118 protein-coding genes, 2 pseudogenes and 1 riboswitch (2 of these 121 running past the window's edge) are annotated in these 115343 nt (G+C 51.6%); of the genes and pseudogenes, 50 read left to right on the forward strand and 70 right to left on the reverse strand.

Going from position 1 to position 115343, the window contains the following annotated elements; genetic code table 11:
• Positions 1–42, forward strand: partial view of a GNAT family N-acetyltransferase gene (locus tag R50912_RS31830; RefSeq protein ID WP_042240797.1) — the 3' end only. It extends 786 nt beyond the left edge of the window; 42 of the gene's 828 nt are visible here — the last part of the coding sequence; its start codon lies beyond the left edge, outside the window; the stop codon is at positions 40–42.
• A gap of 195 nt (positions 43–237) precedes the next feature.
• Here R50912_RS31830 and R50912_RS31835 read toward each other — a convergent pair whose 3' ends face one another.
• From R50912_RS31835 to R50912_RS31880, 9 genes are all read right to left on the reverse strand, one after another.
• Positions 238–1473: an alpha/beta hydrolase gene (locus tag R50912_RS31835; RefSeq protein WP_052416796.1), complete on the reverse strand. Its 1236-nt coding sequence runs from the start codon at positions 1471–1473 to the stop codon at positions 238–240.
• Between the two features lie 140 nt (positions 1474–1613).
• A complete protein-coding gene (locus R50912_RS31840; protein ID WP_042240800.1) occupies positions 1614–2048 on the reverse strand; it encodes a DUF3021 family protein in 435 nt (144 codons plus the stop codon).
• A 16-nt stretch (positions 2049–2064) separates the two neighbouring features.
• Positions 2065–2379 carry a LytTR family DNA-binding domain-containing protein gene (locus R50912_RS31845; RefSeq protein ID WP_231637749.1) on the reverse strand — a complete coding sequence of 105 codons (315 nt, stop codon included), beginning with the start codon at positions 2377–2379 and terminating at the stop codon, positions 2065–2067.
• Positions 2380–2677: 298 nt separating this feature from the next.
• Positions 2678–3496, reverse strand: coding sequence for an ABC transporter ATP-binding protein (locus R50912_RS31855; RefSeq protein ID WP_042240811.1), 819 nt, complete (start codon positions 3494–3496; stop codon positions 2678–2680).
• The gene (locus R50912_RS31860) at positions 3496–4527 is read right to left on the reverse strand and encodes a FecCD family ABC transporter permease (RefSeq protein WP_042240814.1); all 1032 of its coding nucleotides are present in this window, start codon (positions 4525–4527) and stop codon (positions 3496–3498) included. The genes R50912_RS31855 and R50912_RS31860 overlap by 1 nt, the downstream gene beginning before the upstream one ends.
• Positions 4524–5564, reverse strand: a complete 1041-nt coding sequence (locus R50912_RS31865; RefSeq protein ID WP_042240817.1) for a FecCD family ABC transporter permease — start codon at positions 5562–5564, stop codon at positions 4524–4526. The genes R50912_RS31860 and R50912_RS31865 overlap by 4 nt, the downstream gene beginning before the upstream one ends.
• Positions 5557–6651, reverse strand: a complete 1095-nt coding sequence (locus tag R50912_RS31870; protein WP_042240819.1) for an iron-siderophore ABC transporter substrate-binding protein — start codon at positions 6649–6651, stop codon at positions 5557–5559. Before R50912_RS31870 ends, R50912_RS31865 begins: the two co-directional genes overlap by 8 nt.
• 260 nt (positions 6652–6911) lie before the next feature.
• Positions 6912–8525 (reverse strand): copper amine oxidase N-terminal domain-containing protein, encoded by a 1614-nt coding sequence (locus R50912_RS31875; RefSeq protein ID WP_042240822.1) that lies wholly within the window; start codon positions 8523–8525, stop codon positions 6912–6914.
• A gap of 141 nt (positions 8526–8666) precedes the next feature.
• On the reverse strand, positions 8667–9521 hold the full coding sequence (locus R50912_RS31880; protein ID WP_042240824.1) for an SDR family oxidoreductase: 855 nt from the start codon (positions 9519–9521) through the stop codon (positions 8667–8669).
• Between the two features lie 229 nt (positions 9522–9750).
• On the opposite strand from R50912_RS31880, the gene nudC reads away from it, so the two are divergent.
• Positions 9751–10623 (forward strand): NAD(+) diphosphatase, encoded by an 873-nt coding sequence (nudC, locus tag R50912_RS31885; protein ID WP_052416797.1) that lies wholly within the window; start codon positions 9751–9753, stop codon positions 10621–10623.
• 12 nt (positions 10624–10635) lie between these two features.
• Here the strand turns inward: nudC and R50912_RS31890 are convergent, their stop codons facing one another.
• Positions 10636–11220 carry an NAD(P)H-dependent oxidoreductase gene (locus tag R50912_RS31890; protein WP_042140449.1) on the reverse strand — a complete coding sequence of 195 codons (585 nt, stop codon included), beginning with the start codon at positions 11218–11220 and terminating at the stop codon, positions 10636–10638.
• Between the two features lie 120 nt (positions 11221–11340).
• Here R50912_RS31890 and R50912_RS31895 point away from each other — a divergent pair, with 120 nt between their 5' ends.
• Positions 11341–11769 carry a MarR family winged helix-turn-helix transcriptional regulator gene (locus R50912_RS31895; protein ID WP_042240825.1) on the forward strand — a complete coding sequence of 143 codons (429 nt, stop codon included), beginning with the start codon at positions 11341–11343 and terminating at the stop codon, positions 11767–11769.
• Positions 11770–11802: 33 nt separating this feature from the next.
• Here R50912_RS31895 and R50912_RS31900 read toward each other — a convergent pair whose 3' ends face one another.
• From R50912_RS31900 to R50912_RS33765, 4 genes are all read right to left on the reverse strand, one after another.
• Positions 11803–13221, reverse strand: a complete 1419-nt coding sequence (locus R50912_RS31900) for a DHA2 family efflux MFS transporter permease subunit (RefSeq protein ID WP_042240827.1) — start codon at positions 13219–13221, stop codon at positions 11803–11805.
• A gap of 52 nt (positions 13222–13273) precedes the next feature.
• A complete protein-coding gene (locus R50912_RS31905; protein ID WP_052416798.1) occupies positions 13274–14023 on the reverse strand; it encodes an ABC transporter permease in 750 nt (249 codons plus the stop codon).
• The gene (locus R50912_RS31910) at positions 14020–14946 is read right to left on the reverse strand and encodes an ABC transporter ATP-binding protein (protein ID WP_042240831.1); all 927 of its coding nucleotides are present in this window, start codon (positions 14944–14946) and stop codon (positions 14020–14022) included. Before R50912_RS31910 ends, R50912_RS31905 begins: the two co-directional genes overlap by 4 nt.
• Positions 14947–15016: 70 nt before the next feature.
• Entirely contained in the window at positions 15017–15697 is a 681-nt protein-coding gene (locus tag R50912_RS33765; RefSeq protein WP_197073009.1) for a TetR/AcrR family transcriptional regulator, read from the reverse strand.
• Between the two features lie 180 nt (positions 15698–15877).
• Between R50912_RS33765 and R50912_RS31920 the strand changes: the two genes are divergently transcribed.
• Entirely contained in the window at positions 15878–16912 is a 1035-nt protein-coding gene (locus tag R50912_RS31920; protein WP_042240834.1) for a C40 family peptidase, read from the forward strand.
• An 86-nt stretch (positions 16913–16998) separates the two neighbouring features.
• On the opposite strand, the gene R50912_RS31925 is transcribed toward R50912_RS31920, so the two are convergent.
• Complete coding sequence (locus R50912_RS31925) at positions 16999–17340, reverse strand: zinc ribbon domain-containing protein YjdM (RefSeq protein ID WP_039295098.1); 342 nt, start codon at positions 17338–17340, stop codon at positions 16999–17001.
• 229 nt (positions 17341–17569) lie between these two features.
• Between R50912_RS31925 and R50912_RS31930 the strand changes: the two genes are divergently transcribed.
• From R50912_RS31930 to R50912_RS31940, 3 genes are all read left to right on the forward strand, one after another.
• Positions 17570–17962 (forward strand): GNAT family N-acetyltransferase, encoded by a 393-nt coding sequence (locus R50912_RS31930; RefSeq protein ID WP_156123428.1) that lies wholly within the window; start codon positions 17570–17572, stop codon positions 17960–17962.
• An 80-nt stretch (positions 17963–18042) separates the two neighbouring features.
• Positions 18043–19002 carry a catalase family peroxidase gene (locus R50912_RS31935; RefSeq protein ID WP_042240840.1) on the forward strand — a complete coding sequence of 320 codons (960 nt, stop codon included), beginning with the start codon at positions 18043–18045 and terminating at the stop codon, positions 19000–19002.
• A gap of 144 nt (positions 19003–19146) precedes the next feature.
• Positions 19147–20034: a diacylglycerol/lipid kinase family protein gene (locus R50912_RS31940; protein WP_042240843.1), complete on the forward strand. Its 888-nt coding sequence runs from the start codon at positions 19147–19149 to the stop codon at positions 20032–20034.
• Positions 20035–20046: 12 nt separating this feature from the next.
• Here the strand turns inward: R50912_RS31940 and R50912_RS31945 are convergent, their stop codons facing one another.
• From R50912_RS31945 to R50912_RS31955, 3 genes are all read right to left on the reverse strand, one after another.
• The gene (locus R50912_RS31945; RefSeq protein ID WP_042240846.1) at positions 20047–20931 is read right to left on the reverse strand and encodes a phosphotransferase family protein; all 885 of its coding nucleotides are present in this window, start codon (positions 20929–20931) and stop codon (positions 20047–20049) included.
• Between the two features lie 243 nt (positions 20932–21174).
• Positions 21175–21651, reverse strand: coding sequence for a DinB family protein (locus R50912_RS31950; protein WP_042240850.1), 477 nt, complete (start codon positions 21649–21651; stop codon positions 21175–21177).
• Positions 21652–21761: 110 nt separating this feature from the next.
• Complete coding sequence (locus R50912_RS31955; RefSeq protein ID WP_039295040.1) at positions 21762–22307, reverse strand: hypothetical protein; 546 nt, start codon at positions 22305–22307, stop codon at positions 21762–21764.
• Between the two features lie 391 nt (positions 22308–22698).
• Between R50912_RS31955 and R50912_RS31960 the strand changes: the two genes are divergently transcribed.
• Positions 22699–23613, forward strand: coding sequence for a phosphatidate cytidylyltransferase (locus tag R50912_RS31960; protein WP_042240854.1), 915 nt, complete (start codon positions 22699–22701; stop codon positions 23611–23613).
• Between the two features lie 101 nt (positions 23614–23714).
• Here R50912_RS31960 and R50912_RS31965 read toward each other — a convergent pair whose 3' ends face one another.
• The 3 genes from R50912_RS31965 to R50912_RS31975 are packed head-to-tail and all read right to left on the reverse strand — an operon-like array spanning position 23715 to position 27369.
• A complete protein-coding gene (locus R50912_RS31965; protein ID WP_042240857.1) occupies positions 23715–25922 on the reverse strand; it encodes a carbohydrate-binding domain-containing protein in 2208 nt (735 codons plus the stop codon).
• 27 nt (positions 25923–25949) lie between these two features.
• A complete protein-coding gene (locus R50912_RS31970; RefSeq protein WP_039295048.1) occupies positions 25950–26633 on the reverse strand; it encodes a DUF4956 domain-containing protein in 684 nt (227 codons plus the stop codon).
• Entirely contained in the window at positions 26626–27369 is a 744-nt protein-coding gene (locus R50912_RS31975; RefSeq protein WP_042240860.1) for a polyphosphate polymerase domain-containing protein, read from the reverse strand. The genes R50912_RS31970 and R50912_RS31975 overlap by 8 nt, the downstream gene beginning before the upstream one ends.
• Before the next feature lie 332 nt (positions 27370–27701).
• Here R50912_RS31975 and R50912_RS31980 point away from each other — a divergent pair, with 332 nt between their 5' ends.
• From R50912_RS31980 to R50912_RS31990, 3 genes are all read left to right on the forward strand, one after another.
• Positions 27702–28379: a response regulator transcription factor gene (locus R50912_RS31980; RefSeq protein WP_042240863.1), complete on the forward strand. Its 678-nt coding sequence runs from the start codon at positions 27702–27704 to the stop codon at positions 28377–28379.
• Positions 28379–29647 (forward strand): sensor histidine kinase, encoded by a 1269-nt coding sequence (locus R50912_RS31985; RefSeq protein WP_042240866.1) that lies wholly within the window; start codon positions 28379–28381, stop codon positions 29645–29647. Before R50912_RS31980 ends, R50912_RS31985 begins: the two co-directional genes overlap by 1 nt.
• A 140-nt stretch (positions 29648–29787) precedes the next feature.
• Entirely contained in the window at positions 29788–30435 is a 648-nt protein-coding gene (locus tag R50912_RS31990; protein WP_042240869.1) for a Vat family streptogramin A O-acetyltransferase, read from the forward strand.
• Positions 30436–30524: 89 nt separating this feature from the next.
• Here the strand turns inward: R50912_RS31990 and R50912_RS31995 are convergent, their stop codons facing one another.
• Together R50912_RS31995 and R50912_RS32000 are read right to left on the reverse strand one after the other, a co-directional pair.
• Positions 30525–31283 (reverse strand): nucleotidyltransferase family protein, encoded by a 759-nt coding sequence (locus R50912_RS31995; RefSeq protein ID WP_042240873.1) that lies wholly within the window; start codon positions 31281–31283, stop codon positions 30525–30527.
• Positions 31280–31975 carry a TetR/AcrR family transcriptional regulator gene (locus tag R50912_RS32000; protein WP_197073010.1) on the reverse strand — a complete coding sequence of 232 codons (696 nt, stop codon included), beginning with the start codon at positions 31973–31975 and terminating at the stop codon, positions 31280–31282. Before R50912_RS32000 ends, R50912_RS31995 begins: the two co-directional genes overlap by 4 nt.
• Before the next feature lie 295 nt (positions 31976–32270).
• Between R50912_RS32000 and R50912_RS32005 the strand changes: the two genes are divergently transcribed.
• From R50912_RS32005 to R50912_RS32040, 9 genes are all read left to right on the forward strand, one after another.
• Positions 32271–33071: an SDR family NAD(P)-dependent oxidoreductase gene (locus R50912_RS32005; protein ID WP_042240877.1), complete on the forward strand. Its 801-nt coding sequence runs from the start codon at positions 32271–32273 to the stop codon at positions 33069–33071.
• Positions 33071–34204: an SMP-30/gluconolactonase/LRE family protein gene (locus tag R50912_RS32010; protein WP_052416800.1), complete on the forward strand. Its 1134-nt coding sequence runs from the start codon at positions 33071–33073 to the stop codon at positions 34202–34204. Before R50912_RS32005 ends, R50912_RS32010 begins: the two co-directional genes overlap by 1 nt.
• Before the next feature lie 413 nt (positions 34205–34617).
• Positions 34618–35223, forward strand: coding sequence for a hypothetical protein (locus R50912_RS35450; protein WP_156123429.1), 606 nt, complete (start codon positions 34618–34620; stop codon positions 35221–35223).
• Between the two features lie 342 nt (positions 35224–35565).
• A complete protein-coding gene (locus R50912_RS32020) occupies positions 35566–36861 on the forward strand; it encodes an IS110 family RNA-guided transposase (RefSeq protein ID WP_042234001.1) in 1296 nt (431 codons plus the stop codon).
• A 403-nt stretch (positions 36862–37264) separates the two neighbouring features.
• Positions 37265–37879, forward strand: a complete 615-nt coding sequence (locus tag R50912_RS32025) for an RNA polymerase sigma factor (protein WP_042240882.1) — start codon at positions 37265–37267, stop codon at positions 37877–37879.
• Complete coding sequence (locus tag R50912_RS36315) at positions 37872–38036, forward strand: YvrJ family protein (protein ID WP_197073011.1); 165 nt, start codon at positions 37872–37874, stop codon at positions 38034–38036. The genes R50912_RS32025 and R50912_RS36315 overlap by 8 nt, the downstream gene beginning before the upstream one ends.
• A 5-nt stretch (positions 38037–38041) precedes the next feature.
• Positions 38042–38290, forward strand: coding sequence for a helix-turn-helix domain-containing protein (locus R50912_RS32030; protein WP_042240885.1), 249 nt, complete (start codon positions 38042–38044; stop codon positions 38288–38290).
• Positions 38280–38486 carry a hypothetical protein gene (locus R50912_RS32035; RefSeq protein ID WP_197073012.1) on the forward strand — a complete coding sequence of 69 codons (207 nt, stop codon included), beginning with the start codon at positions 38280–38282 and terminating at the stop codon, positions 38484–38486. The genes R50912_RS32030 and R50912_RS32035 overlap by 11 nt, the downstream gene beginning before the upstream one ends.
• A gap of 217 nt (positions 38487–38703) precedes the next feature.
• The gene (locus R50912_RS32040) at positions 38704–39516 is read left to right on the forward strand and encodes a hypothetical protein (protein WP_042240891.1); all 813 of its coding nucleotides are present in this window, start codon (positions 38704–38706) and stop codon (positions 39514–39516) included.
• A gap of 331 nt (positions 39517–39847) precedes the next feature.
• Here the strand turns inward: R50912_RS32040 and R50912_RS32045 are convergent, their stop codons facing one another.
• A complete protein-coding gene (locus tag R50912_RS32045) occupies positions 39848–40219 on the reverse strand; it encodes a RidA family protein (protein WP_042240894.1) in 372 nt (123 codons plus the stop codon).
• A gap of 142 nt (positions 40220–40361) precedes the next feature.
• Here R50912_RS32045 and R50912_RS32050 point away from each other — a divergent pair, with 142 nt between their 5' ends.
• Positions 40362–40565 (forward strand): hypothetical protein, encoded by a 204-nt coding sequence (locus R50912_RS32050; RefSeq protein ID WP_042240897.1) that lies wholly within the window; start codon positions 40362–40364, stop codon positions 40563–40565.
• A gap of 2 nt (positions 40566–40567) precedes the next feature.
• Here R50912_RS32050 and R50912_RS36320 read toward each other — a convergent pair whose 3' ends face one another.
• Together R50912_RS36320 and R50912_RS35455 are read right to left on the reverse strand one after the other, a co-directional pair.
• Entirely contained in the window at positions 40568–40693 is a 126-nt protein-coding gene (locus R50912_RS36320) for a hypothetical protein (protein WP_269322084.1), read from the reverse strand.
• A 363-nt stretch (positions 40694–41056) separates the two neighbouring features.
• Positions 41057–41197, reverse strand: a complete 141-nt coding sequence (locus tag R50912_RS35455; protein ID WP_156123431.1) for a hypothetical protein — start codon at positions 41195–41197, stop codon at positions 41057–41059.
• Between the two features lie 509 nt (positions 41198–41706).
• Between R50912_RS35455 and R50912_RS33770 the strand changes: the two genes are divergently transcribed.
• Positions 41707–43548 (forward strand): collagen-like domain-containing protein, encoded by a 1842-nt coding sequence (locus R50912_RS33770; protein ID WP_197073013.1) that lies wholly within the window; start codon positions 41707–41709, stop codon positions 43546–43548.
• An 87-nt stretch (positions 43549–43635) separates the two neighbouring features.
• On the opposite strand, the gene R50912_RS32060 is transcribed toward R50912_RS33770, so the two are convergent.
• The 7 genes from R50912_RS32060 to R50912_RS32090 all read right to left on the reverse strand — a co-directional run bounded on the left by R50912_RS32060 (position 43636) and on the right by R50912_RS32090 (position 50357).
• Entirely contained in the window at positions 43636–45366 is a 1731-nt protein-coding gene (locus R50912_RS32060; protein WP_042240899.1) for an Imm51 family immunity protein, read from the reverse strand.
• A 251-nt stretch (positions 45367–45617) separates the two neighbouring features.
• Positions 45618–46127 (reverse strand): SRPBCC domain-containing protein, encoded by a 510-nt coding sequence (locus tag R50912_RS32065; RefSeq protein WP_042240902.1) that lies wholly within the window; start codon positions 46125–46127, stop codon positions 45618–45620.
• Between the two features lie 19 nt (positions 46128–46146).
• Entirely contained in the window at positions 46147–46470 is a 324-nt protein-coding gene (locus R50912_RS32070; RefSeq protein WP_042140481.1) for an ArsR/SmtB family transcription factor, read from the reverse strand.
• Positions 46471–46619: 149 nt separating this feature from the next.
• Positions 46620–48002 (reverse strand): sensor histidine kinase, encoded by a 1383-nt coding sequence (locus tag R50912_RS33775; protein ID WP_052416802.1) that lies wholly within the window; start codon positions 48000–48002, stop codon positions 46620–46622.
• A 9-nt stretch (positions 48003–48011) separates the two neighbouring features.
• Positions 48012–48689, reverse strand: coding sequence for a response regulator transcription factor (locus tag R50912_RS32080; protein WP_081956746.1), 678 nt, complete (start codon positions 48687–48689; stop codon positions 48012–48014).
• A gap of 24 nt (positions 48690–48713) precedes the next feature.
• The gene (locus tag R50912_RS32085; RefSeq protein ID WP_042240906.1) at positions 48714–49760 is read right to left on the reverse strand and encodes a DUF4097 family beta strand repeat-containing protein; all 1047 of its coding nucleotides are present in this window, start codon (positions 49758–49760) and stop codon (positions 48714–48716) included.
• A gap of 138 nt (positions 49761–49898) precedes the next feature.
• Positions 49899–50357: an Lrp/AsnC family transcriptional regulator gene (locus R50912_RS32090; RefSeq protein WP_042240909.1), complete on the reverse strand. Its 459-nt coding sequence runs from the start codon at positions 50355–50357 to the stop codon at positions 49899–49901.
• A gap of 177 nt (positions 50358–50534) precedes the next feature.
• Here R50912_RS32090 and R50912_RS32095 point away from each other — a divergent pair, with 177 nt between their 5' ends.
• The gene (locus R50912_RS32095; RefSeq protein ID WP_042240912.1) at positions 50535–51707 is read left to right on the forward strand and encodes a serine hydrolase domain-containing protein; all 1173 of its coding nucleotides are present in this window, start codon (positions 50535–50537) and stop codon (positions 51705–51707) included.
• Positions 51704–52957, forward strand: coding sequence for an MFS transporter (locus R50912_RS32100; RefSeq protein ID WP_042240916.1), 1254 nt, complete (start codon positions 51704–51706; stop codon positions 52955–52957). Before R50912_RS32095 ends, R50912_RS32100 begins: the two co-directional genes overlap by 4 nt.
• A 189-nt stretch (positions 52958–53146) precedes the next feature.
• Here the strand turns inward: R50912_RS32100 and R50912_RS32105 are convergent, their stop codons facing one another.
• Both R50912_RS32105 and R50912_RS32110 read right to left on the reverse strand, forming a co-directional pair.
• A complete protein-coding gene (locus R50912_RS32105) occupies positions 53147–53992 on the reverse strand; it encodes an anti-sigma factor (RefSeq protein ID WP_042240919.1) in 846 nt (281 codons plus the stop codon).
• A complete protein-coding gene (locus tag R50912_RS32110) occupies positions 53985–54566 on the reverse strand; it encodes an RNA polymerase sigma factor (protein WP_042240923.1) in 582 nt (193 codons plus the stop codon). The genes R50912_RS32105 and R50912_RS32110 overlap by 8 nt, the downstream gene beginning before the upstream one ends.
• Positions 54567–54758: 192 nt before the next feature.
• Here R50912_RS32110 and infC point away from each other — a divergent pair, with 192 nt between their 5' ends.
• Positions 54759–55271 carry a translation initiation factor IF-3 gene (gene infC / locus R50912_RS32115; RefSeq protein ID WP_042243807.1) on the forward strand — a complete coding sequence of 171 codons (513 nt, stop codon included), beginning with the start codon at positions 54759–54761 and terminating at the stop codon, positions 55269–55271.
• A 413-nt stretch (positions 55272–55684) separates the two neighbouring features.
• Here infC and R50912_RS32120 read toward each other — a convergent pair whose 3' ends face one another.
• The 5 genes from R50912_RS32120 to R50912_RS32140 all read right to left on the reverse strand — a co-directional run bounded on the left by R50912_RS32120 (position 55685) and on the right by R50912_RS32140 (position 61006).
• Positions 55685–56266 (reverse strand): GNAT family N-acetyltransferase, encoded by a 582-nt coding sequence (locus tag R50912_RS32120; RefSeq protein ID WP_042240926.1) that lies wholly within the window; start codon positions 56264–56266, stop codon positions 55685–55687.
• Between the two features lie 78 nt (positions 56267–56344).
• A complete protein-coding gene (locus R50912_RS32125; RefSeq protein ID WP_042240929.1) occupies positions 56345–58051 on the reverse strand; it encodes an ABC transporter ATP-binding protein in 1707 nt (568 codons plus the stop codon).
• A gap of 334 nt (positions 58052–58385) precedes the next feature.
• A complete protein-coding gene (locus R50912_RS32130; protein WP_042240933.1) occupies positions 58386–59198 on the reverse strand; it encodes a sugar phosphate isomerase/epimerase family protein in 813 nt (270 codons plus the stop codon).
• 20 nt (positions 59199–59218) lie between these two features.
• The gene (locus R50912_RS32135; protein ID WP_052416803.1) at positions 59219–59677 is read right to left on the reverse strand and encodes a tetratricopeptide repeat protein; all 459 of its coding nucleotides are present in this window, start codon (positions 59675–59677) and stop codon (positions 59219–59221) included.
• Positions 59678–59767: 90 nt separating this feature from the next.
• On the reverse strand, positions 59768–61006 hold the full coding sequence (locus R50912_RS32140) for an ATP-binding protein (RefSeq protein WP_042240936.1): 1239 nt from the start codon (positions 61004–61006) through the stop codon (positions 59768–59770).
• A 217-nt stretch (positions 61007–61223) separates the two neighbouring features.
• Here R50912_RS32140 and R50912_RS32145 point away from each other — a divergent pair, with 217 nt between their 5' ends.
• The 3 genes from R50912_RS32145 (at position 61224) to R50912_RS32155 (ending at position 64186) form a co-directional block, all read left to right on the forward strand.
• On the forward strand, positions 61224–62021 hold the full coding sequence (locus R50912_RS32145) for an AIM24 family protein (RefSeq protein ID WP_042240940.1): 798 nt from the start codon (positions 61224–61226) through the stop codon (positions 62019–62021).
• 62 nt (positions 62022–62083) lie between these two features.
• Complete coding sequence (locus R50912_RS33930) at positions 62084–63583, forward strand: GNAT family N-acetyltransferase (RefSeq protein WP_063840088.1); 1500 nt, start codon at positions 62084–62086, stop codon at positions 63581–63583.
• 24 nt (positions 63584–63607) lie between these two features.
• Complete coding sequence (locus R50912_RS32155) at positions 63608–64186, forward strand: class I SAM-dependent methyltransferase (protein WP_042240943.1); 579 nt, start codon at positions 63608–63610, stop codon at positions 64184–64186.
• A gap of 74 nt (positions 64187–64260) precedes the next feature.
• Here the strand turns inward: R50912_RS32155 and R50912_RS32160 are convergent, their stop codons facing one another.
• Both R50912_RS32160 and hprK read right to left on the reverse strand, forming a co-directional pair.
• On the reverse strand, positions 64261–64545 hold the full coding sequence (locus R50912_RS32160; RefSeq protein ID WP_042240945.1) for an alpha/beta-type small acid-soluble spore protein: 285 nt from the start codon (positions 64543–64545) through the stop codon (positions 64261–64263).
• A gap of 64 nt (positions 64546–64609) precedes the next feature.
• The gene (gene hprK / locus R50912_RS32165; protein WP_042240949.1) at positions 64610–65527 is read right to left on the reverse strand and encodes an HPr(Ser) kinase/phosphatase; all 918 of its coding nucleotides are present in this window, start codon (positions 65525–65527) and stop codon (positions 64610–64612) included.
• 178 nt (positions 65528–65705) lie between these two features.
• On the opposite strand from hprK, the gene R50912_RS32170 reads away from it, so the two are divergent.
• The 3 genes from R50912_RS32170 to R50912_RS33935 all read left to right on the forward strand — a co-directional run bounded on the left by R50912_RS32170 (position 65706) and on the right by R50912_RS33935 (position 69965).
• On the forward strand, positions 65706–67340 hold the full coding sequence (locus R50912_RS32170) for a histidine kinase N-terminal 7TM domain-containing diguanylate cyclase (protein ID WP_042243812.1): 1635 nt from the start codon (positions 65706–65708) through the stop codon (positions 67338–67340).
• 170 nt (positions 67341–67510) lie between these two features.
• Complete coding sequence (locus R50912_RS32175) at positions 67511–68437, forward strand: phosphotransferase enzyme family protein (protein WP_042240951.1); 927 nt, start codon at positions 67511–67513, stop codon at positions 68435–68437.
• Positions 68438–68558: 121 nt separating this feature from the next.
• Positions 68559–69965 carry an S-layer homology domain-containing protein gene (locus tag R50912_RS33935; protein WP_063840089.1) on the forward strand — a complete coding sequence of 469 codons (1407 nt, stop codon included), beginning with the start codon at positions 68559–68561 and terminating at the stop codon, positions 69963–69965.
• 119 nt (positions 69966–70084) lie between these two features.
• Here R50912_RS33935 and R50912_RS32185 read toward each other — a convergent pair whose 3' ends face one another.
• A complete protein-coding gene (locus tag R50912_RS32185) occupies positions 70085–70588 on the reverse strand; it encodes a GNAT family N-acetyltransferase (RefSeq protein ID WP_042240954.1) in 504 nt (167 codons plus the stop codon).
• A 146-nt stretch (positions 70589–70734) separates the two neighbouring features.
• Between R50912_RS32185 and R50912_RS32190 the strand changes: the two genes are divergently transcribed.
• Positions 70735–71103, forward strand: a complete 369-nt coding sequence (locus R50912_RS32190; RefSeq protein WP_042240955.1) for a DUF1304 domain-containing protein — start codon at positions 70735–70737, stop codon at positions 71101–71103.
• A gap of 23 nt (positions 71104–71126) precedes the next feature.
• Here R50912_RS32190 and R50912_RS32195 read toward each other — a convergent pair whose 3' ends face one another.
• Positions 71127–71948 carry a methyl-accepting chemotaxis protein gene (locus tag R50912_RS32195; protein WP_042240959.1) on the reverse strand — a complete coding sequence of 274 codons (822 nt, stop codon included), beginning with the start codon at positions 71946–71948 and terminating at the stop codon, positions 71127–71129.
• 170 nt (positions 71949–72118) lie between these two features.
• Here R50912_RS32195 and R50912_RS32200 point away from each other — a divergent pair, with 170 nt between their 5' ends.
• The gene (locus R50912_RS32200) at positions 72119–72826 is read left to right on the forward strand and encodes a DUF4386 domain-containing protein (RefSeq protein WP_042240963.1); all 708 of its coding nucleotides are present in this window, start codon (positions 72119–72121) and stop codon (positions 72824–72826) included.
• On the opposite strand, the gene R50912_RS32205 is transcribed toward R50912_RS32200, so the two are convergent.
• On the reverse strand, positions 72783–73379 hold the full coding sequence (locus R50912_RS32205) for a Crp/Fnr family transcriptional regulator (RefSeq protein WP_042240966.1): 597 nt from the start codon (positions 73377–73379) through the stop codon (positions 72783–72785). The genes R50912_RS32200 and R50912_RS32205 overlap by 44 nt on opposite strands.
• A 64-nt stretch (positions 73380–73443) precedes the next feature.
• The gene (locus R50912_RS32210; RefSeq protein WP_042240969.1) at positions 73444–74820 is read right to left on the reverse strand and encodes an amino acid permease; all 1377 of its coding nucleotides are present in this window, start codon (positions 74818–74820) and stop codon (positions 73444–73446) included.
• Positions 74821–74970: 150 nt separating this feature from the next.
• Positions 74971–75050: riboswitch (glycine riboswitch) on the reverse strand.
• Between the two features lie 246 nt (positions 75051–75296).
• On the opposite strand from R50912_RS32210, the gene R50912_RS32215 reads away from it, so the two are divergent.
• The 6 genes from R50912_RS32215 (at position 75297) to R50912_RS35460 (ending at position 83253) form a co-directional block, all read left to right on the forward strand.
• The gene (locus R50912_RS32215; RefSeq protein ID WP_042240972.1) at positions 75297–76277 is read left to right on the forward strand and encodes an ABC transporter permease; all 981 of its coding nucleotides are present in this window, start codon (positions 75297–75299) and stop codon (positions 76275–76277) included.
• A gap of 14 nt (positions 76278–76291) precedes the next feature.
• Positions 76292–77206, forward strand: a complete 915-nt coding sequence (locus R50912_RS32220) for a carbohydrate ABC transporter permease (RefSeq protein WP_042240975.1) — start codon at positions 76292–76294, stop codon at positions 77204–77206.
• A 70-nt stretch (positions 77207–77276) separates the two neighbouring features.
• Complete coding sequence (locus R50912_RS32225; protein WP_042240978.1) at positions 77277–78872, forward strand: ABC transporter substrate-binding protein; 1596 nt, start codon at positions 77277–77279, stop codon at positions 78870–78872.
• Positions 78873–78954: 82 nt separating this feature from the next.
• A complete protein-coding gene (locus tag R50912_RS32230; protein WP_042240980.1) occupies positions 78955–80691 on the forward strand; it encodes a sensor histidine kinase in 1737 nt (578 codons plus the stop codon).
• A gap of 7 nt (positions 80692–80698) precedes the next feature.
• Positions 80699–82324: a response regulator gene (locus R50912_RS32235; RefSeq protein WP_042240982.1), complete on the forward strand. Its 1626-nt coding sequence runs from the start codon at positions 80699–80701 to the stop codon at positions 82322–82324.
• Positions 82325–82629: 305 nt separating this feature from the next.
• Positions 82630–83253 (forward strand): hypothetical protein, encoded by a 624-nt coding sequence (locus R50912_RS35460; RefSeq protein ID WP_197073014.1) that lies wholly within the window; start codon positions 82630–82632, stop codon positions 83251–83253.
• Between the two features lie 113 nt (positions 83254–83366).
• Here R50912_RS35460 and araA read toward each other — a convergent pair whose 3' ends face one another.
• Genes araA through R50912_RS32255 form a run of 3 tightly spaced genes read right to left on the reverse strand, consistent with a single transcriptional unit; the run spans position 83367 to position 87143 of the window.
• Positions 83367–84791: an L-arabinose isomerase gene (gene araA, locus R50912_RS32245; RefSeq protein ID WP_042240987.1), complete on the reverse strand. Its 1425-nt coding sequence runs from the start codon at positions 84789–84791 to the stop codon at positions 83367–83369.
• A gap of 39 nt (positions 84792–84830) precedes the next feature.
• Positions 84831–85526: an L-ribulose-5-phosphate 4-epimerase gene (locus R50912_RS32250; protein ID WP_042240989.1), complete on the reverse strand. Its 696-nt coding sequence runs from the start codon at positions 85524–85526 to the stop codon at positions 84831–84833.
• Positions 85527–85529: 3 nt separating this feature from the next.
• Positions 85530–87143, reverse strand: coding sequence for a xylulokinase (locus R50912_RS32255; protein WP_042240991.1), 1614 nt, complete (start codon positions 87141–87143; stop codon positions 85530–85532).
• 281 nt (positions 87144–87424) lie between these two features.
• On the opposite strand from R50912_RS32255, the gene R50912_RS32260 reads away from it, so the two are divergent.
• The 6 genes from R50912_RS32260 (at position 87425) to R50912_RS32285 (ending at position 92903) form a co-directional block, all read left to right on the forward strand.
• Positions 87425–88510, forward strand: coding sequence for a GntR family transcriptional regulator (locus R50912_RS32260; protein ID WP_042240993.1), 1086 nt, complete (start codon positions 87425–87427; stop codon positions 88508–88510).
• 136 nt (positions 88511–88646) lie between these two features.
• Positions 88647–89363, forward strand: coding sequence for a lantibiotic protection ABC transporter ATP-binding protein (locus tag R50912_RS32265; protein ID WP_042240996.1), 717 nt, complete (start codon positions 88647–88649; stop codon positions 89361–89363).
• A complete protein-coding gene (locus R50912_RS32270; protein ID WP_042240998.1) occupies positions 89356–90084 on the forward strand; it encodes a lantibiotic immunity ABC transporter MutE/EpiE family permease subunit in 729 nt (242 codons plus the stop codon). Before R50912_RS32265 ends, R50912_RS32270 begins: the two co-directional genes overlap by 8 nt.
• A 1-nt stretch (position 90085) precedes the next feature.
• Positions 90086–90844 (forward strand): lantibiotic immunity ABC transporter MutG family permease subunit, encoded by a 759-nt coding sequence (locus tag R50912_RS32275; protein WP_042241000.1) that lies wholly within the window; start codon positions 90086–90088, stop codon positions 90842–90844.
• 29 nt (positions 90845–90873) lie between these two features.
• A complete protein-coding gene (locus R50912_RS32280; protein ID WP_042241003.1) occupies positions 90874–91536 on the forward strand; it encodes a response regulator transcription factor in 663 nt (220 codons plus the stop codon).
• On the forward strand, positions 91524–92903 hold the full coding sequence (locus R50912_RS32285; protein WP_042241006.1) for a HAMP domain-containing sensor histidine kinase: 1380 nt from the start codon (positions 91524–91526) through the stop codon (positions 92901–92903). The genes R50912_RS32280 and R50912_RS32285 overlap by 13 nt, the downstream gene beginning before the upstream one ends.
• Before the next feature lie 23 nt (positions 92904–92926).
• On the opposite strand, the gene R50912_RS32290 is transcribed toward R50912_RS32285, so the two are convergent.
• The 4 genes from R50912_RS32290 to pnuC are packed head-to-tail and all read right to left on the reverse strand — an operon-like array spanning position 92927 to position 95957.
• Positions 92927–93319, reverse strand: coding sequence for a VOC family protein (locus tag R50912_RS32290; protein ID WP_042241009.1), 393 nt, complete (start codon positions 93317–93319; stop codon positions 92927–92929).
• Positions 93316–94242 (reverse strand): NUDIX hydrolase, encoded by a 927-nt coding sequence (locus tag R50912_RS32295; protein ID WP_042241012.1) that lies wholly within the window; start codon positions 94240–94242, stop codon positions 93316–93318. Before R50912_RS32295 ends, R50912_RS32290 begins: the two co-directional genes overlap by 4 nt.
• A 27-nt stretch (positions 94243–94269) precedes the next feature.
• A complete protein-coding gene (locus R50912_RS32300; protein ID WP_042241015.1) occupies positions 94270–95283 on the reverse strand; it encodes an AAA family ATPase in 1014 nt (337 codons plus the stop codon).
• Positions 95280–95957: a nicotinamide riboside transporter PnuC gene (gene pnuC, locus R50912_RS32305; RefSeq protein WP_042241017.1), complete on the reverse strand. Its 678-nt coding sequence runs from the start codon at positions 95955–95957 to the stop codon at positions 95280–95282. Before pnuC ends, R50912_RS32300 begins: the two co-directional genes overlap by 4 nt.
• Before the next feature lie 506 nt (positions 95958–96463).
• Here pnuC and R50912_RS32310 point away from each other — a divergent pair.
• Positions 96464–96834: pseudogene (locus tag R50912_RS32310) on the forward strand (VOC family protein).
• Positions 96835–96889: 55 nt separating this feature from the next.
• Here R50912_RS32310 and R50912_RS32315 read toward each other — a convergent pair.
• Both R50912_RS32315 and R50912_RS33780 read right to left on the reverse strand, forming a co-directional pair.
• A complete protein-coding gene (locus R50912_RS32315; protein WP_042241020.1) occupies positions 96890–97396 on the reverse strand; it encodes a hypothetical protein in 507 nt (168 codons plus the stop codon).
• A gap of 41 nt (positions 97397–97437) precedes the next feature.
• Complete coding sequence (locus tag R50912_RS33780) at positions 97438–100986, reverse strand: DUF3289 family protein (protein ID WP_052416805.1); 3549 nt, start codon at positions 100984–100986, stop codon at positions 97438–97440.
• A 226-nt stretch (positions 100987–101212) separates the two neighbouring features.
• Between R50912_RS33780 and R50912_RS32325 the strand changes: the two genes are divergently transcribed.
• Together R50912_RS32325 and R50912_RS32330 are read left to right on the forward strand one after the other, a co-directional pair.
• A complete protein-coding gene (locus R50912_RS32325) occupies positions 101213–101860 on the forward strand; it encodes a glycosyltransferase (protein ID WP_197073015.1) in 648 nt (215 codons plus the stop codon).
• A gap of 314 nt (positions 101861–102174) precedes the next feature.
• The gene (locus tag R50912_RS32330; protein WP_042241025.1) at positions 102175–102414 is read left to right on the forward strand and encodes a hypothetical protein; all 240 of its coding nucleotides are present in this window, start codon (positions 102175–102177) and stop codon (positions 102412–102414) included.
• Between the two features lie 25 nt (positions 102415–102439).
• Here R50912_RS32330 and R50912_RS32335 read toward each other — a convergent pair whose 3' ends face one another.
• Both R50912_RS32335 and R50912_RS32340 read right to left on the reverse strand, forming a co-directional pair.
• On the reverse strand, positions 102440–103447 hold the full coding sequence (locus R50912_RS32335; RefSeq protein WP_042241028.1) for a phosphotransferase: 1008 nt from the start codon (positions 103445–103447) through the stop codon (positions 102440–102442).
• 41 nt (positions 103448–103488) lie between these two features.
• On the reverse strand, positions 103489–104070 hold the full coding sequence (locus R50912_RS32340) for a TetR/AcrR family transcriptional regulator (protein WP_042241031.1): 582 nt from the start codon (positions 104068–104070) through the stop codon (positions 103489–103491).
• 232 nt (positions 104071–104302) lie between these two features.
• Here R50912_RS32340 and R50912_RS32345 point away from each other — a divergent pair.
• Positions 104303–105447: pseudogene (locus R50912_RS32345) on the forward strand (MFS transporter).
• A 63-nt stretch (positions 105448–105510) separates the two neighbouring features.
• Here the strand turns inward: R50912_RS32345 and R50912_RS32350 are convergent.
• The 4 genes from R50912_RS32350 to R50912_RS35470 form a co-directional block, all read right to left on the reverse strand.
• Positions 105511–106455, reverse strand: a complete 945-nt coding sequence (locus R50912_RS32350) for a hypothetical protein (RefSeq protein WP_042241034.1) — start codon at positions 106453–106455, stop codon at positions 105511–105513.
• The gene (locus R50912_RS32355) at positions 106452–107009 is read right to left on the reverse strand and encodes an RNA polymerase sigma factor (protein WP_042241036.1); all 558 of its coding nucleotides are present in this window, start codon (positions 107007–107009) and stop codon (positions 106452–106454) included. The genes R50912_RS32350 and R50912_RS32355 overlap by 4 nt, the downstream gene beginning before the upstream one ends.
• A gap of 156 nt (positions 107010–107165) precedes the next feature.
• Positions 107166–107306 carry a hypothetical protein gene (locus tag R50912_RS35465; protein ID WP_156123433.1) on the reverse strand — a complete coding sequence of 47 codons (141 nt, stop codon included), beginning with the start codon at positions 107304–107306 and terminating at the stop codon, positions 107166–107168.
• A gap of 154 nt (positions 107307–107460) precedes the next feature.
• Positions 107461–107637, reverse strand: a complete 177-nt coding sequence (locus R50912_RS35470) for a hypothetical protein (protein ID WP_156123434.1) — start codon at positions 107635–107637, stop codon at positions 107461–107463.
• 307 nt (positions 107638–107944) lie between these two features.
• On the opposite strand from R50912_RS35470, the gene R50912_RS32360 reads away from it, so the two are divergent.
• Positions 107945–108490, forward strand: a complete 546-nt coding sequence (locus R50912_RS32360; protein WP_042241039.1) for a MerR family transcriptional regulator — start codon at positions 107945–107947, stop codon at positions 108488–108490.
• 76 nt (positions 108491–108566) lie between these two features.
• On the opposite strand, the gene R50912_RS32365 is transcribed toward R50912_RS32360, so the two are convergent.
• The 9 genes from R50912_RS32365 to R50912_RS32405 all read right to left on the reverse strand — a co-directional run.
• Entirely contained in the window at positions 108567–108947 is a 381-nt protein-coding gene (locus R50912_RS32365) for a hypothetical protein (protein WP_042140525.1), read from the reverse strand.
• 205 nt (positions 108948–109152) lie between these two features.
• A complete protein-coding gene (locus R50912_RS32370) occupies positions 109153–109863 on the reverse strand; it encodes an ABC transporter permease (protein WP_042241042.1) in 711 nt (236 codons plus the stop codon).
• Positions 109860–110705, reverse strand: coding sequence for an ABC transporter ATP-binding protein (locus R50912_RS32375; protein ID WP_042243821.1), 846 nt, complete (start codon positions 110703–110705; stop codon positions 109860–109862). The genes R50912_RS32370 and R50912_RS32375 overlap by 4 nt, the downstream gene beginning before the upstream one ends.
• A 104-nt stretch (positions 110706–110809) precedes the next feature.
• Positions 110810–111745, reverse strand: coding sequence for a LytTR family DNA-binding domain-containing protein (locus tag R50912_RS32380; protein WP_042241044.1), 936 nt, complete (start codon positions 111743–111745; stop codon positions 110810–110812).
• Positions 111746–111845: 100 nt separating this feature from the next.
• Positions 111846–112235 carry a hypothetical protein gene (locus tag R50912_RS32385; RefSeq protein WP_042140528.1) on the reverse strand — a complete coding sequence of 130 codons (390 nt, stop codon included), beginning with the start codon at positions 112233–112235 and terminating at the stop codon, positions 111846–111848.
• A gap of 257 nt (positions 112236–112492) precedes the next feature.
• The gene (locus R50912_RS32390; protein ID WP_042241046.1) at positions 112493–113389 is read right to left on the reverse strand and encodes a DegV family protein; all 897 of its coding nucleotides are present in this window, start codon (positions 113387–113389) and stop codon (positions 112493–112495) included.
• Positions 113390–113761: 372 nt separating this feature from the next.
• Positions 113762–114184 (reverse strand): VOC family protein, encoded by a 423-nt coding sequence (locus tag R50912_RS32395; RefSeq protein WP_042241049.1) that lies wholly within the window; start codon positions 114182–114184, stop codon positions 113762–113764.
• A 76-nt stretch (positions 114185–114260) separates the two neighbouring features.
• A complete protein-coding gene (locus R50912_RS32400) occupies positions 114261–115238 on the reverse strand; it encodes a sigma-70 family RNA polymerase sigma factor (RefSeq protein WP_042241051.1) in 978 nt (325 codons plus the stop codon).
• Positions 115239–115290: 52 nt separating this feature from the next.
• Positions 115291–115343: the end of a sensor histidine kinase gene (locus R50912_RS32405; RefSeq protein ID WP_042243824.1), read on the reverse strand. 1060 nt of this gene lie beyond the right edge of the window; the window shows 53 of its 1113 coding nt (coding positions 1061–1113); its start codon lies off the right edge, out of view; its stop codon occupies positions 115291–115293.

The raw sequence follows: 115343 nt of genomic DNA on the forward strand, positions 1-115343 counted from the left end.
AATGTGGAGAAGCAAACGATGTTTCCGGGGATAACCCTGTAGCGCTTAGTTCCTGCCAGTGTACCCGTAAACATAATTTCGGAGGCTAAAGGATATGGACATTTATTATATACTCAAGGAACCATGGGTAATTGTTGAAGGGCAAACTGCACTATGCGTTTGAGGATTTCATCAAATATGCTGAAGAAAACTTTCTGTTTGCTGAGGATTTTGAGTAAGCTGTTCTAAATGCACTTATCAGTACACCGCCTGCGGTTCAAACTGTCCAGTCCCTTTTAACGTATAGTCAAAAAACTGCAGAATCAGCGCATTCATCGTCTCAATGCAGTAATACTTATCGATATCGGCTCGCCCGCCCTGCAGCATATTCGCAAGGATCGGCGAGAACAGCGGAAGATCGGTTAGGCTTAAGTGCTTGGCGCCTTGAAAATGAACGGTATACGCATCCTTAAAGTTTGGATTATCGGTCTTGTTCGCCGCGTAAGCCGAGTTTTTCCCGAGCTGTCTCCACACATCGTCTGTATAAATGTTCAGCAGCGGTACGCGGTAGGGTTCATTTTTTGCCGCCAACTCATTAATCTCAGGGTCATACACAAGCTCATTGAAGAACGGGGCATCCAGATTCACCACAGCATCCACATCGCTACGCTCCCGGACGAGCGCCACGCTTGCCGCACCACCCATGGAGTGGCCGAATACGCCAATGTGCTCAGTGTCGATAAGCTGATATACGGGGTCCTGGTCACTTACAGCCTTCTCCAGGATCGTATCTATCACCAAATTCATATCCCCGGTCCGCAGCTTCATCCATTTTTGCGTAAGTCCGTACAGCTCTTCCATCGTGTAGATGCCTTCTTTGTTGGAATCGTTAACCTCCCGCAGATAATCTGCATTAACCATAGTGATCTTCCCGTCCACTCTCTGTGTGTAAAAGGAATGGTAAGGATGATCGATAGAAGCTACTACATAGCCGTGACTGGCCAGCTCCGTAAAGGTTGAAGTGTTGCTTTCCCTGACCCCGTAGGCCCCATGAGAAAAGACCACCAGCGGATAGGTGCCCTCCGCATTGCCCGGATACCAAAATTCTACATTCACAAACCGCTTCTCCCCGGTATCCGTAAATTCTTCAATCCGGTTAGGGTCCGTATATGTGTAAGCCGCCGTTCTGACTTCATATTCCCCTGTCACTTCAGGTACCCGGTACTGCGGGAATAGAATGGGCGGTGTAAGTGCGATTAGCAGTGCCACAGCGGTTAACACGCTTTTCAATACCCTGGATGAACGTTTGGGCTTACTTGGATTCGCCTTCCTTCGGATAAGATCAATCGAACCCTTCAGCGCAAACATGAACAGCAGTGCCGCCAGCAGTACCCAGCTGAAGCTCCAATCAACAACGGGTGACAGTGTCAGTATAACGAATACGATAAACAGGGCGATTCTAATCCAGCTTTTGAGCTTGTTGCGGATATGCATAGGGGGGGCTCCTCTTCCAGTTAAGTTATGACCTCATCATAAAAAACTGCGAAAAGGGTGTATATAGATATACGGTAAGCTGTAGCTACAGGGCAATAAGATGCAGAATAACCCCATAAAGCGGGGCACTGACTTCGGGATTATTCGTGAATTTCTTGTTTAACAGCCTTAAGTCTCTCGTTAATTTGCTCTGCTTCCTTCTTATCCTTCCCATAGGACAGCACCCGGACTACGGCATATACCACGGCAATTTGGAGGGCAAGAAGGAGTGCGCCGGGCACACCAGTCACAACTCCGATCAGGCTGGCAAGGGCAATCAACAGAATCTCCAGGGTGAGAAAATGAACAACGATTCTAACACGCATGGCCCGCTCGCTTATCTCATGTGGAGTGTACCAAATGATTCCCGTTAAGGCCCCAAGCAGGGAGAAGCCCATAATCGTATAGACCGATATCAGGTCAAATGCGAGCTCCGGGATAAAAATCTGCCGCAGCACTGTAATGATAATCATGATGGATGCGAAGATGATCAGAAAATCGCGGATGATGTCTTTGACAAATTCAGATAACTTCATACTGTGATCCCTCCCCCTATAATCCAAGTCTTTGTTTGAGTGCCGGCACATACTGTCTTGATATCACTACACGTTCCCCGTTATCAAGCAAAGCTGTGAACCGGCCGCTAAGGGACGGATGCACGCTGGCAATCTTGCCGATGTTCAGAATCGTGGATTTGGAGGCGCGGAAGCAGTTTTTGTCTCTGCATAGCTCCTCCAGCTCATACAGCTTCTGCTTCACTTCATGCACCTGATTCTCGCTGTAGACAAACACTTTGCCGTCCACGGCTTCAAAATAATAGACATCACTGAGCTTGATGCGGCTGAGCCGGTCCTCCTGATACCCCATTATGATGAGGGTCTCTGTCTTGAGCTTATTTACAATTTCATGAATCTCGTCATCGACTTCATGGCACCGGATACGGATTTCCTCTTCAAGCTCTTTGCTTATTTCCTCGATAGAAATTTTGATAGGATCACCTACAATAGTTCAGATTCAATTTCCGCTGCCTGTTTCATTCTCATGATAAGGGAACGGTCTGACAGCTACAAGGGGAAGGATACACAACAAGCTGTCCTCCGGTTTGACCGGTCGGACAGCTTGGTATGAAACGGGGACCTTGCAGGGATGTGATGCCTGCCAGTCCTTATTTTAGAGCATTCGCCTGCCTATCATGATACCGTCCTCTGGGTACGACCAGCGGAGAGCCTGAGACAGGGTCTGCGATTACCGTGCAATCCAGCCCGAAGATCTCTTTGACCCGCATGCTTGTAATCACCTCTGCAGGCGTACCGGCAGCGACAAGCTTACCTGTGTGAAGGGCGAAAATATGGTCGGCATACCGCGCGGACAGGTTGATATCATGCAGCACCATTACAATTGTCGTTCCGTGCTTGCGGTTCAGGTCGGTGAGCAGATCGAGAATCTCAACCTGATAGGTAATATCCAGGAAGGTCGTCGGCTCATCGAGAAACAGGATATCCGTCTGCTGGGCCAACGCCATGGCGATCCAGACACGCTGCTGCTGGCCGCCCGAGAGCTCATCGATATTATGATTGGCGAATTCGGTGATATTCATAATCTCCATCGCTTCGGCAACGGCCTCATAATCCTTCCTGGACCATCCGCCAAGCAGGGACTGATGCGGAAATCTGCCCCGTCCCACCAAATCGGCGACAGAGATTCCTTCCGGAACAATGGGGGATTGCGGCAGCAGTCCGATGACCCGGGCCAGCGGTTTGGCCGGCATTTTGGAGATCGGCTTGCCGTCGAGGGTAACCTTACCCGACGTTGGCTTGATAAGTCTGGCCATTGTTTTGAGCAGCGTGGACTTGCCGCAGCCGTTCGAGCCGATAATCACACTGATTTTATGGTCAGGTATCACCAGGTCTACGCCGTGGATAACCGTTCTATTCTCATAGCCCGCTACGAGCTGCTCGGCCCCGAAATGATGTGCCTTGTTCATTATAACTCTCCCTTTCGATTCATCCGGATTAACAGGAAGATCAGATATGGCGCTCCGAGTAATCCGGTAATGATGCCTACAGGGAATCTGTACTCAAAAGCAAATTGTCCGATCAGATCGGACGCCAGAACCAGATTAACTCCGACAAGACCCGCCGGAAGGATATTCGAGGAGCCTGTTCCAACCAGTCTCTTCGCGATCGGCCCCGACAGGAAGGAGACAAAGGCAATTGGTCCTGTAGTAGCCGTAGCAATCGCAACCATACAGACAGAACTGACAATCAGCACAATTCTTGTCTTATCTGTGCTTACGCCGAGCGAGGTGGCCGATTGTTCTCCAAGCTCCAGTATACTCAGATGCTTGCCCAGCAGGATGATGATTGGCGTACAGATGATTACGATGATCACCAGCGGCGGAAGCTCGCGCATTTGCGAGCCGTTGAGACTGCCGGTCAGCCATCTGATGGCTGAGGGAACGTCTTTCTCGGAGCTGATCAGCAGCAGATAGGAGATTACAGCATCCAGCATAGCCTGCAAGCCGATCCCGATCAGGATTAACCGCCCGATGGAGAAGGTCTTCCCTCTGGATAGTACATAAATCAGCAGTACCGTGGCCAGACCGGCAATTACCGAAGCTAGGGAGATAACCGCTCCGCTTGCCTGAAGTATGACGATGCAGTACACCGCCGCCGCGCTTGAGCCGGACGTAATGCCAATCACATTCGGGTTCGCAAGCGGGTTACGCAGCATGGTCTGGAAGGTGTACCCGGCAATGCCAAAGGCAAATCCGGCGAACAGTCCCGCCAGCATCCGCGGCAGCCGGATGATATTCACCGCAAAAGAGACTCCCTTGAGCTCCTCTCCGGAGAGAGCCCGGATGACATCTGTCACCGGATAGATCGTGTTCCCGAGCAGAAGCATCGCGCAGCACAGAATACCTGCAAGTACTGCGAGGAGGCTGGTCACCAGTATGCCCCGGCGGTGTCTACGGCGTCTGCCAGCAATAATATATTCAATCGCCTGATTTGTCATAAGGACCGCACTTTCGATTTCATCGCTAATAGAATTAAGATCGGTGCCCCTACAAACGCTGTAACTACACCGACTTCAAGCTCCCCGGGGCTTCCAATAAGCCTGCCGCCTACATCCGATATCGTCAGAATAATGGCTCCGGTAACCGCTGACATAGGGATAACGAAACGCAGGTCCGATCCAAGGATAAGACGTATGACGTGAGTTGATAACAAGCCGATGAAGCCGATCGGCCCGGCCAGGGCCGTAACTGCACCGCATAACAGAACACCTGCAAGCGCCGCAATGAGCCGCAGTGTGCCTGTCCGCACACCCAGACCCGTCGCCACATCATCGCCCAGTGCCAGCGCATTCAGGGCCGGAGCCGTAATGAACGCGATCAGCATACCGGCAAGCAGGAACGGGATAAATGTCGTAATGCTGCTCCAGGTTCCCGAGCCGACACTCCCCACCTGCCAGAACCGGAACTGGTCCATAACATAAGAACGCGGAATCATGATGGCCGTGACCAGAGAAGATAAGGCAGCGCTTATGGCAGCACCCGCCAGAACGAGCTTAATGGGCGTGGCTCCGCCACGTCCCATTGAGCCGATTCCGAATACGAATACAGCAGTAATCGCAGCTCCGGCCAGAGCTAACCATATATACTGGTTCGCGGAGCTTATGTTCAAGAACGCAATGCCGCAAACCACAAACAAGGATGCCCCCGTGTTCACTCCCAGGATGCTCGGGTCGGCAATCGGGTTGCGGGTAACCGCCTGCATCAGCGCTCCCGATACTCCGAGTGCCCCGCCGCACATTAAACTGAATACCGTCCGGGAAATCCGCTTGCGGACCACATTTGCCCCGTAGCTGTCCACCTCCGGATGAAATAAACCATCGATCAGTTCATTCCACCCCACGTGACGCGCTCCCAGTACAAGGGAGGCTATCACGCACAAGACAAGCAATACCAGGCAACTCATCAGGACCAGGGTAAAGTTCTTCGGGATATGCAATTTTAGCTGTTTATCGTCCGAAAGCGGTGAACTATTCATTTATTTTATCAATAGCTCCTCCAATTAAGGCAAGGTATTCATCAATCGTGTAAGCAATGGACAGCGGGTTAGGCGTTCCGGCCGCTACCAGCGGTGTATCACTGTCGATGAAGGCAACTGAACCTCTTTCGATCGCAGGGATTTTGCCCAGCAGCGAATCTGCCTGAAGTGTCTTGAGCAATTCGTCATTCCCATATCCGACGATAAGATCAGCATCGTACAGGGCTTCCACATTCTCTGCGCTTAAGCTCAAAGAGTAGCTGGTAGGGTCCGTAATCTGGGAGGTAATGCTTTCCGGATACACCATTCCCAGCTCATACAGGAACGAGACACGGGAATCCACAGGCGTATAAATATGCAGTTTGGACAGGTCCTCAGCGGAGAAGTTAACCCAAACCACTTTTTTACCGTTAATCTGCGGATATTTGCCCGCCTTTTCGTTAACCAGGGCTTCGGTGTCCTTGATCAGCTGCTCCCCTTCTGCCTTCATGCCCATCCCTTCTGCATTGAACAGGACCTGCTCGCGCCAAGTGGTTGCCCAAGGAGCCGTCGGATAAGCGACTACCGGAGCGATCTGGCTAAGCGTATCATAGTCTTCCTGCGTAATTCCGGAGTATGCGGCCAGAATGACATCCGGGTCTGCATCCGAGATGGCCTCGAAGTCAAGACCGTCGGTATCCTGGAACACATTCGGATCGGTTACATTAAGCTCCTTCAGCTTATCTGCTGTCCAGGGCAACAGTCCGCTGTCATCCTGAACGCCGAAGTTCGCTGCCGAGAAGCCTACAGGTACAACGCCAAGCGCGAGCGCCACATCATGGTTCGCCCATTGAATGGTGACTACGCGTTCAGGCTTGCTCTCAAGTACAGCTTCGCCAAGCGCATGCTTGATCGTAATCGGATACTGCGTAGCATCCTGGGAGGCTGGTGCTTCTGTAGCAGCCGCTTCAGCAGATGCCGCAGCAGTTGCAGCCGGAGATGGTGAAGCTGTTGAATTAGACTCCTGATTTGAGCAACCAACCAGCGCTATAGTAAGTGCAAATGGAATGAATAATGCTTTCAAAGAGAACTTTCTTGTTGTGCTCATGCGTGGACCCTTCCTTATCTTATACTGTATTTTTTTGTTCTGCTGCTGCTGACTAAACGGCGGAGTGACCCCTCATCCCCAAAAAACAATGTGCAACTTTATACGATAATGAGAATCATTATCGATAAATATATAGTTGCCTGGACAGGTTGTCAATGTAAAAAATGGATTTCGCACGAAAAAAAACCGCAAGCGGGCACTGTTCAAGTGCTCCGTTTGCGGAGATTCTACGGTTAGGATGAAGGTTTTATGGCCTCACCTTACATGCTTTTAGTTAGCTTGATGGATTTATCTCCACCCCATTGTACATTCCAGCCCAGCAGCTCCGTAATAAAGCGGAGCGGAACGACCGTTCTGTTGTCGGCGTTCACAAAGACTTTGGCTCCAACAGATTGTCTCATCCCGTTAACCTCCATGAAATCCTTGTTCATCCAGAATACCAGTGTGTCGCTGCCTGCCTTAATCGTGACCTGCTGCGCCCCTTTATCCCATTTCACTTCAGCCCCGATACCCTCGCTCAGGTAACGAAGCGGAATGTAGGTCATGCCGCTCCAGATGAAGGGCTCTGTATCCATTTGCGTTACGGTGCCATTAATGTTCAGGACACCGCTGCCTACCTTCATCCAGACCTTGGTCATTGCTGCTGGATCTGTTGTGGCAGGTGCAGCAGCTTCCTGGAACTTGCCGTTATACTGCGTTACAATCGCATTGCCCAGCGCTTGTCCGACACTGAACATGGTCTTATAGCCCTCGCGGTTCGTCTGATAAGAAGCGGTGTAATCTCCGGCTGCATACTGTGTAAGCACTTGCTGCACCTGATTCTCATGTGCTGTTAGCGCGGCTTGACCCGCAGCCTCCGGCAGGTTGCCTGCGGTTGCCGAATCAAGGAACGCGGCGAATTCAGTAGTGAATCCGGCGATACGCGCCTCTACTGCCGCTTGGGCTGCTGCATCCTTATTTTTGACTGCCGTTACAAAATCAGCTTGCGCATTGACATGGTTCGTCACCCAGATTTGCTCGAATGCCGCCGCACCTTCTGCACCATAGATGGAGGCAATCGCTGCTTTGAAGTCAGCCGTGTTCATGGCTTCTGCCCGGATCAGCGCGTCTGAAGCAGCTCTTCCCTCGTATTGCTCCTGCATTTGCAGAACCGACAGGGCGAAATGCTCGCCAGCCAATTGATTGAGCGCGGATCTCAGATCAGCTGCTTTGGTATCGGCCTTGGTGCTTTCGAATTTGGCAGGCATCTGGGCAACGATTGCACTCGACAATGCCTTACTGATGCTGAACATTTCAGCGTAGCCTTTACGATAAGCCTCATAGGCGCCCTGGTAATCACCCGCTGCATAATCCTCGAATACCTCCTGGACATGATCCTCGTGACTGCGGATGACCTGCTTCGCTGCGGCTGCCGGAAGCTTGCCCTCTGTGGCCGTGCCGAGGAAATTTCCGAATTCATTGACGAAGCCGCTCACTTTATCTTCCGCTGTTTTCATTGCGGCTGCATCCTTGTTCTTGGTTGCCTTCACTAAATCATCTGTGTACTGATTATGGGCGCGGAAGATTCTCTCGAATTCAGCTGCGCCTGCATCGCCGTACAGCGAAGCAATAGCCGGCTGCATATCAAGTGCGTTCTGATCAAGCGCTTTGTAGGCAGCAGCCGCATCCGTTGTCCCGTCATAGGCTTTGGTCATGGCCGTTACTGCCAGCGTGAAATGTTCAGAGAGCAAATAATCAAGTCCTGCTCTCAGTTCAGCGGCCGGTGTGTTCACCGAGGCCTTCATGGCCCCTGTTGTCGGTTCTGCTGCACCTGCAAGTGCTGGCATCATTAAGGTCATGCTTAACATGGGAACGATCCATTTCTTCATTGTCATCTCGCTTCACTCCTTAGGTTAGTGTTATGAGTGTTACGGGGGCAGTTCAGGTATGGATCACTATTGGATCACAAAAAATCCCCGCTCGCTGTAATCAGCAAGTGGGGATGCTTTTGAAAGTAAGGCGTCCCGGATAGGAAATCAAGCCAGCAGCTGGCGTACACCTTCACTAAGCGGGGTAAGCGGACGGTTCAGCAGCTTCTCCAGATCGCTGCTCTCAATGCCCAGCGCACCGTCGCGGATGGCGCCCTGAATGGCAACTACGATCGGCAGCGCGAATTCGGGCACGCCTGCACCGGCCATGATCTTCGCGTAGGTTGCGTCGTCAACCTGCTGCACGTTCACCTCTTGTCCCAGCACTTCACCGACTATGGCAGCAAGCTCTGCCTGGGTCGCGGGTGCGCCGGACAATTCATACACAACATTCTCACGGCCTTCACCGGCCAGTATGGCGGCCGCGGCCTGGGCATAATCACTGCGTGTGGCCCAGCCAACCTTGCCGCCTTCAGCGGAAGTCACCCAAGGTGCGCCGGCCTTAGCAGCCTGAATGGAGCCTGCCTCATTCTCCAGATACCAGTTGTTGCGCAGGAAGGCATACGGAATGCCGGATTCACGGATGAATTCTTCCGTGGCACGGTGTACCGGCGCAAGGAACAGGGAGCTGTTATCGGCATCAGCTACGCTGGTGTAGACGATGAAGCCTACCCCTGCGCGGACAGCGGCATCCACAGCCGCCTTGTGCTGGCGGGTCCGGGTATCATTATCGCCATCTGCAGAGACGATCAGCAGGCGGTCGACTCCGGCAAACGCTGCATCCAGCGTCTCCGGCTGATCGAAATCACCATGGCGGACATCAACGCCTTGTGCCTGCAACTGCTCAGCCTTCTCCGGGTTTCTGACACTGGCTACAATATTCTCAGCCGGTACAGTCTTCAGTAATGTCTCTGCTACGATGGAACCAAATTGACCCGTTGCTCCTGTTAATGCGATTTTCATTTCAATTCCTCCATTATGGGTATCTTTTATTTGAATAGCAGTTGTTATTTCCCGTAAACATAGGTGATTTGCTCTCCTGTAACTATTGTAGTTACACGTTGGCGAAATGTCAAATGGATTGTTTCATCAGCTGATGACAGGTATGGAATGCGCATAACGCTGAATGGTTAGCCTTCCCTTATCATGCTATTCTTAATAGACAAATTCCCTTTTAGAAAGGTTCTGCATAATGGAGAAACAGAGAGAAAGCATCTATACACGCTATGTTCCGGGATTGACTCCGGAATCTGAATTCACCGGCGAGGCCTGCCAGCTCATCTTCCAATCCGGCAAGCTGCTTGTTACGGAGCCTTCCTCCCCTCCCGGCATCCCTATGGCCCGCTCCCTTGAAGAGCTGGCGGTCACGCCGCTGCGCATACTCTACCTAGGCACCTTCGAGGGTCTCCCCTGCTATGCCTCAGAGGTAAGCGCGGAAGCTCCCGAGCCGCCGGGCCTCACTTTCCGTCCGCTGCGCTCCTTATATGAAGTGCTGGAGGAAGACCTGTTCCATCTTGCCGGCAAAGCGCTCCAGCTGCTGGTCTGGGACGGCAATCACCGGTTCTGCGGCCGTTGCGGAACTGAAACCGCACACTCTCTGACGGAGCGGTCCCGGATCTGCCCTCAGTGCGGGCTGGTTAGTTACCCGCAGCTTGCGCCTGCCGTCATTACAGCAATTCTGAAAGATAGTCAGCTTCTGCTCGCCCATGCTCCGCATTTCCAGAACGGGATGTACGGGCTGATTGCCGGCTTTGTCGAGCCGGGTGAGACCCTGGAGGATTGTGTGCGGCGTGAGACTATGGAAGAGGTCGGCCTGAAGGTCAAGAATATAACCTATTTCGGCAGCCAGCAGTGGCCTTTTCCCAATTCTCTGATGGTAGGCTTCCTTGCAGAGTATGAGAGCGGAGAAATAACAGTTGACGGCGAAGAGCTTGATCATGCCGCATGGTTCCCTACGGAGCAATTACCCGTTATTCCGCCGCCGGTCAGCATCGCCCGCAAAATCATCGACTGGGTCGTAGAGCAGCACTCTGAGTCAGGTGCAGCTGCGGACAAGGAATTATAGACGGGACCCGATTCAGCCTACCGTCTTGAAATAGCGGTAAATCTGCTCCAGCTTACGGCTCTGCTTGCCCTTCGGACTCTCCATGCTGCCGAACTCGAAGAACTTCACCTTGCGGATGCCCACAAAATTGAACAGGGCTTTGCGCATCAGCGCCTTGTGTGAGTTATTCAGCCACAGCAGCGGATAGTGGGCCGGCCCCTTCATGCTGGAGATGCAGATAACGCTCTTCCCCTTGAGCAGTCCTTCCGGCAATAGTCCTCCCTTATCGCGGTACGCGAAGCCGGAAGCAAACATCCGGTCAATGTACCCCATCAGCATCGCCGGCGGTCTTCCCCACCAGATTGGATAGACCAGCACAATCTGATCGGCCCAGAGCAGCTGTTCCCTGTATTCCTCAAGCTCCGGATCACGGTACATATCGCGTCTGCGTTTATTCTCATTAAACACGAGCACCGGATCAAATCCGGCCTCATACAAATCAAGCACTTTGACTTCGTTAATCTTCGTATTCTCCTTGCTGCCGCGCAGCACTTCCTGCAGAAAAGCATAGCTGAGACTGCGGTGGTTCGGATGTGTATAAATAACGAGTGTGTTCATCAGTGTATTCCCCTTTAGTTATCATTTGATAACAAAAACATAGCATAGATTTATTTTAGTTGTCAAATGATAATTGTTTTTTGATAATTAATTTGGTATGTTTTCCTCTGAGGTGATCTTATGGACAATAACCAGCTGTTCCAGAAATTCGTAGCCTTCAGTGCTGCCGTCCATCAAATAACAAACGATATAACCAAAGATGTGAAATCAGAGGCCTTAACGCCGCTGCAATATAAAATTCTCGAATACATCGCCGTCAGCCAGCCGGTAACACTCAGCGAGGTCAGTGACTGTATGCAGATGTCGATGCCCAATACGAGCCGTGAAGTGAAAAAGCTCAGCGAAAAGGGCGTCTGTACCCGGATCACTGACCCGGATGACCGCCGCAAGCAGGGGATCACGCTCTCTGCCGCAGGTGAAGCGCTGATGAATGAAGCCTTTCAGCAGATTGCAGCCCGGTTCGAGCAGCGTATTGCGGGTATAACGGCAGCAGAACGCAAAGAGATCGAGCAGGCGCTCGATCTCTTGCAGCACAAAGTATTTTATTAAGCCAGGGCTATCCTATCCCCATTCCAACAATGGTTATTTCACAGCCACGCCCTTCGCCGGAATCTCAGCGGGGGCTTCCTTGCGTTTGATGAAGAGGGCCAGGATCAGCGCAGCTACTGCGGCTCCTGTTGTTACCATAGAAGCCACATTCATCCCGTGAATTAAGCTGTGGACATCTCCCGTTGGTTGCTGGCCGCCGCCGCTATGAGTCATTATGGTGACCAGCAGCGCTGTGCCGATGGAACCGGCAACGGTCCGCAGCGTGGTGTTCACGGGAATCCCATGCCGGATCAGGGCAGGCGGCAGGGAATTCATCCCGCTGGTGATGACCGGCAGCAAGGTCAGGCTGACGCCGACCATCCGCAGAGAGTACCCGGCCATCAGGAACGTATAGGTCGTATGCTCTGTCAGATTCGAGAACAGCAAGGCAGAGAGGACCGTCAAGCCGAGTCCGGTGATGACCATCGTCCGGGCACCTATTTTATCGAAAAGCCTGCCCGCTATGGGCGACATTATACAGATGAGAATCGCACCGGGGAGCAGCATGAGACCTGATTTGAGCGCGGTATAACCAAGCATAGTCTGCATGTAGATAGGGAGCAGCAGCTGGGCGCTCAGCATGATAATCATCAGAATCATACTGATCACTGTAGCCATCGTAAAGGCAGGACTGGTGAATACCCTCAGCTCCAGCAGAGGATTCTCCATGGTCAATTGCCGCCAGACGAACAGGCCCAGCGCAATGAACCCGATCGCCAGGGAGATCAGCACCTCCGTACTTCCCCACCCTCTGCTGCCGGAGACGCTGAATCCATATAATACGCCGCCGAAGCCAAGCGAGGATAACGTCATGGATAACGCATCCACCTTACTTTTCACCTGCGGGGTAACATTCTTAACGAGAAAGACTCCAATGACGGTGATTAGCAGGGAGTAAGGAGCCAGAACATAGAACAGCAAGCGCCAGGAATGATCCTCTACCAGCCAGCCGTTCAATACAGGTCCGATGGCCGGGGCGAAATTAATTGCAAGCCCGATCATCCCCATCGTGAACCCCCGCTTGGCAACCGGGATCAGGATGAACGTTAACGTCTGCACCAGGGGAAGCATGATGCCCACTCCGACGGCCTGCACGATTCTTCCGGTGAGCAGCAGTCCGAAATTCGGCGAGACCGCACACAGGAGCGTTCCCGCGGTCAGCATACCCATGGCAAAGACGAAGACCTGCTTGGTTGTAAACCTCTGAATCAGAAAAGCCGTGATCGGAACCACAATGCCTGTAACCAGTGCAAAAGCCGTTGTCAGCCATTGGGCAGTACTCGTGGACACCTGGAAATCGCCCATAATATTCGGCAGGGCTGTATTCAGTGAAGATTGATTCAGCAGCCCGAGCATAGTCCCGATAATTAGAATAGCCATGATTAGTACGGTTCCCTTTGGTATCTTCTCCATTTAGTTTCCCTCCATTGATACGTATTGATTATCTTCTAAAAATCCGCCTGATCTATGTCTGGTCGGCATAACGCCACCAGGCAAGAGTGCCTATTACGCCAATGCCGCCGGTTAGATACGGAAGCATACGGCTAATCGCCTCCAGATGGGAGCTCTCCTCCCCCGAAGCGCCGCTGAACAATCCGGGAACAGCCCATGGAATATATTCCACAATACCGAGCGCCCCGCCGAACTGGGCAACTACAATGGTCAGCAGGACCACGCCGAGCGGAGTCATATAACCACGGCCGATACAAGCCATCCACGCCACAGGTATGCTCAGGCAGATCACCATTAGACTGACCTCCGCGTAACGGCCGAAGCCATGAAGAATGACCTCCAGGCTCCATCCGTCCAAGCCGACAAGCCCTGCTGTTACGCAGCCGACGATGAATACCAGCAGCGCCAGCCCCATGCTGAGGACTGCGGCAACGAGCAGCTTGGCGGCAGCCACCCCGTATCTAGACAGCGGCAGGGCCAGCAGATCCTTGAGCGTGCGGTCGGAATATTCCCGGCCGAAGATCCAGCTGAACACAAACCCGAATCCGATGAGGCCCCCCATAGAGATCACAATACCCAGCTCCTTCAGGAGTCCCTCCATATTGATCTCACCCTCGAAGCTGCTCTGGGAGCCAATCGTCCCCGAGAAGACCAGCCCGATCATGACCGGCACCATCATACTGGCGGCAAGCGAGATCCAGAACAGCCTGGAACGGCGAAGCTTAAGCACCTCTACCCCCAAGGCTGATATCCATTGATTCATCCTTTCTTTCCTCCTTCAGCCTCAATCATTCTTAGAAAATAAGCCTCCAAATCCTCTTCCTCCACCTGAATCAGCGTGGGCGGCATATCCGCATACACAAGCAGCTTGGAGATGTGGTCCGGGTTCGCGATAGCACGTTCATCGGCAAGCAGCAGCGTTCCCTCTTCGGCTTCCTGCACAGCATATCCGGCCTGAATCAGCCTCTTCCGGGCACTGGCCGTGTCCCGGGTCTGCACAAGCAGGCGCTTGCGGAGCAGATGCTGCAGCTCCTTCACATCCGCCTCCTGCAGCAGCCGGCCCTGATGCACGATGCCAATCCGCGTCGTCAGCCTGGAGACCTCACCGAGAATATGGCTGGAGATAAAAATCGTTACGCCGTGCTGAAGTGCAAGCTCCCGGAGCAGCTCCCGCACCTCTACAATCCCGGCCGGATCAAGCCCGTTCGTCGGCTCATCCAGAATCAGCACCTGCGGATGATGCAGCATGGCCTTGGCGAGACCCAGCCGCTGCCCGTTGCCGAGGGAGAGCGTCCCCGCCTTGCGGTCCCGGTAAGCGGTAAGCTGGAGCTTATCGATGATGCTTTCAATGGCCCTGCGGTCTGCGATACCCCGCAGCCTGCGGATAATCTCCAGATTCTCGCGGACGGTCAGCTCAGGATAGGAGTAGGGCGTCTCGACCATGTACCCTACCTTCGCCCACAGCTTATGACTGCCCGCATCCACCCGCTGTCCGAATACATAAGAAGACCCGGAATCAGGGCGGATCATGCCTAGCAGCATACGGATGGTTGTTGTTTTGCCGGCACCGTTCAGTCCCAGGAAGCCGTAGATTTCGCCCTGGTTCACCTCCAGAGACAGTCCGTTCACAGCATGATTGCTGCCAAAATGCTTGGTTAACCCTTCAGTCTGAATCATTGCGGTCATAAACATCACTCCTGCTCCCAATTTAAAACTAACTAGTTGTTTATAATTTGTCCAAAAAAGCAGCCGTCTCTTACAGCAAAGACGGCTCCATAACACCATGGATAATAAACTGCACGATCTGCCGGGTGGTCTCTTCTCTCATCTGCGGGGAATCCAGTGTCCCTAGCAAATGTTCAAACCGTGAAGAAGACTGCAGGGTAGCTGTAGTCACATTCATAATCAGAATCGGAAACAATGCCGGGTCCAGATCCTGGCGGAGGATTCCGTTCTTCTGTGCAGCTAAGGCCAATTCATGCATTTGTATAGCATCGTCCGGACGATAGGTGATCTGGTTCCAGGTCTTCCAGTCTTCAGCGGCCTCCCAGAATAGAATTTTCAGGTAACTCCGGTGCTCCAGAAGGAAGGACACCGTCTCCCGGGTCCAAGATTCCAGGAAGCTCCTGAACGCCGCAGGGTCCGATACAACCTTCTCATTCTTCAATAATCCGCTAATGACCGCGCCTGTAATCTGTTCGCCAATCTGGTCCGCGCGTTTGACGACTTCTGTATATAGGCCCAGTTTGTCGCCAAGATACTGATAAATCAGACTTTTATTGTACCCGGACGCCTTCGCAATGACATCAATCCGTGCCGCTGAATAGCCAAACTCGGCAAAGATCTTCTCGGCTGCATCAAGAATAATCCCTCTGGTTCGGGCAGCATCGTAAATTTTGGGACTCCGTTTTTTTTCTGATGATACTATACTTGCCACCTCCATTTATAACTAACTGGTTAGATTTTATGATGAATTCTGGCAGAAGTCAAGAGCAACTCATTTAAGCCTGGCCCAATCACCTTGGCCCGGCCTTCCCTTCCAACAATTGGCACAGAACCATTTCGCCCCGGCAACGTCCAATGTATAGAGTTAAATCTATCCAAAAGGTGATAATCGATGACAACTAGAAGAACTGTACTCCTATCCCTGCTCGGGCTGACCCTGTTAGCCCCGGCCTCTGTCCATGCAGATGCAGCAATTGCGCCCAAGCCCATTTCCATCTATCTGAACGGGCAGCAGCTTCAGCCCGAAGCCCGGCCGCTGAATATCAGCGGTACGGTGCTCGTACCCATGCGTAACCTGTTTGAAGCCCAGGGTGCCGAGCTCTCCTGGAATAATACAAGCAAGACCGTGACGGCAACCAAAGGCGGCACTACCCTGACCTATACCCTTGGTTCAGCCGCTGCCCGGCTGAACGGACAGCCGCTTGCCCTGAGCGTACCGGGGCAGCTGTCGCAGGGTTACAGCATGATTCCCCTGCGCTTCGTCAGTGAAGCCCTGGGCAGCACCGTCACCTGGGAAGCAGCCACAGGTTCCGTCTTAATCTCTTCAGCCGCAGCCTACAATACCTCGGTTACTTGGGGGGTTAATCTGCGCAGCTCCCCCGGCTCAGAGAGTGAAGCCACCAATCTTGGTCTGTTGCCCGCAGGCAGCAAAATCCAGGTCATCCGCGAAGTGAATGCCCTTTGGCTGGAGGTGCGGACGGAAGATCATGTGACCGGATATCTGTCCTCCAAGCCGAAATATACGGATTACAGAAGCACCTCTCTGCTGCAGAAGCAAGGGGACGCACTGATTGCCTACGGGAAGAAATATCTGAATGCGCCTTACGTATTCGGGGCTTCGCCGGATCAGACCGATACGTTCGACTGCTCGTCTTTTGTGAAACGGGTATTTGCGGACACGCTGTCGGTTGAGCTTCCCCGCGTGTCTTATGACCAGGCGCTGGAAGGTACTGAGGTTGGAGTGGACGAGCTGCGCACGGGAGATCTGCTGTTCTTCAGCGCCCGGGGGCTGGATATAGGACATGTGGCTATCTATGCCGGAAATAATCAAATGCTGCATACCTATTCCAAAGAGCTGGGTGTACATATCGAGGCCTTCGGCAGCCAGTGGAAGAAACGTTTCGTTACCGCCCGCAGAATTCTATAACATCAAGTACATTCTTACTCCTCTACCAAGAAATAAAAGGACCGGAATCTGCTGCCCGCTGGGGTTCGGATACCGGTCCTTCTGTTTTATGCTTTACGGACAAACTCCGACTTCAGCTTCATCGCACCAAACCCGTCGATTTTGCAGTCGATATCATGGTCGCCTTCCACCAGCCGGATGTTCTTCACCTTAGTGCCTATCTTCAGAACGGATGAGCTGCCTTTTACCTTGAGGTCTTTAATCACCGTTATGGTGTCCCCGTCAGCCAGAACATTGCCGTTCGAATCCTTAACCACCTTCTGGTCCACGTTGCTTGCATTCTCTGTGTCCAAAGACCACTCATGTCCGCATTCCGGGCATACCAGAAGCGCTCCGTCCTCATAGGTGTACACGGAACTGCACTGCGGGCAGTTTGGTAATTCATTCATTATTTCTTTTCTCCATTTCTGCTTAAGCACTATTTTGGGGATGATCCTGCTTAATTTTAGCATATAGCTTGCTAGCCAGCGACAATTATATTATCATCTAATTAGATATTTATCTAATAGAAAGCTGGTGGTTATCATCATCCAATTCGAAGCCGTTCCAGATCCCCTATCCCCGGAAAGCCTTCAAATTCAAGCCTCAATCCTTAATTCCCAGCCTGCCTTCAACCTCATGGTGGAGCATAAAGCGTACCTCGAACCGCTGGAAATCCGCGAAGACAACCGGGTGAACCTCGAAATGGGAGAAAAGATGCTGTACATCAAGGCCCACACCGGGTACGCTGGGCTAATTACCTACCTTCCCGATTACGGACAGGATCATCATCCATGGATCGGGCTTCTGGTTATTCACCAGCAGTATAGCCGGCAGGGTATCGGGAAGACTGCCGTCCATGAGCTGGAGCAGATGTTTAAGCAGCAAGGCTTAACCGCGGTCAGGCTGGCGGTTCAGCTGGAGAATAAGGCCGGGGAAGCATTCTGGACTGCGAACGGCTATGTCCGGATCAGAAGTGCCATGGATAACCATAATAATGAAGTGGATGTCTACGAGAAGCAGTTTAAGTAAAAAGCCGGTGTGGTAATAACTATGATCCAGCTGATGCAGCTTGTCCGGGTACAAATGAACTTACGAGGAGTGAGTATGGCATGAATACATCTGATCGGATCAGCCATCTTCCCGCAAGCGGGGACGAATATTCCAGCCTGGCCGCTGAGGCCGTAGACGCGATCGAGGATCTGTCCGGGGTGCATCCCGGATACCGCCGCGCGCATGCCAAGGGAATCTGCTGCCGTGCTTTCTTCCGGCCAAGCGGCCTGGGCATGGAATTCACCACCGCCGCACATCTTCAGGAGCAGCAGGTGGACGCAGTGGTCCGTTTCTCGGGCAGCTCCACCGATCCGGCGCTGGCGGACCTTCTCTCGCCCGCCAAGGGTATGGCGGTCCAGTTCAGCCTGCCGGGTGGAGGGATTACCAATCTGGTCGGAGTGACGATACCTGTCTTTTTTGCCCGCACCCCTGAGTCATTCATAGATATTGTCCGTACGGCCCACCGCGCACAGGCCGGCATACTCGGGACCCTGGAGCTGATCAAGGAGATCACGGTCCACTTCAGCGAGAGCAAGACGAGTCTGCTGGCCGTGAAACGGCTGAAGCCGCCTGCCAGCTACGCAGAGAGTCATTATTACTGCATTCATGCTTATTATTTGGTGAATGCAGAGGGAAGGCAGCAGCCCGTACGGTTCGAGTGGATTCCCGAGACGGGAGTGCGTACCTTATCGGCTGAGGATGCGGCGCAGCAGCCGGATCATTATCTGGAGGATGAACTTGAGCTTCGCTTCAAGGATGAGTCGGCCATCTTCCAGCTCGTGGCTGTTCTCGGTGAAGAAGGGGACCCGACGGATGACCCGACCCGTGCCTGGCCGGAGGACCGCCGGAGAATCGATCTCGGCCGGCTGCATCTCTCGGAGATCATTCCGGAACCGGAGGGACTGGTAATGGACCCCACCGCAATCACGTCCGGGATACTGCTGTCGGACGATCCGATTCTTAACTTCCGCAGCGCAGCCTATGCCGATTCTCATCATAGACGAAGTGAAGGAAGATAATCCCGGCCGGAGCTGTGGCGCAGGATGTCCGGATACAAATTAAGCGCCAAAGGGACTTTTTGCTGCCCTTTGGCGCTTTTGATTCAATCGCTAGGCCTGGTTGGGTAATGGATAATAATCCAGACACACAGAGAGGAGTGCAGTATGCAGCAGGCTATGATTATCATCAACCCCGCGTCCGGCAAAGCAGACGCGCGGGACTATATCCGCAGTGCGGAAGAGATTCTGCAAAGCGCAGGATATCAGGTTACCATCCATGAAACCGCCGGGGAGGGGGATGCAACTGCGTTCTGCGTGCAGGCATGCAGCGGGGGCTATGATCTGGTGGTGGCCATCGGCGGAGACGGCACCCTTCACGAGACCATGAACGGGCTTGCCGATCAGGAGCACCGCCCTAAGCTGGGGATCGTGCCCATGGGAACGGTGAATGACTTCGCCCGTGCCCTGCAGATTCCGCTAAGTCCTGCGGATGCCATCCGGACGCTCTCTTCCACCCGTACGCAAAGAGTCGACATGGGCCGGCTGAACGACCGGCTGTTCGTAAATGTGGTTGCTGCGGGCTCACTGGCCGGCTCACTCTCTTCTGTTACCACCGAAGACAAGACCCGGCTGGGTTTCCTGGCCTATCTGAAAGAGGGCATTAAAGAGCTGGCCAGCAACAGCGCACACGCTCTGACCATTACGCATGACGGGGAGATCTGGGAAGGCTCTTCGCCGCTGTTTATCGCGGCGCTTACGAATTCAGTAGGCGGATTCGAGAAGCTTGCGCCCGGTGCTGCTGTAGATGACGGGCTGCTTCACTGCTTCATCGTCAAGGATCTTAATCTGCTGAACACCGTAACGGTCAGCATCTCCTTGCTGCTCGGCAACCTGAGAAATCATAAAGATGTTATCTATTTCACGGCTAGACAAGTCACGGTGCACTCTTCCGAGCTGGTGAAGACCAATGTCGATGGTGAAGAAGGCCCGCCGCTCCCCATCCGGCTAAGCACGATTCCGCGTCACATCCGGGTTATTGTGCCGGAGCAGTGACTGGCCAGCCGGTTACGGAAGACTACTCCCGTGCAGATCGCTGAAATCCTCATTCAGCGTCCATTCCAGACGCCGAACCCACTCACGCTGCACCTCTTTGGGAGCAATCCGCAGCCGGTGCAGCACATTCCACACTTTATATAGGCTGGATGCTTTCAACTGCTGCGGTGTGAACGAGAGCGGATTCCCGGACAGGTAGCCCCGGATGAAGGCTGCATTCAGCTCCTGGGCTTGCCCGGGGTAATGCAGCTTCGTGAACCAGCAGACCCAGGCCACGTCATTGAGCGGACCGCCCCATTCTGCCCATTCCCAGTCCAGCACATGAAGAGTACCTTCCGGTTCACAAAGTATATTATGTACCCCGTAATCCCCATGCGTCAGAACCCAAGGCTGGTCCTGGGCATCGGCAGCCGATAGGAGCTGGAGCGAATACCTGCTCAGGGGGCCCGGTACGAACTCTAACTTCTTCTTAATCATCTGACTAAGTGCAGATCTGTTGCTGAGGCGTAGCCCTTGCTCTTGCAGTTGGTACGGCTGCGAATGAATCTGGGAAGCCAGCAGCTGGCCCATTCTGCTGTATATTTGCTTCGCTCTCGCCCAGTCTCCTGCATCAAGAACGGATTGTGCACTTACGCCCGGCAGGCAGTCCATCACGAGTATCCGCATCCCGTCCATCTCTGACACATCATGTATGGCCGGTGTATCACAGCTTCCCTGTACCAGCTTCATTGCCTGGATCTCATTGAGCGTGTCTTCGTTAGACAGATTCGTTACTTTGGCTACAAGCGGAGGCTCCGCCCCTGCCATCAGATAGGCGAAATTTGTATACCCTCCTGTAAGCCGCTCCAACCGGCAGGCATATCTTATTTCCAGCGCTCTGATGATATTAGCATTCATGATATGAAATCCCTCTCTTTTTCCTTCAGTAGACAATATTCCAAGAATATCACATGCTCCAGTTTATTACAGATTCAGGCATTCTGCACAAGCAGGCGGCGGGCAAATTCAGGAATCCGCTTCAGCGGAAAATCGTGTGCAACCTATATATTCTTATCTATGCAGTATAAACAAACCCGCAAGTAACCTTACGGGTCTGTTCGGGATGCTTCTTATCGTTCCGGCAGTATTTTCGCAGATGGGTTACTGCTGAAGCGTGCCGTACAGCTTGTGAAGCAGGACCATTTGGCCGATATGGTAGGCATTATGCGTAGCCGCATTGCTGATGATTTCCCACCAGACAGCCGGTCCAGGGAATCCTTCCACCTGTTCCTCAAGTCTCGCTTCGGACAACAGGGTCTGCCATTGCAGCAAGACCTGCAGCAGGCTTTCCCGCAGTTCGCTGAATGCCGTACCCTCCGGAATCACAAAGCTGCGGTTGTTATCACCAACCGGAGGGACAGCATCCACCCGCCCCGCCCGGTACCTAATCTGCCAGGTCTCATTCCAGTACAGCAAATGCCCGGTGAGTTCAGCAATACTGTTCAAGCCCGCTCCGGGCTTCCAGAAAGCCTCTTCCTCTGTAACCGCCTCTACCGCCTGAATGAACGGAAGATGCCAGCTGGGGTCATTGGCATTCGCCAATAATTGATTGGCAAGCACATCCTTGGCATGAACCATACTTCCACTCTCCTTTTCTTACTGAAAATACCACAATCCGGACATCATAAGCCAGGTAGGGTTCAACTATAATTAAAGTCCTCTTCCCTTAACGGAAACGAGGACTTTCTCTACATCCCAGAAGGGTGATAATCGCTTAACTTACCGTAATAAACCAGCTCCAGCCGGTCGCTCTGCCGGAAATCATCCGGGGTCACGAGTGCAGGCAGCTTATTCCACAGCTTAATTCCAGAGCGCTCCAGAATCTCGGCAACAAACTGCGAGCAGAAGTAGGAGTTGCTGAATTCAACCGGCTCCTTCAGCGCTATGCCGATGACGCCGAGAATATTATAGAGATACTTCTGGCGGCTGCGGATGAAGACATGCAGAACCCGCTTCATTTTCTCCACCTCACGGTCTGTAACCTGAAGCCTGTAGATGACGCATGTTGTACCCGGATACTTGCTGTATGTACCTGTACGGATATCCTCCTTCACGAACCCGCCGTTCAGCGGATTGGCCGGATGCTTCCGCCCGAAGCTGTACAGCTCTGACAGCTCCCGGTTAAACGAGATGGAGGCATGATTATACGGAGCCTTCGTGTAGCCCTGGATCAGCTTCGTAAAAAGCGTACCTGTATTGGTGAGCAGAATATAGACCGAAGAATCAGCTGACATTGCAATTTTCCCCTTATAGTCTGGTATATAGGCCTTATGTGGCAGTGATCCTGTAACTCTCTAGAATCCTGCACATAATACAACATTTCACTTATTAAATCGGTTCAAACACAAAATTGTCTCCAAAAGGCAGCATTTCGCCTCTTCCGAGCGGCTTAGCGGGAATATTCCTGTATTTCATACAACATTCCCCCCAAGCACCCGGTTATCAATAATTCAGAGTTGTAGCACGTACAACATTTATGTCTACAGTGCCTACTAAGAAGGCTCCACAGACGGCTGGAAACGGATCAGATCAAGTGGAAGCTTCAAAATAAGCTGGACACTCTGTTTATTCTAACATAAAATTCCTTTATTGAAATTCCACCCCGAGATAAGTTGGTGATTGCTGATGGACCGCTCGTTATTTACGCTTGTACTTATTTTTGCAGCTTTGTCGGTTATACACTTATTATATCTTGCTGTCAGCAGACTGCAGAAGGATAAGGACTACACCGGAATCGGCTTCCGGATCAAAACCTGGTGGGGCATGCTGTTCATCTTCTGCCTGGCTACCCTGTCCAATTCCGTTGTTTCCCTGCTGTCCCTGATGGTGCTGGCCTTCTTCGCGCTCAAAGAATATTTCTCCATGATCCGGACAAGAAAAGCGGACCGCAGACTGTTCCTCTGGGCGTACCTGTCCATTCCCCTGCAATTCTACTGGGTCTATATTGAGTGGTACGGGATGTTCATCGTCTTCATTCCAGTCTACGTGTTCCTGCTGCTGCCGCTTCCGCGGCTGATCAACAAAGGAACACTGGGCTTCCTGCGCAGTGTCAGCGCCACCCAGTGGGGGCTGATGCTGATGGTCTTCGGGCTAAGCCACCTGGCCTACTTCCAGTTTGCGTCGCCGGAATATGGGGCCGGTCTTGTCCTGTTTCTGGTCGTGCTGACCCAGCTTAATGATGCCGTTCACTATCTGGCCTCGATCTATTTCGGCAAACACAAAATCGTCCCTACCTCCAACCCCTACCTGACCTGGGAAGGATTCGCCTGCGCGTTCGTTGTAACTACAGCGGTGTCCTATCTGATCTATCCGCACCTCACACCTCTGAATCCGGCCTTCGGGTATCTCTCCGGCATGCTGATCAGCCTCAGCGGCTTCTTCGGCAGCCTGACCGTATCTGTGCTCAAGCGCGATCTTCTGATCGGCGATGATGATAAATTCGCTGCGCTGAAGAAAAGCTACCTCAGCCGTATCGACAGCCTTACCTATACCGCTCCGGTATTCTTCCATGTGATCCGTTACTTCTTCGACTTCATGTAACCGCCCGGCAGACCCGTTGCCGCTCCGGAACGCAAAAAACAGAGACTATCCGCCAATGGATAGTCTCTGTTGTCCTGTCAGGCTACAAATGCTCAGCCTGCTTACTTAGTGCTTGCTGCTGCATCTGCAGGAGCTGTTGTGCCGGCATCCGCTGGCTTGGTAGTTCCTGCGTCTGCTGGCTTCGTGGTGCCCGCATCCGCTGGCTTCGTGGTGCCCGCGTCCGCTGGCGGTGTACCGCCTTGGCCGTTGCCTCTACCGCCGCCGCCGAATCCGCCTCCACCGCCAGGGCCGCCCATGCCGCTTGGGGCAGTGGTTATACCCGACTCATTGGCCCAGGTTACACTGCTGGTGATATCAATGGTCACGAATTCGGTCCCTCCGTTGTACTCACCATCTGTATACAATCCGTCTACGGCTGTTCCGGTAGAGCTGCCTCCGGTATAGACAGTGTATGAGCCTTCTTTCAGCTCAGGAGAGCTCACAACTACCGTCTGGAAGCTCTTCGATGGAGTGAAGGTCAGGATCGTATTGCCATCAGCGTCTTCCAGGTGAACCAGGGTTCCGGCCTGCTGGGTTTCCGAGAAGGTCATGCCTACCGAATACTGGCTGGAGTCTTCACCAGGAGCCTGCGCCATACCAGAGGCACCTGCTGCTACCAGATATCCGCCCGTCATATTGAAGGTTCCGTCGTAATCCAGTGCCCCGTTGCCCGAATTCTCAGGGCCATTCACAATAGCGGTGCCGCCGGTCATAGTGATCGACCCGTTTGAATCCAGACCGTCGCCTGCTGCATTCACGGTCAGGGTTCCGCCGCTGATGGTCAGCAGGTTGCTTCCGGTGCTGCTGAATTGATCTTGTGCCTGCGTTCCTCCAGCAGCCGCGTTATTATCGTTGCCTCCGGCCACATTCACGCCGTCATCCGTCGCGACTACATTAATCTCACCACCGGATACGGTAATGCTTCCTCCTTCAATCCCTTCATAGCTCTTCGTAATGTTGATCGTTCCGCCGGACAGGGAGGTCAGGGAATCGGCATGGATACCATCATCGCCTGCGGCAATTTCGAATTGTCCATCCGTGATGGAGACATTGCTGTTACTGTGCACCGCATCATCTGCGGAATCAATCGTGAAGCTTCCCCCGTTCACGGTGAGATCTCCGCCTGCTTTCAGCCCCTTGGCGCTCGTGGACTCGGTCTCAGCCGCCGCTGCGGTGTCTGTTTCAGCCGCTGCGGTTGCAGCCTGGTCTGTTGTTGCCGCTGCATCCATCGCAGGCGGCGTACCCCCGGCTGCTGCCTGATCCCCAGAAGTCTCTGTTCCCGGACGTTGACCGCCGAAGCCGCCGCCCATGCCCATTCCGCCTTCGCCTGCCTTCACTTTCGCATTCACACTGCCGCCGCCGGTTACCAGGGTGTAGGTGCCGCCGTCAATCACTGCCGCCGTCTCGGCTTGAATGCCGTCATTGCCTGCGGTAATATCAAAGGTTCCTGCTGCAATCGCGATGAAGCCTTTGTCCGCATCTTCGTCATTAGTTGATTTGATGCCATCGCCCTCTGCATTAATGGTAATATTACCGTCCTGTACGGCGATCAGGTCTTTGCCGACGATGCCATCATCTGCTGCCTTCACTTCAAACGTGCCGGACATGATCTTCAGATCGTCTTTGCTTGAAATACCATCGTTGTAGTTGCCGGTTACCGTCAGCTTGCCGGTGCCGTTAATGGTCAAATCGGCTTTGCTGAAAATGGCTGCGCTCGGTTCGTCGGTAGCCGCATCTGCGAACACATAAGCCGCTCCGTCAGTCACGCTATTCTCTGTGCCTTCCTGCAGGGTAATCACTACTTTACCCGCTTCCTTAATATAGATCGGTGCACTGTCGCTGTCCGTCAGCTGTACACCGTTCATTACCAGCCGTACGGTTCCCTTCGCCTGCTCGTCTACAATAATCTGCCCGTCACTGAGCGTGCCGCTGAGTACATAAGTCCCTGCTTCCGTAATCGTTACTGTTCCGTCCGCAGCTGCGGCACCGGCGCCGTTGACAGTAGCGCCCGTTCCGGCTAGGGTAATCGCGGTCGAATCCGCCTCCGTCCAGGCCGTCTCAGCATCGTCTTCATCAAAAGTTACCAGATCCGCCAGCTTCACACTTGCCAGCTGCACTGCGGCAGACGTACTGCTCTGCTCAGCCGTTACTGCAGTACCTGCGTTGTTACTTGTAGTATTTTGCGTAGCGGCGTTTGTGCTGCAAGCCGACATGACTGCGGCGCATAACAGCACCAGTCCTATTTTACCGCCTAAGATTAAGTTCTTCATCTGTCATCTTTCCCTTCTGTTTTAGCATTAATAATCATTCATGACCGGAGCCATGGTCAGTGAGAGGTCAAGGTTACCGTTGCGTGTGCGGATAGCGTCAAGTAATTCCTTCTGGCTCGTGTGCTCATCAATCGTTACGGCATAGACCAGTTCATACAGGCTGCCTAGTTCGGTGGTTCTGATCTTCTTCAGCTCGTAAGCCACACCAAACTTGTTGAAGACTTCCGCAAAGGCTTCCTCATACCCTAGATTCTCGGGAATGGTCACCTTCAGTGTCTTTTGCATCGACTTTCTAAGACCAAAGCCTGTGCGGTTCAGCACGACCATCAGGATGCAGAGAATAAGGGTGAAGAGTACCGCATACCCGAATGATCCAACCCCGCAGGCCAGGCCGGAGGCCATAGTGAACAGGACGAAGGTGATATCCTTGGGATCGCCGGGTGCGCTTCTGAACCGGATGATGGAGAAGGCGCCGGCAAGGCTGAAGGCCCGGGCAACGTTGCTGCCGATGAGCAGGATAATGATGGCCACAATGACTGGCAGCAGGACCATCGTAAGCGTGAAGCTCTGCGAATAGCCAGCAGGGTTCGTCTTCATGTAGGTGAAGCTGATCAGTCCGCCAAGTACAATCGAGATCAATATGGTTAGAATGGCATTCGTGAAGGTTAGCTCCGTAGTGGTCAGGGCTGCGGAAAAAATCGAATCAAGCATATCGAACACTCTCTCTTTCTGCTTTGCTGTTCTTCAGCATTTTTTTATATTCGTTGCCGTATTTGGAGAAGCTGGTGCGGTACATCTGGTGCTCCGAGAGCAGCTTGGCCAGCCAGACCGGAATCGTCTTCTCGGCCTTCACTTCCATCAGCCATTGGCCCGGCTCCAGCAGCTCTTCGCCGTATACACCATGCTCCATCTTCAGATCGTACCGCCGGCAGCGGATATTCGTATCGAAGGTGATGCGCAGGTCGCGGTTATTTTTGCAGAACATTGCTTTGCGGTCATAGGACAGGTACAGCTTCGGCTGCAGATCATAGCGGGTCAGCATGTACTTGATTTCTTCAATTACCTGCTTGTTCATGTAGCTCTTGAATTCAGGCTCGATCCCGCTGGCGACAAAATCATAGGCTTCATTCAGCTTGAGCGAGGTTCTTCTCTTGTTCACCAGGCCGAACACCTTCTTCTTAATCTCCAGATAGACCTTGGTGTCGCCGGTAGGAATGCCGTAGGCCCGGATGCGAAGCTTCTCCTTGTATTTCGGCTTGGCCAGGCTGCTGCGGATCAGGGAATCATGCGGTGTGTCATAATACAGGTTGGTGATGGAGTAATACTCATGCTGCTTGTTGTACTCATCGGGCTCCATATATTCGAGCAGTTCGTTATAGAGCTTCAGGTAGGATTCGGTGTCAAACAGGTATTTGTTCTCGTAACGGTTGAACACTTCGATAGCCATAGGGGTTCAGATCCTTTCGGGTTGTACTGGAGGCTGCATTTATCTGCCCTTTCGTGTATGCCCTCGCTTGCTTATGAATGTATCTTAGCCCCCGAACCTTTAATGAATCTTAAATGGTTTTACACTGCGCTGACTTTTTAACACAGGGATAACACTTCCGAATTCATCTTCTATATAAGTGCCCTGGAGCGGTTGGAATTTCATCCGATGATCTCGCCCTGAATACCTCCGGGAGCACTTGAACAGCAGTACAGTTAAGGTTGATTAAAGGTAATCTTGCTATAATGGCTTCAGCAGCAAGTACATTACTTATGAAGAGGATGAGCCATCCCATGAGAATATTAATTGTAGAAGACGAGATTCATCTGGCGGAAGCCTTGACCCAAATATTGAAGAAGCACAATTACTCGGTGGACGCCGTCCATGACGGCAGATCAGGTCTCGATTATGCGCAGAGCGGGATCTATGACCTGCTGCTGCTTGATATTATGATGCCGGAGATGGATGGAATCAGCGTGCTGAAGGCCCTGCGGAAGGACGGAATCTCCACGCCGGTCATTATGCTGACGGCCAAAGGGGAGATCACCGATATGGTCACCGGACTCGATCACGGAGCGGACGATTATATCGCCAAGCCGTTCTCCTCGGAGGAGCTGCTGGCCAGAATCCGGGCCGCCCTGCGGCGCAAAGGGGAAGTGATTCCTGAGGATGGCCTGAAGTTCGGAGATATTGAGCTGAATACGGCGAATCCGAAGCTGACCGTGAAGGGCAAGGAAATCAAGCTGAACCTTAAGGAAACCGAGCTGCTGGAGCTGCTGATCTTAAGGAAGCAGGCCGTTACCTCGAAGGAGCAGATTATTGAGAAGCTGTGGGGCTTCGATTCCGAAGCGGAGCATAATAACGTAGAGGTCTATATCTCTTTTTTGCGCAAAAAGCTTACCTTCCTGGGTTCAGAGGTGCGCATCAGCACGATTAGAGGCGTGGGTTATGTATTAGAGGTGAGTGCTTAATGTTCAAGAAACTCAGAAACCGGTTCCTGATTGTCAATCTGGCTACCATCTCCATCATAATGCTGATTGCCTTCGCCTCGATCTATATTATCATGTACGTTAATGTGCAGAGCGATATTAATATGGCGCTGCACCGGATTGCGGACAATGAGCAGAAGGGACCCGGCGGTGCATATGGAGGCCCGCGCGGCGCAGCAGATGGAGGCGGCATGCCCATAGATAAAGGGCCCATTGACGCCTACCAGCCGGACCGTTCCGTCTCATTCACCATACAAACCGATGCAAGCGGTACGCTGGTCAGCAAGGATTCCAAATTCACGATGGATGATGAGTTCTATGACGCTGCGCTTAAGGAAGCCCTTAGTAACGGCAAGGATATTGGACGCTTCACGCTGGACGGCAGCCGGTGGATCTTTATGGTCAAGCACACAGCGGCCGGGAGGCAGATCGTCTTCATGGACATCACTTCACAGCAGAAGATCCTGACCAACCTGATCTATACCTTCACAGCTGTCGGCCTGCTGATGCTGATTATTCTCTACTTCACCAGCCGGTTCTTCGCGAACCGTTCGATCGCACCGGTCCGGGAGGCCTTCGACAAGCAAAAGCAGTTCATCGCCGATGCCTCGCATGAGCTGAAGACGCCGCTGACGATCATCAACACCAACGCGGATGTGCTGCTCTCGAACAGTGACGATACGATCCGCAATCAGGCGAAGTGGCTGCAGTATATTAAGTCGGAGACGGAGCGCATGACCCGGCTGACCAATGACCTGCTGTACCTGACAGAGATGGATGATTCGCGGACCGGGATGATCCACAGCAAGTTCAATATAAGTGATGCGGTAGAGAATATTATCCTGACCATGGAGGCCGTCATCTTCGAGAAGCATATCTCCTTCGCCTATGACATTGATCCGGAGCTTACCGTGCTGGGGAACAGCGAGCAGATCAAGCAAGTCGTGATGATCCTGCTGGACAACGCGGTGAAGTATACCAGTCCCAGGGGCGCTGTAAACATCTCGCTCAAAAAACAAAATAACGATGTCCTCCTCTCCGTCTCGAATACCGGGGAAGGTATTGGGGCCGAGCATCTGACGCGGATCTTTGACCGCTTTTACCGGACGGACACTTCCAGAGCGCGCAAGCAGGGCGGCTACGGCCTGGGTCTTGCAATCGCGAGGTCGATTGTGGATCAGCATAAGGGGAAGATTTACGCGAAGAGTGTGATAGGAGAATCTACGACGTTCTATGTGCAGCTGCCGTGAGGGTTGCTCACAAGGAGACTGGCAACCATAGAACCAGGGGTGCATCGCGTGACGTTTTTGTCACTTAGCAGACAGGCTTGGGTTATAATTATGATACATGCAGCTACCCGCATACAATATTCCAGGAAAGGTGTGACCTTATGCCTTCTACAGGACCTAATCCGAACGCAATTCATCCGAATCCCCATATCAAGCAAGTCCGTTTCATCAAAAATACGCTCACCCGCCCCAATATTACCGCCGGAGACTTCTCTTACTATGATGATCCTGACGAGTCGGTATCCTTCGAGAGCCGCGTAACCCATCACTATGAGTTCATCGGGGACAAGCTGATCATCGGCAAATTCTGCGCCATCGCCCGAGGCGTCGAATTCATTATGAATGGGGCCAACCACCGGATGGGCTCGGTGACCACCTACCCCTTCAACATTATGGGCGGGGGCTGGGAGCAGGCGACACCTGAGCTGGCGGATCTCCCCTACAAAGGCGATACCATTATCGGAAGCGATGTCTGGATCGGCCAGAATGCTACGATCATGCCGGGCGTGACGATTGGCGACGGGGCGATCATCGCCGCTAACGCTACCCTTACCAAGGATGTTCCCGCCTATCATATTGCCGGAGGCAATCCGGCCCGGATTCTGCGGCAGCGCTTCAGCGATGAACTGATCCGGCTGCTGCTGGAGCTGAAATGGTGGGACTGGAGCCCGGAGAAGATTACGGCGAATCTGGAGGTACTGTGCAGCAGTGATCCGGAGCGGATCAGAAGCCTGGCAGCTGGCAGCTAACTTCGCAGCACAGCTAACCGTTGAATACAAAAACGGCTGTCCAAGGGTATTCCTACCTTCCCGGACAGCCGTTTTTTCTGCTATTAAGTTCAGTAAGATGCCTTATCCTCGCCCGCGCTTAGTCTGGCCCGCATCTCCGCATACGCCTCCGGGGTGCCGACATCATCGATCGTCCCCTCCGTATAATAGGCCCGCATCTCCTGGCGGGAATGCAGCCACTCCGGGAAATAACTCGGCGCATCCGGGTTGCCTCCCTCCGCAAGATAGCGCGAAATCAGCGGCAGTGTAGTCCGCTTATAGATATAGAGGGCGAATACGCCAATGTTGGAACGCGGCTCCTGCGGCTTCTCTTCCAGCGACAGGACCCGCATCTGCGCATCCAGCTCCGCCACGCCGACACTGCGAAGCTCTTCTATATTGTCTACGGTACGGACCAGAATACAGTCCCTATCCACTTGATGAAAATAGTTCAAGTACCCGTCCAGGCCGAATCCGAGCACATTGTCTCCTGCCAGTACCAGCAGATCCTCCTGCAGCTGCTCCCGCTCCAGCACATATTGGATATCGCCAATTGCACCTAAACGTCCTTCCGGGGAGGAAGTGCCGTCATTCAGAATACGGATCAGCTTCTCCCCCTGATACTGAAGCTGCCACTGCCCAAAAGCATGAAAGAAACGGTCATTCGTCACAATGAGAATCTCCGTGATGTCCTCCAGCACCTCCAGGCGGCCGATCAGCAGATCCAGAATCGTCCGGTTCCCTTGAACAGGCAGTAGCGGCTTGGGTGTGTCTTTGGTTAAAGGATACAGGCGGGTCGCATACCCCGCAGCCAAGATTAGTGCAATCATCCCTTGTTCGCTCCTCTACCCTGGCTTGATGACGCAAACAAGGATTCAGACAGTAAACCCATTGTTTGTCTGTATATGGTATGGGCTGCCGCTACATCACCAAGGAACCCGCCCATATACAGGTGGATTACACCGTGCAACGATGCCCATATCGTACTAACTAGGGTCCCCGTCTCTTCCTGATCCGAAATCTGTCCTCGTTCCTGGGCAGTGCTGATTAGAACCAGCAGACGGTGTATAGCTGTCATCGTTCCCTGCATACTCTCCGCATCCGGCTTGAACTCGGCAAAAGCCCCCCCAAACATCAGCTTATAGTAGCTCGCGTAGTCCTGTCCGAACTCCCAGAAGGCTTCGCCCAGATCCAGCAAATGCTGCTGCAGATCAGGCGATGGCGGCACTTCTTCAAAACGCTGGGCCAGCAGTTTGCAGCCCTCCAGATACAATTGCTGGGCCAGTCCCTCTTTATTGACAAACAAACTGTAAATGATCTTGGTGGAGCAGCCCATCTTCTGCGATACTCTACGCACAGTGACGGCCTCCGGCCCCTCTTCCTGGAGAATAGCAGCGGCGGCATCCACCACAAGCTTACGGAGATTCTCCGTATTTTGCAGACGGGCTTCCTGATATGTTTTTAATACCCGCCCCGTGGAGGGTGTGGGTTGGTCTTCGGTACTGATAACAATCACCTTCATTCGGATATCATGTTATTGACCAGCAACAGAGTTGCCGGGTTCTAACAGGAATTCTAAACATTTGAACATAGGTTGTCAATTGAACCCTCACGCTGAAAAAAACGAGTTGACACAGGTGTGTCATTTTGGTTACTATGATTCATATATGAAACACCGTTACCAATTGTATTCATGCCGCTGATAACGGATTTATGCCGTTGATAACGGACTTATGGCCGCTAAGATCGGTCATATTTTTTTCGAATCCGGTAACGTTGTTTCCATTACAAAACATTGTAACAGAGGAGTAGAAACTATGAATACTAAAGGGAAATGGTCGTTAATCACCGGAGCCTCTTCGGGAATCGGCGAACAGTTCGCAAGACAATTAGCCAAGGAAGGCAGTCATCTGGTGCTTGTAGCCAGAACCAAAAGCAAACTCGATGCGCTCTCAGCCGAATTGACGCGCAGCCATGGAGTTCAGTGCCGGGTCATCCCCCTGGATCTATCGCTCGAAGGCGCTGCCGGAGATCTGTACCAGCAATGCCAACAGCTCGGCCTGAGCATCGATCTGCTGGTTAACAATGCGGGTTTTGCCACCCATGGCCTGTTTGAAGAGGTCTCCGGCGAACGCCAGCATGAAGAAGTGATGCTCAACGTCACCGCTGTAGTCGATATGACTCATTTATTCCTTCCCGGAATGCTCCACAGAGGGGCAGGCGCTGTGATCAATGTATCGTCTACCGCAGGCTTTCAGCCGCTGCCTTATATGGCTGTCTACGGGGCGACCAAAGCTTTTGTCCTGTCCTTTACCGACGCCCTGTGGTGGGAGAATCGTAATCGCGGCGTCCAATTCTTCGCCCTGTGTCCAGGCTCGACGGAGACCAATTTCTTCAACGTGGTGGGTACGGAGGATGCCTCTGTCGGCGGCGCGAAGGACTCGCCGGAGCGGGTAGTGGCCCTTACACTGCGCGCTATGGCCCGAGGGAAGCAGTACCTTGTTCCGGGACTCCGCAATTACCTCAGTGCCCAGATTACCCGGTTCATGACCCGCAGACAAAGTCTGCGGCTGGTCGGTGGTATGCTTCGCCCTACACACCCTAAGGAGGATCAATAATGTCTACAGAAACCAATCCACGTAAACGTTCCACCGGTCAACACATTCGCAGATGGGGCTTGGTCCTGCTCGGCGTAATTGTGCTGGGAATCGCCGGGTTCCTGCTGATGCCTGCTCCGGTAGAGCCTGCTGTATGGTCTGCACCTGCCGCCCCTTCTTTTGAGAAGGAGGGTCCCTGGAAAGAGAACAGCAAGCTTAGCTCCGCAGAGCTTGTGACAGACCGCGCGAAGTTCCCGGAATTTATCACTTTTGATTCTACCGGGCGGCTGTATACAGGCGACTCTGACGGCACAATCTACAGAGTGGCCTTCGATGCGGAAGGCAAGGCGCAGCCAGCCGAAGTGTTCGCCGATACCCAGGGAACACCTAACGGGCTGAAATTCGATGCTGACGGAAATTTGATCGTGGCGGATATTCAGAAGGGGCTGCTGTCGATTGACCCGAATGGAAAGATTGAAGTATTGGCCACTGAAGTAGATGGAGGACCGATCTATCTGGCGAACGAGCTGGACATCGGGCAAGACGGATCGGTCTATTTCTCCGACACCTCTAACTATGGCAAGGTCATGTTCAAAGAAATTGCCGAGAACAAACCGCATGGACGGTTGTTGAAATATGATCCGCAGACCAAACAGACAACCGTTCTGCTGAAGGATTTGTATTTCGCCAACGGAGTCGTATTATCTGCTGAAGAAGATTTCGTGCTTGTTGCTGAATCGTACCATTACCAGCTGACAAGATATTGGCTGAAGGGGCCAAAGCAAGGTACCTCTGATATTTTTGCGGAGAACCTGGCGGGGTTTCCAGACAATATCACCCGCGACGCTCAGGGAAATTTCTGGGTGGGGGTATTCACAACCCGTCTGGCTTTTGCCGATTACATGCATAGTCATCCCTGGGTAGCAGCGATGATGTCCAAAGTTCCGCAGGCCTTGTTAAATGGAGCAAGTGCGCCGGTGAAGCACGGACTTGTCGCAGAATATGGACCCGAAGGAGAGCTTGTGAACAGCTGGCATGATCCTGAAGGAACCTTGTATGGCATCACCACTGCCGTAAGCCAGGCAGGATATTTATATCTCGGAACCGCACCGGGAGGAAGCCAGGGTGTTCATCGGGTGCTTCTGAAACCATAGGGATTGGATTGCTGCATTCATCTATCCACTGCCGCTTGTAAATATCCCAAACAGCAGCTCACTCTGACAGGAGGGGCTGCTGTTTGGCTTGAGGCATCTTCTTCTGTTAGCGTAAGACCCGCCTGCCATACGATCACTAAACTCACTCAGCGCTCCTTCCGCGTAAACCTAGTCGTTCCCCCGCGACCTGTGCTAGCAGGCATATATAATCCGACAATCTCTGGACAGGCATTCCACCTGCTTCGTGGCGTTACCGTTCAGTTGAAACATACTCCTAATTCTTAAAAATTCCAAATAGTGAATGAGGTTGATTATAAGGATTTAGGTTTCACTTTATTAATTATAAGCAAGAGAGCAATATCATCCATGGTGAATTGTTTGAGCTTAAATTCTATTTAAGGATGTGTTGATTTATGGCATTTACGTGTACAACAAATGGAGGCGGAGTCGAACTTTCAGCTTCTACGTTCGAATCAATTTATGGGAAATATGCGGACTGGGCAAGTTACAAGACAGGCGTTCCCTATGTAATGATCCTGATCATGTGGTACCACGAAAGCGGGAAAGGAATTAAAAATATTAATACTCCCTACAACAATCCAGCAAATGCTTATGGAAGTGGCCCTGATCACCCGTATGCAAATATCTGCGTAGGCGTTACAGACTTCATTAATCTGATGACAGGAACAAATTTTAGTGTTAGTGCTGTTGATGCAAATGGACGTTCTGCATCTAAGTATATCAAAGACGCTATTGCTAACGGCTACACGCTGCCAGCCAGTAATAGGTACGGATCAATCCCTGGTGCTGGCACTTATTATGCTCCTGGTTTCGGTGCTGGATGTGCTGCTATGGGAGCAATGGGGTGGGCTCAAAGTTTTTACTACTCTTCTGGTTCTGCTGTTGGTGCAATTCCTAGCGCAGCCGGAAATATCCTTCAACGTTGGTGGGAGATTTATTACTCTGCTATATCCAAAACTAAAATCGGTACAACTTTAGCGCCCAGTTGTTGCAGCTAAAATTTAAACAAAATAGTAGGTATAGACATAAGGACGCGAAATTCCCATTACGGGAATAACGCGTCCTTTTTTTTGTATTTTAGACCTAAGTAATATTAAGACTAAAAGGAAGTATATTGTTCTTTGAAAAACAATCAAAAAATGTAGATTTATGAGATATAATAGAACATATGTTCTGTGTTAGGTTGATTATGGAAGTTTTTTCTTCACTTTATTAATGGAAAGAATCTAAAAGGAGCCATTCCTGTAATGAATTAATTTGAGGTTTGAATGAAAAAAGCGCCAACTGTATACTGGGAAACGTTCCGCCAAAGAACAATTGCAGCACAGGAGGCACTCAACATGAAGTATAAACAATCGAAGAAGCAGAATCAACGGATTACACGAATTTCCGACAAGACCCTTGTCGTAGGCGCAGACATTGCGAAAGAAACCCATGTGGCTCGCGCTATCGACTACCGGGGGATTGAACTCGGAAAGGATTGTGTGTTCTCAAATACCCGTACCGGACTGGAGCAACTGGTTCAGTGGATGAAGGAGCTTCAGCGGGAGCATGCCAAGAGCGACGTCCTCTTTGGCATTGAGCCTACCGGACACTATTGGTTTAACCTGGCCGAGTATTTGGGACAGCACGGCATTCCTTTGGTCATTGTCAATCCGCATCATGTACACAAAAGCAAAGAACTGGAAGATAACTCACCCACGAAAAACGACTATAAAGACGCTAAAGTCATTGCCGATTTAGTGCGGAATGGGAAATACAGCGAACCTAAATTGCCAACGCGTATCTACGCAGATCTGCGAATTCTCATGAATCTTCGGGAGAAGATCATGGTGAACCTCGGGCAGGTGCAAAGGCGGGTGCAGAACTGGCAGGATCGCTTTTTCCCGGAATACACTGAGGTGTTTAAAGACTGGGAAGGAAAAGCCTCGCTTATTACTCTAGACGAGTTTCCGACGCCAGGTGAGATCGTAGGACTCGGTGCAGAAGCCATCGCTCAGCGGTGGAAGAAAGACGTGAAACGAGCGGTGGGAACGAAGCGAGCCCAATTGCTGGTCGAAACGGCGAGAGGCTCTATCGGTCTGACCGAAGGTCTTCCTGCAGCAAAGATCGAGATTAAAACACTTCTGGAGCAGTATGACATGTTCGCCAGACAGCTTGAAGAGATTCTGTCCGAAGTAGAACGTCTACTAGGGCAAATTCCAGGCACGAAAGAGATGCTTACCGTGCCCGGTGTGGCTGTAGTGACGTTAGCGGGATTCCTGGCGGAAGTGGGCGATCTGAGTGGTTACGAGCATGGACAGCAGATTATTCGGCTGGCCGGACTGAATCTCAAAGAGAATAGTTCGGGAAAGAAAAAGGGCAAGTCCAGTATTACCAAACGTGGACGTGCAAAGCTGAGGGCCCTGCTGTTCCGGGCGGTCATGCCCATGGTAGCAAAGAACGCCGAATTCAAGGCACTGCACCAGTATTTTACGACACGAAGTCAGAATCCACTGAAGAAAAAGCAATCCCTTGTGGCGTTGTGCGGGAAACTTATTCGCGTGCTTCATACGCTCGGGACGAAGCACATTCCATACGATGCAAACAGCGTGTTAGGGCCGGTCCGTCAGGCCCAGCTACAGATGGCAGCCTAAGAAAAACCAAACTCATTTTGCTCATTGAAGTAGGTTTCACCAAAGACAAAAGAAGCACGGAGCAGCCGCAGGAACTAATTCCATAAGGGCAACGACCCTGTAAAGGAGCAAGAAACGGCGTCCACCTCTTGAGAGGCAGAACGAAGGAATGTAAGGGCAAAGACCCCGCGTGACATGGGAGGGTAAGCCGTCAAGAGACAGGTGTGGATATCCAAAGTGCGATCACAGGAACGATCCATGGGCTGGGGACAATCCCCCCAACCTCTATTCCCGCCACCGGCTCTGCAAGAAAATAATGTCATCCTTACATGACTTCTCCAACTCTCAACCTGTCCATGGCTGAAAACCTAAGAACGAGTGAGCAAACAAGAGAAAATATTAATTTATAGTGGGAGGCTATCAGATGAATTTAACATTATTGAATGAAGCAGAGTCAGTAATCGTAAGAAATTTTTTTCAAAATGATAAAACAATTCCGTTTCTAAATCCAATTGTCAATTCCTTTTTTGATGAGGAACAACATATAGAGTGGTTGTTATCGGCAATAAAAGGGAATGACGCTAACTTGCAACTTCTCAATAGGGCGTTCAAAAAACATTACTTCAGGATACGTTTTATTCGCTTTATTTCTTCAACTATTCGCTTCGCAGCTATTGATTTTATACGAAGAATGAGGAAGGCCAAAGAAAGAAATCCTCTTTTCTTAGATAATGATACCTCTGAGAAAAACAATAAAGACGAATTTCTATATAACCATTCTCCACTGTTAGATCAATACTTTTCAGGAGATGAATTTTTTAGAGATAGTATTGAAGACGACGCACTTTACTTTGCTTGGATCGATCTAAGTCCTAAACAAAAACAGGTTATTTTATTGTCTTACACGATGTCCTACCAAGACATTGAAATTGCTAAATTTCTCTCCATTAGCCCGCAAGCAGTATTTAATAGAAAAAGAAAGGCGTTAGTTAAAATGAGAGCAATTTATTCCAGTAAGGTGGTGAACATCAGTGGATAGTGAGGCATTTACTATTTTCATTACTGCAATAAATAATGTTGGCTTTCCAATTGTTATGATTGGATATTTAGTAGTTAGATTTGAAAAAAAGATAGATGCTCTGACTAACGTCATACACGACCTGCTCACTTCAATAAATGAATCAAAGGAGAAATGAGTTCTATGGAAAAAGATTTATATACCTTAGTCAGTTTGGCCCAGCAAGGAGATCGAGGGGCGTTAGAGAGTATTCTTGAAATGTTCTCCCCCTTACTTAATAAACAAAAGAGGATGGTTGGTTTGAACGACCAAGACGATTTACTTCAGACTTTAAGAGAGCTATTAATAGAAAAAACACTACACTTCGATATCGAACATTCACCTGATTTTTCACATTTCAAAAAATTGAAAGGGGAACTTAATGATGATTAAAAGTAATATGGAAAGACAATTAGAAATTCAAAAAGAAATTTGCATGTTAAGTAAAAAAATAATTACTGCCGCACCGGAAGATCTGGCATTCTACGATTCAATTGGACAGCTCTATGTTTTAAAATTGAAAGAAATCCAAGAAGAATGCCTTACCTTAAAAAGCGATAATTGCGTCGTTATACCGTCAAATTGCTAACCCCAATTTCGAATTCTATTTCGTATAGTATTCGACATATAAATTTAATGTTATTATTTGTTAAACATTTTATTAGGTCGGAGCGTCTAATTATACGTAGTTACAGTTACAGTATTTTGAATTATCATTTGAATATAATTGCAAATATGTAACAAAAAACTATTTTCATAATGTATAATTAAAAATGTTCAAAATAAAATCTTTAGAGGAGTTCAAAATGAAATATGCAAAATTCTATACGTTGACAACAATTCTTGCAGGCACTTTGCTTATCTCGGCATGTAATAACAGTAATAATTCTCTTAACAATAGCGCTACTTCAAACATACTCTCTCATCAAGAGGAAAAGGCAAACTCAACTTCAAACCCAAGCAGTAAAAGTGTACAAATCGGGGAAGAAAGCTACAGCATTCCATTAAATGATGAAAAAACAAAAAAGTACAATTTTGCTGTCAATACATTAGCCGGTATTGTTTGGTTGCCAGCGCCTAAAATGGAGATAGCTCCCGGAACAGAAACAAATCCATTTTATTTTCCGACTGAACCGTTTGTTTTTTATTTGAGTTCTCCTAATGAAAAAATTCTTACTTTAGAGAAGTCTAAAAAGTTATTTACCTTGCCACTTAAAGATAGTGCAGCTACGCTGATTGTAGATGATTTATTTGGATTTGGAGATTATATTCTCTACCATACATCATCTGTCTTTACAGATGGTGCTCAGCCGCTAAGACAACAAACCTGGATTATGAAGGTAGAAGACCCCTCATACAATAGAGTAATTAATGAGTTTCACTCAACGGGAGGAGATTCTTACAAATATGCAACTGATCAAATTGAAAATCTCTATATTTGGGTTAGTGTAACCCCTGGAAATTCTGATGGCAGCAGCAACTCTGAAGCCTATGTTTATAATATTTCTACCGGAAAGAAAGTGAAGCTAGAAGATTATTCTCTTAGCGGACAATCATCCGACTCAATTAAGTTTAACTACAATGATAAAGAATATACTTATAAGCTTCAGACTAAATAATCGTTAATTTCGATGGTTATAACTTGGAAGGTTGAAGACCTTTCGCATAAGTTACATCATATCCAGGCAAAAAAGCGCACCCCCTACAGGATGAATCGCCCTTTGCTTATCCTTTATCACGCTGCCCGTTCTATAGCCGGATAAGGCGAGAACAACGGCAGCGTGAATTTTTATAAATATACAGCGCAAATGCACAAATGTTCGAACACAGTTACTGCGGCCTCTCTTCCAGCGAAAGAACCCGCATCTGTGTATCCAGTCCAGCCACACCATCACGTATATGATGTCGCCAATCGCTCCAAACCGCCTCGCCGGGAAATTGTGCCGTCATTCAGAGTCGCGGTCTATACGCCACACCGTCGATCTGAACCTTGAGTCCCTCCGGGCCGCCAACATGCGCGAACTCGGTGGATATGGTTTTGCGTGCCGGATAATTGCCTTGGAATCTGCGCTTAAACACCTCTTCCATGACCGGAATATCCCATACATCCCGCAGCAGAATATCCATCTTCACCACATCTGTTAGCGTAAGACCCACCTGCCCCAGGCGGCCGCTCATATCATTCAGCGCACCTTCTACCTGCTCTTCCACCGTTCCGCCCAGATTGCCCACACAGAAGCTGAGAAAAATAAAATCCCCGGCCTCCACAAAACCCGAGTACGCGTATTCCGCGTTCACATCATGTCTGATGATTTCGCCCATGTTCGCTTGTTCTCCCCTTGTCATCTGAGATATGCCAAGTATAACGGGGGAAACCGGACAGCTGTGTGTCGTGGTTTTATAGGATAATTATGGTAATATTAGAATGAGTGAAAAAGGATTGCACCTGAAACGGAGGAGAACCATGAAACGATTTCTTACCTCAAAATCTTTCCTGATTACATCTGTTCTGTTCAGCCTGCTGTTCATTGTGAATCTGACGGCAACTCCTGACAGCACGGCTGCAGATATTGTATGGAGTATCTTTAAGTCCATATTAGCCGGGATAATCAGCGGCTTCTTGGTTGGCGGACCGATCTTTCTTGTGCAGAAGAAGAGAACGGTCTGAATCTAGACTCCCACCTGCGGAGGCTCATGAAGCTCCACAATAACCTGTCCCAGACACGCTGCCAGTACCTCATGATACCGTTGCTCCTCTTCTATCGTCACTTTCTCACGCAGCGATTCGAACAACACAGTTCACAAAACCTATACAATACTTTTGGATATTTCTTATGTAACCCTCTAAAAGTAACGTCCATTTCTATGTTTTGAATAGAGAATTCATTTATAATCTGCTGATAAACTTTGTCCTTCCACATGTAACCATGATTATCAGGTTCGATGAACCGCTTAACAAAACTTTCTTATTAACGATCTGAAACTCCCGGTAACGGTCGTATTGATGCTCTGACAAACTCTAATAGTGATGAGTCACGGTCCAGCAGTGTTCCATCCAGATTAAAAAGAACCGCTTTGATTATCATTCACTCACTCCTTTTTACCTAAAATTCTTTATAAATGATCATTATCCCTCCTATTTATAGCGCCAGATTTAAACTAGTGAAAACCATTTTGGTAAATCGTGTCTGAAATCTGTGGCGCAGCAGATTCAACATTACCCAGCGGAACTGGAACCGCCAGTAAAGCCAGAATCAGCAAGTATACCGCGAGCTTGTGAAGCTTGAACCTTGTTAGCATGTAATTACCTCCATTGTAGAATGAACTTGCAACTCAGACAGAAGAGAAGGGGTTGCCCTCACCCTCCATCGATTCACTCTCTGATGTGTGCGCTCCATTAAGACTAATGGAGAAGCTGCTGGGGCAAGCAGGAGGAACTCAGGGCAATTGCATATCGGCCAAAAGAAACCGGAATCCACGAGGCATACGTCTACTCCATTCCACACTAGCCCTCATACGTTATACAGAAGCCCGAGTGGTTATGTATAAACCTGACCGGCAGAAGGTGGGATAGCATGAATAAGTCGGATGCAGATAAGAATAGGAAGCTCAAGCTGCAGCGAATCAAAAGAAAACGGATAAAGCTTCGGCTCTATAGCAACACAATGTATAAATATAATAAGCACCTGAAAAAAAGCAGGATTCTAAAAGGGAAGCGCAGCGCCAAAGGGAATCCTGCTTCACGGAGTGCTAAGTGTCCGCCTAGTGAGACAGCAGCTTCACCAGGTCCAATGAGCATGATGGAACTCATGCAAAACATGGCTGCAATGGGGATGCAGGGAGCCACTGGCGCTGTAGGACTCATGGGCAGTATCGGTGTTATGGGCGCGACCGGGGCGACCGGAGTGATGGGCAGCATTGGACTGATGGGCAATGTTGGAGCGACTGGCGCAACGGGGACGACAGGTGCAATGGGCACGATCGGACTCATGGGCAGCATTGGGGTGATGGGAGCTACCGGGGCAACAGGTGCGATGGGCAGCATCGGACTTAGCGGCAGCATTGGAGCCATGGGCGTGACCGGGGCAACGGGCTCAATGGGCAGCATTGGGCTCATGGGCACCATTGGCGCGATGGGCGCGACCGGGGCAACGGGCGCAATGGGCAGCATTGGGCTCATGGGCACCATCGGCGCGATGGGTGCGACCGGGGCGACCGGCACGATGGGCAGCATCGGGCTCATGGGCACCATCGGCGCGATGGGTGCGACCGGGGCAACCGGCACGATGGGCAGCATCGGGCTCATGGGCACCATCGGCGCGATGGGCGCGACCGGGGCAACGGGCGCAATGGGCAGCATTGGGCTCATGGGCAACATCGGCGCGATGGGTGCGACCGGGGCGACCGGCACGACCGGCACGATGGGCAGCATCGGGCTCATGGGCACCATCGGAGCCATGGGCTCGACCGGAGCGACGGGCGCGATGGGCAGTATAGGGCTCATGGGCAACATAGGAGCCATGGGCGTGACCGGGGCCACCGGCGCGATGGGCAGCATCGGGCTCATGGGCACCATCGGCGCCATGGGTGCAACCGGAACGACCGGCGCGATGGGCAGCATCGGACTCATGGGCACCATAGGCGCCATGGGCGCAACCGGAGCGACCGGCGCGATGGGCAGCATCGGGCTCATGGGCTCGATCGGCGCCATGGGCGCGACCGGAGCGACGGGCGCGATGGGCAGTATCGGGCTCATGGGCAACATTGGAGCCATGGGCGTGACCGGGGCCACCGGCGCGATGGGCAGCATCGGGCTCATGGGCTCGATTGGGCTCATGGGTGTGACAGGAGCAACCGGAGCCATGGGCAGCATTGGACTCATGGGCAATATTGGAGCCATGGGCGATATGGGACTTATGGGTGCTATGGGGGCAATGGGCTTAATGGGCCTCGAAGGCATAACCGGGGCAACTGGCGCAACTGGAGTGACCGGGATTCCGGGACCAATGGGTCTTATGGGCTTGCCGGGAACGGCCGGCTTGCCAGGTGTTACAGGTGCAACTGGCGCAACTGGAGCGACAGGTGCAATAGGAGCAACAGGACCGGCAGGAGCAACGGGCGCGCCCGGTCTGGCGGGCTCACCAGGGATAGCAGGAGCAGGCTCGGCATTCATCGAGACGCTGAAAATCGGGGATCTCAACACCCAGATCCCATTTAATGCCGGGGGCGGAAATAATGAGGCTATCGGGGCGCTCGCATTCAGCGGATCGCAAATAACGATCAACAGGCTTGCAGCTTACGTTACTCAACTAGGCTCTACGGGTATTTTTCAGATGGCTGTCCTGCAGCCGACCAGCTCCTCCCAGTCTACAGTTATTGGAGTAACCACTGTAGCGACCTCTTTACGGGCAGGAATATTTATTCTCCCGCTGACGGCCTCTCTGACACTTTCAGGGGATATCACGTATCAGCTTGCTGTCTACAACCAGGTTAACGGCTCCAACCTCGGAGGCCGGAGCACAGGCACCTCCGGGCTGGCAGCACCGCCGATTAATTTCAGATCACAGAACCTCACGGGATTTACAACAGGCCAGTCTATCAATACGAGCGATTCTATCCTGCTGTCGCCTTGGCTGGCGGGACTTGCTTAACCCTTCCTTGGCGCATGGTACAAATAAAACGGGGACTGTCCTATAAAACGGCAGTTCCCGTTTCTATATGCCGCTCAAGCGCCCCGCTTAATCCAGCTCCGCACGCGAGAATAAATCCCGTATGAGTGCGTCGTTCTCACAAGCCCGCTTGAATGCGGAGGCGAAGGCTACGACCGCAGCTCCATCGGAGGCATACGCGCAGAACATATCGGCCTCCGGGTCAAAACGGATGATTCCGGCGAGTTCAGGCATCTGTTCCTCAAGGAATACCGCAGCCAGAGAGCCCCAGTCATATCCATTGCCTTGGAATCCTTCTTCCTCCCGCGCAGCAAACACTTCGGCCTTGTAGCTGCCCACGTTCAGAATCACCGATTTCCCGCCATTCCCCTGCTCTACTATAATAAACGGCTTAACATTCACAGCTTCCGTGGCCTCCGCCTCCCTCAGCTTCTCTAGCAATTGTTCCTCTGCTATATCCGTGAACCGCAGCGCTCCCTCACGCTCCACGATCATTCCCTGCCGCACCCGTTCATCCAGCCAGTCTGAGATGAAGCCCGGGGCATATGCGCCAGTGCTGAATTCGCCGCCGAACGCGATTATTTTCGAATAGACTTCAAGATATTGATCACGGCTGGTCTGCGGATAGGCACTGGTGTACAGCCAGAACTGCAGATCATACATCAAGGTCGAGCGTTCGTCCACATGAAGAGAGAAATGGCCCTTCTCTTCAACGATGGCGGTGCAGATGCTGCGGATGATCCCCTCTATGTTGTCCACTCCGGTGACTTTATCGCATAGCTCCTGAAGCAGAGGCGAGAATTGCCCGGCGGCTACCTTCCGCAGATCGTCCTGCTTATCTTCCTCCGATGTATCATAGACCTCCTCGCTCACCAGCCCGCGGATGAAGGTCTCATAATCCTTGGCCAGGAACGTAATTTCATAGTTGTTCTCCTGGTCCACATGAATGACCTCGGGTTCTCCCTCCGGCCCGCAGTAGCGGTAATCCAGCATCACCACATCATGGCCTGCAGACGGACAGTCCCCAATAACCACTCCAATATCGGGGTATCCCCACTCCTCAATCATGAACTGGCTGCCGAGATCGCCGCAGAGGGCATAGCTTTTGTCCCGGCCGATACCGGCAATTCCCGATATTGCGATATGATCTTCAGCCCAGGACGTGGATTCCTCTACCGGAAAGCAGGTGTTGCGGGGAATTCCGCCGTTCTGCTGCTTCATCATCGCGATGTAAGAGGACGGCAGCTTATAGCCCAGCTCCTGCTCCACAGAAGCAATCCCTTCGTCACTGGGCGGCGCCGACACATACTCCTTCCGGGCATAGTCGCTGTCCTCCCAGAAATCCGCGCAGTATTCGATGAAAGAGTTCAGGTCTCTTCCGTCCGCAGCCCCCTGTGCATTGGAGGCACGCAGCGCTGCGGCACGCCTTGCCTGCTCCCGCTTCTCCCGCTGCGCGCCGCTCCGGCTCCACTTCAGCAGCATGTGGGTATCCCCATCCCCGGGAGCCAGTTGGTCCGCCTGTTCGAATGCGCTTATAGACTGTTCATATTGCTTCAGATAATAATAGGAATATCCTATGCGAAAATGCCACAGCGGATCATTCCCGCCCTCCCCCGCAATACTCAGCAGCTGCTCCAGTGCCTCCCCGTAATGTTCCAGGTTGTTATAGGCTCTGGCCAACTGGCTGATCGTCTCATAATCTCTTGTATCCGGCGGAATCTCCTGAATGCGGTCCACTATCTGCTGATACTCATTATCTTCGTGCCAGCGTTTCAGCTGTGCCAGCAACTCCTCGTCCATGCCTTCGGCCTCCCCATAGTGACAATGCAAATAAGCCCGTACGCGATCGCTGCCGGACTGCTTGCAGTCAGTTAAATCGCTATTACCCATTCACCCTGAATGGACAGCTCTAAACATAGGTTTGGAATATACCCCAAATATATAAATGCGTATTATCAAAAAAGAGCCCATCCCCCGCCAACATCCGGCAAGGAAACAGCCTCTTCGTATTATCACTCCTACTACACTTATCTGCTCCGCTGCCCGTCCGGTTACTGAATCGCTTGCAGATGCTCCTCGAGGCGGTCCCAGGTTTCGGTAATCCCCTGCTCCATCCCCATATCCATCACCGTCTTGAGCGCTTCCGCGGAATCGTATTTCGACCGGCTCACCAGCTTCGTCTTCCCATCGTATTCTTCAAAGAACATGCTGACCAGCGTGGACGGCATACCTTCGGTTTCGTTGCCTTCGGCATCCGAGAAGTAATCGGTATAGACAAAACTCTCACCGTCGGTGATCTCATGGTAGACCCCCTTGCCCCAGGATTCCATGCCGAAGAAATCGCCCTGCTTCTCATCCACACATTTCATACAGTAGTGCCAGACGCCGCCCGGACGAAAATCAACGCTGCAGAAGGGAACGATCCAGCCGCGCGGGCCCCACCACTGCTTCAGATGCTCAGCCTCGGAGAATACTTTGAATACAAGCTCACGCGGTGCATCGAATACACGTTCAAGAACCAGTTCAAGACCTTCTACTCTCGTAATCATTTTGCTGGACATTCCTAATCCCTCCTGATAATCATGAATTGTCTTTGGATTGCAGCTTCCGGAGATACTCATCCAGATTGTCGAAGCGTTCACTCCACAGCTTACGATAGGCCTCCAGCCAAGCATCCATAGCCTCCAGCGGCTCTGTACGCAGCCTGTAATTCCGGCGGTTCGCCGCCGCCTCTACCTCAACCAGTCCGGCTTCCAGCAGTACGCGCAAATGCTTCGAGGCCTGAGGCTGCCGCAGTTCCAGACGCTCAGCAATATCGCCTACGCTCAGCGGCCCCTCCTTCAGAATCTCTACCATCCGCAGGCGGGTTGGTTCGGCAAGTGCGCTAAATGTCGTTGTGTCCATTTCAGATGTTCCTTTAGTGAAATCTTTAGTATTGGGGTACAGCTATAATATACCCCAATCGGAATATTCCAGTCAAGGAATATTATAATTCACTCTGTTAAATCAGGTTATTGATTCGTTGGATAGACCTTACTTATACCACCGCCCGCTTATGCTCCTGCAAACGTCAGCGTTACGGTTGTACCTTGTCCCTGCGTGCTGTCGATGGCGATGGAGCCGCCATACCGCTCCATGATTGCCTTGGCAATGGCCAGACCCAAGCCCGAGCCGCCCTGCGAGCGGTTGCGTGAAGCCTCCGTACGGTAAAAGCGCTCGAAGATATGCGGCAGCTGCTCAGCGGATATTCCGATTCCAGTATCGGCTACGCTCAGGATCACCTTACCGTCATCCGAACGGGAATGCCCGATCGTTACCGCTCCGCCTTCAGGCGTATACTTCAGTGCATTCTCTACGATGTTGCGGAGCACCTGATAGCAGGCGCTGCCAGGCATCCGGATGGGCAGCGCCTGTTCACCAGAGCCGCCGTCATAATCAAGCCGCACCCCCGGATTAACATGAACAGTCTGAGGCAGCAGTTCGTTCAGCACGGACTTCAGATTGCAGGCTTCTTCTCCGCCCTCCGGGGCCAGCGCCTCCGCCTCTGCTTCCGCAAGCAGCAGCAGCTGGGAGATCAGCTCCTTCATCCTCCGGGTCTCATCCATCATGAACGCCAGCGATTCATCCAGCACCTCCGGAGACTGCCTGCCCCACCGCTGGATCATATGCGTATGGCCTTCAATAATGGCCAGCGGTGTCTTAAGCTCATGGGAAGCATCGGCGATGAAGCGGCGCTGCTGGTCGAAGGAAACCTCCAGCTTATGCAGGAACCCGTTAAAGGTCTCGCCCAACTGCTGGAGCTCGTCCTGGGCGGCAGGAACATGCAGCCGCCGGGACAAGCTGTTCGTTCCGATGCTTCGCACCTCGCCAATCATGCTGCGGATCGGCTTCAGCGCTGAACGGGAGACGATGCCCCCTGCAAGCACAGCCATTCCTGCAGCCAGCAGCAGCCCCAGCAACAGCAGTCTGCCCACTTCCTTCTCAGCGGTGGCGCTGCGTGATTGCCCGCTGTCCGTAAGCTGCAGCCGGACAAGCCCATACACGGGCAAGGACAGCTCCTTCTCTGCGCTGTAAACATCTGAACCGGGCGCCGGTTCACCCTCGCCCGCTTCTGCGAGCACACGCCCGCGTGCATCCAACATTTGCAGAACCTGGCCTTTATCCAGATCAGGGGCAAAAACGGAGAAATCCGGCTTCAAAAAAGCCGCTGCACCGCTTCCTTTGCCCAATCCGGGCTGAAGCAGGGACGGCAGGAATTCCACCTCACCGACCCGCAGCTCAAACTGTCTAAGCTTCGCATCCAGCAGCCGGGTCTCCTGGCTGTCTGTCCAATGTTTGAAGGTAATATAGACAAATCCGCTGACCACCGCCGTAACGGCCAGTGCAGTGAGTGCAATTGAAGCACTGACTTTACGGGAGAACGTCCATGGCTTCATTCACTCACCTCAGTCTCTCAGAATATACCCGCTGCCCCGGACCGTATGAATCAGCTTCTCGCTGAAGCCTTCATCCACCTTCATGCGCACATACCGGATATAGACATCCACCACATTCGTCTCGCCTTCATACGAGTAGCCCCAGACCAGGTTCAGCAGTGCCTCTCGGTTCATCAGCCGGTTCTTATGGACCAGCAGGCAGTGCAGCAGCTCGAATTCGCGCTGTGAGCATTCAATCTCGCGCCCGGCGCGGCTGACCCGGTGCGCAGCCCTGTCCAGTATCAGATCCTTGGCATGCAGGACTTCATCTCCGGCTTCTGCGGCGTGCAGCCTGCGCTGCAGGGAACGCATGCGGGCCAGCAGCTCTTCGATGGCGAAGGGCTTCGGCACATAATCATCCGCCCCGGTGTCCAGTCCCCGTACCCGGTCACTCACCGTGTCCCTGGCAGTCAGCATAATGATTGGAGTCTGCTTCACCGCGCGTACCCGCTTGCATACTTCTATTCCGCTGATGCCCGGCAGATTCAAATCGAGCAGAATGATGTCAAAATGCTCCCCCAGCGCTTTCCCGGCACCCGTAAGACCATCGCACGCAACCGTAATGTCATAACCTTCATAGGACAGTTCCAGCTCCAGCAGGCGGATCATGGCAGGCTCATCCTCAATAACCAATACGCGTTCCTTCAACCTCTCGTCCACCTCTTCACAACATCAGTTCTTCATTAGCGACAACCCGGCCATAGATTTGGCACGGATCTGATACGTACCTGCGCCCAGCTTCCCGCTGGCCCGGTGATTCTTCACTGTCAGCGGGAAGTCCGTTTCAATCTCTTCAAAAGCGGATTCGGCATCGACCACGACACCCGCATTCCCCGGCCAGGCCAGCTCTACGTCCCCTACCGCTGTAGTTACCTTCCAGTCTCCGCCGACCTTCCGGCTCTTCACATGAATGTTCCCGGCTACAGTGACCGCTTCTACAGCAGCCAATGCGTCCTTCACCGACAAATTGCCGTTTGTGGCCTTCAGGGTCAAGGCTCCGGCAATTTGCTCTGCTTTCACGTTGCCGTTGGTAAGTGTGACTTCTACGCGGTTCTTCGCTTCAGAGACCTGCACATTGCCATTAACCGTATGTAATTTGAGCGCATTGCCGATGCCGGAAGCAGATATATTTCCGTTCACAGCCGCTAACTCAATTCTACCTGTACTAGAAACTTTTGACAAAGAAAGATTGCCGTTCTCCGTCTCTGCCTGAAGCTCGGCCTTTATGCCCTGCGGCAGTGTAACCGTCAGATCAAGGCTTGGATATCGCCAATTGCCATAGGACTCGCTGTAGGTTCTAATCTCCAGATCAGCCCCTTTGCTTACCTTCATCCCCGCCTTGTCCGCTACGGCCTTCGCCTCATCCGAGTTTGCCTGATGGACATTCACTGTCATATGGACCTCCATCTCCTTAACATTGCCCTGCTTAATTTCGATGGTTCCGTTCGTGTTAGCAATAGAGACACTTTGCGTGCCGGCCGGCAAGCTGACGCGGGTAATGCCTTTGTCAAAAGAGTATCCCGTCCCCGTCTTCTTCCCCGTTGTCTCCAGAGAGACTGCAGCCGCCGGAGCTGACACCGAGGCCTGTGCTGTCGCGGATTCAAAGTCCGCCTCGGACAGCGGCCGCGCACCGGCGCTCCCTCCATCCGCTATGCCCATGTACATTAATACCGCCGCCAGCGAGGCGCTTGTGATTAGCCGTTTCCACGTCATTCTCATATTCTCTCTCCTCCAGTTCTTGTGATTACCCTTAGGGTAAACCATCCTTGATGAGAAAGACTTTGCAGGGAGATTAGAGTTTGATGAGAATATCTGGGGACTCCGCCCCAAGTTCTAAAGAGCCCTATTGTTTATTTTCTATTTAAGCAGGTTTACGCTTGCTTCCTCCAGCGAAGGAATGAGATTTTTAGGCTCAATAGGGGATGACATGACGATTAGAATCGTATAATTCCCATATTTATCACACTGATTTCCAAACTCCTCAAGACCCTGAGTGGAGTCTGACATGACTTTTAACAGATAATTGTGTTCTCCGCTGATGCGATAGCATTCGACGACATTGGGATGGGTACGGCAGAAGTCCAGAAAGGCATGACACTCTCTGGAGTGGAAAAGGATATAGGCAGCTGCCTGTTTCCCGATTTTCTCCGGAGAAATGATCGTCCGGTACTCCTTGATCACCCCATTTTCCTCCATCCGCTTCACTCTTTCCGTTACTGCGGGCTGAGACAAGCCCACGCTTTTCCCCAGCTCTGTCATGGAAATTCTCGCCTGACTTTGAAGATGAAACAGAATTTGCTTATCAATAGAGTCCATTTTTAACCACTCCTTTAATTTTAAGATTATCGGTTTAAAATGCCTTTATTTTAAATGTTATAAGTGGGTTTTACCTTTATCGGCTCATGTATTCAAGTTAATTTATTTTATATACTTTACTTACAATAGTAAAGCGAAGGCAGTTGCTGCTTTAACTATAGCGAAAGGATGTTGAGTATGCCCTATTCGAACACAACCAACCCTAACCGTATCCCGGAGCGGATCGACAAGGTCATTGATGAGACACTAACCGACAAGCGCCTGGCAGGTGTTGTCATAAAGGTAGCGCTAGATGGACAACTCATCTATAGCCGTGCTGCTGGTTATGCGAGCCGTGAGCTAAACCAGCCTATGCGGGAGGACGCGTTGTTCCGGCTCGCCTCGGTTTCCAAACCGATTACCTCTACGGCAGCCCTGATTCTGGTGGCGCAAGATCGCCTGAAGCTGGATGACCGTGTAGACCGGTGGCTGCCGGAATTTAAGCCACGGCTGGAGAATGGAGAGACTGCAGCAATGACTGTCCGTCACTTAATGACGCACACCGCTGGTCTGACCTACCGCTTCTTTCAGGAAGAAGGCGGTACCTATGAGCAGGCTGGTGTATCTGATGGCATGGATCAGTCTGGTATCACGCTTGAAGAGAACCTGAAGCGGCTCGCGTCTGTTCCACTTCTCTATAAACCAGGCACCCAGTGGAGATACTCTATTGCAACAGATGTACTGGGGGCAGTAATTGCTAACGTAAGCGGGAACACACTCAGTGAAACGATCCGCTCACTTATTACTCAACCCCTCGATATGAAAGATACCAGTTTCGTTGCCGTGGACCCGAAGCGCCTGACCACAGCTTATGCCGATGACATTCCGGGACTGCGGCCTATGAAGAATCCCGATAGGCTGGGCTTTGTAGAAGGAACGGCGGGCTTCCGGCTCGCACCGGGCCGGGCGTTAGACAGCACTGCCTACGCTTCCGGGGGAGCCGGTATGGTAGGCAGCGCCGGAGATTTTCTGCAGCTGCTGGAAACGTTGCGGAAGGGAGGGGCGCCCCTGCTGCCGGAATCCCTGGTCCGCGAAATGATCACCAACCAGATTGGTGACCTGCCCATGCCCTTCTGGCCGGGACGGGGGTTTGGCCTTGGGATCACAGTCCTTAAAGATCCTTCTGCCGCAGACACAGCGGAGTCCCTTGGCACATGGCGCATGGGCGGCACCTATGGACATTCGTGGTTCGTTGATACCAGGCAGCGGCTAAGCGTGGTAGCCTTCACCAATACCGCACTGGAGGGCATGTCGGGTCCGTTCACGGTTGACCTTTGCAATGCTATCTATGGCAGATTGGACCCGTCATGAACAACACAAAAGAGATCGCCGGGAGGAGCGGCAGCACAATTGCTTCCCCGCAGCAAAGCTTCAGTGCCCCTGCTTCCGCACGCCTTCCCTGGGCTGGATTACTTGCGCTGGCAATGACCGGGTTTATCTGTATTCTGACTGAAACGATTCCCGCCGGACTCCTGCTTCAGATCAGTAAGGGGCTTGGAGTAACAGAGGCCTTGGCGGGTCAGCTTGTTACCTTCTATGCCCTGGGTTCTTTACTCGCCGCCATTCCATTGACCACGGTAACACGCGGCTGGAGACGTAGACCCTTGCTACTCATTTGCATCCTTGGTTTTCTCATATTCAATACCGTTACTGCCTTATCTTCGAGCTATCCCCTGACGCTTGCGGCCCGTTTCTTCGCGGGTGTGTCCGCTGGTGTCCTGTGGGGAATGATCGCAGGCTATGCACGGCGCATGGTACCGGAGCAGCTTAAGGGACGGGCTATGGCTATTGCAATGGCGGGAACGCCGCTTGCTCTGGCGCTCGGTGTCCCTGCCGGAACGTTTTTGGGTGATCTTGCAGGCTGGCGTAATATCTTTGGAGTCTTGTCGCTGTTCGCTCTGCTGCTGACCATTTGGATACTCTGGAGGCTGCCGGACTATCCGGGAGAAGCTGCAGATCAGCGGCTCCCTCTAAATAAGGTCTTCACAAGCCCCGGAGTGCGGCCGATCCTGTTTGTCGTGCTGGCCTGGGTACTGGCCCACAATATCCTGTATACCTATATAGCACCGTACCTTACTCAGGCCGGGTTAACCGGACGCGTGGACTTGGTGCTTCTTATTTTCGGTATTACAGCACTTCTTGGCATCTGGTTAACCGGTATCTGGATAGATCGTCACCTGAGGCTGCTGGTTCTGATTAGCCTCACTGCATTTGCATTGGCATCTGTTCTTCTCAGTATAGGCAGCGGCAAGCCTGTTGTAATCTATCTAGTAGCTGCTGTATGGGGCTTAACGTTCGGGGGAGCAGCCACGCTGCTGCAAACAGCAATGGCTGCAGCTAGTGGAGAGAGCGCAGATGTAGCGCAATCCATGCTTGTAACCGCATGGAATCTGGCCATTGGCGGAGGCGGTATAATCGGTGGAATTCTTCTCGAAACAACGGGTGTCATGTCATTCCCATGGGCGTTGTTTGTCTTGCTGGCCCTTTCTGTATGGATAGTCCGGCGCAGCAGAACGCATGGATTCCCTCCCGGAACCATGGATATCCATCGCGATAAATAACTTCACGACCTGCCCACAAGTAGAAACGGCTTTGCCGTCCTCTTGTAAGGACGGTACCGTTTCAGCAGGAAATAGAAGGATAAGCTATCATGTGAATTCTTATATTTGCGCAAAAACAGCCGGGAACCCTCCCGGCTGTTCTTCATTACATTGAGTTCCCGCCAATATCGGCATTGCGGAATTCAGCTGCTACCCCTGCTTAATCGGCGCTGCCAGAATGATCTGTCCCCGCGGGGCGTCTCCCCCGTCATCCGGCTCCAGCGTAATTGCCACGGTATCGTAGGCCTTCGGATCAAACGAATAATAGAGTGCCCCGTTTCCGTCCTGTGAGATGAAGGTGCCCGCATTCTGCGGCGTATCCCCTTTGATCAGCCATACCTGGTAGACCTCTGTACCTGTAAGCTCCGGCAGATCCTCTGCCTGGATTACGAGGTGGGTCCCGGATGTATCAGCAACAATGGTCGCTACACCCTTGGCGGAAACAGCCTCTCCCGACGGGCTAAGCGCCACCGTCTCATTCACCTTAAGCCCCTGCAGGGGCCCGGTGCCGGAGGCAATCTGCCGCTGCAGCTGGTCTACATCCCCGCGCAGCTGGCCGGTATAGACAATCAGCAGCAGCACGGCCACAGCCAGCCCGAGGCTCAAGTAACCCCAGAAGCGGGTTTTTCTAGGCTCTGGAATTCTCGCCTTGGGCAGGCCCTGTTCTATAGGTGCCACCTTAACGGACTCACGCTCAATGGTGCGTTCTGCCGCAGGCTGAATATTAGGGCTGGCTTTCGGCGGAGCAGCCGGTGTACTCAACTTTTCCGACTCTAATACCCGTGATAATATCCGATCCTTCATTCCGGAAGGCGGCTCTGCGGGCTCGGAAGCAAGGGGAAGATGGCCCAGTACCTGCCGGTATTCACTTACCAGCTCCTTGCATTCACTGCAGGCTTCTGCATGGGCAGCGAGCTGCGCTGTCTCTTCTGCCGTCAGTGCGCCCAGAACATATAATTCGGCCAGTTCACAGAGATCATCCTTATGTTCACTCATGCGCATGATCCCTCCTTCCCCAATGCCGTAATGATTTGTGCAGCTGCTTCATTGCCAATCGGACCCTTCCTTTGACCGTCCCCAGCGGAATTGCCGCAAGGTTCGCTACTTCCTGCTGGGTATAGCCCTGATAATAAATCATATCCATCACCTGCTGCTGATCCCGGCTCAGCCCCAGCAGCGCGTCCCTGATCTGTTCCCCGGCCATCTGCAGCTCAACGAGATCCTCGGTGAGCGCTGTATGGTCTTGAATCATATCCAGATTCCCGGAGTCTGCAGATTGCTGCGGCAGCCGGGAGCTGCGTTTGCGGAGATGATCAATCGCCAGATTGCGGGTAACGGCGAACATCCAGGTAAGCAGCTTGCCCCTGCCGAAATCAATCTGCTCCGCATTCTTCCATACCCGCAGGAACAGTTCCTGCATTACTTCTTCAGCGGCCATCGAATCCTTCACGATCTGGTAAGCAAAACTATAGATTACCCGTTCATACCGGTCATAGAGCAGTTCGAGGGCATTCGAGTCTTTCTGTGCAATAAGCTGGATTAACTGCTTATCGTCAGCTGTGTCATTCAATTGCCATCCCCCATTCAACAAAAATTTAGTACTCCGGCGCTCCCGCGCTGAACTTCCTGCGTTTCACTGAGTATAACCGCTTTGCACAAGCGGCTCAACTTTGAATCAAGGATCATGTCCTCCGGAATTGAAGCCCGGCCGGCTTCCATATATGATAGCTATATCATATCCGCAAAGGGAGGATTCATTTCCGTGGCCGTACTTATTAATGAACAGATTAGAGCCGCCGAGGTCGAGCTTACCGGGCTGAAGGGCCAGAAGCTCGGCACCGTATCCAGAGAGGAGGCGCTGGCTATGGCCAGATCCGCAGGAGCCGATCTGGTCTGCACCTCGCTGATGAGCAGTCCGCCGCCCTGCAGCCTGGTCGCCAAGGGCACAGGCAAAGCCGCTGCGCAAGCGGCACGCAAGGGCGATACCAGCCGTCCGCAAGGCGGCGGAGGCAGCACTGAGAAGGTGAAGGAGCTGCGCTTCACCGCCCATATTGAAGAGCATGACTACGACACGAAGCTGCGTCAGGCGGACAAGCATCTGCGCTCCGGCAAGCCGGTGCAGCTGGTCGTGAAGTCCTCCGGCGCGAAGGAGGCGGCGGCCGCGAAGGCAGTCCTGGAGCGTCTGCTGGCAGATCTGAAGGAGGCCGGAAGCAAGACCACCGGAATTCAGACCAGCGGCAAAGGCGCACAGGTACGGGTAAATCCGCGTCCGTAATATTGCTGTGAGAGCAACAAGTGGAAAAAGGTATCTTAATTTACCTGTTTCTGAGGGATAGACAGAAGCAAGTGGAAAAACAACACCTAATATTGTTAGGTTTAGCTACTGTGGGTGAAAAGGGAGGATTTAAGTGCTGTTAGTCCAACTGTTATTTGAGCAGAGTTCTATCGTTCATCAGCAAGTGGACAATATCCAACTCTTTCCGGTCCTCATAGCATCCGAGCTTGTCCCGTTCGTTCTCTCTGGCTCGAAGCATATACATTCTTATCTATGAAGTGGAAACGGCTTTGCTGTCCTGTAAAAGGACGGCAAAGCCGTTATTCTTGAACCCTATCTTCTTCCGCTTATCTTGTCCCGCCGGGCCGCTCATCTTCTACTCGTCTTCCGTACATCTCCCGCTCATCCTAGGGTTATCCTCCACTGCCAAGCCGCCCAGCAAACCGCTCCCTTTCCAGCACATGCAGCAGTTCACCGTTGCAGTCCTCATAATCGCCGGTTAGCCCGGCCAGCTCACGTTCAAACCGGAAGCCCAGCTTCCGGAATACCCCGAGTGACGCTGTGTTCAGCGGATCTGCCTTGGCGTATAACCGGTCCAGCCCGATGACATTGAAGGCATAAGCCGTGAGCGCCCGGGCGGCCTCGGTAGCATACCCCAGGCCCCAGTGCTCACGCCCGATCAGATAATACAGCTCGGTATCCGGTACGCTGAAATCCAGCACACCGAGGCCGCACCAGCCGATCAGCTGTCCGGTTGCCTTGCTACAAACCGCAAAGGAATATTTGAACGGCAGCTCAAACGGCGTATGATAGCTGAACATCAGCCAGCGGAACAAGCCTTCATATTCATGCCGCTGCATGACCTCCATATGCATGAAGGCCAGCACCTCCGGATTCTGCATCAGCGCGAAGGAGGCGCCAAGATCACTTTCAATATAGGGACGGATGATTAATCGCTCCGTTTCCAGTCTCATCTTGGACAGAATTGAATTCATTGCCGGCAGCCTCACTTTCAGGTTCTCTAGAACCCAGCATAGTACAGGCCGGAGAGGGGCTACAAGGTACAGTTTGATTTAATCCGTTTGTCCCCTGCCGTTATTCCACAGCGTTCGGAAGGAATCGCAGCCTTGGATCAGAGAATCGAAATCCCCTTCCCCCGTCAGCCTGCCCTGCTCCATAACCAGGATCTTATCTACTCCGCTGATGAAATTCAGCCGGTGCGCGATAATAATGACCGTCTTGTTCCTGAACTCCGTAAATACCGTTTCCATCAGGCTCTTCTCCGTGATATTATCCAGCGCTGATACCGGCTCATCGAGAATGATCAGATTCCGCTTCTGCAGGATCGCCCGGGCAAAAGCCAGCCGCTGTCGCTCACCGCCCGACAATTTCAGGCCACGCTCACCAACCATCGTGTCCAGCTTCTCCGGCAGCTCCAGCACCTTATCCTTCAGATGGACCTTGTCCAGAACCGCATACAGCTCCTCATCCGCCACATCCTGGTCAAACACCATATTGCCCCTGATCGTGGTATCGAATACCGGACTGTCCTGCGACAGATAGGAGATATGATCATAGTAGCTGTTCAGACTCAGCTCATCGATATCCGTGCCGTCCACCAGCAGCTTGCCGCCGCCTTTCTTCAGCAGGCCCGTAATCAGCTTAATGACCGTCGACTTTCCGCTTCCGCTTAAGCCAACCAGTGCAACTGAGGTTCCGTGCGCGATGGAGAAGGACAGCCGGTCCAGCACCTGAACCTCCCCGTAGCCGAAGGACACGTCCCTGAATTCAAGATCGCCCTGCAGCCCGGCCACCGCCTTCCCCTTCTCCAGATTGGCGTCCTCCGGGGCGTTCAGGAATTCCCCGAACCGCTGGTAGGTCACCCTGTTCAGCTTGTAGCCGACGAATAACACGTTGAAGATGGCAATCGGCGTATATATTTTCTCAATGAACATGAACAAGGCCACCATAACCCCGACCGAGGCCTGCCCGGAGACCACATTCTTCACTCCATAGAGCAGGACAATCACTTTAATAACCGTAATGAACAATTCGAATAAGGCAAAAAAAGACTCATGGATCATCTGCAGCTGAGCGCTTTTCCGAATGATCTGCCGTGCGGTCTCGTTCAATCTGCTGATTTCCTGCGCATACTTCTTATTGGTCCGGAACACAACCAGCTCCATGAAACCACGTATCGAATAACGGGACATAGCCTCCTGCTCCTGGAGCACAGCCGCTTTAATCCGGTAGAGGTATTTCAGCAGCACATTCGTGATCCCGAAGATCACCACATACCCGCCTGCAATCACCAGCATGATTCTGAGGTCATAATAGCTGATGAAGAACAAGCTGAAGAGGATGGTAGGCAGCAGCTCGTGCAACGTCCCCAGAATAAAAGAAAACAGAATGCTGTTTCCGGCCGCCGCCCCGTTCTCAATCACCTTGATCATCTGGCCTGTGCCCATATTCTGATAGGCGGTATAATCCATTCTGGAGATTTTGGACAAGGCCAGAATCTTCAGCCTTTCCGTGATGCTGTTTGACAGATGGGCGCCCGGATATTCATCCGCATAATTCAGAAGTACATTCGCACCCAGCAGCACCCCGTAGATGACAATCCAATGTGTGATTTCGCTGAAGCCCGTTCCATCCACCGCCTGATCGAGAATCTTCTGAAAGACCACTATGCCCAAGCTGCTTAAGAATTGAATGGCGAAACCAAGAAGGATATATAGAGCAATCCACCCTTTGAGGTGGACAAGACATTTCCGCAGCATAATTACAATCCCCAATCTTCAATATGAGTATAAAAAAAGCCGGGATCACGCTTCGCCACCCAACGCTAATGAACCCCCTGCATACGCAGTGTGGTCTTTACGTTGAATAACTCAGTGTCCCGGCTCTAAAAATGAATGCCTGGCACCGTCCAAGGTTATAGTTATCTGTGACCAAGAGGACAGACTGCCCCCTTGGTGGCTGGTACGCGTTCAACCCAGCCCGGTAACTAGTTCCTTGCGACGGTACGGAATGGCATCCATTTCACCTCGATTGTAAGATTATCTTTCATTGTATGCCCCGGCCAGCCCGGCCGTCAACCTTAAGGTTGGTGGCCTAATCCAGCATGGAACGGAGCCATGCAGCCGATTGCTCCATATACCCCAGCTGATCCACAGCATCAAAATGCTCGATGGCCAGCGTATCTGCGTATCCCTCTGCCTTCAGCATCCGGAGCACCTCGGCGATCCGGATGCAGCCTGAGCCTACAGGGGACGGATACAGCGGAATCCCGCTTACGCTGATTCTGGGCTCCCCGCCGTTGTCTTCCAGTGACCGGTCCTTGCAGTGGACATGAACGGTCCGCTCCTTCAGCTTCGCGAACGCTTCCAATTCATCCTCGCCGCGGTAGATGAAGTTCCCGGTATCGAAGGTGATCGCCAGCTTAGGCACCTGCTCCAGGAACCAGAGCAGCGCGTCCGCCGACGAGAACGGCGCCCGGATATCGTCGAAATCCTCCATCGTCACACGGATGCCCTTACGCTCCGCGTAATCACAAATGGCATTCAGCGCTGCAGCCATGCTCTGAAGAGCCTGACTCCGCTGCTCCGGGCTGGCCGTCTCTTCCATGAAACCCGGAATGACCAGTACCTTGCCGGCTCCCATATAGGCTGCTGTATCAATAAATGCATACCCCGGCTCCGGTGCAGGCTGATTGCCGAAGTCAAAAAAAGCATACATCGACGCCACGGAGAGCCCCGCTGCATCCAGCCTTTTTATCATCGCCTCCGTACCGGTCAGCGCCTCTTCCAGATCTAGCTCTACCGCTTCTATGCCATAGGCATGCACTTTGTCCAATACATCCGTAAGCGGCAGGCCGCTCTGCTCGCTTGCCTTCACAATATGATTGTAAAATACCGACAGCTTCAAGCTCTCCAGCCCCTCTCAGCCTAGCGCTTAGTATCCTCAGCATCCTTAGAATCCGAGCTACCGTCCGCTTCTTCGGCCGAATCCTCAGCATCCCCAGAATCCTCAGCATCGTCAGGACCCTCCTGCACGCCCGCTTCATTCCGGCTCCATTCCAGGAACTCAATAATGTCCTGATCCTCAGGGTCCAGCTTATGGGCCTTTTCAAAAGCCTTGATCGCCTCATCATACTGGTCCAGATAATAATGCGCGTAACCGACGCGGAAATGCCACAGCGGATCTTTTTTGCCTTTGTCGGCAGTCTTGTTGAACCATTTAAGCGCTTCCTTATAACGTCCCAGATTATTGAGCGCCCGGCCCAGATGGACCGCCAGCTCATCATCGATCAGCGGTGTGGGCACCTCTTTGATGCGGGATACGATTTGTTCGAACTCATCTTCCTCATGCCAAGCATTCAATTGCGCAATTAACTCTTGTCTCATTTACAAACAGCCTCCCGGTTAATATATCCATTCCTCTAAGAGCTACTTTATCATTTTCACGGAGAGTTTCCCACTGTTGCCCTGTCCGCCCTAAGCCGGGATGGCGATCTCGAAGGTGGTTCCCTTTCCTTTTTCGCTTCTAACCTCGATAACTCCCTTAACTTTGTTGATCGCACTGTAAGCCATGAGCATACCCAGACCCGTACCTTCTTCTTTGGTGGAATAGTAGGGTTTGCCCAGACGTGAGATTTCATCCTTCGTCATCCCGATGCCGGTGTCGCGGATGGTAATGATAATATTCTGCTTCCTTTCGGAGATATCAATGGTCAGAACGCCGTCTTCCATTCCCTTCATCGCTTCAATCCCGTTTTTGTACAGATTAATCAGACATTGCTGCATCAGATTCCGGTCATAATGGGCGCAGAGCGAGTTGTTGAAGCGGAACTCAACCGCTACCTTGTGGATTGTGGCATACGGCATGATGACATTCTTGGTGTACTCACACTCCGCCTGGAGGTTGGAATAGACCCTATTCTCCGACTGCGGCTTGGCAAAAGAGAGATAATCGCTGATGATCTTCTCCGCCCGGTTCAGCTCCAGCAGCGACAGTTCAATATACCCCTTCTCTTCGGGCGTAAGCGTCTTCGATTTGTTCAGCAGCTGAAGGAACCCGCTCGTCACGGTTAACGGATTCCGCATCTCATGGGAGACGCTGGCCGCCAGCTCACTAACCACATTAAGCCGCTCCGACTGCATAATCCGGTCACGATTCCTGAGATTGGTAATGATCTGCTCCAGCAGAATCATTAAGACCGCCATCACGGCTGCATGAGTGGTCAAAGCATAGAAGGCGAGCATCCAGAACTGCATATCCAGCGACTCCATAACCATGCTCAGCACAATCAGATAACAGCCCATCGTAAGCACGGCAATGACGGTTGCCCAGCTGATCCGGACCTTTGGCTTCGAACGGATAAATCTTGAACTTAATAACGGCACAACGACCAGAACTGCTGTTGAAAAAAGAAACGAGTGAATCGTTCCCTCTCCGCCTATATAGAAACGGTATACGTTTAGTATCAGATAGAGCGGAAGAACATTTTTGTACCCTCCATACAAAGCTGCGATAAGAAACGGAACATACCGCAGGTCAAAGATAAACCCCGTTTCCAGCCGGATCGGCTTGGCGATACACAGGATCATGGTTATAGCTGTGAGCAGCACAAGAATCTTCCGGTTATAGGCGTGTGGCCTATTCTCAAAGAAGATCAGAAAGATAAGTACCGGAAACAGCATAAACAAAAAATTAAGAAGCAACGTCTCAAACAAGGGTAACTTCCTTTCGGCTCCAATACGGGTATGGTATCTGCATTTGTGTTCTGAGCACTATACTTAGAACATTACGCTAATCTATTATTATAAGTAAAGCTAAACTGGATTACTATTAGAATTTTCTATGATTTTCCATTATTTTACCCACCTGTTATGGACTCTGCTATAATCAATTGACATGCCCAAATAACTGCATCTCAGGGGAGGAAGCATTATGGCTTTTACCATTAATAATTTGAAGGATAACCCTAATGTTGTAATTAAGGAACAGCTTGGCGGATTCTCGGTCATTGAATACAAGGAGGATCTTAGCAGCACCTCCATGCTGGAAGCCCAGGCCAACTTCTTCATGAGCAAGAGCAATATGCGCAACAAGCAGCTGATGATTGAGCTAACGAATAGCGAGGTTATGCTGAGCGCAGGCGCTATGCAGTATATGATCGGCAATATTGAAATGACGTCGGGTGTCAAAGGTGTCGGAGGCTTGATGCGCAATATTATATCCAGTGCAGCAACCGGCACGAGTGCCATCAAACCGCTCTATAAAGGGACGGGGACGATTATGCTCGAAACCACCTACAAATATCTCTGGCTGATTGATGTCGACAACGACCATATCGTGATTGATGACGGCATGTTCCTGGCCTGCGAGTCCACGCTGGATATTGCTGTCGCTGCACGCAAGAATGTATCCTCAGCCCTCCTCGGCGGAGAAGGGCTGTTCAACCTGAGCGCACGGGGGAAAGGGATTATCGCTCTTGAGGCTCCTATTCCATCCGAGGAAGCCGTGGTGGTCGAGCTGCAGAATGACGTGCTGAAGGTAGATGGCAATTTCGCGTTGATGTGGTCGAACTCGCTTGACTTTACCGTAGAGAAATCAGGGAAGACCCGCATGGGCTCTGCCGTTTCCGGCGAAGGCCTGGTCAATGTCTACCGGGGAACCGGTATGGTCTGGCTGGCACCGCTCATGAATTACAAGAACAGCCTGTTTCAGGCTGCACCTACCTCCTGACTCTGAGGCCACTTGAGACAATGCTCCATCCACCTAATTCATCCAAAGGACGGGCCATCCGTATGTCTATTCAAGCTGTATTATTTGATTTCGACGGAACACTTGCAGATACACTGCCTTTATCCTTCCATGCGTTCCAGGCTGTATTTCAGCAATACGATCATAGAGAAGTCACCCGCGATGAACTTGTCGCCATGTTTGGCCCCACCGAGGAGGACATCATTGGCGGCAATTTCGCTGACCCGTCTTCCGTTCCGCAAGCTATAGAAGATTATTATTCATTATATGAGCAGGGGCATTTCGGAGAATTCCAGAATGACGGGCACATTGTAGAATTACTTCAGGCCCTGAAGGCGCAAGGGATGAAGCTTGGCGTCATTACCGGTAAAAGCAGACGGGCCTATCAGATATCGGCCGGGGCGCTGGATCTGGAGCGCTTCTTCGATATCTCCATTACCGGAGATGATGTCGTTAAGCCCAAGCCTGATCCCGAAGGCATACATTCGGCGCTGCGTACACTTGGCATGGATCCCTCTAATGCTATATTCGTTGGGGACAGTAATGCGGATATTCTCGCGGGCAAGGCTGCCGGACTGCCGACCTACGGTGTCCGCTGGCTGTCCACCTTCCAGAGCCAGGCTTACGATGTCCCGCCCGATGGCGTGTTTGACAGTGTTGATGAGTTCCGCAAGCTTCTCAAGTTAAATAACATCATGGCAATGACTTACCACTCCAAGCAGCAAGCGGCGGACATTACTCTACTGGAGCAGCAGTGCAGCCACGCGGATTCGCTCAAATTAAGCTCAGATCTTGAGCATCTCGTCAAAGAGGATGGCGACCATGCCCTGCTCTGCTATCGCGGAAACCAGCTCATAGGTTTGCTGAGCTGGTTTGCTTCCGAAGGCGATTATGCGCAGATCAATGCCATGGTCCATCCGGAATACCGCCGCCAGGGTGTATTCCGCAGCCTTTTGCAGCGGGCCAAGGAAGATATTGCGCCTCTCACTGTACACAGCCTCAGCTACAGGGTTCCAAGCCGCTCACAGGCAGGACTCCGCGCGGCCCAGGCTATCGGTACTGAGTATGACCGCTCTGAATACGCGATGTCATATGCCCATACGGAGTCCGGCAGAGAACCCGCTCCGGCAGAATTGCGTCTGCTGCCTTCCTTGCCGGAGGATTTCGAATTCATGGTCTCCTGCTCGTCCCGGGCCTTCGGGGACTCCGAAGACGCCACCCGGGAGTATTTCCTGCATACGAAGGAACCAGAGCGTATCACCTATATTGCCTGGGCGGGCGGCCAGCGGATCGGCCTGATCCGGGTGAATTACGTGAATGAGGCAACCGCCTTTATCCATAATTTCTGCATATTGCCCGCTTGCCAGGGCCAAGGGTATGGCGGGAAGGTGCTCCGGCAGACTGTTGATTTCCTGCTGCAGAAGAACTATTCTTCGATCCGTCTAGGTGTTGTCACCGAGAATGAGCGGGCTTTGACCCTCTACCTCAATGCCGGCTTCAAGATCAATTTCGAGTATACATATTACAGCGGCAGCCCGGCGTGAGCACAGATTAAGAAGGAGCGATATATGCCCGTTACCGAGAGTATTCCCTGGATTGCCGCATTTCTCATTCTGCTGTCCGTAGTCTGGATTGTGCTCGTAAGCTGGAAGAACGGAATATCGCCGATGCCCGCCTCCAGGGCTGTAAGGGCGGCAGTAGCCGTGGAGGTGAACCGTATGCCGGGTTATGCCAATGTTCTGGAGGCGGGGTCGGGCTGGGGAACGCTGGGCCTGGAAGTCATCCGCCGCTGCCCCGGCAAACGGCTGACCGGCATAGAGAACTCAAGGATTCCCCTAGGGTTCTCACAGCTGTTTGCGGTAGTATGCACACGGTTTCTGCCAGTGAAGAGTGAACGGGAGCGGCTGCAGGGCAAGGTCATTTTTAGGCGGGGCGACATATATAGAAGCTCTTATAGCGATGCCGATATTGTGCTCTGCTACCTGTTCCCCGGTGCCATGGAACGGCTTGCTCCCAAGTTCAGGCAGGAGCTGCCGCCGGGGGCAGCCGTGATCAGTGTCTGCTTCGCTCTCCCGGACAAGCAGCCGGTCCGCATCATCACCTGCCCGGACCGGCTGCGGACGAAGGTGTATGTCTATATTTTCTGAATATTACCTGCGTATAAACTGCAAATAGCCCAAAAGCATGCCGCTGCTTTGGGCCATTGGAGGGATCGCGTATTCTAGGATTTCCCCTTCTCCGCTAACTGCTCCTGTGCCAGACGGACCATCTCCCGGACCATGGAGCCTCCGATTCTGCCGCCAATCTGACCCGCAGATTCCGTGGTCAAATTGCCGTTATTGCCCGCCTGCAGCGGGATACCGAGCTCCTTCGCCACCTCGTATTTCACATCGTCCGGATGATTCGGATCTACATGGTATCCTTCCTGCTTCATGACCTCTGCTTTGAAGGTCTGCATGCCCTGAGCTGACCCGGGCACCGCATATCTCCTGTTTCTTCTCGCCATTTCGGATACACTCCTCTGCTGTCTTTTATCTAAGTTGCCCTGGAGTGTGTGGGATTATCCCGCCTTAAGACTGCATCCCGTCTTCAATCCGCTTCATGAAGTCTTCTACCGCGCTGTATCCAAGCTGCTTGAGATACCAATTATTCGCAGCAGCTTCGATCAGGCCAGCCACATCGCGCCCCGGCTGAAGCTGAACCTCGATATGCGGGATTTGAACGCCGAGATATTCCGTGAACTGGGGAACCAGTTCCAGGTCATTGTTGAGTGAATTCTCCTGCCACGGTGCCAGCTCGATATCCAGTACAATCCGCGTCTCATCCTGGAAGGCCCTGCGCCCGTACTGGCGTACGACATTGATCAGGCCGATGCTGCGCAGCGCCAGGAATTCGCGGGTCGTCTCATTGTGCGTCCCGAGAAGCGTTGCCGGCCCCAGCTTCTTGAGCACTACAATATCATCGGCCACGAACCGGTGGCCCCGCCGGATGAGTGTATGCGCCGTTTCGCTTTTACCGATCCCGGACTTGCCTCGAAGCAGGATCCCGATGCCCGACACATTGACACACACCCCGTGAATCGACAGCTCCGGCGCCAGCGTTTTTACCAAATAGCTGTCCAGCTTGGCAATAAACTCCGTGGTCACCTCTGGTGTCCGCAGCAGCGGAATGCCCTCCTGATTACAGTATAAGGTGAGGTAAGGGATCTCTTGCTGGCCGCTCGTTACAATGAAACAAGGCGGATGATATTTGACGATATTGCCGATGTGCAGCATGCGTTCCTCTACACTCAGCGTTAATAAATAGTTGATCTCCTTGCGGCCGAGCACCTGCACCCGCGCCATCGGAAAGAAATCGAAATAACCGACAAATTCAAGTCCGGGCCTGTGCGTCCGTGGACGGGTAATGATGCGGTCCATGCACCCTGATCCTGCCAGCACTTCCAAATGGAACTTGTCCGTAAGGTTCTGAACGGTGATAGATTTCATATTATTCTCCTCCCAACCATTTTATTCCGATAGATTCACTTAAAAATCTTGTAATCTGCACACGCTAATTATATATTAAAATCAATATATAAGACCTTAGACCCAGAAAAAGCAATAAACACTAAATATATCAAGAAGGTGTAGTATATTGGCCTTGGAGTCTTGGATTGATCTGATAATGTGCTTTGTCTTGTTCCTTTTGTTTATATACATATTTATTTCTGTGGGTACGATAACCAATTTGCACAAAGTCTACCTGGGTTTTCATTTCTCCATGATGATCTGGCCCTACTGCCAGTTTGCCATCCGAACCGTTGATGATCCCATCTATCAGCTATTCTATGTAAAGCTTGCCTTTATCGATGCCTCCCTGCTGACTACAGGCTGGATCTTCTTCACCATTCTGCTCTCAGGCCAATCGCAATTTCTTAACCGCAAAATATTAATCGCCCTGCTTGTTCCGGCATTCCTGTCCTCGCTGGCTGTTGTGCTGAATCCGAACGGCTGGTTTGTTCTCCCGGTAAACGGCGGATATGTTGAGCGGATCTACGGACCTATTTTTTGGATCAACATGTCTATTCTTATTCTTAATGCCAGCGTGTCGCTGTACATCATTTATGTAGCCCTGGTGTCCCGTCAGGCGCCGCGAATCAAGAATCAGATCATGTATATGCTAAAAGGGATCGTTGCCGTCTGTTTCTTCCTGATGATCGATGTGTTCCTGAACGTAGTGCTGGACGATTACCTGCCGGTCATTCCGGGCTTTACTTCGCTCGGCATTGTGGTGTCAGCCACCTTCTTCGTGATTACCATTCACCAGGACAAAGTGTTTGATATTGTAACTATCGCCCACCAGGATATCATCAATACGATGGAATACGGAATTCTCGTCCTCGACGATCAAGAACAGGTGGTCGAAATCAACCAGGCTCTGCATCCCCAGATCCGGCTGAATCCCGGGGAGAGGTTCGATATGGCCAGCCACCTGCCCGGCGGCAATACCGTCAAGACCGAACAGTTCCTGCAAGCCTACCGTGACCATCCGCTTGAGGTGGCCGAGACAGAACTAATGTATCCCACACTCCAAATGTACATCAGCATTCATGCCGCACCGATTATGGTGAGCGGTGTGAGGGTCGGACGGATTGTCACCTTCCAGAATATAACCGAGCTTCGGCGGCTCATTGATGAGACGAACCAGCAGAACACCATTCTGCAAGAGCGCAACTCCGCTTTAATCAAAGTCCACGAAGAACTGTTCCAGACGAACGCCAAGCTCCGGAAGATGGCCATCACCGACAGCCTGACCGGCTGCTTCAACCGGCATTATCTGATGCAGCAGCTGGAGCATGAATTGCTGAAGGAGCGCGATCATCACTCCCCTTCGACCATTATACTGATCGACATCGATTATTTCAAAATGGTCAATGACCGTTACGGACATCTCGCCGGAGATGAAGTCATTTGCAGTACGGTGGAGGTTCTGCAGCGCAGTCTGCGGCAATCCGATATCCTGGCCCGTTATGGCGGCGAGGAATTCATAATCTACCTGCCGGATACGGACGAGGCCGATGCGTATAATCTGGCGGAACAGCTTAAATCGAGCATTGAGACCAATAACATCAGAATTGATAATATAGACGAGGCTATATCCATCACCATCAGCATAGGACTGCTTAGCATCGGGGAATTCAAGGTCCCCCCGCCCATGAGCTCAACGACTTACTTGAATGATTTGTTCAAATCGGCGGATAAAGCCCTATACGCAGCCAAGCATCAAGGCCGCAATCAGATTGTTTCCGTGAAAAGTTAGCGAATACACATAAGCCACCCGGCTCAGGAAACCGGGTGGCTTAACTTTTGTCTGCGGGGCTGTTCCCTATTGTAACTTTAATTATAGCTAAGCTTTCTCTATACATCCGGTTTCGCCAAGCAGGATAATGAATAACAGTTAGAACAATTCGTCAAAAGGGGATACCGCCGATGGATTATGATCATCTTATCCGCGAGATTAACCGCTCCTACCCGCTCCGTATTGAGCAGCTCCGGCTTCACCGGGAGATGATCGGCGGGGTGTATTTCGCAGAGGGCGAAGGTAAGCGTTATGTACTCAAAATATACCGCAGCTTCAAGACAGCCGATGCCCTGCAGTCCGTCCGTATTCTTGATTATTTAGAGGCTCATTCTTATCCTGCCGTTACTGTTCTGCGGACGGCGGGGCAGGAGAGTCATATCCTTCTTGAAGCTCAGGATGGCTTGCAGGCAGCGGTGCTCTTCCGCTATGCCGAGGGGGCTACGCCCGATGGGATAGCCGAAGCAGAGGTTATCGGTCAACAAACCGGCGAACTGCATCAGCTTATGCAGGGCTACCCGGATGAACTGATCCACCGGACAAAAACCGACTACATCGGTGACTATCTCTCCATTATGCGCGAACTGGACTGTGCTTCCGAGTCCGTTACTGCGCTCGAACACTATGGCAATGAACTATGGAGCCGTATGTCAGAGCTACCCAGACACTTTTGTCATGGCGATCTGCATACAGGCAACATGCTCAGGGACAGCCGCGGGCAATACGTCCTTATGGACTTCGATGACGCTTCAGGGGATTATCCGGCCATGGATGTTGCCTATATGTCTGATAACACTCACTTTAATCAATTTCACGAGTCCATGTATGATGACACCCGGCGTCTGTTTGAACAGTTCTATTCCGGATATAGTAAGCTGCGGACCTTGAGTGACAAGGAGTGCTTAGCCGTATTGGATTTCATTGCGGTCAGACATTATCAGATCATCTCCAGAATTGTCCGCTGCCAGGGCTTGCAGTCGGTATCGAAGGAATTTTGCGATGAACAGTACAAATGGCTTATGAATTGGCGGGAGCTTTGTCTGAGCAAACAATACTAACATTAAGACAGGGCTCGGGGTTTATTAGGTTTGATAAATTAAATCCTGCTGTAACCTTTTTGCAGGGCGGCACGTCTAAGATCACAAATAAACCACAAACTACTCTACGAGGTGACTGACAATGAAGAACACATTCAAGATCATTACTATGTCTGCTGCTGCTGCACTGGCGCTCAGCTTCGCGGGGCAACAGTTCGCTTCTGCGGCAACCTTCAAGGATATTAATAATGTGCAGGATAAAGACAAGATTATTGCACTGCAGAATAGCGGCCTGATCAAAGGGATCAGCCAAGATCTGTTCGGCCCAAATATCAGCATCTCTGAGGCTGAAGGTGTACAGATGATCGTAAATGCTCTTAACCTGAACCTGGATCTGATCCGGTTCGTGAAGGAGCCGCATGCCACCGACTATTTCAAGAATGCCAATGATTCCGCCTGGTATGCAGAGGCGCTCATTATTGCCGGTGTCCACGGGCTGGATCTGCCCGCCGACCTGAAGCCAAACCAGAAGCTGACACGTGAAGAATTCACGCACCAGCTCATTGATGCGATCGAAGCCAGCGGCCAGCTGCCGATGATCAAGCCGGTTGTTATTGATTATAAGGACCAGGATCAGGTCAAAGCCGAATATTCCGGTTCGATCCAGCGCGCCCTGAACTACGGTGTCCTGAAGCTGGACGCCAGTGGCAAGCTAAACCCCAAGCAGGAAATCTCCCGCGCCGAAGCAGCTGTAGCGATCAGCAATGCGCTGGCGTATCTGAAGGCACATCCGGCACCGGCTGCGGTGAGTGAGACGCTTACTGCCGAAGAGGCTGTTCAACTGATCAAGGAAGCCGCAGGACCGAAGGCGGACCTGCAGATCAAGATTGATCCGGCAGCCAGCATGTCCCGCGAATCGTTCACCTACCTGCTGGTGCATACCCTCCAGACCAGCGGACAGCTGCCGATGATCAAGCTCATTCCGGTTGAAGTCAAGGATGCGAGTCAGATGGATATCTCCAATTCGGGCGCTATTCAAACCGCGCTGGCGCTTGGCTTCGTTACACTGGATGAGTCCGGCAATTTCAATCCAAAGGGTGATATTACACGCACCGCCGGTACGGATATCGTGAATAAAGCGGTGGAATACTTGAAGACTCATCAAGCACCCGCAGCAGAGAGCGAAGTTCTCACGGCTGAGCAAGCTGTTCAACTGATCAAGGAAGCCGCAGGACCGAAGGCGGACCTGCAGATCAAGATTGATCCGGCAGCCAGCATGTCCCGCGAATCGTTCACTTACCTGCTGGTGCATACCCTCCAGACCAGCGGCCAGCTGCCGCTGCTGAATCTGATTCCGGTAGAGATCAAGGATAATGACAAGATCAATATCCTGAACTCGGGAGCCATTCAGACGGCCATTGCCTTGAAGATCGTGAAGCTGGATGCTGACGGCAAGTTCAATCCGCAGGCTGGAATCACCCGTACAGACGCGGCCGCTATGGTTAGCCAGGTTCAGGAGATCCTGAAACGGGCTGCTGCCCATCAATAATACCCGGAACATTCCAATTTCCCGCCAGCTATAGTCAGCTCAAAAAGCACAAGTCAACGGCTTGTGCTTTTTGGCATATTCTATGATCGCCGCCCGGATGCTTGTCAACACGATAGAGGCTACAGCATCAGAATCATCAGGTCTTCATCCAGATATTCATCCCCAAGCTTCATCGCCTTCGGCTCTGTGCCATAGCAGATGAATCCAAGAGATTCGTATAGTCTTTTGGCAGCTACATTATTCGAGGTTACCGTTAAATTCAGAATTTCGAGCCCCGGCAACTGCCTCGCCCGGGCAATCAGCTCCACCATCAAGCGGCGGCCCACTCCTTGTTTACGGACATCCGAATCCACATATACTGAATATATATTAGCTTTATGATCAATTTTGGGCCGGCTCTCCCGGAAGAAAGTGACGATACCCACCAGCTTCTCCTCACCATCAAAAGCTCCCAGTGTGAAATTATTCTCCGAGGGCTCCAGCCTGATGCGGGTGGTGACTATAGACAGCTTCTTTTCCGATTCATAGGAGCTGAGATAGGCTTCCGGATGCAGCCGCAGCGACTGTAGCCGAAGCTCGCGGTAAACCTCCGCATCCACAGATGTCAGCATTCTTAGGTACAACGGTTTTGCCTCCTCAAGGAATTTATGGATTCCAAATTGACAAAATTGCAGAATTTGGCTATATTTAGACAGTGTAAAATTATATTTTAAACAATTTAATTTTTCCGTTGATCAATCTTACATAATTATGAAAAGAGGGATTTACTATGATGATGGTGAGTGTAATACTCGTGGCCCTAGTTGCACTGGAGCATGTGTATATTCTAGTGCTGGAAATGTTCCTGTGGACTACCCCGCGGGCGCAAAAATCGTTCGGCACCACCCCGCAGTTCGCCCGGGAAACGAAATCGCTGGCTGCCAACCAGGGATTGTATAACGGCTTTCTGGCGGCCGGTCTAGTCTGGAGCCTGCTGCATCCGAACGATACCTTCAGTGTTCAGCTTCAATTGTTCTTCCTGATCTGTGTTGCAGTTGCAGCCATCTATGGCGGCATCACGGCCAAGAAATCCATTCTTTTGGTTCAAGGCCTCCCGGCCTTCATTGCTCTGCTTGCCGTTGTTCTGGCGAATCTGTAATTATTAGAATGGCCGCTCTTCCCTCACAGCTTCTGTGCGAACTGGTTCAGCTGCTCGGACATCGTCCGGATCTCCTCAATGAAGCTGGAGATTTCATTCGTTGAAGCAGCCTGCTCCTGCCCGACTGACGCAATCTGATGGATGGATTGGCTGATCTGCTTCATCGCGGATTGGATCTCCCCCAGGGTATCCCGGATCCGCTGCGCGGACTGCTCGGTTTCCTTCGAGAATTTGCGGATTTCTTTCGCTACAACATCGAATCCCCGCCCCTTTTCCCCGGCGTGGGCGGCCTCAATGGCTGCATTAATCCCGAGCAGATTCGTCTGGTCGGCGACCTTTCTGAGGACAGCCAGCACTTCATCGCTTTTTTTGACACTTTCGGCGGTCGTTTCTGACTGGAGCAGCAGCTTCTGCGAGTAATCGGCAAGCAGTCCCGAGCCCTCTGCCACATGCCCAATCCGGGCATGTGCCTGATTTAGGGAGACGGAGATCTGATCGGCGATTTCGCGCAGTTCGGTCTGTCTGCGGACCTGGATACAGACCGCCCCGCAGACGCTTCCATCCTCTCCGTGTACCGGAAGAACCGTCCCGGCGAATTCATACCCGTAGTACTCCTTAGGGACATTAGCTTTCGAGAATTCATCATTTCTCAGCGCATGGTACAGAGGTTCGTCCGCGAGAATTATCTGCCCTGCCCGAATTCCCAGATCAATGGACGTACCAGGGAAATACGCGATGAACTTCTCCACATCACAGACAGCAATAGATACGTCGTAGGGAAAGGCAGCTTTCAGGATCGGCGCCAGGTTCACTATATCTTCAAAGGAGCGGATAATGTTCTTCATGGATGTGGGTTCTCCTTTATTAATCGCTTCGACATTTTCCAATGACTATCCTTTATTCAAAAACTTAATATTTAAAATTAATCATGCCCTCTTAACTTAAGTCAATGAAGCCCTGCAGGCGCCTTAGTACAATATAACCACAATCAATAATCAATCAGGGGGTTATGTTAATGTCTGCTGCAGTGGCTCGAACCGGGGGAATATCCCTCATTGTAATGGCGGTTGCTGCCGCGCTCTCGTACGGATATGTCCATGGGAGTCTGGTAGTGGATGGAGATGCCGCTGCAACCTTCGCCAATCTTCAGGCCTCTCCGTCGCTGTTCAGGGCCGGGATTCTGGGCTGGGTACTGATTATGGCCTGTGATGTGGCAGCTGCCTGGGCCTTATATCTGGTGCTGAAGCCTGTGCATCCGGGCTTGTCCCTGCTGGGAGCATGGCTGCGCCTGGCTTATACGGCAGTGTTGGGGATTGCTGTCTCCAGTCTGATCATGGTATCACTTCTTACCGGTAACAGGGAGGTTGCGCTTTCCGGTTTCACACGAGGGGAGCTGCAGGCCGAGGTCATGCTTATTCTTCATGCTTTTGAAGCGGTATGGTCGGCTGGTTTAATTCTGTTCGGGGGGCATCTGCTGATTATCGGTGTGCTGGCGGTATGGTCGGAGAATATTCCGAAGCCCATCAGTGTGCTGCTGCTGCTGGCAGGCTTCGGCTATATTGTGGTTCATCTGTGCGGCACACTTGTGCCCGGGTATGTAGAATTCCTTCAAATTATCAAATGGGTGTTCATGCTGCCGATGACCGCAGGGGAGCTGGGGCTTGGCATCTGGCTGCTGTTCAAAGTCCCGGCTGCGCGTGTTCGCGCTCAAGCCGCTTCTTAATCCGGCTGAGCGACTCCGGTGTCATCCCGAGATAGCTGGCCAGCTGATGCTGGGGGACGCGGCTGATCAGGCCGGGCCTCCGATGCAGCAGTGCCTTGAGTCGGTCTTCAGGGGATGCCGCAATGAAGGCGGCGAATTCCGCCTGCACCTGTCCGAAATTCTCCTCGATCATCCGGCGTGTCATCAGCTCCAGCTGTGTGTGTCTGGCGTACATTTCCGTCTCGGTATTCAGCGCACCGACAACCAGTACGCAGTCCTCCAGACAAGTCAGGCTGTATTCCAACGAGGCCTCCTCTTTATGCGCATTGAAGATAGCGATCGCCTGTTCCTCTGTGTAGAAGTTCGAGGTGATGTCGCGGCCTGTAACGTCTACACTATGCTGCCGCACACAGCCTTTTAACACGAAATAGCAGTTTCCGGGAACCTCACCCTGCCTAAGCAGAATGGTTCCCTTGCTGTATTCCTCGACAAGAATCTCATCCAGAATAGCCTGCTGCTCCTCTTCGCTGAGGGAGGTCAGCCGGGTCATATATTGGAGCAATCTATGCTTCATGTTTCGGATTCCTCCTTATTAACGCTGCTGACAACATGTCAGTAGCGTTTGAACATTCTTGCACTCATGTATTGATTATACTAACATCGGCATCACTTTTCTCCTTCTTGCTTCGCATGGAGTACAGGACGAATAACAGAATGAACCATAGCGGCGTAAACAGCAGCGCCGGACGGGTCTCATCTGCGAACAGCATAATGATCAGAATAGCAACAAACAGCGTTAAGACCGCATAATTGATAACCGGTGTGAACGGTGCTTTGAATTTGGACGCGGCATGTAAGTCTGGGCGGTTCTTCTTATATTTGATATGACATACGAGCACAACACCCCACACCCAGATGAAGCAAATGGCGCTGATCGTGGTGACGATGCCGAAAGCCTGACCCGGAATGAGCTTGCTGAGCAGCGCCCCGGCAGAGATAACAAGTGTAGAGATGAATAACGAATTCGCGGGCACATGATTTCGGTTCAGCTTGCCGAGCTGCGGGGATGCCTGATCTCTTCGGCTCAGATTATACAGAATCCGGCTGGTCGAGAACATCCCGCTGTTGCAGGCGGAAGCCGCTGAGGTTAAGACGACGAAATTGATAATGCCCGCAGCAACTGGAATCCCGACTAGACTGAAGGTTCGCACAAAAGGACTTTCAGCCGCACTGAGCTGGGTCCACGGGTTAATGCACAGCAGCACGAAGAGCGCGCCCACATAGAAGAAGAGAATCCGCAGAGGAATCTTGTTAATCGCCGAGGGGATATTTTTCTCCGGATCCGCTGTTTCTGCGGCTGATACACCCACAAGCTCCACACCGACATAAGCGAACACAACCATCTGGAAGGAAAATAAGAAGCCTTTGACACCGTTAGGGAACACGCCCCCGTGCTCCCAGAGATTGCGGACCGTCACCGATCCTGCATCCGTCTTGAACCCGATGACCAGCAGAATGATTCCCAGGCCGATTAAGGCAAGAATCGTGACGACTTTGATTAGGGCAAACCAGAATTCGAGTTCGCCGAAGCTTTTGACCGTTAGCAGATTGAGTCCGAGCAGAATAATCAGGCAGATGACTGCCGGTACCCACTGCGGGATATCGAACCAGTACTGCACATAGACGCCCACCGCAATCACATCCGCCATCGCCGTCATAATCCAGCAGAACCAGTAGGTCCAGCCCGTAATGAACGCAGCCCGGGGCCCAAGATAGTCCTCAGCAATGTCTGTAAAAGATTGATAACCCGCTTTGGAGAGCAGCAGCTCACCCAGCGCCCTCATCACAAAAAACACGGCAATCCCCACGAGTAAATACGTGATCATAATGGACGGGCCGGCCTGCTGAATCGCTCTGCCTGATCCCAGGAATAACCCTGTACCAATCGTGCCGCCAATAGCGATCAGCTGTACATGCCGGTTCGCCAAATCTCTCTTTAATTCTGTCTGTGCCATTGCCATTTTCCCCCTTAATGTGTACAACGCTATGCTGCCAAATAACATAAAAAAGAGATTGGATGTCATCCAATCTCCCGGTTCATAAGAATATCAAAATAAGCTATCTGCGCCGCTGACCGTAATTAATCAGCATAACAAATACAAATTCCGTACTCTTCTGTCCTTTTGCCTGAGATTGTGAACCCTTCGGCGCTGCGGTCTCCCGCAGTCTCTCCAGAAGCTGCTCCTGCTATAGTGTGATCCATAGCAATCATAGCCCGTGTAGTGTATTAAATTGGTGAAGCGTTAATGCATTCTGATATTCTAACATATTACTCGGCATGTGAGAGATATTCTGTGAAAAAAGTCGCAATGTTCAAGAGTTCAACATGAGGTAACTTTTGAATAAACGGGGTCATCTGCAAGAGAGAATTCGTATCTGCTCCTCTACTATAATAAATTCATCCAGATTATGTAGAGCGAGGTTAGAACCAATGGCAAATCCTTCAACCGTAAAAGCTTTGACCAAGCAGCCCCTTTCACACCAGCAGGGCAGCTTTGGCCGTTTGCTGCGGAACATTGTGAAATACCGGGTGCTGCTGCTCATGCTGCTGCCAACCGCCATTATTTTTTTCATCAACTGTTACATCCCGATGTTCGGATTATTCATTGCTTTCAAGAACATCAACTATGTTGACGGCATTATGGGCAGTCCATGGGCGGGACTCGACAACTTCCGGTTCCTCTTCGCCACATCCGATGCCCTGCGCGTGACCATTAACACCATCGGCTACAACGTTGTCTTCATTATCTCAGGGCTCATCCTCTCTGTATCCCTAGCCATTGCGATCAACGAGGTTCGCAGCAAGCTGGCCTCCCGTTTCTTCCAGACTGTTATGATTATGCCGAATTTCTTGTCCATGGTTGTCGTCAGCTTCATAGTCTACGCCTTCCTGCACCCGGAGTACGGCTTCCTGGTCAAGCATATTCTGCCCTTGTTCGGCCATTCCTCAGTCAATGCTTATATGCATCCCAATGCATGGCCCTATATTCTGTGGCTCACCAAGATGTGGCACTCGATCGGCATCGGCAGTGTCATCTATCTGGCCGCGATCACCGGCATCAGCGAGGAGCTGTATGAAGCTGCGGTGGTGGACGGCGCCAGCAAGTGGCAGCAGATCACCCGAATTACGCTGCCGCTCCTTACGCCTATCATGGTCATTCTCACCATTCTCAACATGGGCGGTATTTTCCGCTCCGACTTCGGGCTGTTCTACCACGTTACGCTGGACTCCGGTGCGCTGCGCTCCACTACGGATGTCATCGACACCTATGTATACAGGGGGTTAATTCAGCTCAATGATCTGGGTATGTCCTCTGCGGCGAACTTTTATCAATCCGTCATCGGCTTCTTCCTTGTTATCGGGGCGAACAGTCTGGCCCGCAAGCTGAACCGCGATACGGCACTTTTCTAGAACGGAGGATCTTAATGACTACTGCAACCCGAACCCGCGCCTATCCCAAAGGCTCCAAGAGCGCCCAGATTGTGCTGAACATCTTCTTCACTGCCTTCAGTCTGGCCTGCATCCTGCCTATTCTGCTCATTGTCGCCATTTCCTTAACCAACGAGAAAACGTTAACGCTGCAGGGGTATAAATTCTGGCCCGAGAAGATTGACCTGACCGCTTACCAATATCTGTTCAACCATTCGCAGACGCTGGTCAAAGCTTATGGAATCAGCCTGACCGTTACGCTTACCGGAACCCTTCTGGCAGTACTATTGATTGCTCTGTACGCGTACCCCCTCTACCGGAAGGACTTTCCCTTTAAAAAGGCTTTTAGTTTCTACCTGCTGATCACTATGCTGTTCTCGGGAGGGCTTGTCCCTTTCTACCTGCTGTACGTTAATTATTTGGATCTGAAGGACTCGCTGATTGCACTGATCCTGCCCGGCCTCTCCAACGCATTCTATATTTTCATTGCCCGCACCTTCTTCCAGCAGACGGTTCCCGAAGAGATGATAGAATCCGGCAAATTGGACGGGGCTTCGGAATGGCGGATTTTCTTCCAGCTGGTGCTTCCGATCTCGCTGCCTGTTCTTGCCACCGTTGGTCTGTTCACTACACTGACGTATTGGAATGACTGGTTCAACTCCATGCTCTTCATTAATGACACGGACAAGTACTCCCTGCAATACGTCATGATTCAAATGATTCGTCAGGCCGAGTTCTTCAAGAACCAATTGGCGGGAAGCGGTGTAGCCCTGCTCGTACAAGAGTCGGTTCCTACCGAAAGCCTGCGGATGGCCATGGTGGTGGTGTCGATTGGCCCGATCCTGTTCGTCTATCCCTTCTTCCAGAAGTACTTCACCAAAGGCCTTACTATAGGGGCAATCAAAGGCTAACCCGGTCTGACTCTGGCGTAAATGCCGGTTAGAATATATGATCTAATTATCATTGAGGAGGTTCATACAAATGAGAACAACCAGAAGCTCTGGCGCGGTGTTTGCTGCTCTGACCGCCGTGATACTGGGCATTACCGGGTGCGGCGGCGGCAATTCTAACGCTTCCACCCCGTCCAAGGCAGAATCGACAGCAGAGGCCACAGCGGCCGGAGGCACGGAGGGCAGCAACCCCGATATTTCAACGTACCGGAAGTTAACCGTTTACACGGTTGGGAACTTCCCGCAGAATGATACCAAGGCGGTTGTGGAGGAGATCAATAAATATCTCAAGGAGAAGATCAACGCCGAGATTGACTTCCAGGGGCTTCCTTGGTCCTCCTGGGCCGAGAAGATGGCGCTGGCTTACCAATCCGGGGAACAGGTGGATCTGACCTTTGCCCCTAACTGGGCGGATTTCGCCAACAACGTAGCCAAAGGCGCATTCCTGCCGCTTGATGATCTGTTAGCCCAATATGGACAAGGCATCAAGGAGACCCTCGATCCCCGTTTCCTTGAAGGCGGAACGGTAGACGGCAAAATATATGCGATCCCCACCAATAAGGAAATTGGCGAGAGCCATACCATTATGTTCCGGAAGGATCTGGTCGATAAATACGGATTCGATGTGAACTCTATCCAGACGCTGGAGGATCTGGAGCCATGGCTGCAGACCATCAAGGAGAAGGAACCGGCCATTGCACCGATCTGGCTCTCCGGCAGCGGCTCCGATACGCTTGGCTACTTCGACAAAACCAAAGAGAGCATGAAGGAAAACTTCCGTTATGAGCTGGTTGCAGGCGCTCCTGCTGGTATCGTTCTCGATACCAAGACCGATAAGATGGTTATCAGCTCCATGGAGTCCGACACGGCCATCTACCGGATGAAGCTCTACGGCGACTGGTTCAGCAAGGGGTATATCAACAAGGATGCCGCAACGACCAAAACCAGTACTGAAGACGCTTTCAAGGCAGGGAAAACCTGGATGAAATTCGGTTCAGACAAACCGGACTCCGACAAGGAAGATTCCATCGCCACCGGCATTGAGCTGGTGAAGCTGAAGGGTAATGAACCCGAGATCAGTACAGCCAGCGTCAGTAACTCTATGATGGCCATTGGACGTACCTCCATTGATCCGGAGCGGACGATGATGCTGCTGAACCTGCTGCATACCGACCCGGTTCTGGTCAACCTGATTGACTTCGGCGTAGAAGGCCGGCAGTATGTTAAGGTAGAAGGCAAGGATAACTTCATCAAGCTCCCTGACGGCATTGCTACCCGTGCCGATACAGGCTGGGCGCCGGGCATTGAATGGATGTTCGGTAACCAGACCATAACCTATCTGTGGGAAGGCGAAAATGCCGATAAATGGGAGAAGTTCAAGGCCTATAACGAGAGCGCCCATAAAGTGAAGTCCTTCGGCTTCAACTTCAATACCGACGCTGTCAAAACACAGGTCTCCGTGGTCAGCAATATTATCAAGGAATTCCGCCCGCTGCTGGAAACGGGCAGTCTGGGTGTAGACAAGGTGCTTGAGGAATATAATAAGAAGCTGAAGGCCAACGGAATTGAAGAGATCCGTGCCGAGGTTCAGAAGCAATACGATGCCTGGAAAGCAAAACAATCCTAAATAAATAGGCTCGGGGGAAGGACGGTTTCTGTCCCTCCCCTTTCCTGCTGCCGGGGCGCAAATGTACCTGAGGGGTGAGACTGTGAAATTATCATTGCGATTCAAAGTGAGTGCACTTGTCTTACTGCTGGTCACGCCGCTGTTCCTCTTCCTCTCTTATACCAATATCTATTCCACCAACATTGTCCGGGAGAAGGTTGCGAAGTCCGCTTCGGATACACTGACCCTTCACTTAGGTACACTCGATGAGCTGCTGGAGCAGACCAGCCATTATCTGCTGCGTACGGCCAATGAGAACATGCTGCTGGAGCTGTATTCCGACAGCGGCCCCGACAGTGTCAATTATTATCTGTCCATCCGCAAGCTTATGGACCAGTGGTATAGCGATGTCAGCTACTACACCATCATCCGCAGTGTGTTCGTCTACCATCAGGACCGGGAGGAGTTATTCCTCAGCAGCCAGAGAGAGTATTATCAGGAGAAAGAGATGATTACTTCCGGACTGTCCTCGCGCCTTAAGACTCCTAATCTTCAGGCTTCCCTGAAGTGGGAGACCGTGACCATTGGCGGAGAGCCCGTGTTATTCAAGGTACTGCCGGACAAGAGCGGACGGCTCCTGATGGGGGTTCTGGTCAGCATTGACTCCCTGGCACAGCCTTTGACCCAGCTAGAGTCTACAGGAGGCAGCGAACAGATCGGCATGGTCAGCAATGACGGCAAATTGTTATGGGGCCAATTCGGTGATGAGGATCTCGCACTCATCCGCAGACATCTCGATAATCCTGCCCATCCCGTGGATGCATCAATTCGTCTCAGCAACGGCAATCATTATCTGCTGATTGACAAGCCTTCACAATATTCCAATCTGAATGTCTTCATTCTGCTGGATGAGAAGTCCATTCTGGACGAGCTGCCGATCTTCCAGCGGATCATCAAAGTCATTCCTATCGCTATTATTATCATCATGGCCATCCTTCTGGCTCTACTCAGCCGGCTTGTGTTCAAGCCCATCCAGCAATTGACCAGCGGAATGCGCATCCTGGGGAAGGGACAACTGGAATACCGGCTCAAGGAAGGCAATAGCAGGGAGTTTCAGATTATTACCCAGCAATTCAACCAGATGGCCGAGCAGATCGGCAATCTCAAGATTGATGTGTATGAGGAGCAGATGAAGGTGCAGCAGGCGGAACTCAAGCACCTTCAGGCACAGATCAACCCCCATTTTTTCATGAACTCCTTGAATATCGTCTTTCATCTGGTAGAGCTTAAGCAATATTCGCTGATCAAAAAAATGATTGGACATCTGGTCTCCCATTTCAGATTCATTATGAATACCAATGACACCTGGATTCCACTCCTGAGCGAGTTAAATCACATTCAAAACTATATTGAGATTCAAATGGTCATGTATCCGAACAAGCTGTCCTATCAGGTTCAGCTCCCCAAGGAGCTTGAGTACACACTCATTCCCCCACTGCTGATTCAGCCCTTTGTAGAGAATGCCATCAAGCATGGTTTCATCAACAATACCAAGCCCTTTAAGGTTGGGATCACGGTTTGTGAAGAAGCCCGGGAGAACAGCGATTCCTGCATTGCCATTCAGATCAGGGATTCCGGGCCGGGCTTCTCCGCACACCAGCTTGACATGCTCAATCTTGGCTTGTATGAGAAAAAACCTACAGACCGCCATCTGGGCATATGGAATGTGTACAGACGCATGCTGATGTTCTATAACAACCGGGCAAGACTCACCTTCCACAATGCTCCTGACGGAGGGGCGGTTGTGGAGATAAGACTACCTGTTCAAAGGGGGCTGTGATATTCGTATGTACAGAGTTCTAATCGTCGATGATCAATATTTCGCCTTGCTTGGACTGCAGCAGGGTGTGAACTGGAGCGCTTTGCAAGTAGAGGATGTCTGTCTTGCGGAGAATGTGGATCAGGCGATTGCCTGCCTGGAGCAGCAAACCGTAGATTTGTTGATCTGCGATATCGAAATGCCCGGGAGAAGCGGCTTGGAATTGCTGGCCTGGGTCAAACAGTACTCTCCCGGTACGCTGACGATTATGCTTACTTGTCATGCCGATTTCGAATATGCGCAGCGGGCCATCCACCATGGGGCATTTCATTATTTGCTGAAGCCCGTAGATTACGGGGAATTAATGAAGGTGGCAAGCACAGCCCTGGCTGAAATCAATAAACAGAAGGAACAGCAGCAGTTCGAAGCGCTTATCGGGGATTACCGGAGGAAATGGGAGCATCAGCTGCCGTTGCTGGTGGAGCGGTTCTGGCAGGATATTCTTAGACAGCGGGCAGCCCCCGCCCTGGAATCGTTGCAGATCTCCGCAAACACCTACGATTTAGATCTGCAGCCGGACGACCGTTACTTCATCGCGTTGTTAGGTCTGGAGCAATGGAAGGAGAACCTCAGTGCACGGGATGAGACCATCATGGAGTATGCGCTGCGCAATTTGGCAGAAGAGCTGCTGCTAAGCGGGCTGGAAGGCACTGTGCTGCAGGATCAGATAGGCCACAACCTGGCGGTTATCTACGTGAGAGGCGACTTGAATGCTGTCCGGCACACGCTTAAACAGAACTGCCAGACCTTCCTGGATACCTGCGAGCGGCTGCTGCATTGCTCCTTGTCGGTCTACATCAGTCCAGGCGTATTACTGCCTGAGATCTTGAGTGCTTACACTTACGTCACCGAACGGGAGCAGGGCAATCTAAACCGTTCGCGTCAAGTGTTCGGGCCTGATGATTCCGCGTATGCTAAGGATAAACCGCTGGATGCCTTGCCGCTGGCAGCTCCCATACATTTATTCGGGGAGTGGGCGACCATCCTGGAGCTTGGCGAGCTGGAGGAGCTGGAGCGCCGCGTCACGCTATGGTTCGTAAATATCGGGCCTGACCGCTGGACAAGCGAGCTGCACCGTCAGCTCATCCACGGCATTCTCTTCATTCTCCATACTGTTCTGGCCAAAAAAGGCTTATCTGCACACGCCTCTGCGGAGCTGAAGACGCTGATGGATAAGGAGAACTATCCGAAGCACTCCGCCTCTTTGCAGAACTGGGCGATGGATTGTCTGGGCGCCGCTTTACGATTATTGCAGACAAGCCATAATGTCTCCTCGGCCACGGTCACCAAGATCAGACAATATATCCGCTCCCGTCTAAGTGAAGAGATTACCCGGGATGAACTCGCGGCACATGTGTATCTGAACCCGGCCTATTTATCCCGGCTGTTCAAGAAAGAGACCGGCCTGTCCATGTCAGATGTGATTATTCAGGAACGCCTGCAGAAGGCCAAGCAATTGCTTGAGGAGACCGAACTCAAGATTACAGACATTGCAGAGCAGGTAGGATACACCAGCCTGGGCAGCTTCTCCAACCTGTTTAAGCGGATGGTCGGCGTAACGCCGCAGCACTACCGCGCACGGAATAAGAAGTGAGCGGCGCGAGCGGCGCGATAGGGCATACGAACCGCCGGGCGGGGACATCGTGTTCGGTTTTTCGCTTACATTGGCTCACACTCCGCCGCGCTGGCGCATTGTGTTCGGTTTTTCGCGTACATTGGCTCACACACCGCCGCGCTGGTGCATTGTGTTCGGTTTTTCGCGTACATTGGCTCACACCCCGCCGCGCTGGTGCATTGTGTTCGGTTTTTCGCGTACATTAGCCCACACACCGCCACGCTGGCGCATTGTGTTCGGTTTTTCGCGTACATTGGGCTCACACCCCGCCACGCTGGCGCATTGTGTTCGGATTTTCGCATACATTGGCTCACACATCGCCGCGCCGGCGCATTGTGTTCGGTTTTTCGCGTACACTGGCTCACACCCCGCCGCGCTGGCGCATTGTGTTCGGTTTTTCGCGTACATTGGCCCACACCCCGCCGCGCTGGCGCATTGTGTTCGGTTTTTCGCGTACATTGGCTCACACCCCGGCACGCTGGCGCATTGTGTTCGGTTTTTCGCGTACATTGGCTCACACTCCGCCGCGCTGGCGCATTGTGTTCGGTTTTTCGCGTACATTGGCCCATACACCGCCGCGCTGGCGCATTGTGTTCGGTTTTTCGCGTACATTGGCCCACACACCGCCGCGCTGGCGCATTGTGTTCGGTTTTTCGCGTACATTGGCCCACACCCCGCCGCGCTGGCGCATCGTGTTCGGTTTTTCGCGTACATTAGCCCACACACCGCCGCGCTGGCGCATTGTGTTCGGTTTTTCGCGTACATTGGCCCACACACCGCCGCGCTGGTGCATTGTGTTCGGTTTTTCGCGTACATTGGCTCACACCCCGCCGCGCTGGCGCATTGTGTTCGGATTTTCGCATACATTCGGCACACGCTTCCCGGCGGAGCAAGCAGATTTCCTTTAACTTACCTCCGTATTCACCATATCTGCACCTGCCAAACAAAAAGAGCGAGAGGGCTATATGCCCCTTCGCTCTTTTTAACATCTACTCGCTGTTTACTTTAACAAGTAACTCAATTACTTAATAATCACGTATTCCAGGCCCACCAGCTTGGCATAGGTAACGATCTGATCTGTCGTCAGGTTCAGCGATACCACGGTATGGTGACCACCGCCATTCTCGATCCAAGCCTTAACCCCATCCTGGAAGTTAGGCTTTACCTGCCAGAGCACGCGGGCCACTGGAAGATTCGGGGCCGGAACCGTCGGTTCGAAGGCAGTAACTTCATTGATCAGCAGCTTGTAATGCGTGCCGAAGTCAGCCATCGATACCACAACGCCTTCGCCGGCCTTGCCGTCGAATACGAGACGGGCCGGATCTTCGCGGTCGCCGATACCCAGCGGAGACACAAGCACCTTCGGCTTGTTGCTGGCCAGGCTTGGGTCAACCTCAAGCATGTGGGACTGCAGAATCGCTTCCTGGCCGGCAGCCATTTCGTAGGTGTAATCTTCCATGAATCCGGTGTTCAGGTTGTGGCTCATCACCTTCATCAGGCGGTCCAGAGCTGCTGTCTTCCAGTCCCCTTCGCCGGCGAAGCCGTAGCCTTGTGCCATCAGACGCTGAACGGCAAGACCCGGAAGCTGCTTCATGCCGTGCAGGTCTTCGAAGTTCGAAGTGAACGCATTGTAGTTGCCGGCATCCAGGAAGCGTTTGAGGGCAATTTCATAGCTGGCCTGTACCTTCACGCTGGCTTCCCATGCTTCTTTGCTGTACGAACCGTAATCAAATTCATACTGCTCTGCATATTCAGCGAACAGCGCATCAATTTCTTCTTCCTTCACTTCGTTTACATAAGCAACCAGGTCGCCGATCCCGAAGTAATCCACGGTCCAGCCGAACTGAATCTGGGCTTCTACCTTGTCGCCTTCGGTAACGCCCACGTTACGCATGTTGTCGCCGAAGCGGGCCACTTTGATATTGAAGCTTTCGTTATACGCAACGGCAACGTCCATCCATTCCGCAATTTGCTTCTGGACTTCGGCGCGTTCCCAGTACCCTACTACCACTTTGTTCTGTTTCTTCAGGCGGGCATTAATGAACCCGTATTCACGGTCGCCATGGGCAGCCTGGTTCAGGTTCATGAAGTCCATATCAAGTGTTGCCCAAGGAATGCTCTCATTGTACTGCGTAGCCAGGTGCAGAAGCGGCTTCTGCAGCAGCTTCGTGCCGCGGATCCACATTTTGGCCGGGGAGAAGGTATGCATCCAGGTGATCACACCGGCAACCTCGTCACGGTAGTTGACTTCTTTCATGATCGAAGTGATTTTGTCTGCGGTGACCGCCAGATCCTGCAGTACCAACGGATAAGGAAGCACACCGCTGTTATTGAGGGCATCCGTCATTTCCTGTGCATGAGCTTTAACTTCACCGAGGGCTTCTTCTCCGTACAGATGCTGTGATCCTACAACAAACCAGAATTGCTTAGCACTTACTGTTGACATATGATTCATCCTCTTCTCTTAGATAATATATAAATCAGATTATTTCTGACCGTAATAAGCGCCTTTGCCATGCTTGCGCAGATAGTGTTTATCCAGAATCCGCTGCGGCAGTTCTTCAGCGAAATGGTTCAGCTCGCGGGCAAAATGGTTCATCTTGGACACTTCCTCCAGCACCACGCTGTTCATCACTGCATCATGGGCATTCTTCCCCCAGGTGAACGGGCCATGGCCTTTCAGCAAGACGCCGGGAACTGCCATAATATCAAGGCCCCGCTGTTCAAAAGTCTCAATGATCACGCGTCCGGTCTCCGCTTCATAGCCGCGGTCAACCTCCTCCTGCGTCAGGAAGCGGGCGCAGGGTACCGCGCCATAGAAGGTGTCGGCATGTGTCGTTCCCATTACAGCAACATCCAGCCCGGCCTGCGCCCAGATGGTCGCCCAGGTCGAATGCGTGTGCACGATGCCGCCGATTTCTGCATAATGCTTGTAGAGTACGGCATGTGTCGGTGTATCCGAGGAAGGTCTCATCTCCCCTTCAACCACGTTACCGTCGAAATCCACTACGACCATATCGCTAGGCTTCATTTTGTCATAGCTGACTCCGCTTGGTTTGATGACGAATACGCCTTTCTCACGGTCAACTGCGCTCACATTGCCCCAGGTGTATTTGACGAGTCCATGCTTAGGCAGGTCCAGATTGGCCTCGAATACCTCTTCTTTCAGTTGCTCTAACATGTATTAACCCCTCCCGTTCTCTACCAGATGATCTACAGCAGCCTGCTCTATCGCCAGACCTTCGGTGTAACGTTCCATGAACAATTCGAAGCCAGCAACATCAGCTGCATCCGGATGGATGACTTGTCCTTCCACATCCTTAAATACCTTGTGGTCAAGGAAGTCATCAAGACGCTCCTGCTGCTCTTTGTTCTGCATGTAGGAGGCCAGAATCGCCATCCCCCATGCGCCGCCTTCTCCGGCTGTTGCCATGACAGAGACAGGGACGTTCATTGCAGCGGCTACGATTTTCTGGCCGACAACAGGGGTTTTGAATAACCCGCCGTGGGCCAGAATGCTGTCGATCGACACTTGCTCCTGCTTGGTCAGAATATCCATTCCGATCTTCAGCGCACCAAAAGCGGAGAATAAATGCGTCCGCATGAAGTTGGCCAGATTGAACCGGCTCTCAGGTGAGCGTACAAACAACGGCCGGCCTTTCTCAATCCCGGTAATATTCTCCCCGGAGAAATACCCGTAGCTCAGCAGACCACCGCCATCGGCATCCGCCTCCAGTGCTTTATTGAACAGGACACTGAACAGCTGGCCGGGGTCAGACTTAAAGCCCATCGCTTCCGAGAATTCACGGAACAAGCCGATCCAGGCGTTGAGATCACTGGAACAGTTGTTGGCATGAACCATGCCGACCGGACTGCCGTCTGGTGTCGTTACCATATCAATCTCCGGATATACGGCTGTAAGATCCTTCTCCAGCACGATCATTGCAAACACGGAAGTGCCTACGGAGATGTTGCCGGTCCGTTTGCGGACACTGTTCGTAGCGACCATTCCTGTTCCGGCGTCACCTTCCGGAGGACACAGCGGAATACCCGGCTGCAGATCCCCGGACGCATCCAGAATTAACGCACCCGCTTCAGTTAATAGCCCTGCCTGCTCACCCGCAGTATACACTTTAGGGAGAATATCTTTCAGCTTCCAAGGATAGCCCTTGTCTGCAATGAGTTCATCGAACTGTGCAACCATCGCTGCATTGTAATCCTGCATGGCCTCATCTATCGGGAACACCCCCGAAGCATCGCCGATCCCGATCGCCTTGCTGCCGGTCAGCAGCCAGTGAATATACCCGCCCAGCGTTGTTACGAACTCCGCCTGAGGCACATGCTCTTCCCCGTTCAGTATCGCCTGATACAGGTGCGCTATGGTCCAGCGTTCAGGGATGTTGAACTGGAAGACATCCGTTAATTCTTTGGCCGCAGCACCGGTTGTTGCATTACGCCAGGTCCGGAACGGAACCAGCAGCCCGCCTTCGCTGTCAAAAGCCATATATCCGTGCATCATTGCCGAGAACCCGATAGAACCGACGGTCGTAAGCGTAACACCGTATTTCTGCTGGACCTCCTGCTTCAGTTCATGGTAAGCCTCCTGCAGGCCCTTAATAATGTCTGTCAAATGATACGTCCAGTACCCGCCCTCAAGCAGATTCTCCCACTCAAAGCTTCCGGATGCGATGGTCTCAAAACGCTGATCAATCAGTACTGCCTTGATACGTGTGGATCCAAATTCGATACCCAGTGAAGTTTCTCCCTTAAGTACCGCTTGCCCGATGTTCTGATCCATGCCCACGTTACTCCTCTCTGAACCAAACTGTTATAATAGAAATGGAAAGAAGGCGCTTCCTTTATTAACAGACTTAGTATATTTTTTGTTCGTACATTTGTCAACATTACATACAAGATATACATACAAATTTTACAGTGAGAGATCCTTATTTCCCTTGAAACGCTTATACATAGTAGACATCGGATTATAATAACGATATATTCATACTATAATGTGTACGTACAACTATTGCGAATATACCGATTCGTATATGAACAACCATGAAAGAAGTGAGCCGGGTGAGAACCAAATACCAGATTATTTTTGATGATATAAAAAGCAATATACTGTCAGGAACCTATAGTGTGGGCGAGCAGATTCCAACAGAATTAGCCTTTCAGGACACCTATGGTGTGAGCCGGCAAACCGTCCGGAAGGCAATCCTGGAGCTATCCAACGAGGGCTTTCTAAGAAGCGAGAAGGGATCAGGCACCTATGTAAGCAACCAGTTCCGGTCCAAATCAGGGGGCAACCCCAATAATAAAACCATCGGTGTCATCACGACCTACCTCTCAGATTACATCTTCCCTTCCATCATCCGCGGGATTGAGAGCAGACTGAATGAGGATAATTATTCGCTGCTGCTCGCCAGTACCAATAATGATGTCGCCCAGGAGAAGAAGGCGCTGGAGATGATGCTGTCCTTCGGCGTTGAAGGTCTGATTATTGAGCCTACCAAAAGCAATCTGTACAACCCCAATATTGCCTACTATCTGTCGTTCAAAGAACAGGATGTCCCGTTTATCATGATTAATGCTTATTATGAAGAACTGGAGGTGCCTTTCTTCTGCCTTGATGATGTGCAGTCCAGTTACCTGGCGACCAAAGAGCTGATCTCCAAGGGTCATACCCAGATCGGTATTATTGCCAAAATGGATGACCTGCAAGGCAAATACCGCATGAAGGGTTATATCAAAGCGCTAGGAGAAGCCAAATTACGCTTTCACCCCGAGCAGGTGCTGTCCTTCGATACCGAGTCCAAGCAAGCCCTGTCAGAGAACCTGAAGCAGTTCCTGACCGATAACAGAGAGGTATTAACAGCTATTGTCTGCTATAACGATGAGGTTGGCCTGGAAGTCGTAAATGTGTGCAGACAGCTGGAGATTTCGATTCCGGAGGATCTATCAATTATTGGCCAGGATAATTCTTATATCGCCAAAAATGCGGGCATCAAGCTCACGACCTTAACCCATCCGCAGGAGCAGATGGGCCGTGATGCCGCTGAGTGGGTTATTAAAAAGCTGCAGGGGAAGAAGGATTTGCGGAACAGCACCTATTATCAGCCTGTGCTGATTGAGGGGGAGACGGTAAGGGCGCTGGATTAGACGGCTTTGTCGGCTCCTGGCTGGGTACCAAGCTACTGGGGCCGAGGGTCCCGTTGGTGCCGGGGAATCCTCCCTTATCCTTATAGAATCCTTAGAATCTCCTCTTAGACTGTGGAGATAGAAAGGATGATATACTATGCGGGACATGATTCTGGAAACCGAGAATCTATGCAAAAGCTTCAAGCACCAAACCGTTGTGAGCAATGTATCACTTGCTGTACCGCGCAACTCGATCTATGGACTGCTTGGTCCGAATGGCGCCGGCAAATCCACAACACTCAAAATGTTCGCAGGCATGCTGCGCCCCGATTCCGGCAGTATCCGCATTCAAGGGCATGATTGGACCCGCAAGGACTTACGCAGAATTGGCGTACTGATTGAGGCGCCGCCGCTATATGAGAACCTGACCGCCCGGGAGAATCTCAAGGTGCGCACACTCGCCCTAGGATTACCGCAGTCCCGGATCGAAGAGGTGCTCACCACCGTGGATTTGGCCCGGACGGGGAAGAAACGTGCCGGACAATTCTCCATGGGGATGAAGCAGCGGCTCGGCATCGCGATTGCACTTCTGAATCAGCCGGAGCTGCTCATTCTGGACGAACCGACCAACGGGCTAGACCCTATCGGGATTCAGGAGCTGCGGGAGCTGATCCGTTCCTTCCCCGGGCAGGGAATCACTGTCATCCTCTCAAGTCATATGCTCTCCGAGGTCGAACAGGTAGCCGATCAGATCGGGATTATCGCCGGCGGAGTGCTGGGATATCAGGGTGCCATTCCCCACGGCCAAGAGCTGGAAGCCTTGTTCATGCAGGTGGCAGCAGCAGGCCGGAGGGAGGTTGCGCCGCATGCTTAGTCATATTAGGGCTGAACGTTTAAAATGGCGGCGCACCTTCATCCCCAGTCTGGTCTGGATCGCCCCTGTATTCACGATGCTGCTGTGTGCCATTCTAATGGGCGGACGCTATTTTCAGACCGGGGCTTATAACTGGTGGTACACCATGCTCTTGCCGGGGGCGTTGACACTCACTTGTTCACTGGCTCTGCATAAGGATGCCAAGATGAAATACCGCGGACTGCTGGCACTTCCCGTGGATCCGAAGATCCTCTGGGCCGGGAAAATCATCGCCTGTGCGCAGTGGCTGTCCGCGGCTGTCCTCCTGTTCCTGATTGGCATTACAGCAGGGGGAATGCTGTTTGGCCAGACCCTTCCATTGCTAAGCAGCCTGGCCGGCAGCGCGCTGATCTTCATTACGTTTCTGTGGCAGATTCCACTGTGTCTGTTCCTGGCCGCACGGCTTGGATTATTCGCCGCTGTTCTGCTTAATATGTTCGGCACTGTCGTGGGTGTGGTTACCTTCGATGCCGGAGGACTGTGGGATTACATCCCGTATACGATTACTTTCAGACTCATGTGCCCGGTGCTGTCCATCCTGCCGAACGGCCTCCCGGTACCGGCGGACAGTCCGCTGAGAAGCACAGACATGATTCTGGCGGATGTACTGGTCTCCCTGGTCTGGTTCGGATTACTGTTCCTGCTTACTGCACTATGGTTCCATAAGCAGGAGGCGAAGTAACATGGCCACACTACTGGGATTGCTGCGGGCGGATCTGCTCAAAACCCGGCACACACCGTTTCTGCTGATTCATCTGCTGGCCCCCTTAACCGGAGCTGCCGTGTTCCTGGCCTACTATTCTTACTCCCCATGGAGCGCCTCAGATAAGGCATTGGCGTTCATGCAGTCTCTGGGCTGTGCCCTTCCTGCCTTGATCGGGCTCGTCTGCTCCATGGCGGCGGAACAGGAAGCGAATGCAGGACAGTATCAAGCAATGCTTGCTGTACCTGCAGCCAGAATCACAACCTATATAAGTAAGCTGCTGCTCCTGTTGTGTTTTGGCCTCGGAGCCGTCCTGTTCGCTTACAGCCTTTTTGGCCTGGGCTTTAGCAGAATTCTGCAGCAGGACAGACTGGGATTACCCTTTTACCTCACCGGGGCGGTTATTCTGTTCGGGAGCAATATATTTCTATACCTGCTTCACCTGACAGCCAGCCTGCAATTTGGCCGGGGGGCTTCTATTGGAACAGGGCTTGCGGGAAGTCTGGTGTCCGCCTTAATGCTCACCGGACTGGGCGATTCGATCTGGCCCTATATCCCCTTCGCCTGGGGTGTCCGCTTCATCTCTTTATGGACAATCCACGCTTCCGGTATTTCGTTATCCCCTGCCGTATCCGGCCTGAATACCGGAATTGCCGTCTGCATATCAGGAACAATCACCGCTTCCCTGGTATGCCTCTTATGGTTCAGGCGCTGGGAAGGACGATCAACGGAGAATTAGACCTACAACTTATAATTGAGGGAATGAATATGGCCAAAATACTCGTAGTAGACGATGAGCCCGCTATCCTGTCGCTGATTCGCAATGCACTCCGTACGGATCAGCACCTGGTGACGGTGATCTCTGATTCCACCCAGGTGCGCCAGTCCGACCTTGGCGCATACGATCTTATTTTGCTGGATGTCATGATGCCGGGGGTGGACGGCTTTTCCCTTTGCCGGGAGATCCGCGGGGCAGTGGATTGCCCCATTCTTTTTGTAACGGCCAAAACACAGGAAAGCGATCTGATGTACGGCCTGGGCCTGGGAGCAGATGATTATATTGTGAAGCCCTTTGGTATAGGGGCGCTGCGTGCACGGATTGATGCCCACCTCAGGCGGGAGGGCAGGGAGAAGCGGAAGGTGCTGTATATGGAGAACGTACATTTCAATCTCTCCGGCAAAGAGCTGTTTGTCCAGGCGGACAAGGTGTCTCTGACCAAAAGCGAATATGAAATCTGCGAATTCCTGGCCCGCAGCCGCGGACAGGTCTTCTCCAAGGAACATATCTATGAAGCGGTCTTCGGGTATGACGGGGAAAGCGACAGCAGCGCTATTACGGAGCATATTAAGAATATCCGGGCCAAGCTGAGCAAATATGGAATGGATGTCATTGAGACCATCTGGGGGATCGGATATAAGTGGAAGCTGTAAAATTAACCAAAACCGTACGCCTTCGCACCTTTTTCCTGCAGTACCTTCTGTTCTTAAGCCTGGGAACGATCCTGCTGCTGGGCGTGCTACTCGGCCTGTTCGCGCTGGCTTTTGCCTGGGATGCCGTGCTGCCGGCAAACTATGCCGAGAAGGAGATTGCAGCGTTCAAGGAACGGCTTACCTCAAGCGAAGCAGTAACGCCGCAGATGGTTCCGGACAGGGTCGATTATACCGTGTTCACCGGGGATGGGGAACTGCTGGCCGGTAATCTGAAACGCCAGGAAGCAGTACATGCCTGGGAAATCGTGCAGCATGGGGATAGTCAGGGCTCTCATTTCTATACAACCGCCCGGCACGGGCAGGAAATCTGGATATTCCGTTATAGCTTAACGCCGCAGTACGCCTCTTCCCTGATGCGCAGCTATCTGCCGAATCCTCAGCTGCTGGCCATCCTGCTCTTCATCTTCGGTATTTTGCTCCAGGCCGCCCTGCTCGCCGCTCTGTTCGGCAGCAGACTGTCGAAGAAAATGGCCGGGCTGCAGGAAGCGACCGGGCACATCCAGCGTGAGAATCTGGAGTTCACCATTAAGCCCTCCGGAATCCGCGAGATCGATGAGGTACTGGCCTCCCTGGACCGGATGAAGGAAGCCCTGAATACCTCGCTTAAGCGGCAGTGGGAGCTGGAACGTTCCCGCAGAGAACAGATTTCCGCGCTGGCCCACGACATTAAGACACCGCTCACCATCATCCGGGGAAACGCAGAGCTGCTGCAGGAGACCTCACAGGATGATGCCCAGCGGGAGTATAACAGTTATATTCTCCGCAGCGCCGGGGACATCGAAGCCTTCGTTCAGGAGGTTATTGATCTGTCCAGCCTGCAGGCTGGAGCGGAGCGCCGGGAATCCCTTGTGCCAACAGGGGGAATTATTGAAGAGTTGGAGCTGCAGCTGAAGGCCCTCTCCTCCGGGAAGAACCTGCATACCTCTGTCCAGAAGAAAAACCTGCCCGAGTTCCTCTTCATTAATAAAGAGCTGCTGCTGCGGGGGATTGTTAACGTGCTCGCGAATGCGGCAGAGCATACACCTCCGCAGGGAAGCATCGGTCTGCTCGTGCAGGGCGGTGCTGATACTGTTCATTTCATGATTACTGATACCGGCCGCGGCTTCTCGCAGGCTGATCTGAAAGAAGCAACCCATCAGTTCTACAGGGGCGACCGGAGCCGAAGCTCCGGCAACCATCACGGGATGGGGCTCTACATTGCCCGGTCTGTGGCCGAGCAGCACGGGGGCAGCCTTAGTCTGGATAATGTATCCCCCTCCGGCGGAGGGAAGGTGACCCTGAGCATTTCACAAATCAAGCAACCCTGATTCTCCTTGAGAATTGGGGTTACTTAATTTACCGCAAAGAGGGAATGTATATTGCCTTCCGGATCTGCAAAAAAACCCGTGGTGTGTCCCCAGGGCACCACCTTCGGCGCTGTGATTCCTGTAGCCCCTTTTGCAACAAATTCATCGTATCTAGTGTAGACATCCTCAGGAGAGTCACATTCGAAGTTAAGCTCAAAGGCCTGTCCTTTACGCTCCTCTGCGTAGGAGTGATGACCGTTCGTGTTATCCGCCATTAAGGGTGCTGAGAATATCGCTAGACGAACACCGTCATTCTCAAATTCAGCATAGTGATCCTCTTCAACAATAGCCTTAAATCCCAGAACATCACGATAGAAGCCAGTCATTCCAGCAACATCCAGGGCCAAAACCGTAATTCCTTCTAATTTCACTCTCACCCCTGTAACTCCACCCTTCTATCTTCATTGTCCTGTATCTTGATCCAGTCTCTCTGATACAACCGGGAAGGCGATTGTCCGGCAATATCCGTGGAGTGGCCAGTCTCAGCCACGAGACCCGCCACCTTGTCCCGGAAGCCAGCCTCCGGCAGTTCTCTGTCCAGAATCGCCTCGTACACTTTCTGTAGTTCCTGTAAGGTAAACAGCTTAGGCATTAAGTGCAGCGCGATGCCGGTCTGCTCCGTTTCTTGGCGCAGCCGTTCGATGGCGCGGGCAATGATTTTCCCGTGATCAAAAGCAAGCCCGTCATTGGACTGGATCGAGTAAGTGACTGACCTGGAGGCCGGCTTGGCTGTCACCGTACGGTCTATAACCACCGTCAGTTCTCCCTCTCCGGCACCCAGCTTAAGCTCGTAAGTAAAGGTTCCGATGTATCCTTCTTCCAGCAGCTCTTTGTGCTCCCTTACAAGCCGGTAGCTTACCGTGAACCAGGCCGCGTCTTCGGCATCATCCCCCGCCTGCAGCTGGATCCGGCTGCTGTCAATCAGGGCCATATAGCTGCTGCTCATCACCCAGGTACGGGGGTCGCGCCCGGGATCGGTAACGGTATAGAGCTGCTCCAGATATACATCAGCAACGCCGGTCTCCTCATACAGTTCACGCGCAGCCGCCTGCTCCCCGGTCTCATCCGGCTGGATGAAGCCGCCCGGCAGCGCCCAACATCCCAGGCAGGGATGCCCTCCCCGGCGGATCAGCAGAATTCGCAGCTCTTTGTCCTGGAGCTTGAGAGAGTCGTCTGCCTCCTTGTCCGTGACCGTAAAAACCACCATATCCGCCGCCACCGAAGGCCGCTCATAATCTCCTGCCCGGTATCGCTCCAGAAATTCACGTTCTGTAAGTCCATTATGATCTAACAATTCCAAGCGTCTTCGCCTCCCGGATTCATTGTTCTAGTTCTGCAGCTCTCCGAAGTAGTTCCCATAAGGCTTGAACCTGGCAAGCACCCCGTCCACCTTACGCATGCGTTCCTCCAGGGTTCCCCTCAGGGTGATGTAAGGAATCCGCCGCTCCTTCAAATCCGCTATGATCTGCTTGTGGAAAATATGCCGTTTCTGGTCCCCGCTGCGGTCCCAAGTATCGTCATAAGGAATATCGTCACCGCACAGGAAAAACAGATCGTACCGCTGCGCATTCTCCAGCGCCAGCCGGGTGAGAAGCCCGGGGGCCCGTCCGTGGTAATCCAGGGCGTACATATAGGTGGTAATCGCATTCGTATCGACAAACAGATACCGGTCTGCGTCCAGTAGCGCCCGTTCCTCCCGCTTAAGATGGCCCACGGCAATTTCGTCAAAAGCCTCTATGCCGATCCGGCGGTCCACCTGATGCTCCGTCCAATACTCCCGCCCGTACTCACTGGCAAAAGCCGTCCTATACTGTTTCGCCAGCGCCTCAGTAATCGTCGATTTGCCGGTAGACATCGCTCCTACAAACACAATTTTCGTAATTAAGTCCCGGTATACGATGTCGCCTACATATTGCCGGTATCTATAAGGATCAGAGCGGACCATGGTGGCCGATACCGGTACCCGCTGACGCGCTTCATCCACCCTCCGGTCTATGGCGCCCAGGGCGATGCTCATATGCTTGCCATAGAACTCGCTGGAGTAAAAGTGGGTCACCTGCTCGCCCTTCAGCAGCCCGAGAATATACTGTTCTTCCCGGATCTCATGCTCCCGGTCATCGGAGTACCCGTCCGGACCATCCCACGCTTCAATTACCCGCACCGATGACGGATACAGCCTGCGTATCCAGTTCGCGCGGATATGCAGCGGAACCGGAGAGACGGACGTTTCATAGATCACCACGATCAATTCATCGACCTCCTGCAGCGCCGTTTCGATCATGAGCTGGTGCCCTTTATGCAGCGGAGCGAACTTTCCGAGTGTTAATCCGAGCGTCTTCATGCCAGCGCCTCCTTAGCCCCTTTGTTCCAGTTATAGTAGCCATATAGCGCGTTAATCAGATAGGCACTCCACATGACGATCATCAGCAGACCTTCACCACTGCCCTCCACCGTCCGGATTACCCAGAGCAGCACCGTGAACAGATTCAGCACAATATAGACCAGCCACTGCTCCTTGAATCTCCGCACCATCAGAATCGTAGCCACTACAGATAACACAGTCGTGATAGCATCAATATAAGGCGAGTTCTGCGCCGGGAGGAACGACAGGCTATACCCCAGCAGCAGCGCCCCGGAAATACAGACCGCCATCGTGAGGAGCCTGCCTTTGACCTCCATCTGGCGCATGGACAGCTTGCCGCTCTGCATATTCTTCTTCCACATATAGAAGCCTACAACATTCATCGGCACGAAGAAAAGCAGATTCAGCATAACCTCTCCGAATAATCCGTTAATATAAGCCAGATAGGCGTAGCCGAAGGTGTTATACATCCCAAAAGCATAACTCATCAGCTTCCCCTTCGCCGTAAGCACCACGCACAGCACCCCGGTAATGAAGACCGTGAACCCCAGAAACGAATCCTTGGAAACAATTGTAAAACCAATTGCAATCAAAGTAAATATAACCAGCCAGACGATTTCGAACCCATTCCAGTTCCCCGCAATCTTCTTCACGCTGCATCCCTCCGCTTTCTGCATCTATTCTTGATGGGAATAACTTATTAACATTATGATAATTACATTTTGTTAATATCAAGATAACAGAAGCTGCAGCAGGATGCAAGCCCAATTCTCCTCTCGTCAGAAAAAAGAAATAGACCGCCCTCCTGTTTGGATAGCGGTCTGCTTTGCTATGGTTCTCCAAGCCGGGTCTCTCAGGTATTCTCTGCAGTAACGGGGTTAACCGCAAAGAGGGAATGAATATTGCCTTCCGGAATCTGCAAAGAATCCCGTAGTGTGCCCCAGGACATCACCTTCGGTGCAGTTATCCCTGTAGCCCCTTTTGCAACAAATTCGTTATACTTTACGCGGACCGTCTCAGGAGAAATCCCTTGTTATTCACATGTATTTCAAGCTTTGTTATACCTATAATAAACCTATATCAGATAAGGGGCGGTAATTAGATGGGCGTAAAAGGTCTGGCACATGTAGCGATTTAAGCTAGAGATTATACAGCGACTATTGCATTTTATACCGAAGTTCTGGGGTTTAAGCGGGGCCATCACTGGAGTCTGCCCTCATTTCACATCCAGGAAGCTTCGATGCTGATAACGATGCCGTGATTCCTGCTCAGGGAAAGAAAGCTTCATCTGAAGAAGAAATAGCCCACGGTGCATTATTGCATTTTGCCTTTTATGGAGATAATGTGGAGGAAACATATCAAAAATCCCTTGCTCACGGAGCAAGGACTTTCGTAGAACCGGATACCCTGTCACTTGGCGAACCGCCGCTGCTGGTGAAGAACGCACTCATTCACAGCCCTAACGGGGAAATTATCGAATTTATTGAAGAGGTTGATTTTGACAGGTCCGGATTTAACCCTACCCCATAAAAAGCCCCGTCCCTGAAGGGACGGGGCTTGCTCCGTTATGCAGCCATCGCTCAGATCACTCGATCTCTATCCCGTACCAGCCGTCCGCCAGTGTATCCAGCTTGTAGTTAGCAGGCTCCTCACTATAAGCCTTCTCGACCAGATCCTGACTGTCACAATACACAATATGATAGGTGTTGCCTTTCTCGCCTTCCCAGTCAAATACGAACCTTAGGAGGCTCTTCCCGTCCTGTCTGCTGTATCTGACAAAGTTCAGCTTGTCTTCTGATACCTCTATAATCTGCTGTACATTGCCCTGCAGGCCCGCATTCGCACCATCCAGGAACTGATGGCCCACAGCATTGCCGTTATTCGAGTAGATAAAGGTATTTCCTATATCACTCCGGTTATCCAGGCTGGTCATAAGAAGCTCGGTCTCCTCTTTTACAGCCTCAAACAGCTCGCGATGATCCCTGTAAATATCATATTTCGCGCTGGAATGGTTATAGTTAATAATCACCCCTAACGCCACAATTATCACTGCGGCTGCAATGCCTATAAAGACGATTCTAGTGCGGCCCATAACTCCACCTGCCTGACCCTTTCAGAATGAGACGCTTTGAATTAGTTAACAGAACCGCTGAAATACAGCTCGTAATCAATCGTTGTAATAAACGGCACATATTTTCCGTTGAAACGGTCGTAGTGCTGCAGCGTGAACCAATCGACAAAGCCCGGCCAATTAATCTCATCATCTGCGTCCAGGCCGAAATGATCATAGAAATGGAACACCAGCTTCCCGCTGAACTGGTCTCCGGCAATCTTGAAGTCCTTAATGGTAATATTATTGCCATGGAAGGCATGAATCGCCAGGGATAACGCCAGATTGGTCTTCTCCGTAAACACCGGATACGGGCTGTGTGAGAATCCGCCCACGTAATCATAAACAACTTTCTTGTTCGCACTTGGGTCATACTCCAGCTTAGACAGGTCGCCATTACTATTGTGCAGCTCCTGGACAACGAAATCACGGATTAATTGCACATAATTCTCGGTGCTGGAGTCACTTATGACTGCATTGTCCAGCTTGCTGTTATGATACTTGATATATTGGTCCGTATTGAAGGTGTCACCGTCGGAAACCGATGTGCCTTCATTACTGCGGTTATCGTATCTGAACGTCGAGATCAAATCGCTCAGAACGGAGCTCATATCGTCACTCGCACCGGTTTGGCCGACGGAGAACAGGAATGCCATTTCGCCCCAGATCATGGCTTCCGGCGTAATCTTGGCCACAGAGAACACCGGGCCCAGCTTGAATAATTCACTATAGGTGTAGTCATTGAACGTCAGGTCATCCGATACGGTATAATCTCCTCGCGGAGCATCCTTGAGTACTCCCTCTCTGTGATCTGACTGAAGGATCAATGCCTCATTAACATCTGGAGTCAGCCTTCTGGGATCCACCGCATCGTTCAGACCATCGCCGTCTGTGTCTGTCAGATTAGGATTAGAATACATATAGGCATAGACCTTATCGCCGACTTTCAGAATGCGGACCTCTTCACCATCCTTGAGCCCGTCGTCATCGCTGTCCGCATCCAGGTAGTTCACTCTGACCACCGCACCACCTGTACCTAGACGCAATCGGCCTGCCTGCATTTCTTTCTCGTGATAGTCACTAATGCCGTCCATGTCTGTATCTTTGTATAAGTCCGAGGTCTCGGCGATCGTATCGAAGATCCCGTATAAATGGTCGGCGTTGCTCGCATGATAGTAGCTGCCGCCGGTGCCCTGCGCCATATTTGTCAATATACTCGTCGATACACTGCTGCCGAGCCCTACCGTATAAATAACGATTTGATTATCAGCGGCCTGCTTGGTCAGCGATGTATTGTAAGTGCCGTCTCCATCTGTAAGCATAATAATATACTTCAGGACATCTGTTCTGCCGCTGGCGGTGAACAAATTAAGCGCACTTGCAATTCCGCTAGTCAAGCTCGTTCCGCCGTTACTGTCAATCTTCCCTGCGGCTGTATTCAAAGCTGTCTTATCAGAGGTGAACGCGGATAATACCTTGGCGGTGTCGTCAAAATCAACAATAGCGCCCCGGTCACTTCCTGTCAGCAGGTTGATGAACTGTCTGGTTACGCTGGTTCTCACATTGCTTCCATCATTGCCCGACATGCTGCCCGAGGAGTCGATGACGAAGACAATGTCCATCCCCGAATATTGCTCTTCTCCCTCATCATACAGGAACTTATACTGCCATACAGTATCGTATACGGTTTTGTTTAATAAAATATATTTTGAGAAGTGTGCAGTCTCAACCGAAACCACATTACCCGTAACCTTCTGATTAGGTAGCTCTTCAAATAACTGAGCGGCTTCATTGAAATAGTAGATCCGCGGGACGAAGTTCGCTGTATTCAACAAGCTATCATCCAGTTCGAAGGAAATCGTCGCCTTCTCAAAGGCTCCGTTTATTGAGAAATTGTAGCCTTGATCGATATAGCCGGGGATCGTTGCATCATTAAGAATGCCGTCCTGAACAGGATCTACAGATAAACTGCCCACCTGTTCCGCGCTGACCCCTTCAACGGTAACGCAGGGAACTACCTTGGCATCCGCAGCTTCAACCACAACCGTCCTTGAGAACTTCGCCTCCATTACGAGCGGATTGCTTCCGATCTTCACCTCCCAGGCATCCGACAGCCCGTCGCCATCGGTGTCCGTCTTCAGGGGGTCCGTCTGGTACTTCTGTACCTCTTCGCCATCCGAAAGACCATCGCCGTCCGTATCCGCGCTGATCAGGCTCGTCTGATAGGACAACTCTTCCAGGTTGGTTAATCCGTCGTTATCGCTGTCTTCGTCACCATCCAGAATCCCGTCCTGATCACTATCCTGTTCCAGCGGATTCAGCTTCAATACGATAATCTCATCCCGGTCGCTTAATCCGTCTCCATCAGTATCTTTACTGGTAACGGAAAGGCCATAATGTTCTTCGTAATAATCGCTAATTCCGTCGCTGTCGCTGTCCTGCTCCCGGTCAATCCCTAAGTTATCCAGATTATTCTCGTCGAAATTCACAATGATATACTCTTTGGCAACCTCAGAACCATCGCTTAATTGCGCACTTAGCTTCAGCAGATTATAGCCAACACCCAGCCCTATGCCTTCCACGGACCAGACCTCATTTACAGGAATAGCTCCTTGCTGCAGGACCGTTTTATTTTTATCAGAAGTCTGATAGGTAAAGGTCTTGATGCGCGATGTCCCTCCCAGTGTTCCCGACAGCTTGTCCAGCTTCGTTCTCAGGAAGTAATAGTCACCGTCTGCGCTATTCTGAAGTTCTAAACCGTACGTATCCAGCTGCACGGAGACTTCCTCCGGTTCAGGTACTTCTTGCCGGGCCGCAATCTGCGTCAGCTCATAGCCCGCAGGTTCATTGACTACATTTCCCGGATTCCCGGAGAACCCGAGTGTCAGCGTCTCCCCCGGCTGAATATTGGCGTTGTAGCCTGCATTATGTATGACGTAATGATTACCGGTATGCCCGGTGATTTCGGCCGTCCAGAACCGTTCCAGATTCCCCTCATAATCAAAACTCAGCTTCCAGTCCTCAATGGTGGTCTGCGATAGATTCTTAATGGCAATTTCACCGTTAAAAGCGCTTGCCCAGTCACTTGTCACCTTGAAGCTTGTTTCATAGTCTCCTGCCGGCACGATCTGTTCGCTGCCTTGTATATCAAATGCTGCCGGTAGGACCAGTTCCCCGTCACACTTCGCTGTAAAGCCAAAATTCACACTGCTGCCCGCAGGAATGTCCTGGTTGCTCCCTGCATTCTGAATTGCATAAGCACCATTCTCATAGGCCTGCACAATCCCGTTCCAGATATTAGTGATCTCATAGGGCTGGCTGAAGCCCAGTGTCCAATTCTCAATCGTCCGGTCGCCCGTATTCCTGATGGTGACATCCGCGTTGAAGGCCCCCTCCCACTTGGAAGAAATAGTGTAGATTACCTCGTAACCCTCTCCCGTGAAGACCGTTTCCTGCAGGCCGCCCGTTGAGTCCTCTTGAGCCAGAGCAGGCTTGAGCGGAATAGAAGATAATACCAATACTAGAATTACTAATAGAGCAAAGCTTCGTTTCATAATCCTTTTCCTGAACATCGCTACCGTTCCTCCTCGTATTATTACAAATAATAGTTCGAAAAATGATGTAATGTCATGGAGTATTATGAATCTATAATATTTGCAAATAGAGGATTAGGCAACAACAATTGGAAGAAAAGTAGAAGAACAACAAAACCATAATAGCCTATTCTGAATATAACCTCCCGCTTCAGCCATAATAATACAAGCCATTTCATTCACACACCTAAAGGAGCAGATGAATTTGAAAAACAAATGGCTGTTGGCGTTAACATTGGTGCTCATACTCACCTTGACGCAAGCAGCAGGCCCCGTACAGGCACAGGCTGGCGACAAGAAAGAAGCGGCTTGCTTCAGCCCCAGGATGGTTCAGCTGAAAAGCGATATGCAGAAGGTATGGATTGACCATACCATATGGACGCGAAGCTATATTGTCAGCGCCATCTCGAATAACCCGGACCAGAAGGACGTACTGAACCGGCTGCTGAGAAACCAGCAGGACATAGGTGATGTATTCAAACCGTATTACGGGGAGGCTGCCGGCAATAAGCTTGCGGAGCTGTTGAAAGAGCATATTGGGATTGCAGTGAAGATTGTAGCAGCCGCCAAAGCAGGCAATCCCGCCGATGTGAAGAAGCTGCAGGCCGATTGGCATAAGAATGCCGATGATATTGCAACTTTTTTAAGCGCATTGAATCCAAACTGGCCGTTTAAAGCGGTGCAAGAGATGCTGTATACACACCTTCAGTTAATTACAGACATTGTGCTGAGCTGCCTCCAGGGAGAATGGCAAGCAGATATTGCCGCAACCGACAAGAATGAGGTCCATATGATTCATTTAGCGGATGTTCTGTCATCAGGCATTATCAAGCAGTTCCCGGAGAAATTCTAGGGAGCGTAATAAACAATGTTTGCACAATGGCTTTTCATAATCGCCCGGAAGGGGATTGTGGAAAGCTTTTTTATGTGTTTAGCCATAGCAGAGTAACAGAGTGAACTGGCACGATATATTAATCCCCTAATCCCATCCTGTCAAGAAATAATTTCTGTGGGAGCGGCATTGAGGGTATGCCCCCCTAAACTTACCAAGTATGAATGAATTTGCGGGTATGAGGACCATGACTGCTTTTTCCTATTCGTCCGGCTTCACGTAAAATTTGCTACAAGCCTAGCCTAATGATATGCCATAGAAGGGAAGTGCTGTGCATGAACAGCGTGGATATAATCAAATTTGTGGTCCTTTACGGTCAAAAGCCCGAGCATGAAAGTTACGGATACATGGAGCTGAATCAGGAGGGCCATATGATTGCACTCTACAATAATTTTGGTGAGGAATTAGATTTGTATGGGGGTCACGAGCTTGTCCGGGTACGAACGCTTGGCCAATTTGATGACGAGGACCGCGATAATTTCTATTCCTTGTTGGAAAGTGACGGTGTAGGTTAATCCTACCGGATTAACCTGCATCCAGCTAAATATCCCCAAGAAGTGCATCAAGCTGATCCCAATGCTCCGCAGTATGAATCATTTCTTCGGCAAAGCGGGCAGGGACCCTGCTCGACGAATCGAGCGGCGGCTTGATCCACCAAAGCGACTCGATGCACCAGACATACTTGACTGCCCGCAAAAGAGTGCCCGGCGGCAGCGGGTGTACACTACGGTAGCCTTCAGCGAAAGCAGCAACCGCATCCCCGCGGAATCCGCTCCCGCCGAGTGTGCCGGAGAGGACCGCCCGTCCGAGGTCCAGCGCCGGAAACGAGTAGCGTGCCCGGTCGAAGTCAACGATGGCTGTCAGCGCATCCCCTTCGAACAGCAGGTTGTCCGCCCACAGATCAAGGTGGGCCCAGCCCGCTGTCAGAGGCGTAAAGTCCTTATCTCCAAGTGAATCAGCAACCGCCTTCTGTAATAGCAGCGCGTCCCGGACACGCCCAGACGAGCTGCGGGCTGCCTCCCAGCTTACCTCCCAGGCGAGCTCCATCTCCTCGCGCGACAACTGCCAGGCCGGTTCACCCGCCTGCACTGCTGCTCCGACCCCTGATGCCGCCGCGGCACCCCAGACGGTATGCATATCCGCAGCAGCCCGTCCGAGTGCATGCATTCCCTGCTCACCGATCCTGCCGGCTGGCACCATAGCACCCGGACAGCATGTCATGACGGTCATGTATCTTCCGCAGGGCAGGATGTGCATGCAGCGCCCTTCCAGCGTTAAAGGCTCAGGACACGGTCCTCCCGACTGGTACCACAGGAGCTGCAGCTGCAGCGCATTCTCAATCTTGCCGCGAAACTCCGGATCCTCCATCTTGAACCGCCCGGGGTGATAGCTTTTGGCGAATAGCCGCCCCTTATTCGTCCCGATAATCCACTTCTCGTTCAATAGTCCGCGATTCACACGCCCGGCAGACAGCAGCTCAGCCTCAAAATGCTTCTTCAGCCAGCCTGCGATCTCGTCAATTAATTGGTCCTCAGTCGTCAGCAGCATTATAAGCCAACCTTTCTAATCAGATTCCCCTATTCATGATTCTATCTCAACAATGTCAATATTTCTCTGACAGATTTATCAATAAAGGCACGCTCAGGCCGGGATTTCATGAACACAGTCAGTCCGATTAATGATATGACCAGTGTCTGCGCCAGACTCTTTGCGTTAATCCCGGGATCAAGCTCACCTGAACGCAACCCCCGTTCAACCGTTTCCTGGAAGATTACCGAGAGATACATCTGATGTTCTCTGGTCAGGATTGCAAACTTCTCATCATGCGGCGCAAGCTCCACCATCGAGTTTAGGCAAAAGCATCCCCAGTTCGGGTCTTTCCCATATTCCTGTGCCACTAGATTCTCAAAAAAACTGCGGAATGCTTCTTTAACAGAAGAATTAGTCTGGAGTCTGCCCCGGATAGAGGCAGCGTGAGCACTCGTATATTTGCGCAGCGCAGCTTCAAATAGTCCTTTTTTATCTCCAAAGGCGGAGTATAGGCTGGGGCGCTGAATGCCCATTCTTGAAGTCAAATCGCTCAAAGAGGTAGCTTCGAATCCTTTCTCCCAGAATAGCTGCATCGCTGCATCCAATACCTTGTCTTCATCAAATTCACGTTGCCGGGCCAATATAACCCCTCTTTTCATATCGTTCAGTATATTATAATTCTATTGTTCACAGATTACATTGTCAATAAAATTGGGATTGCGCAGCAGGTATTGACATAACCATTTATCAGGGTTACATTTATCAGGAATTATTTCATACCGTTCAGTATGAAATGAAATTTAAGGAGGCGTCTCTTTGGAAAAGGTAGTTGAACAACCGCTTATAGCATCCGAATCCGCTCCGGCATCTCCAATGTCCCGGAGTGTTGCACTCTTATTTGCCATCGCCTGCGGACTGGCAGTCGCCAATATTTATTACGCGCAGCCCCTGCTGGACGCTATCTCGCAGGAATTCGGGATTATTCATTCCTCCGTCGGTCTTGTTATCACCATCACTCAAGTCTGTTACGCTCTTGGACTGCTGTTGCTGGTGCCCCTCGGCGATTTATTGAACCGGCGCTGGCTGATCGCCGGACAGATGCTGGTATCCGTGCTGGCCTTGATTGTGGTGGGCACCGCCCCCACCAGCAGGATATTATTCATAGCCATAGCTGCAGTTGGATTGCTTGCCGTAGTCACACAGACACTGGTTGCCTTCGCCGCAACTTTGGCAGCCCCGGCTGAGCGCGGACGTACCGTGGGCGTGGTAACCAGTGGAATCGTAATTGGGATTCTGCTCGCACGGACATTCGCCGGTGTATTGACGGATATAGCCGGTTGGCGCTCTGTCTACCTGGTCTCTGCGGGTTTAACACTAATTATGGCTGGAGTATTGTTTCGGGTGCTGCCCAAGGATGAGCCCTCAAGAGAATCCTTATCCTACCTGCAGCTGCTGCACTCGCTGTTCACGTTATTCGCACAGGAGCGAATTCTGCGCATCCGCGCTGTACTGGCTCTGCTGATTTTTACCGCGTTCAGTATATTATGGACTTCCCTGGTCCTGCCGCTCAGCGCTCCGCCGCTGTCTTTATCCCATACTGCAATCGGCGCGTTTGGACTTGCCGGAGCAGCTGGAGCGTTAAGGCAGGCCGTCTTGCCGACCGGGGTTTAGGGCAGAGGACTACAGGTGTGGCATTAATACTGTTGCTTCTGTCATGGCTGCCCATAAGTTATACGGAGCATTCGCTTCCCGCGCTAATCATCGGCATTATCCTGCTTGATCTGGCAGTACAAGCCGTACATGTTACCAACCAGAGCATGATTCTTACGGTACGCCCTGAGGCACGCAGCAGGCTTACTGCCGGTTACATGATTTTCTATTCCATAGGCAGCGCCACCGGGTCAATCGCATCTACCAGCATCTATGCTCACTCAGGCTGGAACGGAGTATGCTTGTTAGGTGCAATCGTCAGTGCCCTGGCTCTGCTATTCTGGGCATTAACCCGCCGCCTTAAATAGATAAATATAAGGCCGCCCTTACAGGCGGCTCACGGCTCTCTTATATTCTGTGCATTGCGCAGACTAGTTAAGTTTGGTCACTTCCATTACCTTGCTGCTAAACTGGTAAGTTACACTGACATTCTCTATAATCTCCGTATCCTGATAGGCCAGGGAACCCTTGAACTCCAAGGTATCATTGTCCTTCCAGACGATGTTACTGGCATCACTATAATTTTCATAATCCGGGCGGATCCATGTGTCTATTCCTTGCTCCGCCCCATATTTGACTCTTGCGGATTCTATTAATTCTGGACTGGTTCTTCCTTCCTCCACATTAATAATCTGCACAAATTCACTTTTATTAGAGCTGGTGACGACCGCAACTAACTTCTTATCGGGTGAAGGAATCATATCTGTGATATACATAGAAGGTGCAGAGAAGCTTGAATATTCCTCCAGCTTATTGTCTTTGATCCTCCATAGGACATTCTGGCTTCCATAATCCGAATAATGATTAAATAACGTAAATAACATACTCCCGTCTGCCAGTTTAACAATATACGTACTCCGGTAACTTAAGGACAGAATATCTATGGCAAAAGCAGCCGCATCGGCGATTTTGGGATTCTCATTTCGTGCAAACGGCTGAAGTTTATTTAATGCCTTTGCTCGTAAGCTTGGATCATTGAAGCCTTCCACCAGTCTATTAATAGCAATATATACATGTTCTTCATTGTCACTTTTGAGGGCCTGCAGAAATTTCATCCCATCATACTTAGGAACGGGCAGTAACTCCATGTCTTCAGCTCTCAGATAACGGATGTACGGCTCTGCGTTTTGATTCTTATAATATTCGGTTGCTAATAGCGCAGAAGCGGTTGAGCTATAGAGCACAAGACAAGCAACCAGAGCCACCCACTTTTTAGAAAAGCCTTTTTTCCTTTTCTCCGCTCCGCTCGATCCGGCTGCTTCAATTAAATCCTCATCAATAAGTCCGATCTCGCGGAATAACTCTTCTCTTTTCACAGGCGAACTCCCCCCTTGGCTAAATGAACTCTGAGCTTATTTCTTGTTCTGAAAAGAATGGACTTCACCTTACTGCTGCTCATCTGAAATCTCATAGCAAGTTCCTCTATAGAATCTGAATACCAGTACCGCCTAATAAATATATTTCTGGCTTGCTCCTCTATGCCATATAGAAATTCGTTGATCAAGCTTGCGGTTTCACCCGCTTCATATTCTCCTTCTACCGTATCCGGGGAAGCTATGCACCCTTCCAGTTCGGTTAGAATGGCATCAAACTGACGGTTGCGTTTCTTGGCTGTAATATAGCTATATCTATCGAGCGCTATATTACGTGTAATTCTTCCTAGAAATACAGATAGCTTCCTGGGCATCGTTGGCGGAATTGCATTCCACGCTGCCAGGTATGTATCATTCTCACATTCATCAATATCTGAGAGATTGGATAGGATGTTTCGGGCAATCACTCTGCAGTAAGCCCCGTATTTATCCTTGGTCTCTACAATGGCCTGCTGTGAACGCTGTAAGTATAGGCGGACTATTCCCTGATCTTCCATCTGTCATTCTCCTTTTAATCTCTTATCTATACAGTAGGGAATTGTTGGAACGGGTTGCACTTATATTATAATTTCCACAGAAAAAATCCCAGCGCATAAGAAGTATCCCTCTTATCAGCCAGGATTAAGATATGTTCAGAACAATTTAAAAGCTAATTATTCCGCGTTCACTATAAGTGTGTCTTCATCTTCACCGGGTTCAGGTGCCAGACTTACAGTGAGGTCCACAGTCAGGGTATCCGTTATAGCGGTATCCGTCCAGGACGTTCCGTCCCATATCTGCTTCAGATAGGTCACCGTTATCTTGAAATCACCTGCTACAGAGGGAAGGTACTCGGCCTCATATACCAGATCAGTAACGGTAAACGTTCCCGACTTGCCTGCCTCCGTGGAGTTCCACGCTAACGGTTGATGCCGCTCGTCGCCGATGATTGGCGATGTGTTGCCCTGATTATAGCCCTCCGCTGTCAGGACCGTCTACCGCCTTGAACAGCTCCAGCTTCTTGTCGTTCACATTCATCCGGTACATATAATAGTTATTGGCATCCTGCACCCGGAAGAGGATGCCGGCATTGGCATTCGCGATGGGAACTTCACTTTGGCTTCCACATACCTCCTCTAGATCCATATTGGCTCCTTATGCATGGTGAAACGGGCAGGACAACCTCAAATAAGTAACCGCTTTCATAACATGCCCTCACCTACGGAGTTATTTCTTACTATAATCCTGGTCCATGAAGAAAGGAGCGTGGCAGGCCCACTCTCCAGGGATACAATTATACTGTGCTGTATGAACTACACCGCTCTCTGTAGAGCAGGAAAAGTCGTAATAACACTTTGCTTAGCGAATCAGCACTTCCTTTGTCACCTGTGCAGGGGGCCGCCAAAGAACAACGAATTACTCATAGAAGGACTACTAAACTGGAGGGATTGAAATGGAAATTCTGAAAACAAAGGAAGCTGCGGAGCTGCTGTCCGTTAGCCAGACTACGATCAAACGCTGGGCGGCCATGTTCCCCGATTTCTTTCCAAAGGACCGTCTTGGACATTATACCTTCTCGGAGCGGCAGATCAGCCAGCTCAATCATATTAAAGGCCGTATTAATCAGGGGGAAGCACTGGAATGCATCCATCTGGATCTCACGAATGACAACCTGCCAAGGGGCCCGCTGCAAGAGAATCTAAGCCCTGATACAGACGGTGACCCTATGAATAAAATATGGTCCCGGATCGGGTATATTGAACACGCGCTGGATCAGAAAGCAAACGAGGTAGTTTCGATTCAGTTGCTCCAGCAGCGTGCTGAACTTGAGGATATGCGTGTAATGATTAAACAATTATCCGCAACGCTGGAAACGATGCAGAAGCCCGGCAGTAACTCCCTCTCCACGTATGAAGAGCTTCATCCGGTTGCCGCCGGCAGGCTGACGTCTCCGCCAAGGAAGCGCGGTCTATTGCGCTCCTTTTTCCCATTCCTATAGGCCCGCCTCTTCACACAAAAAAGGTGCGACAAGCCCGGTTCATCACCAGACGCTCGCCGCACCTTCACTCTCCAGCTTATATTAATGCGTTGAAATGGCCATCCGCGTCCACCGTCGCCGTCCGGGGATCGGTGAGACCGATACCCTTGAAGCCTCCCGTTCCTTCATTGCGCCAGAGGGGGAGGTGATCCTGAAGCGGAGATGCCGGTACGAAATTGGCAGGGGTGCTGCTTCCGCTCTTTAGTACGAGCTGGGACTCCAGCAGCCGGATTTGCCGCTGCAGCTGCTCCCGCCGGTACGGAGTCTGCATCTGACTTCCCTGTGCCGCATTCACTTTATCCAGTTCCATCATCAGCTGGTTGCGCTGCTTCTCCAGGGAACTGACATCACTCTGTGTACCGCCATAGGCCGCAATGGGCTGTACGGAGCTGATGCCTGATACTGTCTGTGCCGCCATGATCTTTCCCTCCGTTTCCTTGGCCCCTACTCCAAATTCAGCCAAATTCGTAAGTTCTAATCATCTTTATTACCCCGCGTGCCCCGTTATGACAACATCAGAACCGCAACTGGACAATAATCGTCGTATAGTCTCAGCCGGCCGCTTGTTTCGGACCTACCAAAGACCCACCGGAGGCTGGCTAAAGTCCCTTCCGCCCAGTCCCCTACTCGTCCTTCAACCGCCGCACATACAGAACAACCGACACAACCGTTAATACAACCGTCCATGCCAAAATGATGAGAAGGGGTTTCAAGACATCTCCCGTTGTATATCCTGTATCGCTTAGACCCAGCAAATGCACAAGCTGGCTGCTTGGCATGTAATCCAGCACCTTGAAGACCGGGTAATCCTTGGCCAGTACTGCTCCCCAGGGTGCACCGGTGAATATGAACGCCACCGGGAGTATAGATAATGAGGCTTCAAGCACCGTCTTGGAGAATAAACCGCAGATTGTACCGGCTGCCGTGTATAGAATAATTGACAGAATGATTGCTGCCGTAAACGTTCCTATATTAGCCGGCTCATAGCCCAATATATATGTTGAAATAGCCAGAACAACAGCGGACATGACAAAGACCAGGCTGCTTTTTCCGATCAGAACATCCATGGCCGTGGCCGGAGTCAGCATTAATGACCTTAAAGTGTTACGCTCCTTCTCCTCTGCGATCAGGCAGGCTTGTGCCATACTCGTCAGGATCACTAACGATGTATTCAGAAGAAAACCGATCGCTCCAGGTAAGGCTGAGCCTGCACTTCGAAAAAGAAATGCGAAGAGTATAGGAAATACCAGAATAATCGAGATCGCGTAATTGCGCGAGAACTCTTTGTAATCCTTCACAAATATCGCCCGGGCCCGTTTCAATGAGATACTCATAGCAGCTCACTTCCTGTCATTTTAATGAAAATATCACCGAGACTGGGCTCTTTCGTCTCGATCCGGTCAATGAGCCCCCGCTTCATCCAATCCGCGATCCGATCCGCCGTCTCCTCACCGATTGGAAGCTCATAGGCTTCCCCGTTGGTTAAGTCAACACTAACTGCATTCTTCCGGTGCTGCCGTTTAAGTTCCTTTGGTGAGCCGATGACCTGAATTTGTCCCTGATACAGAATGGCTACACGGTTGCACATCAATTCTGCTTCAGCCATATCATGCGTAGTCAGAAAAATCGTTGTCCCTTTCTCATTCAGGTAGCGCAAGCCTTTATAAATATGTGCGGAGTTCACCGGGTCCAACGCCGAGGTAGGCTCATCTAAGAATAATAATTCCGGCTCATGGATAATCGCGCAGGCCAGCGTAACACGCTGACGCATCCCTTTCGATAAAAGATTGACTTTCTTTTTGCGCTCCCCGCTTAAGTTCACAAACTGCAGCACCTTATCGACTGCAGCTTTGGGAAGATCATATAACTTACGGTACAGCTCCAGATTCTCCTCAACCGACAACCGCTCATAGAGGCCGCTGTTATCCGTCAGAATGCCGAAACGCATCTTCTGGGCAGACTGCCGCATCCTATCCGCCGGCTCGTTAAATACACTGGCCTGTCCGCTGGTCGGATTTAACTGTGCCGTTAGAATCTTGATCAATGTAGTTTTGCCTGAGCCGCTCGGGCCGAGGAACCCAAAAATTTCTCCCTTAGGAATAGAAAAAGATACATCTGTTAGCGCATCCCTCTGTCCAAATCTCTTACGGATACGTTCTACCTGGATCACATCCATGAACTCCACATCCTTAGCGTTGATGGCATAAATATATAAAGAATGCATGCTTCCTGCCATCAAAACCCGCCGAAATGTAGCTGTAACCGGCTGAACGGTACCATTTAAATCTTCAGCAGTGCCTTTAATTCCTGCAATTTGGAACGGGATAACGGAACCACGGCATCCTGGCTTGTGTTTAACCGCAGGCTGTAGCTATTCTTCGTCCAGGTAATAATCTCTCTTACCTTTTGCAGATTAACGATGTAGGAGCGGTGACACCTGAAGAACCCGAAATTCAATAACCTCTGCTCCAGCTCGGTCAGCGTCAGCGCACAATCATAATTCTCCCCGCCCACATGAACAAGAATCGAACCCTCTACACTTTCTATAAAATCGATTTCAGGCGGATTAAATAAAATCACCTTGTCATTGCGTTTGGTAGAGATCTTCTGCAAGGTGATATTAGGCTCGTCCTGCTTATGTACATCCTGCTTGTCCTCTTCGGAGTCCCGGATATCGAGCGGATGGAATCCGGACTCGTTCAACCGGTAAATGACATCACAGGAAATCAGGGCATCCTCTAAATTCGAGGTCAGGATTAGAATCTGCTTGTCTCCCGACAAGTCATCCAGAATCCGTTTGAATTGACGGCGGTCCTGTTCTTCCAGGTAAAAGTAGGGCTCCTCCAGGACAAGTGCAGGCTGATACGCAAAAAAGACACGCAGCAAGGTTACATACACCCTCTTGGACGGGCTGAGATCCTTGATTTTTACCTTCCGTTCTTCTTTTAATGCAAAATACTCCATGAGCGAAGCGGCATGCTCCTTCCTCTCCGACACATCAATTAAAAATGTGATTAGCTCCTCTACCGTTAAGCGCATGTACTCGCCCTGCTGCACCCGAAATAAATAAAACCCGGCATGCTCCGCTAATTGATTCATTACAAGCTGCTTCCGCTTCAAGTCCGTTATAATGCCAACCGGCTGGCCCGGTGTCATATTGAATTCGATCTCCGGCAGGTATAATTCCCCGCCTTCATACATGGGTTGAAATTGCATACCATCCTCCTGGTCATTACTGCTATAGATATATATGCCAATTATATAAGTACCGCAACAAAGAGAACAGCCCTTATGCTGTTCTCTTCCGCTGTCTGCCTCAGAAGCAGGTGAACGAGCTGACCCGGTTCAGATCAATGCCGAAGTATGTCCAGAAGAAACCGGTCCACCGGAACCCTGCAATTGAACTGCGCCCGACGAATATCGGGAAGAACCAGAATTGCTCGCCATTGTTCAGCCAAATGTATGTGTTGCGGAACAGGCAGCGTCTAATTCCTCCAGGGTCGATGGCGAATGTGGTAACCGGCATTTGCGGCACGAATTGCGGCGGAGGGGACGTCGGCGCCTGAACGCCTCCCGGTCCGCCTCCCGGAGGTCCCGGAGTCCCCGGAAATCCGCCGGGACCTCCACCTGGAAACCCAGGTCCTCCAGGTCCTCCCGGAATCCCCGGAAATCCGCCCCCGGTTCCCGGTGTTGGAAAAAATCCCATATGTGATCGCTCCTTTCAAGTGAGTAGGCATAATCATCATATGCATTCGCGGAGAGGGCGCTTGGGCGGATGCCCATTGTACATGCGCCTGACGTAAATTCAGACTTCACAAAGAATAACCCCACACAGTGGGGCTTAAGCTTCGATGATAATACAGGTGCTTTGCGGGGACCCCAAAATATATAAATTCTTATCTATCAAAAAGGAGCCGCACCCTCACCGGGTGCAGCTCTTTATCCGTCATTCAGTCTCCCTGCTTAACTCGTAGCCCCGAGCACAGGCTCCAGCACTTTATCCTGAACAGTAATACTGTTGATGGCTGAATGTTTGATCCATGAAAGTGCCAGTGTTCCTTCGCCCATATGAACGCCTACCACCGGAACAAAAGTCATGATTTCTGTATGCACTGAAGGCGACATTTCTTTGATGGCCGACTCCAGGCTCAGCGCCTCCTCCATATTGTTGGCATGCATAATGCAGATATCTTGGATCAGACGGATATCCTGGTGGAGTGTCTCCAGCAATTTCTGCTTCGTCTTCTTGAAGGTGCGAATTTTGTCCACGACAATAATTTTGCCTTCATCGAACTTCAGCAGCAGATGAATCCGCATCAGCTGGCCAAGCACGAGCTGAGAGCCGGAGAGCCGCCCGCTGCGGTGCAACTGGCTCAGACTCGCAGGGATTAGGTAAAAAGACATCTCTTCAATGATATTTTCAATTCTGCTCCTGATCTCCAGCGCAGAGTACCCTGCCTGCTGCCAGTGAACGCCGCGCATAATCATCTCACGGATCGGGTAAGCGCCCACTCTTGAATCAATGCCAATTACGGCAACTCCAGCGATCTCTGCCGCCTGCATCGAAGTATGGAACGTACCGCTAAGCTCAGAGGAACAATGTATTGCTATAATTTCGTCATACTCTTCCTTTAGGCGCTCGTATAATTCCACGAACTCACCGATCGGCGGCTGGGAGCTGCTAACCTTGCCATTCTGGCGCATTTTATCATAGAACTGATCAGCGCTGATTTCGATATTTTCTTTATAGCATTCATTATTGACAATTAGACGTAGTGGAACAATATAAACATGGTTATTCATGGCAAATTCAGAATCAATTGTGCTGGTGCTGTCGGTTACCCAGGCGATGGATTTCATAGTCACTACTCTCTTTCGTGAGGGATTGATTACGATCAGGAATCAGCAGCTTCAACTATCTGCATATTCGTAAATTATACAGGAAGCCAAGCACCCGCATAGCAATTAAGCGATAATCGCAGCACCTTTTTTCAACTTAATTCGACATAAATTCACATTATACATGATAGATATACCTATTAAAGAACAGACCGGGTATGGTATGTAGAGACGCCAAAAAAGGATATCAAGCAGAAACGGCTTCGCCGTCCTTATCAAGGACGGTACCGTTCCAGCGAGAAATAGAAGGATAATTTTTAGCGTGAAACATATAAATTCTTATATTTAAAAAAAGAGCTGCACCCTCATCCGGCGCAACTCTTTACCCGTAATTTAATCTTCAAGCTCCGTATATATTTGAAAGGTCACGCCGAATTTATCCGTTACATCACCAAACCCGGGGCTGAAGGGTTCTTCTTTAAACGGCATATTGACCTGGCCCTCCTGCCGCAAGGCTTCATAGATCCGTTTGGATTCTTCTACATCATTCGTTGTAATGCAGATAGTAACCCGTTTCCCGTTTCCAGCAGGCGAACCGCCTGGAGTATCGGATAACATAAGCTCCGTACCTCCAACCTTTAACTTGGCGTGTGCTACAAGACTCCTCAGATCGTCCGTGAACGTACCGGGCATGTCCGGCATGTCACCGTAAGTCATCATAGAGAGGATTTGTGCGCCGATGGCTTGTTCATAGAACTGAATGGCTTCCTTTACCCGGCCCTCCAAAGTAATGTAAGGGGTAAGTTTTACCGTCATAAGATTGTTCCTCCTTGAGTTTGAATTGAACCCGCATTTGTGATTCATTAGTATAGACGATCCGGCCGCCGCAAACTCATCGGCCGATTGAAAAATTCTGCCTCGCGTCCAAATCTGCCGGCAATCCAAATCGCACGAATAACTCAGGATCAATGAAATGATGGATATGAGCGATCTTCCCCAGTTCCAGCTCTGGAATATGAATGCTCCACGGAACCAGCCGTCCCTCCGGTCCGGCGGGTACATACTGGGCAAAAGCGGGGCAATCCCCGTTAGCCCGGACCGGCAGCAATCTGGAGCCCAAACAATGGCTGCGTGTAATAGTGTAGAATGACGACAGATTAGAGCTGCCGCGAACCCACATCGTAAATGGCGGCATCGACAAGCTGCCGTTCTCGTGGAATAAGGCCAATAATGCATCAATATCATACCGTTCGAAGGCTTCCATATAACTTGCAAGCAGTTGTTGGTCTGCCTGGGCATCTCCCCCTTGTAACTCCTCGGACCGGAGATTGGACCGGGCGATACCCGACCGGGCCCGTTGCACTGCACTGTTGACGGCTGCCGTGGTCATTCCCATCGCATGTGCTGCCTCGTTAGCCGACCACCGGAAGACATCAAGCAGGATCAGTACAGCGCGTTGCCGGGGCGGCAGTATTTGCAGGATCGCAATAAAGGATAACCGGACGGTTTCCCTGCTGACCACGATGTTGGCCGGGTCGATAGCGTTATCGGGGGCCGGCCATATCCAGGAATCCCGGGGCAAGCTGTCACTGGGCTCCTTAATAATAGCCGCGGGTTCAGAGAGATCCATCGGAAGTGCCCGCCGCTTGGCATTCCTCAGCCTGTCCAAACAAATATTAGTGGCAATCCGGTACACCCAAGACTTACGGGAAGAATCCTGCCGGATCTTGTCCCAGCTCTGCCAGGCCCGGAGCAGGGTATCCTGCACTGCATCTTCCGCTTCAAAGATGGACCCCATCATCCGGTAACAATATCCGGTTAGTTCAGAACGCAGCTCCTCAAGCATATCTATTCCATGCTTTTGGCTCATGTTACGTTTCCTCCTCTTGAAGATGCCTTCTCCATGACAGTAATTCAGAGTTTTATATTTTTTTCAATAAAGTAACGACAAAAGACGTCTTCCCCAGCGAGCTTT

This window comes from Paenibacillus sp. FSL R5-0912 (assembly GCF_000758605.1).
Classification (GTDB): domain Bacteria; phylum Bacillota; class Bacilli; order Paenibacillales; family Paenibacillaceae; genus Paenibacillus_AQ.

Coding starts and splice junctions, on each gene's coding strand:
- R50912_RS31835 (WP_052416796.1), bottom strand. CDS start 1,473: ATGCATATCCGCAACAAGCTCAAAAGCTGGATTAGAATCGCCCTGTTT.
- R50912_RS31840 (WP_042240800.1), bottom strand. CDS start 2,048: ATGAAGTTATCTGAATTTGTCAAAGACATCATCCGCGATTTTCTGATC.
- R50912_RS31845 (WP_231637749.1), bottom strand. CDS start 2,379: ATGGGGTATCAGGAGGACCGGCTCAGCCGCATCAAGCTCAGTGATGTC.
- R50912_RS31855 (WP_042240811.1), bottom strand. CDS start 3,496: ATGAACAAGGCACATCATTTCGGGGCCGAGCAGCTCGTAGCGGGCTAT.
- R50912_RS31860 (WP_042240814.1), bottom strand. CDS start 4,527: ATGACAAATCAGGCGATTGAATATATTATTGCTGGCAGACGCCGTAGA.
- R50912_RS31865 (WP_042240817.1), bottom strand. CDS start 5,564: ATGAATAGTTCACCGCTTTCGGACGATAAACAGCTAAAATTGCATATC.
- R50912_RS31870 (WP_042240819.1), bottom strand. CDS start 6,651: ATGAGCACAACAAGAAAGTTCTCTTTGAAAGCATTATTCATTCCATTT.
- R50912_RS31875 (WP_042240822.1), bottom strand. CDS start 8,525: ATGACAATGAAGAAATGGATCGTTCCCATGTTAAGCATGACCTTAATG.
- R50912_RS31880 (WP_042240824.1), bottom strand. CDS start 9,521: ATGAAAATCGCATTAACAGGAGCAACGGGTCAATTTGGTTCCATCGTA.
- nudC (WP_052416797.1), top strand. CDS start 9,751: ATGGAGAAACAGAGAGAAAGCATCTATACACGCTATGTTCCGGGATTG.
- R50912_RS31890 (WP_042140449.1), bottom strand. CDS start 11,220: ATGAACACACTCGTTATTTATACACATCCGAACCACCGCAGTCTCAGC.
- R50912_RS31895 (WP_042240825.1), top strand. CDS start 11,341: ATGGACAATAACCAGCTGTTCCAGAAATTCGTAGCCTTCAGTGCTGCC.
- R50912_RS31900 (WP_042240827.1), bottom strand. CDS start 13,221: ATGGAGAAGATACCAAAGGGAACCGTACTAATCATGGCTATTCTAATT.
- R50912_RS31905 (WP_052416798.1), bottom strand. CDS start 14,023: ATGAATCAATGGATATCAGCCTTGGGGGTAGAGGTGCTTAAGCTTCGC.
- R50912_RS31910 (WP_042240831.1), bottom strand. CDS start 14,946: ATGACCGCAATGATTCAGACTGAAGGGTTAACCAAGCATTTTGGCAGC.
- R50912_RS31920 (WP_042240834.1), top strand. CDS start 15,878: ATGACAACTAGAAGAACTGTACTCCTATCCCTGCTCGGGCTGACCCTG.
- R50912_RS31925 (WP_039295098.1), bottom strand. CDS start 17,340: ATGAATGAATTACCAAACTGCCCGCAGTGCAGTTCCGTGTACACCTAT.
- R50912_RS31930 (WP_156123428.1), top strand. CDS start 17,570: ATGGTGGAGCATAAAGCGTACCTCGAACCGCTGGAAATCCGCGAAGAC.
- R50912_RS31935 (WP_042240840.1), top strand. CDS start 18,043: ATGAATACATCTGATCGGATCAGCCATCTTCCCGCAAGCGGGGACGAA.
- R50912_RS31940 (WP_042240843.1), top strand. CDS start 19,147: ATGCAGCAGGCTATGATTATCATCAACCCCGCGTCCGGCAAAGCAGAC.
- R50912_RS31945 (WP_042240846.1), bottom strand. CDS start 20,931: ATGAATGCTAATATCATCAGAGCGCTGGAAATAAGATATGCCTGCCGG.
- R50912_RS31950 (WP_042240850.1), bottom strand. CDS start 21,651: ATGGTTCATGCCAAGGATGTGCTTGCCAATCAATTATTGGCGAATGCC.
- R50912_RS31955 (WP_039295040.1), bottom strand. CDS start 22,307: ATGTCAGCTGATTCTTCGGTCTATATTCTGCTCACCAATACAGGTACG.
- R50912_RS31960 (WP_042240854.1), top strand. CDS start 22,699: ATGGACCGCTCGTTATTTACGCTTGTACTTATTTTTGCAGCTTTGTCG.
- R50912_RS31965 (WP_042240857.1), bottom strand. CDS start 25,922: ATGAAGAACTTAATCTTAGGCGGTAAAATAGGACTGGTGCTGTTATGC.
- R50912_RS31970 (WP_039295048.1), bottom strand. CDS start 26,633: ATGCTTGATTCGATTTTTTCCGCAGCCCTGACCACTACGGAGCTAACC.
- R50912_RS31975 (WP_042240860.1), bottom strand. CDS start 27,369: ATGGCTATCGAAGTGTTCAACCGTTACGAGAACAAATACCTGTTTGAC.
- R50912_RS31980 (WP_042240863.1), top strand. CDS start 27,702: ATGAGAATATTAATTGTAGAAGACGAGATTCATCTGGCGGAAGCCTTG.
- R50912_RS31985 (WP_042240866.1), top strand. CDS start 28,379: ATGTTCAAGAAACTCAGAAACCGGTTCCTGATTGTCAATCTGGCTACC.
- R50912_RS31990 (WP_042240869.1), top strand. CDS start 29,788: ATGCCTTCTACAGGACCTAATCCGAACGCAATTCATCCGAATCCCCAT.
- R50912_RS31995 (WP_042240873.1), bottom strand. CDS start 31,283: ATGATTGCACTAATCTTGGCTGCGGGGTATGCGACCCGCCTGTATCCT.
- R50912_RS32000 (WP_197073010.1), bottom strand. CDS start 31,975: ATGAAGGTGATTGTTATCAGTACCGAAGACCAACCCACACCCTCCACG.
- R50912_RS32005 (WP_042240877.1), top strand. CDS start 32,271: ATGAATACTAAAGGGAAATGGTCGTTAATCACCGGAGCCTCTTCGGGA.
- R50912_RS32010 (WP_052416800.1), top strand. CDS start 33,071: ATGTCTACAGAAACCAATCCACGTAAACGTTCCACCGGTCAACACATT.
- R50912_RS35450 (WP_156123429.1), top strand. CDS start 34,618: ATGGCATTTACGTGTACAACAAATGGAGGCGGAGTCGAACTTTCAGCT.
- R50912_RS32020 (WP_042234001.1), top strand. CDS start 35,566: ATGAAGTATAAACAATCGAAGAAGCAGAATCAACGGATTACACGAATT.
- R50912_RS32025 (WP_042240882.1), top strand. CDS start 37,265: ATGAATTTAACATTATTGAATGAAGCAGAGTCAGTAATCGTAAGAAAT.
- R50912_RS32030 (WP_042240885.1), top strand. CDS start 38,042: ATGGAAAAAGATTTATATACCTTAGTCAGTTTGGCCCAGCAAGGAGAT.
- R50912_RS32035 (WP_197073012.1), top strand. CDS start 38,280: ATGATGATTAAAAGTAATATGGAAAGACAATTAGAAATTCAAAAAGAA.
- R50912_RS32040 (WP_042240891.1), top strand. CDS start 38,704: ATGAAATATGCAAAATTCTATACGTTGACAACAATTCTTGCAGGCACT.
- R50912_RS32045 (WP_042240894.1), bottom strand. CDS start 40,219: ATGGGCGAAATCATCAGACATGATGTGAACGCGGAATACGCGTACTCG.
- R50912_RS32050 (WP_042240897.1), top strand. CDS start 40,362: ATGAAACGATTTCTTACCTCAAAATCTTTCCTGATTACATCTGTTCTG.
- R50912_RS35455 (WP_156123431.1), bottom strand. CDS start 41,197: ATGCTAACAAGGTTCAAGCTTCACAAGCTCGCGGTATACTTGCTGATT.
- R50912_RS33770 (WP_197073013.1), top strand. CDS start 41,707: ATGCAAAACATGGCTGCAATGGGGATGCAGGGAGCCACTGGCGCTGTA.
- R50912_RS32060 (WP_042240899.1), bottom strand. CDS start 45,366: ATGGACGAGGAGTTGCTGGCACAGCTGAAACGCTGGCACGAAGATAAT.
- R50912_RS32065 (WP_042240902.1), bottom strand. CDS start 46,127: ATGTCCAGCAAAATGATTACGAGAGTAGAAGGTCTTGAACTGGTTCTT.
- R50912_RS32070 (WP_042140481.1), bottom strand. CDS start 46,470: ATGGACACAACGACATTTAGCGCACTTGCCGAACCAACCCGCCTGCGG.
- R50912_RS33775 (WP_052416802.1), bottom strand. CDS start 48,002: ATGAAGCCATGGACGTTCTCCCGTAAAGTCAGTGCTTCAATTGCACTC.
- R50912_RS32085 (WP_042240906.1), bottom strand. CDS start 49,760: ATGAGAATGACGTGGAAACGGCTAATCACAAGCGCCTCGCTGGCGGCG.
- R50912_RS32090 (WP_042240909.1), bottom strand. CDS start 50,357: ATGGACTCTATTGATAAGCAAATTCTGTTTCATCTTCAAAGTCAGGCG.
- R50912_RS32095 (WP_042240912.1), top strand. CDS start 50,535: ATGCCCTATTCGAACACAACCAACCCTAACCGTATCCCGGAGCGGATC.
- R50912_RS32100 (WP_042240916.1), top strand. CDS start 51,704: ATGAACAACACAAAAGAGATCGCCGGGAGGAGCGGCAGCACAATTGCT.
- R50912_RS32105 (WP_042240919.1), bottom strand. CDS start 53,992: ATGAGTGAACATAAGGATGATCTCTGTGAACTGGCCGAATTATATGTT.
- R50912_RS32120 (WP_042240926.1), bottom strand. CDS start 56,266: ATGAATTCAATTCTGTCCAAGATGAGACTGGAAACGGAGCGATTAATC.
- R50912_RS32125 (WP_042240929.1), bottom strand. CDS start 58,051: ATGCTGCGGAAATGTCTTGTCCACCTCAAAGGGTGGATTGCTCTATAT.
- R50912_RS32135 (WP_052416803.1), bottom strand. CDS start 59,677: ATGAGACAAGAGTTAATTGCGCAATTGAATGCTTGGCATGAGGAAGAT.
- R50912_RS32145 (WP_042240940.1), top strand. CDS start 61,224: ATGGCTTTTACCATTAATAATTTGAAGGATAACCCTAATGTTGTAATT.
- R50912_RS33930 (WP_063840088.1), top strand. CDS start 62,084: ATGTCTATTCAAGCTGTATTATTTGATTTCGACGGAACACTTGCAGAT.
- R50912_RS32155 (WP_042240943.1), top strand. CDS start 63,608: ATGCCCGTTACCGAGAGTATTCCCTGGATTGCCGCATTTCTCATTCTG.
- R50912_RS32160 (WP_042240945.1), bottom strand. CDS start 64,545: ATGGCGAGAAGAAACAGGAGATATGCGGTGCCCGGGTCAGCTCAGGGC.
- hprK (WP_042240949.1), bottom strand. CDS start 65,527: ATGAAATCTATCACCGTTCAGAACCTTACGGACAAGTTCCATTTGGAA.
- R50912_RS32170 (WP_042243812.1), top strand. CDS start 65,706: ATGTGCTTTGTCTTGTTCCTTTTGTTTATATACATATTTATTTCTGTG.
- R50912_RS32175 (WP_042240951.1), top strand. CDS start 67,511: ATGGATTATGATCATCTTATCCGCGAGATTAACCGCTCCTACCCGCTC.
- R50912_RS33935 (WP_063840089.1), top strand. CDS start 68,559: ATGAAGAACACATTCAAGATCATTACTATGTCTGCTGCTGCTGCACTG.
- R50912_RS32190 (WP_042240955.1), top strand. CDS start 70,735: ATGATGATGGTGAGTGTAATACTCGTGGCCCTAGTTGCACTGGAGCAT.
- R50912_RS32195 (WP_042240959.1), bottom strand. CDS start 71,948: ATGAAGAACATTATCCGCTCCTTTGAAGATATAGTGAACCTGGCGCCG.
- R50912_RS32200 (WP_042240963.1), top strand. CDS start 72,119: ATGTCTGCTGCAGTGGCTCGAACCGGGGGAATATCCCTCATTGTAATG.
- R50912_RS32205 (WP_042240966.1), bottom strand. CDS start 73,379: ATGAAGCATAGATTGCTCCAATATATGACCCGGCTGACCTCCCTCAGC.
- R50912_RS32210 (WP_042240969.1), bottom strand. CDS start 74,820: ATGGCACAGACAGAATTAAAGAGAGATTTGGCGAACCGGCATGTACAG.
- R50912_RS32215 (WP_042240972.1), top strand. CDS start 75,297: ATGGCAAATCCTTCAACCGTAAAAGCTTTGACCAAGCAGCCCCTTTCA.
- R50912_RS32220 (WP_042240975.1), top strand. CDS start 76,292: ATGACTACTGCAACCCGAACCCGCGCCTATCCCAAAGGCTCCAAGAGC.
- R50912_RS32225 (WP_042240978.1), top strand. CDS start 77,277: ATGAGAACAACCAGAAGCTCTGGCGCGGTGTTTGCTGCTCTGACCGCC.
- R50912_RS32235 (WP_042240982.1), top strand. CDS start 80,699: ATGTACAGAGTTCTAATCGTCGATGATCAATATTTCGCCTTGCTTGGA.
- araA (WP_042240987.1), bottom strand. CDS start 84,791: ATGTCAACAGTAAGTGCTAAGCAATTCTGGTTTGTTGTAGGATCACAG.
- R50912_RS32250 (WP_042240989.1), bottom strand. CDS start 85,526: ATGTTAGAGCAACTGAAAGAAGAGGTATTCGAGGCCAATCTGGACCTG.
- R50912_RS32255 (WP_042240991.1), bottom strand. CDS start 87,143: ATGGATCAGAACATCGGGCAAGCGGTACTTAAGGGAGAAACTTCACTG.
- R50912_RS32265 (WP_042240996.1), top strand. CDS start 88,647: ATGCGGGACATGATTCTGGAAACCGAGAATCTATGCAAAAGCTTCAAG.
- R50912_RS32270 (WP_042240998.1), top strand. CDS start 89,356: ATGCTTAGTCATATTAGGGCTGAACGTTTAAAATGGCGGCGCACCTTC.
- R50912_RS32275 (WP_042241000.1), top strand. CDS start 90,086: ATGGCCACACTACTGGGATTGCTGCGGGCGGATCTGCTCAAAACCCGG.
- R50912_RS32280 (WP_042241003.1), top strand. CDS start 90,874: ATGGCCAAAATACTCGTAGTAGACGATGAGCCCGCTATCCTGTCGCTG.
- R50912_RS32300 (WP_042241015.1), bottom strand. CDS start 95,283: ATGAAGACGCTCGGATTAACACTCGGAAAGTTCGCTCCGCTGCATAAA.
- R50912_RS32315 (WP_042241020.1), bottom strand. CDS start 97,396: ATGGGCCGCACTAGAATCGTCTTTATAGGCATTGCAGCCGCAGTGATA.
- R50912_RS33780 (WP_052416805.1), bottom strand. CDS start 100,986: ATGTTCAGGAAAAGGATTATGAAACGAAGCTTTGCTCTATTAGTAATT.
- R50912_RS32330 (WP_042241025.1), top strand. CDS start 102,175: ATGAACAGCGTGGATATAATCAAATTTGTGGTCCTTTACGGTCAAAAG.
- R50912_RS32335 (WP_042241028.1), bottom strand. CDS start 103,447: ATGCTGCTGACGACTGAGGACCAATTAATTGACGAGATCGCAGGCTGG.
- R50912_RS32355 (WP_042241036.1), bottom strand. CDS start 107,009: ATGGAAGATCAGGGAATAGTCCGCCTATACTTACAGCGTTCACAGCAG.
- R50912_RS35470 (WP_156123434.1), bottom strand. CDS start 107,637: ATGGATCTAGAGGAGGTATGTGGAAGCCAAAGTGAAGTTCCCATCGCG.
- R50912_RS32360 (WP_042241039.1), top strand. CDS start 107,945: ATGGAAATTCTGAAAACAAAGGAAGCTGCGGAGCTGCTGTCCGTTAGC.
- R50912_RS32365 (WP_042140525.1), bottom strand. CDS start 108,947: ATGGCGGCACAGACAGTATCAGGCATCAGCTCCGTACAGCCCATTGCG.
- R50912_RS32370 (WP_042241042.1), bottom strand. CDS start 109,863: ATGAGTATCTCATTGAAACGGGCCCGGGCGATATTTGTGAAGGATTAC.
- R50912_RS32375 (WP_042243821.1), bottom strand. CDS start 110,705: ATGGATGTGATCCAGGTAGAACGTATCCGTAAGAGATTTGGACAGAGG.
- R50912_RS32380 (WP_042241044.1), bottom strand. CDS start 111,745: ATGCAATTTCAACCCATGTATGAAGGCGGGGAATTATACCTGCCGGAG.
- R50912_RS32385 (WP_042140528.1), bottom strand. CDS start 112,235: ATGGGATTTTTTCCAACACCGGGAACCGGGGGCGGATTTCCGGGGATT.
- R50912_RS32390 (WP_042241046.1), bottom strand. CDS start 113,389: ATGAAATCCATCGCCTGGGTAACCGACAGCACCAGCACAATTGATTCT.
- R50912_RS32395 (WP_042241049.1), bottom strand. CDS start 114,184: ATGACGGTAAAACTTACCCCTTACATTACTTTGGAGGGCCGGGTAAAG.
- R50912_RS32400 (WP_042241051.1), bottom strand. CDS start 115,238: ATGAGCCAAAAGCATGGAATAGATATGCTTGAGGAGCTGCGTTCTGAA.